The sequence below is a fragment of the Thalassobacillus hwangdonensis genome, from assembly GCF_042675915.1.
Classification (GTDB): Bacteria; Bacillota; Bacilli; order Bacillales; family Halobacillaceae; genus Thalassobacillus_A; species Thalassobacillus_A hwangdonensis.
In genome coordinates this window covers 1-115063 of sequence record NZ_JBHTKL010000006.1, presented here as the reverse complement: position 1 = coordinate 115063, position 115063 = coordinate 1, and the positions used below count along the sequence as shown (strand labels likewise).

General features: G+C 44.6%; 122 protein-coding genes, 1 tRNA gene, 1 pseudogene, 2 riboswitches and 1 other annotated feature (1 of these 127 cut by a window edge). Of the genes and pseudogenes, 84 read left to right on the top strand and 40 right to left on the bottom strand.

All coding sequences use genetic code 11. The annotated features are described in order from the left end of the window. On the bottom strand, positions 1-851 hold the 5' portion of the coding sequence (locus ACFQ2J_RS16050; RefSeq protein WP_386062865.1) for a dicarboxylate/amino acid:cation symporter. It extends 391 nt beyond the left edge of the window; 851 of the gene's 1242 nt are visible here — the first part of the coding sequence; its start codon is at positions 849-851; its stop codon lies beyond the left edge, outside the window. A 136-nt stretch (positions 852-987) separates the two neighbouring features. On the opposite strand from ACFQ2J_RS16050, the gene ACFQ2J_RS16045 reads away from it, so the two are divergent. The 15 genes from ACFQ2J_RS16045 to thiE all read left to right on the top strand — a co-directional run bounded on the left by ACFQ2J_RS16045 (position 988) and on the right by thiE (position 12848). Further along, a tRNA-Ala gene (locus tag ACFQ2J_RS16045) sits at positions 988-1060 on the top strand. Between the two features lie 120 nt (positions 1061-1180). Further along, complete coding sequence (locus ACFQ2J_RS16040; RefSeq protein ID WP_386062862.1) at positions 1181-2023, top strand: protein-glutamine gamma-glutamyltransferase; 843 nt, start codon at positions 1181-1183, stop codon at positions 2021-2023. Between the two features lie 101 nt (positions 2024-2124). Further along, on the top strand, positions 2125-2319 hold the full coding sequence (locus ACFQ2J_RS16035; protein ID WP_386062859.1) for a YjcZ family sporulation protein: 195 nt from the start codon (positions 2125-2127) through the stop codon (positions 2317-2319). Positions 2320-2553: 234 nt separating this feature from the next. Then, a complete protein-coding gene (locus tag ACFQ2J_RS16030) occupies positions 2554-3879 on the top strand; it encodes a phenylacetate--CoA ligase family protein (protein ID WP_386062856.1) in 1326 nt (441 codons plus the stop codon). Between the two features lie 36 nt (positions 3880-3915). Then, entirely contained in the window at positions 3916-4794 is an 879-nt protein-coding gene (locus tag ACFQ2J_RS16025) for a branched-chain amino acid ABC transporter permease (protein WP_386062853.1), read from the top strand. Next, positions 4795-5826, top strand: a complete 1032-nt coding sequence (locus ACFQ2J_RS16020) for a branched-chain amino acid ABC transporter permease (RefSeq protein ID WP_386062850.1) — start codon at positions 4795-4797, stop codon at positions 5824-5826. It abuts the gene before it with no gap. Next, complete coding sequence (locus tag ACFQ2J_RS16015; RefSeq protein WP_386062848.1) at positions 5819-6604, top strand: ABC transporter ATP-binding protein; 786 nt, start codon at positions 5819-5821, stop codon at positions 6602-6604. Before ACFQ2J_RS16020 ends, ACFQ2J_RS16015 begins: the two co-directional genes overlap by 8 nt. Beyond that, positions 6601-7338: an ABC transporter ATP-binding protein gene (locus tag ACFQ2J_RS16010; RefSeq protein ID WP_386062845.1), complete on the top strand. Its 738-nt coding sequence runs from the start codon at positions 6601-6603 to the stop codon at positions 7336-7338. Before ACFQ2J_RS16015 ends, ACFQ2J_RS16010 begins: the two co-directional genes overlap by 4 nt. A gap of 28 nt (positions 7339-7366) precedes the next feature. Then, positions 7367-8527: an ABC transporter substrate-binding protein gene (locus tag ACFQ2J_RS16005; RefSeq protein WP_386062842.1), complete on the top strand. Its 1161-nt coding sequence runs from the start codon at positions 7367-7369 to the stop codon at positions 8525-8527. 71 nt (positions 8528-8598) lie between these two features. Next, a complete protein-coding gene (locus ACFQ2J_RS16000) occupies positions 8599-9000 on the top strand; it encodes a hotdog fold thioesterase (RefSeq protein WP_386062839.1) in 402 nt (133 codons plus the stop codon). Between the two features lie 89 nt (positions 9001-9089). Further along, a riboswitch (TPP riboswitch) is annotated at positions 9090-9199 on the top strand. A 106-nt stretch (positions 9200-9305) separates the two neighbouring features. After that, positions 9306-9794: an energy coupling factor transporter S component ThiW gene (gene thiW, locus ACFQ2J_RS15995; protein ID WP_386063998.1), complete on the top strand. Its 489-nt coding sequence runs from the start codon at positions 9306-9308 to the stop codon at positions 9792-9794. Between the two features lie 4 nt (positions 9795-9798). Beyond that, a riboswitch (TPP riboswitch) is annotated at positions 9799-9903 on the top strand. A 69-nt stretch (positions 9904-9972) separates the two neighbouring features. Further along, on the top strand, positions 9973-10659 hold the full coding sequence (gene tenA, locus ACFQ2J_RS15990; protein ID WP_386062836.1) for a thiaminase II: 687 nt from the start codon (positions 9973-9975) through the stop codon (positions 10657-10659). Beyond that, entirely contained in the window at positions 10656-11468 is an 813-nt protein-coding gene (gene thiD / locus ACFQ2J_RS15985) for a bifunctional hydroxymethylpyrimidine kinase/phosphomethylpyrimidine kinase (RefSeq protein WP_386062833.1), read from the top strand. The genes tenA and thiD overlap by 4 nt, the downstream gene beginning before the upstream one ends. Further along, the gene (thiM, locus tag ACFQ2J_RS15980) at positions 11461-12228 is read left to right on the top strand and encodes a hydroxyethylthiazole kinase (protein ID WP_386062830.1); all 768 of its coding nucleotides are present in this window, start codon (positions 11461-11463) and stop codon (positions 12226-12228) included. The genes thiD and thiM overlap by 8 nt, the downstream gene beginning before the upstream one ends. Then, positions 12225-12848 (top strand): thiamine phosphate synthase, encoded by a 624-nt coding sequence (gene thiE / locus ACFQ2J_RS15975; RefSeq protein ID WP_386062828.1) that lies wholly within the window; start codon positions 12225-12227, stop codon positions 12846-12848. Before thiM ends, thiE begins: the two co-directional genes overlap by 4 nt. Before the next feature lie 41 nt (positions 12849-12889). Here the strand turns inward: thiE and ACFQ2J_RS15970 are convergent, their stop codons facing one another. Next, positions 12890-13453 carry a hypothetical protein gene (locus tag ACFQ2J_RS15970; protein WP_386062825.1) on the bottom strand — a complete coding sequence of 188 codons (564 nt, stop codon included), beginning with the start codon at positions 13451-13453 and terminating at the stop codon, positions 12890-12892. A 237-nt stretch (positions 13454-13690) separates the two neighbouring features. Here ACFQ2J_RS15970 and ACFQ2J_RS15965 point away from each other — a divergent pair, with 237 nt between their 5' ends. The 4 genes from ACFQ2J_RS15965 to ACFQ2J_RS15950 all read left to right on the top strand — a co-directional run bounded on the left by ACFQ2J_RS15965 (position 13691) and on the right by ACFQ2J_RS15950 (position 18313). Continuing rightward, the gene (locus ACFQ2J_RS15965; protein WP_386062822.1) at positions 13691-14386 is read left to right on the top strand and encodes a class I SAM-dependent methyltransferase; all 696 of its coding nucleotides are present in this window, start codon (positions 13691-13693) and stop codon (positions 14384-14386) included. A gap of 66 nt (positions 14387-14452) precedes the next feature. Continuing rightward, positions 14453-14717: a binding site (T-box leader), on the top strand. A 51-nt stretch (positions 14718-14768) separates the two neighbouring features. Beyond that, on the top strand, positions 14769-16403 hold the full coding sequence (gene metG / locus ACFQ2J_RS15960; protein WP_386062819.1) for a methionine--tRNA ligase: 1635 nt from the start codon (positions 14769-14771) through the stop codon (positions 16401-16403). 96 nt (positions 16404-16499) lie between these two features. Further along, on the top strand, positions 16500-17420 hold the full coding sequence (locus ACFQ2J_RS15955) for an Nmad3 family putative nucleotide modification protein (RefSeq protein WP_386062816.1): 921 nt from the start codon (positions 16500-16502) through the stop codon (positions 17418-17420). An 80-nt stretch (positions 17421-17500) separates the two neighbouring features. Then, entirely contained in the window at positions 17501-18313 is an 813-nt protein-coding gene (locus ACFQ2J_RS15950) for an alpha/beta fold hydrolase (RefSeq protein ID WP_386062813.1), read from the top strand. A gap of 70 nt (positions 18314-18383) precedes the next feature. Here ACFQ2J_RS15950 and ACFQ2J_RS15945 read toward each other — a convergent pair whose 3' ends face one another. Continuing rightward, a complete protein-coding gene (locus tag ACFQ2J_RS15945) occupies positions 18384-18791 on the bottom strand; it encodes a PepSY domain-containing protein (RefSeq protein ID WP_386062810.1) in 408 nt (135 codons plus the stop codon). Positions 18792-18971: 180 nt separating this feature from the next. Between ACFQ2J_RS15945 and ACFQ2J_RS15940 the strand changes: the two genes are divergently transcribed. From ACFQ2J_RS15940 to gvpU, 14 genes are all read left to right on the top strand, one after another. After that, positions 18972-19664, top strand: a complete 693-nt coding sequence (locus ACFQ2J_RS15940) for a response regulator transcription factor (RefSeq protein ID WP_386062807.1) — start codon at positions 18972-18974, stop codon at positions 19662-19664. Between the two features lie 29 nt (positions 19665-19693). Further along, positions 19694-21076 (top strand): sensor histidine kinase, encoded by a 1383-nt coding sequence (locus ACFQ2J_RS15935; RefSeq protein WP_386062804.1) that lies wholly within the window; start codon positions 19694-19696, stop codon positions 21074-21076. Between the two features lie 224 nt (positions 21077-21300). After that, on the top strand, positions 21301-22626 hold the full coding sequence (locus tag ACFQ2J_RS15930; RefSeq protein ID WP_386062801.1) for a phenylacetate--CoA ligase family protein: 1326 nt from the start codon (positions 21301-21303) through the stop codon (positions 22624-22626). A gap of 376 nt (positions 22627-23002) precedes the next feature. Further along, positions 23003-23482, top strand: coding sequence for a hypothetical protein (locus ACFQ2J_RS15925; protein ID WP_386062798.1), 480 nt, complete (start codon positions 23003-23005; stop codon positions 23480-23482). A 14-nt stretch (positions 23483-23496) separates the two neighbouring features. Further along, complete coding sequence (gene gvpA / locus ACFQ2J_RS15920; protein ID WP_386062796.1) at positions 23497-23754, top strand: gas vesicle structural protein GvpA; 258 nt, start codon at positions 23497-23499, stop codon at positions 23752-23754. 76 nt (positions 23755-23830) lie between these two features. Continuing rightward, the gene (gene gvpO, locus ACFQ2J_RS15915) at positions 23831-24088 is read left to right on the top strand and encodes a gas vesicle protein GvpO (RefSeq protein ID WP_386063995.1); all 258 of its coding nucleotides are present in this window, start codon (positions 23831-23833) and stop codon (positions 24086-24088) included. A gap of 15 nt (positions 24089-24103) precedes the next feature. Further along, positions 24104-24868: a GvpL/GvpF family gas vesicle protein gene (locus ACFQ2J_RS15910; protein WP_386062793.1), complete on the top strand. Its 765-nt coding sequence runs from the start codon at positions 24104-24106 to the stop codon at positions 24866-24868. After that, complete coding sequence (locus ACFQ2J_RS15905) at positions 24865-25122, top strand: gas vesicle protein GvpG (protein ID WP_386062792.1); 258 nt, start codon at positions 24865-24867, stop codon at positions 25120-25122. The genes ACFQ2J_RS15910 and ACFQ2J_RS15905 overlap by 4 nt, the downstream gene beginning before the upstream one ends. A 10-nt stretch (positions 25123-25132) precedes the next feature. Then, positions 25133-25924 (top strand): GvpL/GvpF family gas vesicle protein, encoded by a 792-nt coding sequence (locus ACFQ2J_RS15900; protein WP_386062789.1) that lies wholly within the window; start codon positions 25133-25135, stop codon positions 25922-25924. A gap of 13 nt (positions 25925-25937) precedes the next feature. Further along, complete coding sequence (locus ACFQ2J_RS15895; RefSeq protein ID WP_386062787.1) at positions 25938-26198, top strand: gas vesicle protein; 261 nt, start codon at positions 25938-25940, stop codon at positions 26196-26198. Beyond that, entirely contained in the window at positions 26179-26478 is a 300-nt protein-coding gene (locus ACFQ2J_RS15890; RefSeq protein WP_386062785.1) for a gas vesicle protein K, read from the top strand. Before ACFQ2J_RS15895 ends, ACFQ2J_RS15890 begins: the two co-directional genes overlap by 20 nt. A gap of 18 nt (positions 26479-26496) precedes the next feature. After that, positions 26497-26790 (top strand): gas vesicle protein, encoded by a 294-nt coding sequence (gene gvpJ / locus ACFQ2J_RS15885; protein ID WP_386062783.1) that lies wholly within the window; start codon positions 26497-26499, stop codon positions 26788-26790. Between the two features lie 56 nt (positions 26791-26846). After that, the gene (locus ACFQ2J_RS15880) at positions 26847-27353 is read left to right on the top strand and encodes a YtxH domain-containing protein (protein ID WP_386062780.1); all 507 of its coding nucleotides are present in this window, start codon (positions 26847-26849) and stop codon (positions 27351-27353) included. A gap of 17 nt (positions 27354-27370) precedes the next feature. Next, on the top strand, positions 27371-27802 hold the full coding sequence (gvpU, locus tag ACFQ2J_RS15875) for a gas vesicle accessory protein GvpU (RefSeq protein ID WP_386062777.1): 432 nt from the start codon (positions 27371-27373) through the stop codon (positions 27800-27802). A gap of 54 nt (positions 27803-27856) precedes the next feature. Here the strand turns inward: gvpU and cspD are convergent, their stop codons facing one another. Beyond that, on the bottom strand, positions 27857-28057 hold the full coding sequence (gene cspD / locus ACFQ2J_RS15870; RefSeq protein WP_386062775.1) for a cold-shock protein CspD: 201 nt from the start codon (positions 28055-28057) through the stop codon (positions 27857-27859). A gap of 326 nt (positions 28058-28383) precedes the next feature. Between cspD and ACFQ2J_RS15865 the strand changes: the two are divergent. From ACFQ2J_RS15865 to ACFQ2J_RS15790, 16 genes and pseudogenes are all read left to right on the top strand, one after another. Then, positions 28384-29355: pseudogene (locus ACFQ2J_RS15865) on the top strand (NAD-dependent epimerase); the annotation flags it as partial. Continuing rightward, the gene (locus ACFQ2J_RS15860; protein ID WP_386063992.1) at positions 29332-30648 is read left to right on the top strand and encodes a nucleotide sugar dehydrogenase; all 1317 of its coding nucleotides are present in this window, start codon (positions 29332-29334) and stop codon (positions 30646-30648) included. The pseudogene ACFQ2J_RS15865 and the gene ACFQ2J_RS15860, both read left to right, overlap by 24 nt. 1 nt (position 30649) lies before the next feature. Continuing rightward, positions 30650-31828 (top strand): glycosyltransferase family 4 protein, encoded by a 1179-nt coding sequence (locus ACFQ2J_RS15855; protein ID WP_386062772.1) that lies wholly within the window; start codon positions 30650-30652, stop codon positions 31826-31828. Further along, positions 31812-32855, top strand: coding sequence for a peptidoglycan bridge formation glycyltransferase FemA/FemB family protein (locus ACFQ2J_RS15850; protein ID WP_386062770.1), 1044 nt, complete (start codon positions 31812-31814; stop codon positions 32853-32855). The genes ACFQ2J_RS15855 and ACFQ2J_RS15850 overlap by 17 nt, the downstream gene beginning before the upstream one ends. A gap of 30 nt (positions 32856-32885) precedes the next feature. Then, positions 32886-33539 carry a YveK family protein gene (locus ACFQ2J_RS15845; protein WP_386062768.1) on the top strand — a complete coding sequence of 218 codons (654 nt, stop codon included), beginning with the start codon at positions 32886-32888 and terminating at the stop codon, positions 33537-33539. A gap of 23 nt (positions 33540-33562) precedes the next feature. Beyond that, a complete protein-coding gene (gene asnB / locus ACFQ2J_RS15840) occupies positions 33563-35506 on the top strand; it encodes an asparagine synthase (glutamine-hydrolyzing) (RefSeq protein ID WP_386062765.1) in 1944 nt (647 codons plus the stop codon). Between the two features lie 3 nt (positions 35507-35509). Beyond that, positions 35510-36754, top strand: a complete 1245-nt coding sequence (locus ACFQ2J_RS15835; protein WP_386062763.1) for an O-antigen ligase family protein — start codon at positions 35510-35512, stop codon at positions 36752-36754. 34 nt (positions 36755-36788) lie between these two features. After that, on the top strand, positions 36789-37940 hold the full coding sequence (locus ACFQ2J_RS15830; RefSeq protein ID WP_386062760.1) for a DegT/DnrJ/EryC1/StrS family aminotransferase: 1152 nt from the start codon (positions 36789-36791) through the stop codon (positions 37938-37940). After that, on the top strand, positions 37937-39184 hold the full coding sequence (locus ACFQ2J_RS15825) for a lipopolysaccharide biosynthesis protein (RefSeq protein WP_386062757.1): 1248 nt from the start codon (positions 37937-37939) through the stop codon (positions 39182-39184). The genes ACFQ2J_RS15830 and ACFQ2J_RS15825 overlap by 4 nt, the downstream gene beginning before the upstream one ends. Next, a complete protein-coding gene (locus ACFQ2J_RS15820; RefSeq protein ID WP_386062754.1) occupies positions 39181-40317 on the top strand; it encodes a polysialyltransferase family glycosyltransferase in 1137 nt (378 codons plus the stop codon). Before ACFQ2J_RS15825 ends, ACFQ2J_RS15820 begins: the two co-directional genes overlap by 4 nt. After that, positions 40314-41477, top strand: coding sequence for a UDP-N-acetylglucosamine 2-epimerase (gene neuC, locus ACFQ2J_RS15815; protein ID WP_386062751.1), 1164 nt, complete (start codon positions 40314-40316; stop codon positions 41475-41477). The genes ACFQ2J_RS15820 and neuC overlap by 4 nt, the downstream gene beginning before the upstream one ends. After that, the gene (gene neuB / locus ACFQ2J_RS15810) at positions 41474-42559 is read left to right on the top strand and encodes an N-acetylneuraminate synthase (protein ID WP_386062748.1); all 1086 of its coding nucleotides are present in this window, start codon (positions 41474-41476) and stop codon (positions 42557-42559) included. Before neuC ends, neuB begins: the two co-directional genes overlap by 4 nt. Further along, complete coding sequence (locus tag ACFQ2J_RS15805) at positions 42552-43232, top strand: acylneuraminate cytidylyltransferase family protein (protein WP_386062745.1); 681 nt, start codon at positions 42552-42554, stop codon at positions 43230-43232. The genes neuB and ACFQ2J_RS15805 overlap by 8 nt, the downstream gene beginning before the upstream one ends. A gap of 110 nt (positions 43233-43342) precedes the next feature. Further along, entirely contained in the window at positions 43343-44395 is a 1053-nt protein-coding gene (locus ACFQ2J_RS15800) for a nucleotidyltransferase family protein (RefSeq protein ID WP_386062742.1), read from the top strand. Positions 44396-44454: 59 nt separating this feature from the next. Beyond that, positions 44455-45471, top strand: a complete 1017-nt coding sequence (locus ACFQ2J_RS15795) for an NAD-dependent 4,6-dehydratase LegB (protein WP_386062740.1) — start codon at positions 44455-44457, stop codon at positions 45469-45471. A 13-nt stretch (positions 45472-45484) separates the two neighbouring features. Then, positions 45485-46117, top strand: a complete 633-nt coding sequence (locus ACFQ2J_RS15790) for a NeuD/PglB/VioB family sugar acetyltransferase (protein WP_386062738.1) — start codon at positions 45485-45487, stop codon at positions 46115-46117. Here the strand turns inward: ACFQ2J_RS15790 and ACFQ2J_RS15785 are convergent. From ACFQ2J_RS15785 to ACFQ2J_RS15770, 4 genes are all read right to left on the bottom strand, one after another. Continuing rightward, positions 46114-46872 carry a GNAT family N-acetyltransferase gene (locus ACFQ2J_RS15785; protein WP_386062736.1) on the bottom strand — a complete coding sequence of 253 codons (759 nt, stop codon included), beginning with the start codon at positions 46870-46872 and terminating at the stop codon, positions 46114-46116. The genes ACFQ2J_RS15790 and ACFQ2J_RS15785 overlap by 4 nt on opposite strands. Then, positions 46862-47494 carry a sugar transferase gene (locus ACFQ2J_RS15780; RefSeq protein WP_386062734.1) on the bottom strand — a complete coding sequence of 211 codons (633 nt, stop codon included), beginning with the start codon at positions 47492-47494 and terminating at the stop codon, positions 46862-46864. The genes ACFQ2J_RS15785 and ACFQ2J_RS15780 overlap by 11 nt, the downstream gene beginning before the upstream one ends. Next, positions 47491-49335, bottom strand: coding sequence for a polysaccharide biosynthesis protein (locus tag ACFQ2J_RS15775; protein WP_386062732.1), 1845 nt, complete (start codon positions 49333-49335; stop codon positions 47491-47493). Before ACFQ2J_RS15775 ends, ACFQ2J_RS15780 begins: the two co-directional genes overlap by 4 nt. Positions 49336-49511: 176 nt before the next feature. After that, positions 49512-50930, bottom strand: coding sequence for an alanine/glycine:cation symporter family protein (locus ACFQ2J_RS15770; RefSeq protein ID WP_386062729.1), 1419 nt, complete (start codon positions 50928-50930; stop codon positions 49512-49514). Positions 50931-51123: 193 nt separating this feature from the next. Here ACFQ2J_RS15770 and glsA point away from each other — a divergent pair, with 193 nt between their 5' ends. The 3 genes from glsA (at position 51124) to ACFQ2J_RS15755 (ending at position 53729) form a co-directional block, all read left to right on the top strand. Next, complete coding sequence (gene glsA / locus ACFQ2J_RS15765; protein WP_386062726.1) at positions 51124-52062, top strand: glutaminase A; 939 nt, start codon at positions 51124-51126, stop codon at positions 52060-52062. A 76-nt stretch (positions 52063-52138) separates the two neighbouring features. Next, entirely contained in the window at positions 52139-53278 is a 1140-nt protein-coding gene (locus ACFQ2J_RS15760; protein WP_386062724.1) for a conserved virulence factor C family protein, read from the top strand. A gap of 22 nt (positions 53279-53300) precedes the next feature. Beyond that, positions 53301-53729 (top strand): BrxA/BrxB family bacilliredoxin, encoded by a 429-nt coding sequence (locus ACFQ2J_RS15755; RefSeq protein WP_386062721.1) that lies wholly within the window; start codon positions 53301-53303, stop codon positions 53727-53729. Between the two features lie 274 nt (positions 53730-54003). On the opposite strand, the gene ACFQ2J_RS15750 is transcribed toward ACFQ2J_RS15755, so the two are convergent. The 10 genes from ACFQ2J_RS15750 to ACFQ2J_RS15705 form a co-directional block, all read right to left on the bottom strand. Beyond that, positions 54004-54327, bottom strand: a complete 324-nt coding sequence (locus tag ACFQ2J_RS15750; protein ID WP_386062718.1) for a helix-turn-helix domain-containing protein — start codon at positions 54325-54327, stop codon at positions 54004-54006. Between the two features lie 23 nt (positions 54328-54350). Continuing rightward, complete coding sequence (locus ACFQ2J_RS15745) at positions 54351-55268, bottom strand: type II secretion system F family protein (RefSeq protein ID WP_386062715.1); 918 nt, start codon at positions 55266-55268, stop codon at positions 54351-54353. A gap of 3 nt (positions 55269-55271) precedes the next feature. Further along, a complete protein-coding gene (locus tag ACFQ2J_RS15740) occupies positions 55272-56150 on the bottom strand; it encodes a type II secretion system F family protein (RefSeq protein ID WP_386062712.1) in 879 nt (292 codons plus the stop codon). Positions 56151-56233: 83 nt separating this feature from the next. Then, positions 56234-57574, bottom strand: coding sequence for a CpaF family protein (locus tag ACFQ2J_RS15735; protein WP_386062709.1), 1341 nt, complete (start codon positions 57572-57574; stop codon positions 56234-56236). Positions 57575-57579: 5 nt separating this feature from the next. Next, the gene (locus tag ACFQ2J_RS15730; RefSeq protein WP_386062707.1) at positions 57580-58743 is read right to left on the bottom strand and encodes an AAA family ATPase; all 1164 of its coding nucleotides are present in this window, start codon (positions 58741-58743) and stop codon (positions 57580-57582) included. Beyond that, positions 58740-59363: a Flp pilus assembly protein CpaB gene (cpaB, locus tag ACFQ2J_RS15725; protein WP_386062704.1), complete on the bottom strand. Its 624-nt coding sequence runs from the start codon at positions 59361-59363 to the stop codon at positions 58740-58742. The genes ACFQ2J_RS15730 and cpaB overlap by 4 nt, the downstream gene beginning before the upstream one ends. Positions 59364-59387: 24 nt before the next feature. After that, positions 59388-60293, bottom strand: a complete 906-nt coding sequence (locus tag ACFQ2J_RS15720; protein WP_386062702.1) for a pilus assembly protein TadG-related protein — start codon at positions 60291-60293, stop codon at positions 59388-59390. A 1-nt stretch (position 60294) separates the two neighbouring features. Then, the gene (locus ACFQ2J_RS15715) at positions 60295-60669 is read right to left on the bottom strand and encodes a TadE/TadG family type IV pilus assembly protein (RefSeq protein WP_386062700.1); all 375 of its coding nucleotides are present in this window, start codon (positions 60667-60669) and stop codon (positions 60295-60297) included. Further along, positions 60666-61166 carry an A24 family peptidase gene (locus ACFQ2J_RS15710; RefSeq protein ID WP_386062697.1) on the bottom strand — a complete coding sequence of 167 codons (501 nt, stop codon included), beginning with the start codon at positions 61164-61166 and terminating at the stop codon, positions 60666-60668. The genes ACFQ2J_RS15715 and ACFQ2J_RS15710 overlap by 4 nt, the downstream gene beginning before the upstream one ends. A 71-nt stretch (positions 61167-61237) precedes the next feature. Continuing rightward, positions 61238-61402 carry a Flp family type IVb pilin gene (locus ACFQ2J_RS15705; RefSeq protein WP_386062694.1) on the bottom strand — a complete coding sequence of 55 codons (165 nt, stop codon included), beginning with the start codon at positions 61400-61402 and terminating at the stop codon, positions 61238-61240. 227 nt (positions 61403-61629) lie between these two features. On the opposite strand from ACFQ2J_RS15705, the gene ACFQ2J_RS15700 reads away from it, so the two are divergent. Then, a complete protein-coding gene (locus tag ACFQ2J_RS15700; RefSeq protein WP_386062691.1) occupies positions 61630-61971 on the top strand; it encodes a DUF192 domain-containing protein in 342 nt (113 codons plus the stop codon). Between the two features lie 25 nt (positions 61972-61996). Here ACFQ2J_RS15700 and ACFQ2J_RS15695 read toward each other — a convergent pair whose 3' ends face one another. From ACFQ2J_RS15695 to ACFQ2J_RS15685, 3 genes are all read right to left on the bottom strand, one after another. Next, positions 61997-62788 carry an SDR family NAD(P)-dependent oxidoreductase gene (locus tag ACFQ2J_RS15695; protein WP_386062688.1) on the bottom strand — a complete coding sequence of 264 codons (792 nt, stop codon included), beginning with the start codon at positions 62786-62788 and terminating at the stop codon, positions 61997-61999. A 226-nt stretch (positions 62789-63014) separates the two neighbouring features. After that, positions 63015-64982, bottom strand: coding sequence for a hypothetical protein (locus ACFQ2J_RS15690; RefSeq protein ID WP_386062685.1), 1968 nt, complete (start codon positions 64980-64982; stop codon positions 63015-63017). 24 nt (positions 64983-65006) lie between these two features. Continuing rightward, positions 65007-66263 carry an ATP-grasp domain-containing protein gene (locus ACFQ2J_RS15685; protein WP_386062682.1) on the bottom strand — a complete coding sequence of 419 codons (1257 nt, stop codon included), beginning with the start codon at positions 66261-66263 and terminating at the stop codon, positions 65007-65009. A 605-nt stretch (positions 66264-66868) separates the two neighbouring features. Between ACFQ2J_RS15685 and ACFQ2J_RS15680 the strand changes: the two genes are divergently transcribed. The 9 genes from ACFQ2J_RS15680 (at position 66869) to ACFQ2J_RS15640 (ending at position 77118) form a co-directional block, all read left to right on the top strand. Then, positions 66869-68281 (top strand): sodium:solute symporter family protein, encoded by a 1413-nt coding sequence (locus tag ACFQ2J_RS15680; RefSeq protein ID WP_386062679.1) that lies wholly within the window; start codon positions 66869-66871, stop codon positions 68279-68281. A 13-nt stretch (positions 68282-68294) separates the two neighbouring features. Continuing rightward, entirely contained in the window at positions 68295-69398 is a 1104-nt protein-coding gene (locus ACFQ2J_RS15675) for a M24 family metallopeptidase (RefSeq protein WP_386062677.1), read from the top strand. A gap of 131 nt (positions 69399-69529) precedes the next feature. After that, on the top strand, positions 69530-69787 hold the full coding sequence (locus ACFQ2J_RS15670) for a small, acid-soluble spore protein, alpha/beta type (RefSeq protein WP_386062674.1): 258 nt from the start codon (positions 69530-69532) through the stop codon (positions 69785-69787). Positions 69788-70175: 388 nt separating this feature from the next. Next, a complete protein-coding gene (locus ACFQ2J_RS15665; protein ID WP_449343035.1) occupies positions 70176-72575 on the top strand; it encodes an immune inhibitor A domain-containing protein in 2400 nt (799 codons plus the stop codon). Positions 72576-72892: 317 nt separating this feature from the next. Beyond that, positions 72893-73705 carry an N-acetylmuramoyl-L-alanine amidase gene (locus ACFQ2J_RS15660; RefSeq protein WP_386062671.1) on the top strand — a complete coding sequence of 271 codons (813 nt, stop codon included), beginning with the start codon at positions 72893-72895 and terminating at the stop codon, positions 73703-73705. A gap of 223 nt (positions 73706-73928) precedes the next feature. Then, on the top strand, positions 73929-74576 hold the full coding sequence (locus ACFQ2J_RS15655; protein WP_386062669.1) for a class I SAM-dependent DNA methyltransferase: 648 nt from the start codon (positions 73929-73931) through the stop codon (positions 74574-74576). Further along, on the top strand, positions 74576-75037 hold the full coding sequence (locus ACFQ2J_RS15650) for an S-ribosylhomocysteine lyase (RefSeq protein ID WP_386062666.1): 462 nt from the start codon (positions 74576-74578) through the stop codon (positions 75035-75037). Before ACFQ2J_RS15655 ends, ACFQ2J_RS15650 begins: the two co-directional genes overlap by 1 nt. A 21-nt stretch (positions 75038-75058) precedes the next feature. Further along, positions 75059-75976, top strand: a complete 918-nt coding sequence (locus tag ACFQ2J_RS15645) for a PLP-dependent cysteine synthase family protein (protein WP_386062663.1) — start codon at positions 75059-75061, stop codon at positions 75974-75976. Positions 75977-75981: 5 nt separating this feature from the next. Next, positions 75982-77118 (top strand): bifunctional cystathionine gamma-lyase/homocysteine desulfhydrase, encoded by a 1137-nt coding sequence (locus tag ACFQ2J_RS15640; RefSeq protein WP_386062660.1) that lies wholly within the window; start codon positions 75982-75984, stop codon positions 77116-77118. A 133-nt stretch (positions 77119-77251) separates the two neighbouring features. On the opposite strand, the gene ACFQ2J_RS15635 is transcribed toward ACFQ2J_RS15640, so the two are convergent. After that, positions 77252-78073 (bottom strand): GNAT family N-acetyltransferase, encoded by an 822-nt coding sequence (locus ACFQ2J_RS15635; protein ID WP_386062657.1) that lies wholly within the window; start codon positions 78071-78073, stop codon positions 77252-77254. A gap of 134 nt (positions 78074-78207) precedes the next feature. On the opposite strand from ACFQ2J_RS15635, the gene ACFQ2J_RS15630 reads away from it, so the two are divergent. Continuing rightward, positions 78208-78831 (top strand): DUF3298 and DUF4163 domain-containing protein, encoded by a 624-nt coding sequence (locus tag ACFQ2J_RS15630; protein ID WP_386062654.1) that lies wholly within the window; start codon positions 78208-78210, stop codon positions 78829-78831. Positions 78832-79167: 336 nt separating this feature from the next. Here ACFQ2J_RS15630 and ACFQ2J_RS15625 read toward each other — a convergent pair whose 3' ends face one another. The 6 genes from ACFQ2J_RS15625 to ACFQ2J_RS15600 form a co-directional block, all read right to left on the bottom strand. Next, on the bottom strand, positions 79168-79290 hold the full coding sequence (locus ACFQ2J_RS15625; protein WP_386062651.1) for a YfhE family protein: 123 nt from the start codon (positions 79288-79290) through the stop codon (positions 79168-79170). A 130-nt stretch (positions 79291-79420) separates the two neighbouring features. Continuing rightward, positions 79421-79972, bottom strand: a complete 552-nt coding sequence (locus tag ACFQ2J_RS15620; protein ID WP_386062648.1) for a GNAT family N-acetyltransferase — start codon at positions 79970-79972, stop codon at positions 79421-79423. Positions 79973-80278: 306 nt separating this feature from the next. After that, the gene (locus tag ACFQ2J_RS15615; RefSeq protein WP_386062644.1) at positions 80279-80974 is read right to left on the bottom strand and encodes a class F sortase; all 696 of its coding nucleotides are present in this window, start codon (positions 80972-80974) and stop codon (positions 80279-80281) included. 3 nt (positions 80975-80977) lie between these two features. After that, positions 80978-81778 (bottom strand): DUF4397 domain-containing protein, encoded by an 801-nt coding sequence (locus ACFQ2J_RS15610; protein WP_386062642.1) that lies wholly within the window; start codon positions 81776-81778, stop codon positions 80978-80980. Between the two features lie 165 nt (positions 81779-81943). Continuing rightward, positions 81944-83071, bottom strand: a complete 1128-nt coding sequence (locus ACFQ2J_RS15605; protein WP_386062639.1) for an amidohydrolase — start codon at positions 83069-83071, stop codon at positions 81944-81946. 81 nt (positions 83072-83152) lie between these two features. Further along, complete coding sequence (locus ACFQ2J_RS15600; RefSeq protein WP_386062637.1) at positions 83153-84055, bottom strand: TIGR01777 family oxidoreductase; 903 nt, start codon at positions 84053-84055, stop codon at positions 83153-83155. Between the two features lie 119 nt (positions 84056-84174). Between ACFQ2J_RS15600 and recX the strand changes: the two genes are divergently transcribed. Together recX and ACFQ2J_RS15590 are read left to right on the top strand one after the other, a co-directional pair. Continuing rightward, positions 84175-84987, top strand: coding sequence for a recombination regulator RecX (gene recX / locus ACFQ2J_RS15595; RefSeq protein ID WP_386062634.1), 813 nt, complete (start codon positions 84175-84177; stop codon positions 84985-84987). 27 nt (positions 84988-85014) lie between these two features. Then, positions 85015-85695: a metal-dependent hydrolase gene (locus ACFQ2J_RS15590; protein WP_386062632.1), complete on the top strand. Its 681-nt coding sequence runs from the start codon at positions 85015-85017 to the stop codon at positions 85693-85695. Positions 85696-85719: 24 nt separating this feature from the next. Here the strand turns inward: ACFQ2J_RS15590 and ACFQ2J_RS15585 are convergent, their stop codons facing one another. Next, positions 85720-86322 carry a hypothetical protein gene (locus ACFQ2J_RS15585; RefSeq protein WP_386062629.1) on the bottom strand — a complete coding sequence of 201 codons (603 nt, stop codon included), beginning with the start codon at positions 86320-86322 and terminating at the stop codon, positions 85720-85722. Positions 86323-86429: 107 nt separating this feature from the next. Next, positions 86430-87224 carry an HAD family hydrolase gene (locus ACFQ2J_RS15580; protein ID WP_386062627.1) on the bottom strand — a complete coding sequence of 265 codons (795 nt, stop codon included), beginning with the start codon at positions 87222-87224 and terminating at the stop codon, positions 86430-86432. Positions 87225-87357: 133 nt separating this feature from the next. Here ACFQ2J_RS15580 and glcT point away from each other — a divergent pair, with 133 nt between their 5' ends. The 3 genes from glcT to ACFQ2J_RS15565 all read left to right on the top strand — a co-directional run bounded on the left by glcT (position 87358) and on the right by ACFQ2J_RS15565 (position 90835). After that, positions 87358-88200, top strand: coding sequence for a glucose PTS transporter transcription antiterminator GlcT (glcT, locus tag ACFQ2J_RS15575; protein WP_386062624.1), 843 nt, complete (start codon positions 87358-87360; stop codon positions 88198-88200). A 308-nt stretch (positions 88201-88508) separates the two neighbouring features. Beyond that, complete coding sequence (gene ptsG / locus ACFQ2J_RS15570; protein WP_386062622.1) at positions 88509-90545, top strand: glucose-specific PTS transporter subunit IIBC; 2037 nt, start codon at positions 88509-88511, stop codon at positions 90543-90545. A 23-nt stretch (positions 90546-90568) separates the two neighbouring features. Beyond that, positions 90569-90835 carry a phosphocarrier protein HPr gene (locus tag ACFQ2J_RS15565; RefSeq protein WP_386062619.1) on the top strand — a complete coding sequence of 89 codons (267 nt, stop codon included), beginning with the start codon at positions 90569-90571 and terminating at the stop codon, positions 90833-90835. Between the two features lie 274 nt (positions 90836-91109). Here the strand turns inward: ACFQ2J_RS15565 and ACFQ2J_RS15560 are convergent, their stop codons facing one another. Beyond that, entirely contained in the window at positions 91110-91769 is a 660-nt protein-coding gene (locus tag ACFQ2J_RS15560) for an SDR family NAD(P)-dependent oxidoreductase (protein WP_386062617.1), read from the bottom strand. Positions 91770-91859: 90 nt separating this feature from the next. Between ACFQ2J_RS15560 and ACFQ2J_RS15555 the strand changes: the two genes are divergently transcribed. Then, on the top strand, positions 91860-92201 hold the full coding sequence (locus tag ACFQ2J_RS15555; RefSeq protein WP_386062614.1) for a YfhH family protein: 342 nt from the start codon (positions 91860-91862) through the stop codon (positions 92199-92201). A gap of 141 nt (positions 92202-92342) precedes the next feature. Here ACFQ2J_RS15555 and ACFQ2J_RS15550 read toward each other — a convergent pair whose 3' ends face one another. Next, entirely contained in the window at positions 92343-92516 is a 174-nt protein-coding gene (locus ACFQ2J_RS15550) for a YpzG family protein (RefSeq protein WP_386062611.1), read from the bottom strand. Further along, positions 92516-92680 (bottom strand): small, acid-soluble spore protein K, encoded by a 165-nt coding sequence (gene sspK / locus ACFQ2J_RS15545; protein ID WP_386062609.1) that lies wholly within the window; start codon positions 92678-92680, stop codon positions 92516-92518. Before sspK ends, ACFQ2J_RS15550 begins: the two co-directional genes overlap by 1 nt. A 118-nt stretch (positions 92681-92798) precedes the next feature. On the opposite strand from sspK, the gene ACFQ2J_RS15540 reads away from it, so the two are divergent. Next, entirely contained in the window at positions 92799-93065 is a 267-nt protein-coding gene (locus ACFQ2J_RS15540) for a YfhJ family protein (RefSeq protein ID WP_386062606.1), read from the top strand. A gap of 32 nt (positions 93066-93097) precedes the next feature. Here the strand turns inward: ACFQ2J_RS15540 and ACFQ2J_RS15535 are convergent, their stop codons facing one another. Beyond that, entirely contained in the window at positions 93098-94093 is a 996-nt protein-coding gene (locus tag ACFQ2J_RS15535; protein ID WP_386062603.1) for a metal-dependent hydrolase, read from the bottom strand. Between the two features lie 74 nt (positions 94094-94167). Between ACFQ2J_RS15535 and mutY the strand changes: the two genes are divergently transcribed. Continuing rightward, positions 94168-95250: an A/G-specific adenine glycosylase gene (mutY, locus tag ACFQ2J_RS15530; RefSeq protein WP_386062600.1), complete on the top strand. Its 1083-nt coding sequence runs from the start codon at positions 94168-94170 to the stop codon at positions 95248-95250. 41 nt (positions 95251-95291) lie between these two features. Here mutY and ACFQ2J_RS15525 read toward each other — a convergent pair whose 3' ends face one another. Continuing rightward, positions 95292-95516 (bottom strand): cytosolic protein, encoded by a 225-nt coding sequence (locus ACFQ2J_RS15525; RefSeq protein WP_386062597.1) that lies wholly within the window; start codon positions 95514-95516, stop codon positions 95292-95294. A 141-nt stretch (positions 95517-95657) separates the two neighbouring features. Between ACFQ2J_RS15525 and ACFQ2J_RS15520 the strand changes: the two genes are divergently transcribed. From ACFQ2J_RS15520 to ACFQ2J_RS15510, 3 genes are all read left to right on the top strand, one after another. Next, complete coding sequence (locus ACFQ2J_RS15520) at positions 95658-95858, top strand: gamma-type small acid-soluble spore protein (RefSeq protein WP_386062595.1); 201 nt, start codon at positions 95658-95660, stop codon at positions 95856-95858. 226 nt (positions 95859-96084) lie between these two features. After that, positions 96085-96612 (top strand): nucleoside tri-diphosphate phosphatase, encoded by a 528-nt coding sequence (gene ntdP / locus ACFQ2J_RS15515; RefSeq protein ID WP_386062592.1) that lies wholly within the window; start codon positions 96085-96087, stop codon positions 96610-96612. Between the two features lie 70 nt (positions 96613-96682). Next, positions 96683-98452 carry an ABC transporter ATP-binding protein gene (locus ACFQ2J_RS15510; protein ID WP_386062589.1) on the top strand — a complete coding sequence of 590 codons (1770 nt, stop codon included), beginning with the start codon at positions 96683-96685 and terminating at the stop codon, positions 98450-98452. Between the two features lie 431 nt (positions 98453-98883). Here the strand turns inward: ACFQ2J_RS15510 and ACFQ2J_RS15505 are convergent, their stop codons facing one another. The 3 genes from ACFQ2J_RS15505 to ACFQ2J_RS15495 all read right to left on the bottom strand — a co-directional run bounded on the left by ACFQ2J_RS15505 (position 98884) and on the right by ACFQ2J_RS15495 (position 106527). After that, positions 98884-99966 carry an FUSC family protein gene (locus tag ACFQ2J_RS15505; protein WP_386062586.1) on the bottom strand — a complete coding sequence of 361 codons (1083 nt, stop codon included), beginning with the start codon at positions 99964-99966 and terminating at the stop codon, positions 98884-98886. A 156-nt stretch (positions 99967-100122) separates the two neighbouring features. After that, positions 100123-104592 (bottom strand): glutamate synthase-related protein, encoded by a 4470-nt coding sequence (locus ACFQ2J_RS15500; protein ID WP_386062583.1) that lies wholly within the window; start codon positions 104590-104592, stop codon positions 100123-100125. A 639-nt stretch (positions 104593-105231) separates the two neighbouring features. Then, positions 105232-106527 carry a glutamate-1-semialdehyde 2,1-aminomutase gene (locus ACFQ2J_RS15495; RefSeq protein ID WP_386062580.1) on the bottom strand — a complete coding sequence of 432 codons (1296 nt, stop codon included), beginning with the start codon at positions 106525-106527 and terminating at the stop codon, positions 105232-105234. A gap of 159 nt (positions 106528-106686) precedes the next feature. On the opposite strand from ACFQ2J_RS15495, the gene ACFQ2J_RS15490 reads away from it, so the two are divergent. From ACFQ2J_RS15490 to ACFQ2J_RS15480, 3 genes are read left to right on the top strand one after another with little or no spacing between them, the layout of a single operon-like run. Then, positions 106687-107700 carry an ABC transporter ATP-binding protein gene (locus ACFQ2J_RS15490; RefSeq protein ID WP_386062577.1) on the top strand — a complete coding sequence of 338 codons (1014 nt, stop codon included), beginning with the start codon at positions 106687-106689 and terminating at the stop codon, positions 107698-107700. Then, positions 107693-108484 carry an ABC transporter permease gene (locus tag ACFQ2J_RS15485; protein WP_386062574.1) on the top strand — a complete coding sequence of 264 codons (792 nt, stop codon included), beginning with the start codon at positions 107693-107695 and terminating at the stop codon, positions 108482-108484. Before ACFQ2J_RS15490 ends, ACFQ2J_RS15485 begins: the two co-directional genes overlap by 8 nt. 3 nt (positions 108485-108487) lie before the next feature. Continuing rightward, positions 108488-109273, top strand: a complete 786-nt coding sequence (locus ACFQ2J_RS15480; RefSeq protein ID WP_386062571.1) for an ABC transporter permease — start codon at positions 108488-108490, stop codon at positions 109271-109273. Between the two features lie 68 nt (positions 109274-109341). On the opposite strand, the gene ACFQ2J_RS15475 is transcribed toward ACFQ2J_RS15480, so the two are convergent. Then, positions 109342-109431 carry a YjcZ family sporulation protein gene (locus tag ACFQ2J_RS15475; RefSeq protein ID WP_386062568.1) on the bottom strand — a complete coding sequence of 30 codons (90 nt, stop codon included), beginning with the start codon at positions 109429-109431 and terminating at the stop codon, positions 109342-109344. A gap of 149 nt (positions 109432-109580) precedes the next feature. Between ACFQ2J_RS15475 and ACFQ2J_RS15470 the strand changes: the two genes are divergently transcribed. The 6 genes from ACFQ2J_RS15470 to ACFQ2J_RS15445 all read left to right on the top strand — a co-directional run bounded on the left by ACFQ2J_RS15470 (position 109581) and on the right by ACFQ2J_RS15445 (position 113389). Further along, positions 109581-109994, top strand: coding sequence for a potassium channel family protein (locus ACFQ2J_RS15470; protein WP_386062565.1), 414 nt, complete (start codon positions 109581-109583; stop codon positions 109992-109994). 64 nt (positions 109995-110058) lie between these two features. Continuing rightward, complete coding sequence (gene bcp, locus ACFQ2J_RS15465; protein ID WP_386062562.1) at positions 110059-110526, top strand: thioredoxin-dependent thiol peroxidase; 468 nt, start codon at positions 110059-110061, stop codon at positions 110524-110526. Positions 110527-110723: 197 nt separating this feature from the next. Further along, the gene (locus ACFQ2J_RS15460) at positions 110724-111680 is read left to right on the top strand and encodes a D-2-hydroxyacid dehydrogenase (protein ID WP_386062560.1); all 957 of its coding nucleotides are present in this window, start codon (positions 110724-110726) and stop codon (positions 111678-111680) included. 2 nt (positions 111681-111682) lie between these two features. After that, entirely contained in the window at positions 111683-112240 is a 558-nt protein-coding gene (locus ACFQ2J_RS15455; protein ID WP_386062557.1) for a cob(I)yrinic acid a,c-diamide adenosyltransferase, read from the top strand. Positions 112241-112354: 114 nt separating this feature from the next. Beyond that, entirely contained in the window at positions 112355-112798 is a 444-nt protein-coding gene (gene perR / locus ACFQ2J_RS15450; RefSeq protein ID WP_386063987.1) for a peroxide-responsive transcriptional repressor PerR, read from the top strand. Positions 112799-112855: 57 nt separating this feature from the next. Further along, on the top strand, positions 112856-113389 hold the full coding sequence (locus ACFQ2J_RS15445) for a GNAT family N-acetyltransferase (RefSeq protein ID WP_386062554.1): 534 nt from the start codon (positions 112856-112858) through the stop codon (positions 113387-113389). Positions 113390-113446: 57 nt separating this feature from the next. Here the strand turns inward: ACFQ2J_RS15445 and ACFQ2J_RS15440 are convergent, their stop codons facing one another. After that, on the bottom strand, positions 113447-113821 hold the full coding sequence (locus ACFQ2J_RS15440; protein ID WP_386062551.1) for a YgzB family protein: 375 nt from the start codon (positions 113819-113821) through the stop codon (positions 113447-113449). 132 nt (positions 113822-113953) lie between these two features. Between ACFQ2J_RS15440 and ACFQ2J_RS15435 the strand changes: the two genes are divergently transcribed. Further along, positions 113954-114826, top strand: a complete 873-nt coding sequence (locus ACFQ2J_RS15435; RefSeq protein ID WP_386062548.1) for a nucleotidyltransferase-like protein — start codon at positions 113954-113956, stop codon at positions 114824-114826. Positions 114827-115063 lie beyond the last annotated feature (237 nt).

Sequence of the window (115063 nt, the reverse complement as noted above, 5' to 3'; positions counted from 1 at the left end):
TTTTTAGCAGATTCGATAGCAACCGGCAATGACGCCAGACTGCTTGAGGTGAAGAATGCCGTAGAATAAGCATCTTTGGTCTTTACGAAGAATTCACGGATCCCCATTTTGGAAAACTTGATGAATGCAGTGTACACGAAAATCCATAACAGGAAGACACCAAGGTAGAATACGCCTGTGAATTCAATCAGCGACTGGAATGTTTCCCATCCCTGATTCCCGAAAGATGATGCACTGATGGCGAAGATCCCGATTGGTGCGTAAAGCAGGATGCCTTTCAATAAAAGGAAAAACAACTGATTACCTGCATCGAAGACTCGGTATAGTGTACCTCCCGAATGGCGCAGCTTTTCTTCGTCTGAATGGCGCATCGTGTTAAGAGCCAACCCGATGATCAGTGCCAGGAAAAGGATTCCCATCAATTGACCTGAAGCGAATGCCTCGAACAGATTGCTCGGGACAATGTTCAGCAGAACGTAAGAGAATGCAGGTGCTGCAGGCTTATCGACCTGTGCATCAGGCAAAGAAAGCCCTTCGCCAGGATTGATCCACAACGCAAGCGCAACGCCGATCAAAACTGCCCCTGCAGTAGTCGCTCCATAATAAAGCAATAGCTTTCCACCAAGACGTCCAAGATGACCTGGGCGCATTTGGTTGACCGCAAGCACCACCGTCAGGAAGATGACCGGGATGGCGATCATGCTTAGCAAGTTGATCAGAATTGTGCCGAACGGTTTCAGTACCTGTGCATCTTCGCCGAGCAAAATTCCGACGAGGATACCGAGTAAGAAACCAATTGTCATCTTCAATAAGAAAGAAGAATGTTTGTATGAATGCCAGATTTTTTTCATTGTTTCACCCTTTGCAATAGAATAAATCATACCTACCAAGTATAGCGGTAATTTCAATGAAAAGGCGAACGAAATGTGCTTGCCAAACTTCTGAGCTGCATTATATAATACTGGTTGTTGGCATATTTTTGAATACGGGGTATTAGCTCAGCTGGGAGAGCGCTACACTGGCAGTGTAGAGGTCAGCGGTTCGAGCCCGCTATACTCCATCAGTTTTTTGGTTCCACTCACACAAGGTGAGTGGATTTTTTTAATTGGACAGAAGTCCAACATGTTTACACCTCCGCGCGAATAAACTAGCTAAAAGCCCTGCCTGAAGGGGGAGTTGGATGATCCAGGTATCCGGAGAGACGATTCAGCCAAATCAATTGAAAGTCAGCACGATCGAAAATAAAATAGCCGAGCATATATCAAGTGCAGATAACGTGTACTCCTATCCCTCTAAACAAGACCTATTATTCGAACTTACCCTCCGTAAAAACATCATTGATAGTGCAAATCTCATGAATGAAAGTGAAGCGGGCTTCACAACGTTCCAGTATGCCCGCTGCAACCCTATGTATTGGATACTTACATCTGAAGGGGGATTCCGTTTGAGACCGGATGTTTCTCCTTCTGATGCGATCTCGGACATTTTTCAAAACAGTCCACAGTATGCCTTTGAATGTGCAACCGCCTGTGTGATCCTCATCTATCATGCTGTTCTGAAGAGTCTGGATCGTGCTCGCTTCGATTACTATTTTCGAGATTTGTATCTGTACAGCTGGCACACAGACACAGACCTTGGTCTCCAAACGTATTATGGTAATAAATACATTCCTGGTGATATCGTTTATTTTGCGAATCCGGACTTCAGCCCTGCGCTGCCATGGTTCAGAGGAGAGAATGCTGTAGCGATGACCGATGATAACTTCTTTGGCCATGGTCTTGGAATAAGGACGGCCGATGAGATGATCGAATTTTTGAATGAACAACGGTATGAAGGCAGTACAACGTCCGCTTATTTTACCAATTTAATTACCCATCCCTCTTTTCAGCAGTTGGCTCAGCTTTCTGTTAATCCATCGTATCGTTCAGGCTACAAAATTCAGGCTCCGGTTCTTCATCACAATCAGACGTCGATCTGTTATTTGCATTATCTCGCATTTCTTAAGCAATTCTTCCTTTCCTGACTGACAAGGCGTTCACCCATTTTCTCCCTGAAACGGTCCCATTTGATACTAGGTGAGTATAATGTAGTGAATATACACAAGAGAGGAAGGGGAGCACGACCATGTATGCAAATAATGCTGCGCCTGTAATGGGTGCCAACGTCAATGCATCGCCAGTAATGGGTGCGAATATGCCACCAAGGCCTATGTACACTGCACCAATGTATGGCTGCCGTAGACGAGGAAATGAAACGTTCGTATTAGTCGTAGTGCTGTTTATCTTGTTGATCATCATAGGTGCCTGCTACTGCTACTAAACGAATCAGACAGAGAGATAAAAAGGAATAGTAGGAAGGGGAACCTCGGTTAGCCGGGGTTCTTTTTGTTTTGTTCAAGGGACTTAGAAAAGGTTGTGTATTTTCAGAAAATTCCTAAAATGATGTTGACTTTAGCAAGTTTAAACGTTAAATTTAGAGATAATTACAACAATTTAATATGTCGTTCTATAAACGTTATATCTTAATAGCAAAGGATAGGGGGATTTTTTCAAAATGATTTTACACGAAATTGAAAGCGCTTCACCGGAAAAGATGAAGGACTTACAGTTGAACAGATTACAGGAAACAGTCCGGCGTGTGTATGAGCATGTGCCTTTTTTTAAGGAGAAATTTGATGAATCAGGGATAAAACCTGAGGATATAAAGTCATTGGATGACTTGAGGAAGCTGCCGTTTCTGGTCAAGCAGGACCTGAGGAATCATTATCCATTCGGTTTGTTTGCCGTCGACCGTAGCGAACTGGTGCGGATTCATGCATCTTCAGGCACGAGTGGGAAGCCGACGGTTGTTGGCTATACGAAGAATGATATTTGCATGTGGTCAGAGCTCGTTGCAAGGGCGATTTCAATTGCAGGTGGTAAGAAAGGCGAAGTCCTTCACAATGCATATGGGTATGGGTTGTTTACTGGCGGACTCGGTCTTCACTGTGGAAGTGAAGAACTTGGAATGGCAACGGTCCCTGTTTCAGGTGGAAATACGGACAGGCAGATCACATTGATCGAAGATTTCGAGCCGACCGTCATATGTGGCACGCCATCCTACTTGTTGAATATCGCTGAACATATGGAAAATGCGGGCAAGGACCCACGTAAAACTTCATTAAAGTATGGGGTTTTCGGTGCTGAACCGTGGTCGGAAGAAATGCGTCGTACCCTTGAAGAAAAATTCGACATAAAAGCATGTGACATATATGGCTTGAGTGAAGTATTAGGACCTGGAGTCGCCATGGAATGTCATGAAGCGCAGGATGGTTTACATATTGCAGAGGACCATTTCCTGGCTGAGGTCATTGATCCGGAAACGATGGAACCTGTTCCAGAGGGGCAGGATGGTGAGCTTGTGTTTACCAGTTTGACGAAGGAAGCATTTCCTGTCATCCGCTATCGGACTGGTGACATCGCTTCCCTAACGCGCGGAACGTGTAAATGTGGACGTACGACCATTAAAATGTCACGCGTAAAAGGACGAATTGACGATATGCTGATCATTCGCGGTGTCAACGTCTTCCCATCTGAAATCGAGCACTATCTGCTTACTGTAAAAGGAATTGTCCCACATTATCAGCTGCATCTATTGAAGAAAGGCAGCATGCAGCATGTGGAACTGCAGGTGGAAGTGGATGACGGATTCTATGCAACGATTCAAGAAGACCTTAACCACCCGGATGTGAAAGAGCTGGCGAAACATATTCAAAAGGTAATGAAAAATAATTGTTTAGTGTCTGTGGATGTTAAAGTGCTTGGACCAAAATCGGTTCCGCGATCACAAGGTAAGGCAGTCCGGATAGTGGACCGCACAAATGAAGCGCTCCAAGTTTAACTTGACAGGCTCGGTTTATATGAAAGGGGGATGTTGATGGGAGATTCGATGCAATTTTTGATTTCCGGATTAACAATCGGAAGTATATACGCAATAGTTGCGCTCGGTTTTGTCACCATCTACAGCGTAACCAAAGTTATTAATCTGGCTCAGGGTGAGTTCGTCATGCTTGGCGGGATGACGATGTATTCCTTATTGAACCTTGGGCTGCCATATTTGTTCGCGTTTTTATCGACGATAGCCATCGTGGTGGTGATCGGGTGGTTATTGGAACTGACGATTGTCAGAAAAGCGAAAGGTGCAGATGCACTTAGTTTGATCATCCTTACCATCGGTGCTGCAATCTTCATTCGCGGGATTGCCAGCATGGTATGGGGCAAGGATTCTGTGAAAGTTGCTTCCTTTGCGAGCGATGAACCTGTTTCAGTAATGGGAGCTTCGATCACCCCTCAGAGCATCTGGGTAATGGTGTTCATGCTGATCATCGTTGCGGGATTATTCCTGATGATTGAGAAGACGATGCTTGGTAAAGCTTTCCGTGCATGTTCGGTAAACCCGATGGCAGCAAAGCTGATGGCGATCAGCCCGAAGAAAATGTCTTCATTCTCGTTTGCCTTAAGTGCAGGTCTTGGCGCATTGGCCGGTCTGGTCATTGCTCCGATTATCTTCCCTGCCTATGACATGGGTGTCATGCTCGGAATCAAAGGCTTTTCCGCAACGATTCTTGGTGGACTTGGAAGTGCCCCTGGTGCTGTACTTGGTGGATTGCTTCTAGGAGTGATCGAATCACTTGGTGCCGGATTCATAAGTTCAGGGATGAAAGATGCAATCGCATTCGGTTTCGTATTGATGATTCTTTTGATTCGTCCGTATGGATTACTAGGCGAAAAGAATGTTGGAAAAGGAGGGCTGTAAGTGAAACGGATTGGTATGCAACAGATGAGCTGGAAAGGGGTAGCAGCATTCACTGTATTGATCATCATTCTACCCTTTCTGCTCTCCACTTCCTTGATGATCACAAAAGCGACATTCGCCGGTATCTATACGATCGTTGCCGTAGGTCTTGGTTTATTGATGGGATTTGCAGGACAAATTTCATTGGGGCAGGCAGCATTTTATGGGGTAGGCGCATATGCAACAGCTATTTTGACTGCTACATACGGATTGAGTCCATGGGTGTCACTGATCATAGCTATTGTCGTACCTGGCCTCATTGCATATGTTCTGGGACATACAATGGCAAGACTTCATGGGTATTACCTGGCGATGGCAACATTGGCATTCGGAATCGTCATCCATGTATTGCTGGTGGAATGGAAGGGCTTGACGAATGGAGCGTCCGGGTTTTACGGCATTCCAAAAATTGAGTTGTTCGGATTTACCTTCAGACAGGGAATCGGGTACTACTACCTTGTTTGGGCAATTGCTTTAGTCATTATCATCCTTTCCCTGAACATCATTCATTCGAGAGTGGGACGCGCATTGCGTTCGATTCACGATAGTGAAGTCGCTTCAAGCTCGATGGGAGTGGATACAGGGCGATATAAAATGCAGGTATTCATCATCAGTGCGATGTTCGCTGGAGTAGCGGGATGGTTGTTTGCACACATGTCCTACAGCATTTCACCTGGCTCATTCGGACTTGATGGTTCGATATTGTTTTTGACGATGGTTGTACTTGGTGGTGCTACTACAGTCTGGGGAGCGGTTTTCGGAGCATTGCTGATTACTGCAATCAGCTCGTTCGTCCAGACGTTAGGTTCACAAATCTCCTTTATTACGAGCGATTTTGAACATGTCCTGTATGGGTTGATTCTTATGCTGGTCGTAATCTTTCTTCCGCAGGGCCTTATTCCAGCTATTTCAGGCAAACTGAAACAGGTGTTTCATTCCTCGGCGAAGAAAAAATCGAATGTCAGTACTGTAAAGGGGGATCAGAGTGCCTAATCTACTGGAAGTGAAACAGGTAACAAAGAAGTTTGGTGGCGTGGTAGCCAACAAGGATATCACTTTTTCCTTTGAAGAAGGGAACGTTGTCGGTCTGATCGGACCGAACGGTGCTGGGAAGAGTACGTTGTTTAACATGGTATCTTCCATTTTCCCACCTACAGAAGGGGAAATCTGGTTTGATGGAAAACGGATTGATCGCCTCCCGTCCTACAAAATTGCTCCGTTGGGAATTGCTCGAACGTTTCAAAACCTGCAAGTATTCAAACGGATGACGGTTTTGGAAAACGTGATGGTCGGGTTACATACGAACTCGAAATCGGGGATCTTATCCGCTGCTTTCAAGCTTCCTGGTGCCAAAAAGGAAGAACAGAAGATGTATGAGCAGGCGTGGGAAGAGCTCAAATTCGTCGGTTTGGAAGATGTAGCAGACGTGGAAGCTGGCAATCTGCCTTTAGGAAAGCTACGGCTGTTGGAGCTGGCGAGAGCGCTTGCAACACGCCCGAAGCTACTGCTGCTGGATGAAATTGCAGCAGGATTGAACCATAACGAAACAGCTGCGATGAGTGATCTGATCCTCCAGGTGAGGAAACGCGGGGTTTCCATCTTTGTTGTCGAGCATGACATGGATCTTGTGATGCGTGTCAGTGATCAGATTGTCGTGTTGGACCAAGGGGAAAAAATAGCCCAGGGGACACCGAAGGAAGTTCAGAATGATCGTCGTGTGATCGAGGCTTATCTCGGAACCGAGGAAGAAGAGGAGGAGGTGAGCTTATGAGTGGGAAAATCCTGCAGGTAGAAGGCGTATCCTTCAGTTATGGTCCAATTCAGGCCCTTGATGATGTGAACCTGCATGTGGATCAAGGCGAAATTGTCGCCTTGTTAGGAGCGAATGGAGCAGGAAAGACTACGATGCTCAACAATATCGCCGGTCTCTTGCAACCGTCAAGCGGGAAGATATCCTACCGGGATAAGGATATTACGAGTTGGGAAGCGGAAAAAATCGTTCATGATCGCTTAATCCTCGTACCTGAGCATCGACAGGTTTTCAGTACGATGTCTGTGTTGGATAATCTACTGCTTGGTTCTTACCATCATTACAAAAAGACAGGCAAGAAAGAGGTCAACAAAGAGATTGATAAGGTATTCAACCTTTTTCCGATTTTAGAGGAGCGTAAGGAACAATTGGCAGGTACACTTTCAGGAGGACAACAGCAAATGCTAGCAATCGCAAGAGCAATCATGGCAAAACCGGACCTGTTATTACTGGATGAGCCGTCTCTTGGACTTGCGCCACTCATCGTCAAGGAAGTGTTGGATTATGTCCAGCAACTGAGAGATGCATTCGGAGTGACCATTCTGTTGATTGAACAAAATGTAAGCGCTTCATTGAAAATAGCTGATCGTGGTTATGTCATGTCTCACGGCACGATTGTCCAGGAAGGTCGAGCAAAGGATTTACTACATAATCCAGAAGTGAAAGAGATTTTCCTAGGTCACACTGTGAGTTGATTGAAAATAATTGAATGGGGGAGTAAGGATGAAAAAATGGCTTAGTCTGTTGTTGATGGTCATGGTAGCTGCAGTAATGACTGCTTGTAATGAAGAAGCTCAAGGGGATTCCGATGTGTATAAGATCGGGGCAATCTACTCAAAGACTGGACCAGGAAGTCCGCTTGGGGAACCGGAGTGGAATGCTACAAAGCTGCTTGAGAAGAAGATCAATGATGAAGGCGGAATCGATGGGAAGAAGGTAGAAATCATTCTGGCAGATGATGAATCGACGCCGGAAAAAGCAATGGAAGAAATGAACAGTATGATCCATGATGAAGATGTCCTGGCTGTCGTAGGATCGACGACTACTGGAGCAAGCCTGGCAATGAAAGGGATTGCAATGGACAATGAAGTACCACTGATCTCTGCAGGAGCTGCGGTAAGTATCGTGTCCCCTGTCGAAGAATCGAAATGGGTATTCAAAACACCTCACTCCGATGCACACGCTGTCGAGCGAATCTATATGCACCTGCAGAATGAAGGCATGAACAAGATTGCTGTTCTGGCAGATTCCAATGCTTTCGGAGCAAGTGGTGTCGAACAGCTGGAAGCACTTGCTGGCGACTATGGCATGGAGATCGTCATCAAAGAAAGCTATAATACGGACGATCCGGATATGAAAACGCAGCTGACGAAGATTGATAGTTCAGACGCACAGGCGATGGTTGTCTGGGGAACGAACCCAGGTCCTGCAATTATTGCAAAGAACAGTAAGGAGCTTGGCATGGACATTCCGTACATTGGAAGCCATGGTATTGCAAAACAGTCGTTTATCGACCTGGCTGGAGATGCAGCGGAAGGTGTGACGATACCTACAGGAAAACTGCTCTTCCCGACACAAATTCCAGAGGATGACGAGCAGTATGATGTCATTTCCAGTTTCTACGATGAGTACACTGCAGAATATGATAGTGAACCAACCAACTTCGGTTCTTATGGTTACGATAATTTGATGTTGGTTGTAGAAGCGCTTAAATCAGGTGCCACAGACCGCGAAGCTATTCGAGACTACTTGGAAAATGATGTAGATGGTTACGTAGGTGCTACTGGAATCTTCTCCTTCAGTGACAAAGATCATAATGGGCTGGAAGCAGACAGTATGGTACTTGCTGAAGTGAAAGATGGTAAATGGATGTTGAAAGAATAAAAGCCATTTAAGGGACATCATCGTGATGTCCCTTAACTATACACTTTAAGAAAAAACAGGAGGAATGAGGAATGAAGGAAGCAGTACTCGATCGTGTGAATGCAGATCCATATGCAAAGTTTCTTGGGATTTCCGTTGATCATGTAGGTGAAGGAGAAGCGAAGGCGTCGATGACGATTACTGAAAACCATATGAATTTTCACGGAGCTGCGAATGGAGGGGCCATTTTTTCGTTGGCTGATGTAGTATTTGCGATTGCAAGTAATTCGTACGGACAGACTGCCGTCGGAATCAACGTCAATATGAATTACATGCGTGCTGGGATGCTGGGGGACACAGTTACAGCGACCGCTACTGAGGAATCGAAGAATCCAAAGCTCGGACTGTACAGGATGATTGTCAAAAATCAGCATGGAGAACTGTTGGCGACAGCCGATGGGATGGTCTACCGTAAGAAAGAACAGTTTGCATAAGGATTTTACAGAATGTTTCTAAATGACTATGACAACCTCTGTTTCATTTGTTAAGATGAAGACGACCAAATAAAATTCAATACTTAATGATTTACTACTAGGGGTGCCCATGCATGGGCTGAGAGGAAGCGAATGAGCTTCCGACTCTTATGGACCTGATCTGGTTAATACCAGCGTAGGGAAGTAGTTGGACGAAAGTCTATTCACTTTTCCTATTTAGCCAGGTTCTAATACAGAACCTGGCTTTTTATTGTTTGGTCGACGGTCCAGATGCCATGCAGGCTCCTGAAAAGGGGGTGTTTAAAATAAATCGGACACGTTTATTGACGACGATGGCGGTGCTTGTAGCCCTCGGTACATTGGGGGCGCAGTTCCTTTGGTTTCCAGCAGGAATTGCGAAAGCTTACCCAGTCCAGCATGCGGTCAACGTAATAGCAGCCATTACCTTAGGACCGTTGCCTGCCGTCATCATTGCGTTCATGATCGGGCTCATTCGTAATCTGCTCGGACTTGGCTCGCTGCTTGCGTTTCCAGGCGGGATGATTGGTGCGTTTCTGGCAGGATTCCTGTATCAGAAGCTCGGTAAAAAGGGATGGGCTGCAGCTGGTGAAGTCTTTGGTACTGGTGTAGTTGGTGCACTATTCGCCGTGCCATATGCAAAAATTCTGATGGGGACCACATTCGGAGCGTTTTTCTTTATGCCATCATTCCTTGTGAGCAGTGTGACAGGGGCAATGCTTGGATGGCTGGTCCTATCCAGAGTAAAACAGGAACACTTACTTCATAACTATTAAACATCGAAACTACTAGGGGTGCTTTTCGAAGCTGAGATAAGGAGATTCCTTGATCCCTTGGAACCTGATCAGGATAATGCCTGCGTAAGGGAAGTAGTCGGGAGATACTCTTCTTTATTTCTCTACATTTTACTTTTCCTCAACGCAGCTTCCTGAAAAACATGAGGAGGCAAAAACGATGCGTTTCACTGAAATTCTTCGTAAAGAAAATGATGACCTTTTCCAACTGATTTTCAATCACCCATTTGTCGATGGAATCGGAAAGGGCGATGTACCGAAAGAAGCATTAACCCACTATATCAAAGCGGATTACGAATATTTGAATGCCTTCATGCATGTGTATGGACTGGCAATCGCAAAATCATCAGCGCGTGAAGACATAGCATATTTCAATGACCAGATCGGGTTTGTACTGAACAGTGAAATCCATCCGCACAACAATTTCTGCGAACAGATCGGTGTGAGCTATGAGGAGCTCCAAGGGTATCCCTTACCACCGACAGCAGACCATTACGTCAAGCACATGCTTTATCATGCGCATACCGGCAATCTCGGGGAAATTCTGGGTGCACTGTTGCCATGTCCCTGGACGTACTTGGAAATTGGAAAAGAATTGGTGGAGAAATATCGCCCGGATACGGCCCACCCGTTCAACGAGTGGATTCAATTTTATGCGGATCAGGAAGTCGAACAGGTGACAGACAAGCTTCGTGCACGATTGGACGAAGTGGCAGCTGAAGCTTCTGATAAAGAGCGGACTCGAATGAAAGATGCTTTCCGTAAGAGCTGTCAGCTGGAATTGGCTTTTTGGGAAATGGCCTATACGTGTGAACAGTGGCCGGCACATGAGGCGGTGATCAAATGAGTAGACGCATCCCCTGTTCGCTGACGATTGCCGGGACCGACCCGAGTGGTGGTGCTGGAATCCAGGCAGACCTTAAAACCTTTCAGGAATTGAAAAGCTACGGAATGTCCGTGATCACGTCCGTCGTTGCGCAAAACACAACAGGTGTCCAGGATATTCACCACCTTCCGATTGGAATGCTGGAGGCACAGTTGGATTCGATTCGTTCTGACATGCCTGTTCATGCAGTGAAAACAGGGATGATCGCCAATCGAGAGATGATGAAGCGAATCGGTGAATGGCTCAAAGATGAGTCTTCACCATATGTGATGGACCCGGTCATGGTAGCCCAAAGCGGAGACCCGCTCATCCAACCGGAAGCGCGCCAATTTTTACGGGAAAATCTGCTGCCATTGACTGCTATCGTCACTCCTAATATTCCTGAAGCGGAAGACATCATCGGTGAAAAGATTACGACACTTGAAGATATGAAGCTTGCTGCAGAAAGCATCGTGAAAAGTTTCGGAGCAGGAGCTGCCCTTATAAAAGGTGGCCATATGGAAGGTGAAGCCATCGATTATTTATTCGATGGTACAACGATGCATGTGTTCTCATCTGATCGGGTTGAAACGAAAAACACCCATGGAACGGGATGTACGTACTCAGCAGCGATTACGGCATATTTAAGCCAAGGCGTTCCGTTGGTGGATGCCGTCGAGAAAGCGAAAAATTATGTAACAGCAGCGATCCGTCACTCCTTTTCGCTAGGTAAGGGTAGCGGACCAACAAATCATTGGGCAACACGCGAGGAGGTTTTTCATTATGAATGAACAAATACTACAGGAGGTCCGGGAAAAGCAGCCGTTGATTCATCACCTGACAAATCAAGTAGTCATGAACTTTACGGCAAACGGATTGCTCTCTTTCGGAGGCACACCGATCATGGCAAAAGAGGTGGAAGAGGCTGGGGACATGGCTTTCCTTGCTGATGGCGTGCTGATCAACATCGGAACGGTCACTTCAAATGAAGTTGATGCCATGATAAAGGCTGGTAAGGCAGCGAATGAAAAGGGAATCCCGGTAGTGCTTGATCCTGTAGGAGTGGCTGCTACTTCTTTTCGAAAAAATGTGATAGATAAGCTCTTGAAGGAAGTCCGATTCACTGCGATCAAAGGAAATGCTGGTGAAATGGGAGCATTGGTTGGTGAACAATTAGAAACAAAAGGTGTAGACGCTGTTGGCGAAGGGGATTCGGAAGCAATTGCACAGCAGGTGGCACAGACCTATAAGACAGTGGCAGTCGTAACTGGAGCCAAGGATGTCATCCATGATGGAGAGACATGCCGAATCAATGAAACTGGTCATCCTATTCTCGCAAAAGTGACTGGCGGAGGGTGTCTGCTCGGTTCCATTCTCACAGCCTGCTTGACAACCTCAGGGAGTAGATTGGACCAAGCTTACACAGCTGTAGCTTTTTACGGTGCATCTGCCGCTCATGCTGCATCATCTGCAGAGGTAAACGGATCAGGCAGTTTTGTACCAGTTTTCATAGATTCGCTGAGTGCAGAAGTGAAGGAACTGCGGGCATGAGCAAAGACCTGTATTCAAAATTAAGAAAGTATTTTGTGATGGGGAGCCAGAACTGTGATCGAGATTCTTGCGAAGTATTGGAAGAGGCTGTCCGTGCAGGTATTACAGCTTTTCAGTATCGTGAAAAAGGGCAGGGATCTCTAGAAGGTGCTGAAAAATTGGCACTCGGCAGGAAACTCAGGGAGATTTGCAGGAAACATGGCATTTTGTTTTTTGTGAATGATGATGTTGAGCTTGTCGATCCTCTAGAAGCAGATGGGATCCACGTTGGTCAGGATGACCTTTCCGCAGAAGAGCTCCGGCGCCGATTTCCTGATCGGATCATCGGTCTTTCCATTTCGAATCTGGCTGAACTTGAGCGAAGTCCGATTGAGGTAGTCGATTATGTGGGTGTTGGACCCATGTTTGCTACAACTACGAAAGAAGATGCTAAGAAGCCTGTGGATGTCCATTTTTTAGAAAAAGTTAAACACGTTTATCCTGACCTTCCAACTGTAGGGATTGGTGGGATAAATGAAACGAATGCAGCGGATGTTCTTGAAGCAGGAGCGGATGGAGTAGCCGTGATCTCTGTGATAACAAAGTCCGATGATATCTTACGTACCGTTCAGAATCTGTAAACAAATAACCCTCATGGCGACTGTGCCTTGAGGGTTTTCTGTCAGATGGAATCGATGACTTTCACTTTGTTTTCTTCTAAATATTTGAGAATTCTAGATTGATAATTTCTGAAATCCATATTCACCGGTACGAAGATTTCTTCATCTTTTTTGGTCAAAAAACGATATTCTACCAGCGTTGTCGTACCGTCTTCTTTCGAATAGATTTTTTCAACCTCTTTGAATCCGTCCCATTCATATGTCATTTGATTTGTAGTGGTCAGGTGATTGTAATTGATTCCTTGATCATCGAAGTAGTAATAATTCGTAAGACCGAACAACAAGACCGGGATACTCAATGGAATCAGTGCAATGCTCACCCACTTATAGGATTTGAAGTTATATTTCGTCTGGATCAGTAAGTGAATGAAAATGACGATAGCTGGCCACATCATCCCTGCCATGAAGGTTATGTATGCGGTTGTTGGTGTGATGAAGAACCATTGTGATCGGTCTGTAAAGAATAAATCCTGCAATAAGAACACAACGACGAATGGGATAAGTAAGCTGCTGATAAATAGGATGATGGCAATCGTCAATAAAATCTGTCGGCGTCTTTCATCCAAGTGCTCCACCTCCTTTTCTGTTAATAACTGTAATTGATATACGTTTTGCGGAAGAAAGGGTTTCAAAATTCTGGATATTCTTTTTACAAATTGAATCAGTTATTTAACATATGCGAGCCTTTATTAAACAAAACTCACACCTATTTGTACAAACTCGGAAACTTATTATACAAACTCCACTTAGACACCATTACTCCCTCTGAAAATGGTAAAATATAGTGAGAGGATGGTGGGGAAATGATACGTACATATGATGATCTCTTAAACATGCTCGATGACCAGTTAATGGCCGAGCGCACCTTTGACTGGAATGAATTCTACAAAGATCGGAATAAGAAAATTCCGTTTTTCATCAATGCTCCTGATGAAAATCTAGTAAGCTATTTTCAACAGAAAATGATCCAGCCCCAAAAGGTGTTGGAGTTGGGTTGCGGTCCAGGAAGAAATGCACTTTACCTCGCGCAGCAAGGATGTGATGTTGACGCAGTGGATCGATCGACAGAAGGTTTGAAATGGGGAGAAGAACGATCAAAGGAGATGGGGTTGGACGTTCAGTTCAGGAACGAAGACATCTTTAACCTGGATGTGGAGAAGGCATCCTATGACCTAGTCTATGATTCAGGCTGTTTTCATCATATTGCTCCTCACCGAAGAATGAATTATCTTGAATTATTGAATAAATCGCTGAAGCCCGGCGGTCATTTTGCGCTCACCTGCTTTGTGGAAAACGGCCCACTTGGCGGCTCTTCTATGGAGGACTGGGAAGTATATGAACAACGTTCCCTCCAAGGTGGATTAGGGTTTACCCCGGAAAAGTTGCAAACGATTTTCCAAGACTTCGAAGTAATCGAAATCAGGGAAATGAACGCATTCGAAGGTGAAGATTTATTCGGTGTAGAAGGTTTGCTGACTGCATTATTTCGGAAAGTTTAATAAAGAGCTGAGAAAAAAACTTTTATTTTCAATGTCGTTGTGCCATAATAAGGAAAATTAACTTTAATAAATGCAGAGATAAGGAAAGTAGATGGACTTCATTTTCTCACAGAGAGCTTCGGAAGCTGAAAAGAAGCAGGAAATCGTCGATCGAAAATGGCCTTTGAGCTGCCTGGTCGAGTCTTTGATGGATTAGATCAGGACGAGAGTTGTCACTCGTTATAAATGACAGAGTATAAGGGCAGTAACGCTGCTCCGTACTTATGGAGGCTGATCATGTGAGTGATCAGTGAATCAAGGTGGTACCACGAGATCAAACCTCGTCCTTAGGCAATAGTGTCTAAGGGCGAGGTTTTTTATTTTTCAAGAGGAGATGAGTTACATGAATGTATTGATTGGTGGAGCTTGGCCATATGCGAATGGGTCCCTGCATTTAGGGCATCTGGTGGCACTTTTACCTGGAGATATCCTGGCGAGGTACTATCGTCAGAAGGGCGAGAAGGTGTTATATGTATCAGGGAGTGATTGTAATGGAACACCGATTGCCATCAAGGCGAAACAGGAAGGGGTAACGACACAGGAGATCGCCGACAAGTATCATAAGGAATTCAGTGAGTGCTTCGGAGCAATTGGATTTACCTATGATTGTTATTCCCGTACAGATGCGCCTCAACATCATAGCGTCGTACAGGAAATTTTTCTGGAGTTGCTACGAAATGGTCACTTATATAAAAAAGAAGTGGAACAATGCTACTGTTCAACATGTGTGCAATTTCTTCCTGATCGTTATGTAGAAGGGACTTGTCCGAATTGCGGTAAGGATGCGAGAGGGGATCAATGTGATCACTGCTCTGCGATTCTGGATCCACTTGATCTGGTCGACCGCACATGCAAGTTGTGCGGGAACACCCCGGCCATCGAAAAGACGGAACACTTCTATTTTAAGTTGAGCAATTTCAAACAAGAGCTAGAGGAGCTCGTGGGAAAGGCGAAGCAGGAAGGAGCCTGGAGGACGAATGCGATCCAGCTTACAGAAAGATATTTGAAGGAAGGACTACCGGACCGTGCTGTATCACGCGATCTTCCTAATGGTGTCAGTGTCCCAGTGGAAGGGTATGAGGATAAGAAAATTTATGTATGGATCGAAGCGGTTTCTGGTTACTATTCTGCCAGCAGGCTATGGGCGGAACAATCGGAGTGTGAGGAACAAGGATTTTGGAAGGAAGATACGGTTTCCTACTACGTTCATGGAAAGGATAACATTCCATTCCACAGCATCATATGGCCTTCGATTCTATCTGGTATCAACCAACCAGCACGGCCGAGCCATATCGTTTCGAGCGAGTATCTTACTTTAGAGCAGAAGAAACTGTCTACAAGTAAGAATTGGGCGGTGTGGGTGCCGGATCTGTTGGAGCGCTATGACCCAGATTCGATCCGCTACTTCCTGACAGCCAATGCTCCCGAAAGCAGAGATGCAGACTTTTCCTGGCGGGAGTTCATATACAGTCATAATAGTGAGCTGCTTGGTGCATATGGGAATTTTGTCAATCGTACATTGAAGTTTATTGAAAAGTCTTTCGACAGCAAGGTTCCGCATGGAAAAGTGGATGAATCCATCCAGACGGAGACACAGAAATTATTTGAAAGAGCAGGAGCTTTAATCGAGGGATCACAGTTCAAAAAGGCGCTAGAAGAAATTTTTGATTTTGTCAGAAGTGCGAACAAATACTTTGATGAACAGAAGCCTTGGATTCAAGTGAAAGAAAAGCCAGATGCATGTCAGGACACGTTGGCGACCTGCACCTATATCATTGCCAACCTCGCACAATTACTGCATCCATTTTTACCTTTCTCAAGCGAAAAGGTAAGGGCAATGCTTCAATTGGAAGCATTGGAGTGGAATCCGATCGAAGTAGGTGATACAACGCTACATGATGTGCAGCCTTTGTTTGAAAGGATTGAAAAAGAAAAAATCCAGGAGGAACTGGATCGTTTATATGACGGCGTGTCTTAAAAGTTTGGATTGATGAGGTTTCCTTTAAAAATAAAGGTGTCGAGACTTGAATGACGTAATTTAAAGGTAGGACAGAAAATAGGAAAGGAGACAAGAATGGAAAAACTTATTTTAAGTCGTAAGGGATTCGATTCTTCAGCTGGGTATGGCTATTCGCCATTTGATCCCGAAACTGGAAAATATATCGTACTTCCGATACCGGAAGATGAAGCGAAAGACAGTGGGTACACTTTTGAAGAGTTGAAAGTGATAAACAATTACCTGGAAGGGATGAGGGCAGCGAATTTAAAAGAACTCATCAAAGATCCAAAGATGGGATACAGCAAAAAGTCGATTCAGGTCATTGAGAATTCCCATGCTCACTACGACCCTGTTTTGGGAATACCCCCTTGGCTTAAGAATGGACCAAAATTCGGAGCTTTTGGGCAGTCGGAAGCAGCAGCCGGCCACTTAAGGAACAATGGTGTCGGTGAAGGTAGTATCTTTTTGTTCTTCAGCAGGTTCAAGCCGATGAAAAATCGGGTCCACCCACTTGACCCTAGAGCCTCGTGGACGGATGGAGCGTATTTTTTATATGGATGGTTGAAGGTAGGGAAAGTAATCACAAAGGAAAATCAGAACGAGCTGCCATCTGCTGTGAAAGAGAAACATCCGCACGGCTCTGCAGTGGACTTCCGAAATAGAGAAAATAATACGATTTATCTTGCTGCTGATAAATTATTTGATGATCATGATATTCCGGGCTGTGGATACTTCCCGAGGCTGACGAATAAGTTGCTGCTATCCTCAGAAGCGCATAAGAACAAGCCGAGCATCTGGAAACTGCCTTCCTTCTTCCATGAAGAAGAATTTTTACCTACCTATTTAAACGTGCCAGATAAGTTGGAAAATCGCTGGTTCCTATGCCCGGATGAAAGCGAATCCTGTTTTGTTCAAACGACCGGAAGAGGCCAGGAGTACGTTTCCAGCCTTAAAGGAAAATCACTAAACTGGTTGCGGTCACTGTTTGATATCTGATTGTAAAAGCCTCATAAGCGATGAAGCGTTGAATAGGATAGATAATGGGTGAAAATTCAAATGAATCAGGGGGCTTGTAAATGCCATATATGGAGATAGAAAAAGGTGTGAATCTGTACTACGAAGATAAAGGGGAAGGAAAACCTGTCATTTTTATTCATGGGGTGTGGATGACAAGCCGTTTTTTTCATAAACAGATTCCTTATTTCAGTGAAAACTATCGCACCATTGCGGTTGATCTTCGCAGTCACGGAAAATCACCGGATGTTTCCTACGGCAATACCGTGGCAACCTACGCACAAGATTTAAACGTGTTCATCGACAAGCTTGGTTTGAAGGATGTCACCCTCGATGGGTGGTCGATGGGGGCATTTGTCATCTGGGAGTATCTTCACCAATTTGGTGGGTCAAACCTTAAGGCCACCGTCATCGTGGATGAGTTGGCATCAGACTTCAAATGGCCGGATTTTGAAATCGGAGCATTCGATCTTCATAGCCTTGCGGGAATGATGCAAGGAATTCAAACGGATCAGGAAGGCTTGTTGAGAGGATTCCTCCCGTTGATGTTCAAAGAGGACTTGTCTGAAGAAGAACTGGCATGGATGCTGGAAGAGACAATGAAAATTCCGAGTTCCATTGCTGGTGCCATCCTGTTTGATCAATCGGTGATCGACTGCCGCCCATACCTTTCTGAAATTGATGTGCCGACGCTGCTTTGCTTTGGGAGGGAAGAGAAGCTGATTCCTGTAGCTGCAGGTGAGCATCTTCATCAGGAAATTAAAGGATCGACACTGGAAATCTTTGAAGAGAGCTGTCACTGCCCTTTCCTCGAAGAACCGGAAAGATTCAACCAAGTCGTCGACGCCTTCATCCAATCATTGGAACTGCATTAATGCTTTAACGCAAGTGGGGACAGTCCCTCATCACTTTAAAGTGATGATGAGGGACTGTCCCCATTTCTGCTTACTTTTGCTTGTCTTCATTTTCGTTTTTATCGTCTTGGTCTTCTTTTCCGTCATCATCGTTTTCGTCGTCTTCATCATCCTGCTCAACATCGAGAACTTTTCCTGTGTTGCCGTCTACTTCAACTTCTGTGACGCCAGTCTCGGTTCGGATATCGAATTCATAAACGATTGTACCGTCATCTTTTTCCACTTCCGTAGCAACGACTTCGCCTGACACTTTATCTGTCGCAACCTTTTCTGCCTCGGATTCTGATAGCTTCGCTTCCTCGATCAATTGACTTTGGTTCTGATTATCGCTAGATGCAAAGACATCTTCTACCTGGTCCGTTTCTGCGAGCAGCAAGGAACCGCCTGCAATACCCAAAGTGACCGCACCGATGATGATCATTTTTTTTGTGATTTTCATGTTTATCCCTCCAATTGATTTCTACACTTGTTATTTTACGGGTGATAAATAAATTAATAAGGAGGACATGATGAGCATTTCATGAAAAGACTCTCATCAAATTCTCATTTTATATGTAGTGATTATCTATTTTAGGGAAGGTAGAATATTAATAGACAAATGTTGTGCGAGGTGGTTACAGTGTCGGAGGTTTCTGTTTTACTGGTCGAGGATGAAAGTAATGTAGCACAATTCGTTCGGTTGGAGCTTGAACATGAAGGCTATGAAGTCGGTGTCGCTAACGATGGGGAAGAAGCCATGAAGGCATACAAAGAGAAGGCCTGGGACATCATTTTACTCGATTGGATGCTTCCGAAGCTCGATGGCTTGGAAGTATGCAGACGAATCCGAAAGAAGAGTGATGTTCCAATCATCATGCTTACTGCCAGAGATTATGTCGGCGACAAAATAGCAGGACTGGATCGAGGAGCGGATGATTATCTCACCAAACCGTTTGATATTGAAGAATTGCTTGCGCGGATCCGTGCCTTGCTTCGCCGTCAACAGGGCAGCAAAAAGGACGAGAATGATGAAAACTTGTTAAGGATGGAAGATCTGATCGTCCAGTTGAAAAGCCGGCAGGTCACACGTGCGGGGAATCCGGTTGATCTTACGCAAAGAGAGTTCGACCTGTTAGTTTTTTTGATGAAGCACAAAGGGGAAGCGCTTAGTCGGGAATGGCTGTTGTCTGCCGTCTGGGGGTATGAGTTCGCCGGTGAAACGAATGTTGTCGATGTGTATATCCGCTATTTAAGGAACAAGTTGGACAGAGATTACCAACCGAAACTGATCCACACAGTTCGGGGCATCGGATACATGATGAATACAACTTGATTGCAGACAGTCGAAAGGGGGGAGAATGCGTGAAAGATAACTCAATCTTCCATCGAAAAAGAACATTGATCACACAGTTTACAAAATCGTATAGTTTGCATTTCGTTATAGCACTCCTCCTCATCGGAATCGCTGTGCTTATAGGTGTCAGCTTTTTTCTTTTTCAAAATGTACAGGACGAACGGGAAGTTGTAGAAGAAAAGTTACAGGATGTCACCACAGAAAATCAATTGAATTGGCAAAGTACGTTGGATGAGGTCCTTTACCCTGATCACCCTGATTTTTTCGTAGAGGTTGCATTTGAGGGGAAAGCCATCGCGCAATCGAGAGACTGGGAAGATATGATTGAAGATGAAGACCAATCGGAAGTATTGGGTTCCTCCCATTGGATTTGGAATGAAGACGAGGGGCTGTTCTATAAGACTGACGCAAATGCTGGATCAGGTAGTTCCTACACACTGTTCATCCACTTGGAGGATGAAGTGGAGTTTCTTACTCTTATTGCACAGATCCTATTCTTTGTCGGTCTTACAAGTCTCATTGTCGGTTCCATATTGATTCATCAGTTTACGAAAAAAAGCCTGCAGCCGCTACTTTCTATTACAGATGCAGTCGGAAGGATGAAGGGGACAGGGGATTTGAATGAAAGGATTCCGGTTCCTGGACAACCTTACGAGCTGCAACAGCTTGGAACGAAATTCAATACTTTGCTGGAACAAATCGAAGACCAATTCGAAAGGGAAAAGAGCTTTGTAGCCAATGCTTCGCATGAATTGCGTACACCATTGACTTCATTCAGAGGTCATTTGAACCTGCTCAGAAGGTGGGGGAAGAAAGATCTGGAAGTGCTTGATCAGTCCATCCATGCATTGAGCGAAGAAAGTGACCGCATGGAGCGGATGATGGAACAAATGTTAATGATCGCAAGAAATGAACATCAACAGATACGTAGGGAAAAAGTGGATTTAAGCATATTGGTGAGAGAAGCAGTGGAACAATTCCAACCGAGGGATCATGTGAAGTTTGAAAAGCATATAGAGGAACAGGTATGTGTGGATGGGGACAAAGATCAAATTCGCCAGATCGCGGTGATCCTGCTTGAAAATGCGATTCGCTATACGGAGGAAGGCAAAATTCGTATCAGTTTGTACGACAACGGTGAAAAAGCTGTACTTCAGATCTCCGACACGGGTATCGGAATTCCTGAAGAAGATCAGGACAAGATTTTTGACAGGTTCTACCGCGTCGATAAAAACCGTTCAAGAGCTACCGGAGGCACTGGACTTGGCTTATCCATCGCCAGACAACTGGTGGAGAACCATAACGGTCACATCCATCTTTCAAGTAAAGAAGACGAAGGCAGCACCTTCACCGTCCATCTACCGACAGGGGACAGTCCCTCAGCGCTTTAAAGCGCTGAGGGACTGTCCCCACTTACGTTAATGCGGTGGAGTGATGCTGCGTTATGTTCATAGGTATTTATTCTGAAAATTTTCATTACACATTGACTTTCCACTATTTTCCCATTACATTAAGTGTTAATAACACTGTACATACTATCCGTCCTATTTTCGTTATATTAATATATCAAATAACATTCCTAGCTATCATTCATGAGTTCAAGGAGGAATTCAAAGTGATTTTGCATCAAATTGAAACCGCTTCCAAAGAAGAAATGCAGGAAGTACAGTTGAAGCGCCTCAAAAAGACGATAGGAAACGTGTATGAAAATGTCCGTTTTCATAGAGAGAGATTTGATGATGCTGGAATATCCCCAGACGATATCCGGTCACTGGATGATTTACGTAACTTACCTTTTATGAAAAAATCCGACCTTCGTGCACATTACCCGTTCGGCCTGTTCGCAGTCGAACAGAAGGAGCTCGTTCGCATCCATGCTTCTTCCGGTACAAGTGGGAAACCTACCGTCGTCGGTTATACGAAAACCGATATTGAAATGTGGGGAGATCTTGTAGCAAGAGCGATTGCAATTGCTGGAGGAGGACCTGGAGAAATCCTTCATAATGCATATGGATATGGCCTGTTCACTGGAGGGCTGGGTCTTCATTATGGAAGTGAAGCGCTTGGAATGGCCACCGTTCCGATTTCAGGTGGAAATACTGGGCGACAAATCACGCTGATTGAAGATTTTAAACCAACTGTCATATGTGGTACCCCATCCTACCTTTTGAATATTGCAGAACAAATGGAGGAAGACGGGAAGGATCCGAGGAAAACTGCGTTGAAGTACGGAATATTCGGAGCAGAGCCATGGTCCGAAGAGATGAGGCGGACCCTTGAAGAGAAATTCGATATTAAAGCATGTGATATTTACGGATTGAGTGAAGTAATGGGTCCAGGTGTAGCAATGGAATGTCATGAAGCGCAGGACGGGCTGCACATCGCTGAAGATCATTTCTTTGTAGAAGTCATCGATCCGGATATATTGGAACCTGTGCCGGATGGACAGGATGGTGAACTGGTTTTCACAAGCTTGACGAAAGAGGCTTTTCCGGTCATCCGCTATCGTTCAGGAGATATCGCATCCATCCAGCGCGGAAAGTGCAAATGTGGAAGGACTACCTTGAAAATGTCGCGCGTGAAAGGTCGTATCGATGATATGCTGATCATCCGCGGTGTAAATGTTTTCCCGTCTGAAATTGAACATTACCTGCTATCTGTGGATGGGATTGTTCCGCACTATCAATTGCACTTGACTAAGAAAGGAACGATGCAGCACGTCGAACTGCAGGTGGAAGTGGATGATAATTTTTATTATGAAATCAACAGGGACATGGAGCATGAAGAAGTGAGAGATTTGGTAAAAGAGATTCAGCGAATCATGAAAAGCAGATGCCTGATCAGCGTGGATGTGAAGGTTCATAAGCCGAAAATGATCCCTCGCTCTCAAGGAAAAGCGGTACGCATCATCGACCGCACCAAAGAAACAGTAGAAGTTTAATGAAAAGGCAGCACCCTACTATTCGTGGGTGCTGCCTTTTTTGTACCAATCATGATTTATGATTGAGCAATTTACTCCAACGTATATAGTACCAATTTCGTATATCTCAACCTTTTCTATAAAAAAATTCAGGATTTTTTTGAAATAATGAATCTGTAACAGTTGTAATTTTTTATCCTACGTTACCTTCGTTTTCCAATAATGCCAGTCACTCTTCCTCCTTGGTTTTATTACAATCCTGGTACCATCTTCCAATAATTTGCTTTTAGGTATTTCAGCATAGTTTTTAAAAGCTGAATAAGGGAATCCAATCGAACAAGCAGCCATTTCGCTGATGGATGTGCCTGCTGATTGTTGCAAGTAAAGGAGGGATCGTTTGAGTACGAACAACGAAAATGATCCTAGAGAGAAGATTTCCGATTGGAAGGACAAAGCGAAAGAAGGGGTTAAATCCTCCGCACAGCTGATTAAGAGAGGTTTTAAAAAGGACAGCGACCTGACGGATGATATGCAGAGTGAAGCGAAAGATCAGATGGTCGACTATATGCAGTCGAAGGCAGAAGATCGTATTCATTCGAAAGCGGATGCTGCGCAGGATCAGTTGGAGAATAAAGTACATTCCAAGGCAGAAGAGTTAAGGGATAACGTACAAGAGTCCTTGCTGAAGGCCCGAGAGAAATTGAAGAAGTTTAAAGAAGCGGGAGAATCCTTTCAATCGAAAATCGGAGATGATGATCGTTCCATCAAAGGGGTCGATCAAATAAAGAGCTATTCCAACGTGAAAAGCTCGACGCAAATCAAAGGGTACGAAGACGTGAAGAAGCCTAGTGCAGTAAAGACAATCCCATCTAAGTGAAGGAGAGAATGAGAATGGCAGTAAAGAAAACCGGAGATAGTTCAAGTCTGGCAGATGTTGTCGATCGTATTTTGGATAAAGGCGTTGTTATTGACGCTTTCGCACGTGTATCACTTGTGGGTATCGAATTGATTACCGTTGAGGCACGTGTCGTAATTGCCAGTGTTGATACTTGGTTGAGATATGCAGAAGCAGTCGGATTGCTTCGCGATGATTATGAAAATCAAGGTCTGGAAAATCAGGAAAACGAACGCAGCAGACTATCTATCTAATAGGAGAAAGGGTCACTCAGTGAGCTGACCCTGCTCCAAATCTATTTTTACGAAGGTGATGAATCCCGTGAAAATCATGGAAGTGGTCGATCAGGTAAAAGAGTTTTTCGAGAAGTATATTGCTCCCCCTTATAAAGTGACTGGGGTGGAAACGAAAGAAGATGGTGGATGGAAGATCACCATCGAGGTGACGGAAGAAAAGGAATATATGAAGCGCTATGCAAAGGATGAAATGCTTGGTGTGTACGAGGTACACGTAGATGAAGACCAGGAAATCACTTCCTACAATCGTACTCATATGAGATACCGCAGTGCGCTTGAAGAACAGGAATAGATGGAGGAATAAAGGATGAGTAATCAAACTGGCATTTATGTATTTTGTGGCGTCCAGACAACAGAAACCCCGGATTTGGAACCGATCGAGATGGAAGGGAAAGAACGTGAGATTTTCACTATTTCCCACAAGGATGCGGCAATGATCGTGGCGGAAGTGCCAATGAAAATCTATCATCCGAAAAAAGAAAATCTTATGATGCATCAAAAGGTGATCAACCAGCTGATGCCTCATTATGATGCGGTCATTCCAATCAGCTTCGGGAACGTGTTTCAGTCTGTTGAAGATGTCGAAAAGCTGTTGGAAAGCCTTTATCCACAATTCAGTGAAATTTTCCCGAAAATACGTGGAAAAGTGGAGCTTGGGCTGAAAGTGATTGCGAAGAAATCTTGGCTCGAGTCCGAAGTGGAGAAGAACCCTTCCATGACCAAGAAAAAACAGGCGATGCAGGGAAAATCAAAAGAGGCTTCCTATTACGACCGGATTCAATTAGGTGAAATGGCCAATAAATTCTTCCAGGACCTTCAAGGACAGATGAATGATGAAATCTATCAACCATTGAGTCAACAGGCGGATGCGGCAAAGTTAAACGATCCGATAAGTGAAAAGATGCTTATGAATGCTGCATTTCTAGTTGATCGCTCCGCAGAAGAGACGTTTGATGAACTGGTCAATTCGATCCACGATCAGTGGGAGGATAAAGTTGACTTCAAATATACAGGACCTTGGCCTGCCTACAATTTTATCAATATCCGCATGAAAGTGGAGGAACCGACATGATTCATAAACTCGTTATGTCTCCTTTCAACCTCCTAATCAAAGTCGGGGGAAAAGTGAAAGAAGAAGTGGATAAAGAGCTTTATGACATCGAACATATTCAGAAGAAACTAGCTCAGCTGCAAATGATGCATGAGCTGGGAGATCTGTCAGATGAAGCGTTTGAAGCCAAGGAAGAGGAGCTTATGGAACGATACGAAGTAGCAAAACAGTTGGAGATGGAACAGTTAAACGCAGAAATCAATCGAGAGAAATGAGGAAAGGATCATGGAACACCTTATTTATCTGTACGGCATCATCCCTGAATCAAGAGACGTTGCTCCATTCAAAGGACTGGATGGAGAAAAAGATGCATACTGTCTTCATTTAGATGGGATGAAAGCGGTCGTTTGTTCATTGGATGAGTTTGAATACAACGAGGAGAAGCTGGAAGAAAAGGTAAATAACGTCGAGTGGCTGCATGAAAAAGCCTTTCATCATCACGAAGCATTGGACAAATTGAATGAGGAAGGTCCAGTCATACCGATGAAATTTTGCACCATCTATCAATCTGAAACAAGTTTACGAGCAACAGTCGAGCCAAAGAAACAAGCATTTATACATTCATTATCCCGGCTTGACGGTAAGCAGGAATGGAACCTGAAAATATATTGTGATGACGAAAAGTGGGAAGAGGCTTTTGCCCATCACAATTCAATCATAGAGGAGAAAAAAGCTGAAATTGAAAACCTTTCCCCTGGTAAACAGTTCTTTGCAAAAAAAAAGCTGGACCAATGGATGAAAGAAGAAATGGATAAAGAGAAAGATCGTCTTTGCTATGCCATCCATGACACACTGGATGATCTGGCGGTTGAGAGCAGTGTGAAGAAGACGTGGGGAAAAGATGTGACAGGCAAAAATGAAGCGATGAACTGGAACAGTGTCTATCTGTTCTCAAAGGAACAGGTGGAAGAAGTTGCAAAGCATCTGGAATCCTGGAAAGAAAAGTGGGGAGATCGTGGCTGGAAATTCGAAGTTACCGGACCATGGCCACCTTACCACTTTGCGAGCCTGCAATAAAGGAGAGATGAAGGTGACGAATCGACAATCGATTGAAAGTAAGGAAGTTTCATTGCTTGATATTCTTGATGTCGTCCTTGATAAAGGTGTTGCAATCAAGGGTGATCTCATCATATCCATTGCAGGTGTAGACCTCGTCTACTTGGATTTGCGACTGCTCATTTCAGCAGTTGAAACATTGGCTCAGGCGAATGAACAGACTCGCCGCAGTCTATCATCGGATCAATTCGATCTGGAGAAGGAGGGATTGCAGCATGCCACAGCAGGATCTTGATAAGAGACCAGTACAATCCGGCCGCATCAATTTGGACCCGGAAGGTGCGGAACAGGGATTGGCGCAGCTTGTGCTGACGGTAATCGAGTTGCTTAGACAGCTCGTGGAACGACACGCCATGCGAAGAGTGGAAGGCGGGACGTTATCCGATGAGCAAATCGAAAATCTCGGCGTCGCTCTTCAAAATCTTGAAATAAAAATGGATGAACTGAAGGGAATTTTTGACCTGGAAGACGAAGATTTGAATATCGATCTTGGTCCATTAGGAAATTTACTATAGCAAGCGAGGTGACGTGAAATGACCATGCAGCCCGCAATGAAATCAGACAGTATCGTTGACGTACTGGAGAAAGTCCTTGATAAAGGTGTCGTGATTGCCGGGGATATCAAAGTCGGTCTTGCTGACGTAGAGCTATTGACAATCAAAATACGTCTGATCATCGCTTCCGTCGATAAAGCTAAAGAAATCGGTATGGACTGGTGGGAAACCGATCCGTATTTCAGTTCGAAGGCTGGAACCAATCATTTGGAGGAAGAGAACAAAAAGCTGCAGGAGCGTATTGCTCAATTAGAAGAAAAAATCCAAAGCTGAATCTGATTCACTTTGATTATATAAAAAATTTCACTACAACTTAGGAGGAAATCATTATGAATACTAAAACAAATCAAGGTAACAAAAAAGGACTAATTGCAGGATCAGTGATTGGGAGTGTGGTAGGAGCTACTGCTACACTACTGCTTACACCAAAGAATGGTAAGGAAGTAAGAACTGGAATTACCGAACAATCTACACGTGTTCTGAATAAAGGGAAAGAATTCGGAGGAAGCACGAAAGAGCGTATGATGGACAATGCGTTGGTAAATAAATTCAAGAAAAATACGGATGCACAAGAAGAAGAGCAGTCAGAGAAACTTCACGCAGTTTCAAATCAAGAACCAAATGACGAACAGCAGGAAGATAATGACGCCAGCAAGCCTGAAGATAATGATGCTGAACAAACAGGGGTCGAGCCGGAACCACATGTCCAGGCTTCTGTAGAAGAGACTCCGGAAACCGATGAATCCAAGCCATCCAATCAAAACAAAGGTAACAAGAAAAAGGCTGGATCCAAAAAAGCAGGTACAACTGTCCAAAGTGACGATGATACACAGTAAAGTAGGAGGGGAACATAATGGGTGAGAAATCTGGCAATCCAGATGATATTTTAGCAATGTTTGTCCGAGCGGCGAATAACCACGAATTTGAATTGGATATTACGCTTCAGTATCAAGGAGCGCTGGTTACCGGCACGACAACGTCAGCGAAGAATTATTTGGAATATTTGACTGACACATTCAAAGATGGAAACGAAGTGGCTGAGGCTATTGCAGATAAATTTTCTCAGGCTGTCGATGGGATGGAAGAGGAGGAGCAGAATGACTTTCAGTTCATTCATTTGAAAGATGCCAAGATCTACCTGGGAGATTCCCAGCCGACACCTTCTCAGAGTAAAGTCTCCTGGAGAGGGAAGCTTGCAGATGTGAATGGGTTCTTTCTCGGACATATCAAAGAAAAGAAAACCTCGACAAAATCGAAGAGTAAAGCAACATCAGAGAAAAAATAACCAAAAGAAAAAGGCGTTCCCAATGGGAGCGCCTTTTTTAATATAGTCAGCTAGTTACGCTTTTACAACGTTAGCAGCTTGAGGTCCACGGTTACCTTCTTCGATATCGAAGTTAACTTCTTGACCTTCTTCTAGAGATTTGAATCCTTCTTCTTGAATTGCAGAGAAGTGTACGAATACGTCGTCTCCACCTTCAACTTCGATGAATCCGAAACCTTTTTCTGCGTTGAACCATTTTACTGTACCTTTGTTCATGTCAATTCCTCCACGTGCATCTTGCACAAATATTACTATTCTTGCTCTTCATAATCATTAAAGATGATTTTACTCGAAAGCTTTTCTCTTTCAATAATTACCGAACAACAATAATTGAGTTAAGTATAACATGGGCATTTTCAAAAAGATACCGTAAACGAACTTTTTTTATAAAAACCTTTCGGCAAATAGTGGCAGATTTCGCAAAACCCTTGCTTCCATTCGGTACACCGGACTCCTTACCTTATCACAACTCCTTTCCTCCAATCATAACATATAACGTTATTCACAACGAAATGGAAAGGATACTTCCGATTATGGCAAGCATGACAGACAAAAAAATTCTCATTACAGGTTGCGCCGGTTTCATCGGCTTTTCCTTGAGTAGAAGACTCTTACATGATGGATTCTCCATCACTGGTTTAGATAATATGAATGACTATTATGATGTTGCTTTAAAGGAAGCAAGGTTAACGATTCTTCAGGAGTTCGATCATTTTACATTCGTAAAAGAGTCGCTTGAAAATGCGACTGCAATCAATCAGATGTTCGAACAGAACGACTTCGATGTCGTCATCCATCTGGCAGCTCAGGCTGGCGTGCGTTACAGCCTCGAAAATCCACATCAATACATTACATCCAATGTTGAAGGATTCATAAATATCCTGGAGGCGTGTCGACATTATGATGTCGACCATCTCATCTATGCTTCTTCAAGTTCTGTGTATGGCTCGAATGAAAAATTACCTTTTTCAACTAAAGATAACGTCGATCATCCAATTTCACTTTATGCCGCAACAAAGAAATCGAATGAACTGATGGCATATACTTACAGTCATCTTTTCGGCATCAAGACGACAGGGCTGCGTTTTTTCACCGTTTACGGCCCTTGGGGCAGACCGGATATGGCGCTTTTCAAATTCACGGAATCAATCATTGGTGGAAAGCCGATCGATGTTTATAACAAAGGCAACATGAAGCGTGATTTCACCTATATCGACGACATCGTAGAAGGAATGGTGCGACTGCTGCATAAGGGTGGCCCAACATCAGCAAAGGTTCCCTACAAAGTGTACAACATCGGCAACCATTCACCGGTCGATCTCAAACACTTCATCCACACATTGGAAAAAGAGCTTGGGAAAAAGGCATCGATGAACCTGCTTCCGATGCAGCCGGGAGATGTAGAAGCAACGTTTGCAGATATCCAGGACATCATGAAAGATACGGGCTTCCGTCCTTCGACTCCGATAGAAGAAGGTGTCGCCAAATTTGTGCAATGGTACAAAGAATTTTACGGGGAAGCATCTACAACGACTAAAGTTGGCGTCGTCGGACTTGGATATGTTGGACTCCCGATTGCTGTAGCCTTTGCATCCAAGTTCCCGGTTGTCGGTTATGACATCAATGAAAAGCGGGTCGATGAATTGAATCATGGACACGATCGGACTGCAGAAATAACGAAGCAGGAATTGATAGAAGCAGACGTGTCGTTTACAAATGTCACCGAAGCACTCAACGACTGTGACCTGATTATTGTCACGGTTCCGACACCGATTGATGAAGCGAATAAACCGGATCTCGGCTTTCTCGTCAGCGCCTCAAAAGCAATCGGATCGGTCATGAAAGAAGGATGCACAGTCGTGTACGAATCGACCGTCTATCCAGGTGCTACCGAAGAAGTCTGCCTGCCGATCCTTGAACAGGTCTCAGGCATGACGGCTGGTAAACAGTTCAATGTCGGCTATTCCCCGGAACGGATCAATCCGGGTGATAAAGAACACACCTTCAAGCATCTTCCGAAAATTGTATCTGCCCAGGACGAAGCGACACTTGAATTCATTGCAGCGACTTATGGCGAAGTGATTGAAGCAGAAATCTATAAGGCCCCTGCCATCAAAGTCGCGGAAGCTGCCAAAGTACTTGAAAATACCCAACGTGATTTGAATATCGCACTCATGAACGAATGCTCGGTCATTTTTAAACGTTTAGGGATCGATACACTGGACGTCATCAACGCAGCAAAAACGAAGTGGAATTTCCTCCCCTTCACACCGGGCCTTGTCGGAGGGCACTGCATTGGTGTCGATCCGTACTACCTCACTTATAAATCTCAGCAGGCAGGATACCACCCTGAGGTCGTATTGGCAGGAAGACGTATCAATGACATGATGGCTTCCCACGTCGTCGATGGATTGATCCGATTACTCGTCAAAAAGAAATACGATTTTACAAAAGTAACCGTGACTGTTCTTGGACTTACATTCAAAGAGAACATTCCGGATATTCGCAATTCGAAAGTGTTTGATCTGATCACGCAGTTGAAGCAGTGCGGTTTTGATGTGCAGGCGGCTGATGCACATGCAGATGCTGAGGAAGTAAGACATGCGCACTCGATTGATATTTTACCATTGGCAGATATGGAATCGGCGAACATCGTCATTCTGGCGGTGGGGCATGAGGAATATAAGGAACTTGGCTGGCAGGGCATCCAGGCCCTGTTGAGTGACCAAAAAGGGATCGTAATGGATTTGAAAGGCATGCTCGATCCATCCACTTGTCCGGATGGCATCGACATTTGGAGGATGTAGCATGAAGATCCTCCAAGTGTGTGCAATTGATGTTTCAGTGAAGCGCTTGTTGAAGCCATTGATCGACGGGTTGGTCGAGCAGGGGTTTGAAGTGGCAAGTGCCTGTCTAGATACTGGCGAAGCGAACTGGCTGAGGAAGCAGGGTTATGTCATACATGACATTCCATTCAGAAGGAAGATGTTTTCCCTGAAGAACATTGTTGCCTGCTGGAAGCTGTATCGCCTTTTGAAAAAAGAAAAGTTCGATATCATCCATGTCCATACTCCCGTCGCAGCTGTGATTGGAAGGATAGCGGCCGTAGCGGGGGCGACTCCGCACATTGTATATACAGCTCATGGATTTTATTTTCATGAAGGAATGTCTCCGCTTACCTATCGTTTTTTTTACTGGATTGAGAAGTTTTTTGCAACCCAGTTTACAGATTGGCTACTGCTTCAAAGTATCGAGGATTATCAGCTTTCTGTAGAGCGGAAGTTCCTGCCGGAAGAACAAATCGTCCATTTGAGCAACGGTGTAGATGTAGAAACCAAGTTCAATCCCAAGATTATTCTGGAAGAAGAGAAGACGGTACTGCGGGAGGAATTCAATTTAACTGAACGTGATGTCGTTCTTTGTTTCATGGGAAGGTTCGTCAAGGAAAAAGGGATAGTGGAATTGATGGATGCCTTCGAACTGCTACATCAGGAGTACCCGGAAGCGAAGCTGCTTTTGCTCGGAGAGCTGCTTGAAAGTGATCGGAAAGATGATGCATACAGCAACTTGACGCAAAGAATTGAAAAGCACCCAGCCGTGATTGCCCCGGGCATTCGGGACGACATCCCGCAAATTCTTGCAATCTCTGATATTTTCACGCTTCCATCTTACCGGGAAGGTTTGCCCCGGTCGATCATCGAGGCGATGGCGATGGGACTTCCAGTAGTCGCCACCAATATCCGGGGATGCCGTGAAGAAGTGGAAGAGGGTGTGACCGGTTACCTCGTGGAAAAGCAGAATGTGGAAGACCTCGCGGAGAAGCTCGATCTCCTGCTTGAACATCGAACCTTACGCGAAAGCTTCGGGCTGAAAGCGAGAATGAGGGCGGAGCTGTTATTCAATGAAGCAGCAATCATTCAAAAACAGGTCGACCTCTTCCGTTCATTTGGAGATGTGGAGGGGGAGCGCGATGGAGAGGTTCATTAAGACACTGGATGATCAGCTGTGGAAAAAAGCTGTGGAGCAATCTGATGAAAAGGATATCTATTATACCCCCGATTACTTTCGTTTAAGTGAAAAACAGGAAGAAGGGAAAGGCTGCGCTTTTTACTTTGAGAATCAGTATGGGGCGGTGCTTTACCCATTCCTGCTTCGTAATCTCAAATCTCTTTCAAATGAATTTACAGACTGGTACGACATTACCACTCCTTATGGCTACGGTGGTCCTTTGATTGTCGAGGAAAAAGACCGGGGGAAATTGCTGGAAAGTTTCCGTCAGTCTTTCCATGCATTTTGTTCAAGGGAACAGATTGTTTCTGAATTCATAAGGTTCCACCCTGTGTATCGAAACCATGAGGGACTGAAAAATTGGCTTGATCTTGCAGTCAAAGGAAAGACCGTGGGGCTGGATGTCAGTCATCAGGCAGATATCTGGGCGAATATGACAGGCAAGAATCGGAATATGGTTAGAAAGGCCATGAAACAAGGAGTGACAGTCAGGGAAGCAAACCCTGAGAATATGGAAGACTTCAAGGCGTTTAATGTTCTATACACACGTACAATGCAGCGCGCGAATGCTAAAGATTTCTATTATTTCAATGATGCTTTTTTTCGCCATCTCACTGAGGAGATGGGGGATCAAGTGAAAATGTTCATTGCAGAGCATGAAGGGACTCCGGTCGCTGCCAGTCTATTTCTCGTGGGAGAAACGATGATCCACTACCATCTGTCGGGAATGGATGAGCGTCATGCAAATCTTGCTGCAAACAATCTGTTACTTTATGAAGCCGCCCTGTGGGCACAGCGGAACCACAAGGAAATCTTCCATCTTGGTGGGGGTTACGGAGGAGGAGACGATACGCTGTTCAAATTCAAACGATCATTTTCAAAAATAGACTCCCATGTGCTTGATTTTGTGCTGGGAAGATACATCCATGATGCAGCAGTCTACCAGCGCCTGGTTGAGACATGTCAATCCTCGCCCTCAGATTACTTTCCGCTTTATCGATCATGATGACAGTTAGAAGTGAGGGGAGGTGGTCTCATGTATGACCATAGAGGGATGGGTGTCGTCGATTATTTAAGGATTCTCCTTCACAGGGCGTGGCTGATTCTTATTTTTACAGGGATCTGCACAGGAGTTATGGCGATTTTCACCTATGAATACATGGTTCCGGTGTATCAGGCGAAGGGGGAAATGCTTGTCATTGAAACCGACCCAGTGCAAGTCGGTGAGGATAAGAATAAGAACCGGACTCCATTCACGCTTGCGGAAATCGATGCCAACATTAAATTGATGGAAACCTATAAATCTGTGATTCTGAGTCCATTGATCATGGAGAAAGTAACGGAAAGCCTCGACGGGGAGACGCTTGAAGAAGTTACAATCAAGAATCTGCTTGAAGATGTAACCATCAATGCCCACGAGCGTTCCCAGGTGATGACGGTCTATGTCTCCCGAGTTTATCCGGAGGATGCGGAATTGATTGCAAATCGTGTGATGGAGACATTCGTTGCCGAGCATGAAGATATTTTCAATCTCAAAAATACCCGAATCATTACTGGGGCAGAAGTGGATGCGGATCCTATCAGTCCTAAACCATTGGTCAATCTTTCTGCAGCGTTCGCTTTCGGCTTGATGATCTCAATCATTCTATCGTTGCTGCTCGGTTATCCGAAAAAATATAAACGGAATTGAGCGAAGCTTTAAGGAGCATGCCTATGTGCGGAATTACTGGCTTTATAGATAAGAAAGGTGAATATCGTAGCGGTGAACTGGAAGCAGTTGCAAAACGAATGACAGATTCCATCCAGCACCGGGGGCCTGATGCAGAAGGGCATTGGTTTGATGAGGAAGCTGGAGTCGTACTTGGACATCGAAGGCTGTCGATCCTCGACTTAAGTTCAGAAGGAAGCCAGCCGATGGTGTCGAGCTCAGGCAGGTTTGTCATTTCCTTCAACGGAGAAATTTACAACTACCAGGAACTGAAAGAACAGCTGACAGGAACGGGATCCACGTTCAGAGGGCATTCGGATACAGAAGTGATGCTGGCAGCGATCGAACAGTATGGCATCGAATCCTCTCTTCAGCAAATGGTAGGCATGTTCGCTTTTGCATTATGGGATCGGGAGGAAAGGCGGCTTGTACTGGCAAGGGACAGAGTTGGGGAAAAGCCGCTTTACTACGGCTGGATCGATGATTTTTTCTGGTTCGGTTCCGAATTGAAAGCACTCAAGGCTGCCCCGTTTTCCAGGGAGCTTACGATTGATCGGCGAGCAATCCGACTATTGCTTACCTACAACTGTATTCCCGCTCCTTTTTCCATCTATGAACAAGTAAACAAGCTGCTTCCGGGCCATTACTTGGTCTTGGATCGGAATCAAGAGGATTACAAGATCCACACTTATTGGGATATCGATGATGTCTACGAGCGGGCTGCAGCGGATCGTCTGGATGTATCGGATAATGAAGCGATCGAGCTGCTGGAAGCGACTTTGACACGTACGGTTGAAGGGCAGATGCTGTCAGATGTTCCACTTGGTGCATTCCTGTCAGGCGGAATCGATTCGAGCACTGTGGTTGCACTGATGCAGAAAATCAGCAGTAATCCAGTAAAAACCTACACCATCGGCTATCATAACCAGGCTTATAATGAAGCGGACCATGCGAGAGCAGTTGCTGCTCATCTGGGAACGGATCATACGGAGCTTTTTTTGACAGAACATGAGACGAGAGAAATCATACCGAAGCTGTCTCGAATCTATGATGAACCATTTTCTGATAGTTCACAGATTCCTACGTACCTAGTTTCGAAATTAGCCCGTACTGGTGTAACGGTGAGTCTGAGTGGGGATGGCGGGGATGAGGTCTTCGGCGGCTATAACCGGCATGTGTGGGCGGAGCGGATTTATGAACGATACCTCCGTCCGATTCCACCATCTGTAAGGAAGGCGATAAGTAAAGGGATCCAGTTGATTCCTCCTGCTAAGTGGGACATAACCAACGCCATTCTACCAAAGTCTTATAAGCAAAGGTTTCTCGGTTATAAGCTTCATAAATTTGCAAAAGTCTTTCAGGCCCACGACAAAGAAACATTGTACCGGATGCTGATCACCCACTGGGAAGAAGCTTCTTCCGTAGTCCTAATGGATGAACAAGTTGAAACATTTCCAATACTGAAAGGCTCATTTTCAAGTGGCAACCTGACAGAAACCATCATGAAGCTTGACCTTATGAATTACCTGCCTGATGACATCCTTGTCAAAGTCGATCGGGCCAGTATGCATGTCGGTCTGGAAAGCAGGACGCCATTCCTGGATCATCGCTTGATCGAGCTTGCCTGGCGTTTTCCACGATCCATGAAAATAAGAAATGGAGAAAGTAAATGGCTGCTGCGGCAAGTGCTTTATCAGTATGTACCACAAGAACTGATTGAACGTCCGAAAATGGGGTTCGGAGTACCAATCGGGGAATGGCTGCGTGGACCGTTGAAAGAATGGGCCTATGAACTTCTGGATGAACAGAAGTTGAATGATGAGGGCTATCTTGACGCAGTACCGATTTTAAAGAAGTGGGAAGAGCATTTATCCGGAAAAACGGAAGCGCAGCATGAATTGTGGGATGTACTCATGTTTCAAATGTGGCTGAAGGAGCATCGCCGATGATGCATGATGGTAATGAATGAACGTAAGCTGCTCGTGATACTGTTTGCAGCTGGAATCGTGTTGACCAATGCGACCCAGCTCAGGTTCGCCGGACTTCCGATCGGTCCGGGTGAGCTTCTGCTCGTCGTTTGGATGGGTGTCGTCTTCCTCCAGTTACGATACCAAAAAGCATTACACATAAAAGATTCGTTATTACTCTACTGGCTACTATGGGGGATGCTGCTCTTCTGCTTTTTCTGGGGAACAATGATCTCGCTCTATCAGCAAGTATGGCAGTCAGCCAGTTATTATAATTTACTTGCTTATCTCTTTTCATTAATGATTATTTCATGTCTATCCCTGTCAGGAATCGATATTAAACGCGTGATGAAGCTGGTATTTTACTTCACGGCCATCCCCATCAGTTTGCTGGTCATTGCTTATCAATTCTCTTCAGGGCTTGGACCGATCTGGTTCGGTGGGGTAAGGTTCATGGGATGGTCGACGAATCCTAATCAATTGGCTTTTTTCCTTTGTATGATTCTATTCATCGGGGTCTATCACTTTTTTGAGAGCAGGAGCTTGATGGAAAAAGGAATGCTTATCGTGTTGTGCGGCGGTGTCTGTTTTGCCGGCATCGAAACAGAAAGCGATGCATTGAAAGCTGCGTGGGCTTCGAGCTTTGGAGTGTTCCTCTTTTTAAGCTGGATCAACCAGGTCATGGTCAAACGAAGTAGTTATGCCACTGGAATGCTGGTCAAAATCATCCTTCCTCTGCTCGTCCTTTTTTTCCTCATTTTCTTCGGGAAAAGCATGTTCCTTGAAATCAGTTCCACCATCCAGAATGTATTCAGCGAAGGAGATCAAGGGGAAGACAGGGTGACGCTTTGGATCAATGGGATATTAGCTGTTTTCACCTCGCCATTATTCGGACTTGGTCCTGGCACTTATTCAGGAATCTTCGGACCGTTTACAGGGATGGAAGCCCATAATACTTTCATTGATCTCGTAACGAATGCAGGTATGGTCGGCATGGTCATCTATGTCATCTTCATGTTCATCGTTTACTGGAGGACGATTCTTGCAAAAGAATGGCTGTTGTTGAGTGCGCTGATCGCATTGAGTGTGTACAGCATGTTCCACTTCGTGCTGCGTTACCCGCTTTATTGGCTGTTTCTTTTCTTCGTGCTGTCGATCGCCATCGATAGCGATGAAGCTAGTGGAAGGCATAGACGGACAGTCGTCAACAAACGATTCAAGGAAGAATAGACTGGTAGAAATGAAATGTTAAGGTGGATACGCAATGAAGAAGAAAGAGCGAATATATCTTGCTCCTCCACATATGAGTGGCAGGGAGCTGCAATATATCCAGGAAGCGTTCCGTAGTAATTGGATTTCTTCGATGGGAAGCAATATTGATGAAATGGAAAAACAATTGGCAGCATACACAGGTGCAAAACATACGCTGCTCACGAGCTCAGGAACAGCTGCGCTTCATTTGGCACTGCGTGTACTGGAAGTAGGTCAGGGAGATACCATATTTTGTTCAAGTCTTACATTCGTCGCAAGTGCGAATGCAATCCTTTATCAGCATGCAATCCCTGTATTCATCGATTCGGAACCGGACTCATGGAACATGTCCCCAAAGGCACTGGAACGCGCATTTGAAGACGCAGAAAAAAAGGGGAAGCTTCCTAAAGCGGTCGTAATCGTCCATTTGTATGGACAGAGTTCGGATATGGAAGCCCTCCAGGAAATTTGTAATCGGTATCAAGTACCGATCGTAGAGGATGCTGCAGAATCACTTGGTGCAACGTACAAAGGAGTACAAAGCGGGACGCTAGGGAGAATCGGTATCTATTCCTTCAACGGAAATAAAATCATCACCACTTCAGGGGGTGGAGCGATTGTAAGTGAGGATCCAGATCTAATCGAAAAGGCGAAATTCTGGGCGAACCAGGCAAAGGAACCAGCGCTCCACTATCAGCATGAAGAGATGGGATTCAATTACAGAATGAGTAATATCCTTGCAGGCATCGGGCGTGCGCAACTGGAAGTGCTAGATCAGCGCATTCGTAAGAAACGCAGAATTTTCGAGAGGTATAACGCAAGCCTTCAGTCATTACCGGGATTTGAATTCATGAAAGAAATGACTTACGGCACATCGACAAGGTGGCTATCCGCCTTGACGGTTGACCCTGATGTTTCTTCGTCTACAGCATTGGAGATCATAAAAGCGTTAAGTGATGAAAACATCGAGTCCAGACCGGTTTGGAAGCCACTGCATCTACAGCCATTATTCAAAGGTGCAGCTTACTTTTCCCATCAACCTGAGGAAAGTGTATCTGACCGACTCTACGAGCATGGCATTTGTCTTCCGTCAGGCACGAACCTGACGGACGCACAGCAGGATGAAGTCATTAAGATCATTCATAAAGTTGTAACTTCGACATGAACGTGAAGCAGCTTCTTCAAACGGCGGCTATCTACAGTATCAGTTCTTTTCTCACACCGATCGCATCCTTTTTGCTGCTTCCATACCTTACCGCCTATCTGACACCAGCGGAATACGGAACGCTCACTACGGTCCAGTCGTTGATAGGGCTAGGCCAATTCATCCTGCTGCTTTCCCTTCATGGTGCAATTACGAGGTATTACTACGACTTTGAAGAAGGTTCTGCCCGACAGAAAAAATACCTTGGCACCATTCTCGTGTTCGTGTCTGCATTTTCTACAGTCGTAATCAGTATCGGACTCCTTTTGAAACCATGGATCGGGGGGATGCTCTTCAAAAGCATCCCACTGGATCCATTCTTTTATTATTTATGTGCTTTATCTTTCCTGACTGCATTGCTCTCCCTTTGTCTGGCTGTATTAAGAGTCAAGGAACAGTCTTGGCGATTCTTCCTCCTGTATGTAATCCGGAGTGTGTTCGTTTTTGTGGGGACGATCCTGTTCCTGAATGTATTAGGATTCGGCCCGGATGGACCGCTATTGGCGAGCGTTATCGCAGAAGGTGCGGCACTTTTGATAGGTTTGTTGATGATTCGTAAATCCGTACTTCTGTCATGGTCCACTCAAGCATTGAAAAAGAGTCTGTTCTACAGCCTTCCACTTCTCCCATACGCTTTAAGTAGCTGGGTAATCAGTGTTTCCGACCGCGTCATACTGGAGAAGTTCGTGTCACTCGAAAAAGTGGGGATCTATGCACTGGCTGCACAGGTTGCTCTGGTTCTACGGATGGTCTTCATGAGTATCAATGCTGCATACCTTCCACGTTATATTTCTCTCATGAAACAAACGCAACAGAAGAATGTATTGAAAATCAATCGACTGTTTTTGATTACGATCGTACTATTCAGCGGGGTAGCTCTACTCAGCTTCAAGCACCTTATCGGTTGGATTGCTTCCCCATCTTATTTGGAAGCGGCAGCTTTTGTCTATGTACTGATCATTGCGGAATGTCTGGTAGGCATCAACTATGTCGTTTCTGCTAAGTTCCTCTATTACGAAAGAACAGGGTTACTCTCCATTACCTCAATTGCAGCAGCACTGTTGAACATTCTATTGAATTTCTTCCTCATTCCTTTCATCGGGATATGGGGAGCGTTATGGTCAACGCTTGCAGCGGAATTCACGCGGGTCGGCCTTACGTACTTCCTTAACCTGAGACAAACCGGAAAGGGGCTGAAGGCATGAAGGGTACTGTACTGATTGTGATGAGTTCGAACTATCAAATGCTGTTCAGTTACTTGCTTTCAAAAGTTCTCCGGAATCATACTATCCACTATTTCCTGATGGATACGAAAAATGAGCAGATTAATGATGATAGCAGAAGGTTGTTCAGCAGCAATCCTCCTGTTTTTTTCGAAGCATTGAAAAAAGACTGGAGATCGCTTCTGTTCCGCAATCGGAAAATCCTTAAATCGATTGAAAAGACGATTCATGAGCTCCAACCAGATCATATCATTCTTTATAAGGATAACGATCACTGCCATGTGAAAATTATAGAAACAGCAGCGACGATGGGCAGCTCGGTTACGATGATTCAGGAAGGGTTGGGAGTGTACGCGGGAAAATCTACGAAGAAGCTGCCATCACTTTCTATGAAACTACTTGAATGCATCGGATACCCAAAAATCTGGAATCTTTCTCAAGGTTACCATCCTCTCTTAACAACGTTAGCAGTGGGGGAACCGGAATTGCTGCCTGCCGATAAAAAAATCGAAAAATGCGTCATTCCTATTCCGAAGTATCCTCCTGAAGAATGGCTAGAGGAAATTGTCCAGTATTTATCGATAGACAGAGGGAGCAGGCTGAGGAATGTCGCTCTGTACCTAGGGCAGCCTTTAGTGAAGCTTGGGCTGGCAGACGAAGAACTGGAAAAAAAGACGTTGCAAGAGTTGTTCCAGCTCCTTGATGCTAAGGGATATGACATTCTCGTGAAGGCACATCCATTTGAGCCGGATGAAAAATATGATCGACTCAGTGTTCCGGTGACCAAAGTTGAAAATAGCATTCCTGCCGAACTTCTTCCGTCGCTGTACAAAATCAGGGCAGTGCTCACTCCTTATTCATCTGCTGGCTATAACCTGCATACCTGGTATGGAATTCCGACGATCTACTTGCATAAGCTTCTATTAAAAGAACCCCTCTCCATTGCAAACATGCTGGTGGGGAAAGCAGTCACATCATCAAGTGAATGTGGGCAGCTGATGGATGAAGTTAACAAGAATATGACAGATGAACGGAATGTTACCGTGGATTCCACGAGGGAGTTTAAATCATTCCTTGACCAAATACTTCAACCAGGAAGGAGGGGGGAACATTGAAAGTTTGTGTAGTTACTGGGACACGCGCAGAATATGGGCTTCTATATTGGCTGATGAAAGAATTGGAGGAAGATTCCGAGCTGGAACTGCAATTGGTTGTAACGGGCATGCACCTGTCTGTAGAATTCGGTTATACGGTCCAGCAGATTGAAAAAGATGGATTTGCGATCGACCGGAGAGTGGAAATGCTGCTATCAAGCGATACGGATGTCGGGGTGGCGAAGTCGGTTGGGCTCGGTGTGATCAGTTTCGCTGATATCTTTGCTCAATTGCAGCCTGATTACGTCGTTGTATTAGGGGATCGTTATGAGATCCTTGCTGCTGCTCAAGCTGCTTTTTTTCTGCGTATTCCGATAGCCCATTTGCACGGGGGAGAAGTCACGGTTGGAGCGATGGACGAATCAATCCGTCATGCGATCACAAAGCTTTCTCACCTTCACTTTACAGCTGCAGAGCCTTACCGGGAACGTGTCATGCAGCTTGGTGAAAACCCGGGTCACATCCATACAGTCGGGGCACCGGGGCTGGAGAACCTACGGCGTACACCCACTATGTCAAAAAAAGAACTTGAGGCATCGCTCGGTTTTGAATGGAGAAATCCTTCTTTTCTCGTAACCTATCATCCTATAACATTGATGCGGGATGGTGTTGGTGTGGAACCTTTGCTTGAGGCATTGGACAGTTTTCCGGAAGCCGGAATCATTTTCACGAAGGCGAACTCGGACAGTGGAGGAAGAGAAATCAATCAACGAATCCGCACGTATGTATCCAGTCGAAAACATGCTGTCCTTGTCAGCTCTTTACACTCTGAACTTTATATCAATGCGATGAAACACGCAGATGTTGTCATCGGTAACTCTTCCAGCGGTTTAATTGAAACCCCTTATTTCCGAACCCCTTCTGTCAATATCGGTGATCGCCAGCAGGGAAGGTTGAAGGCTAAATCGGTCATCGACTGTGAAAATAAGACTGAAGAAATTGTCAGGTCCATCAAGCAAGCATTGTCCCCAGCATTCAGGCAGGGGTTACGTACGATGGAGATCCCTTACGGAGATGGAAATACCGCCAGTAAAATCATTAATGTCCTGAAACAAACGGATCTATCGAAACTGATCGTCAAACCGTTTTTCGATCGGGAACGAAAGGGTGATTCGGATTGAATAAGACGTATATCATCGCTGAGGCTGGCGTCAATCATAATGGCAGTTTAAAAATGGCGAAGAAGATGATTGATGTGGCCGCTGAAGCAGGCGTCGATGCAATCAAATTCCAGATCTTCTCCGCAAAAGCACTGGCACTGCCTACAGCGAAGAAAGCTGAGTATCAGCTGGATGAAACGAATAAAGAAGAAAACCAGCTGACGATGCTTGAAAAGCTCGAGATGACACGAGAAAGCCATATGGAATTGCTCAACCATTGCAAGGAGGCTTCAATCGACTTTCTTTCAACCCCTTTTGATAAGGAGTCGTTGGTCTTTCTTACAGAGACACTTCACACTCCTGTTTTGAAATTTTCTTCAGGAGATCTTACCAATGCACCATTGCTTCTCGCTGCTGCACAATCCCTAAAAAAGCTGATCCTTTCCACCGGAATGGCTACGCTCACCGATATTGAAGACGCATTAGGGGTACTGGCATTCGGTTACTTTGAAAACAATCGGAAGCCGGATAGAGCAGCTTTCAGACAAGCGTATTACACACATGCTCACCGATTGGATGCATATGTCTCGCTGCTACATTGCACTACGCAATACCCGGCTCCGGTCCATGCACTGAACTTAAGTGCGATGAAAACGTTGCAGCACGCCTTTTCACTTCCAACAGGTTATTCTGATCATTCCACTGGCATTACGATACCAGTTGCTGCAGTAGCTTTAGGAGCAGCCATCATTGAAAAGCATTTCACGCTGGACCATACCCTTCCTGGTCCCGATCATAAAGCTTCTCTTGAACCAGACCAATTGAAACAGATGGTACAGGCGATCCGGGATACAGAAGCAGGGATCGGCCACCCTTGGAAAATCCCAGATGAAGAAGAACGGAAAAATGCAATCAGTGCCAGAAAAAGTCTGGTGACTACGCTACCTATCAAAAGAGGGGAGAAGTTCACGGAACAGAACATTGCTGCCAAACGGCCTGGCAATGGCATCCCTCCAGCTTATTACTGGTCATTGCTAGGAAGTACAGCAACAAAGGATTATGAAGCAGATGAATTGATCACGGAGGCGATCGAGCATGGATAAAGCAGGTAAAGTGCTGGCAATCATCCCTGCAAGGGGAGGGTCGAAGGGGCTTAGCAGGAAGAACATCCGTCTTCTTCATGGAAAGCCTTTGATTGCCTGGACTCTGGAAGCCGCGAAATCTGCCAGTTCGGTTGACCGGGCAATCCTTTCTACTGATGACGAAGAAATTGCAAAAGTGGCGCGTAAATATGGAGCAGATATTCCTTTCATGCGTCCGGATCATTTAGCGAAAGATGATTCAACGAGTGTCGACGTCGTCCTGCATGCACTGGATCAGCTTCCTGGTTACGAATGGGTAATGCTGCTGCAGCCAACCTCACCGCTTAGAACAGCAGGAGATATTGATGCTTGTATGGAAAAGTGCCTGGAGCATGCTGCTGATCAAGCTGTTTCAGTATGTGCAGCCAAACAGCATCCAGCCTGGATGTTCCACATCGAGCAAGAATGCTTGATCCCGGTTGTTCAGGAAGGTAGCAAGGTAACGAGAAGACAGGATCTGAAACCTACGTATGCTTTGAACGGTGCCATCTATCTGACGAAAGCAGAAACGATCAGACAGAGCAAAAGCTTTCTATACCAACCTGTTCCATACCGGATGCCAAAAGAACGCTCCTTTGATATTGATAACGAGTTAGATTTATACATGGTTGACGCTTTGATGAAAAGAAGTTAGTAGTCTTTGAACTGCTCTGCGCCTAAATCAATTAAGCATGGGTAAGCGTCGAGACGCTCGTCTATTTCCTTCATAAACTGTAAAACAGACAAGTATGAAGGAGGAAGTAGATGAAAAGAGAGATTGATAAACTTTTTCTGCCTCCGGATACATCACTTCGGAAAACGCTGGAGATGATCGATGCAAGTGCAATGCAGATCGCTTTAGTCGTCAACGACAAAAAACAGCTGCTGGGAACGGTGACGGATGGGGACATCCGCAGGGGGATCATACAAGGCCACTCACTGGACCTTCCAGTAGAAAAAGTGATGAACCGAAATCCAATTACAGCATCCATCAAAGAGGATAAAACAAAATTATTGAAAATGATGGGTGAGAAGAGGATCCACCACATTCCGTTACTGGATGATGAACGTCGTGTAGTTGGAGTAGAGACGCTTCATGGAAGAATACAGAGAAAAGATAATATCGTGGTGCTGATGGCAGGAGGATTAGGAACACGACTGCGCCCACTCACGGATGATTGTCCCAAACCGATGCTGCCTGTCGGTGGGAAACCATTATTGGAGACGATGATAGAACGGCTGACAGATTTGGGCTATCACCGTTTCTACGTCATGGTGAATTACCTGTCCTCCCAGGTAATCGACTATTTCGGTGATGGAGCAGACAGAGGTATTTCCATCAACTATATTAAAGAGAACAAGCGGTTAGGTACTGCAGGGGCGCTCAGCCTGATTGAAGAAGCGATTCATTTACCGATCATCGTCATGAATGGGGACATTTTAACGAAAGTGGATTTCAATCAATTGGTTGATTTTCATACTGAAGGCGGCTCGGATGCCACCATGTGTGTACGCGGGTACGATTACCAAGTCCCTTATGGGGTAGTGGAAATCGAAGATGATCGACTCGTGCAGCTTCATGAAAAGCCGATCCAGCACTTCTTTGTAAGCGCTGGAATTTATGTGCTCAATCCCGAAGTCATTCGGAAAGTTCCTTATAACACCTTTTATGATATTACCGAGTTATTCGAAGGGATGATGGATCACGGACAGCACATCTCCGTCTTCCCGATCAGAGAATACTGGATGGACATCGGAAAAATCGAAGACTATCAAAAAGCGAATGAAGATTATAAGAAAATCTTCACAATTGAATGAGTGTATTAGGTGAGTCACCTCCTGCATACGTTAGTACTAATGAGCAGGAGGTGTTTTTGATGGCTTTGAAAGGGAAGAAGATTCTAGTGACGGGTGCTGATGGTTTCATAGGCTCACACCTGACCGAGCAACTGGTGAAGGCCGGTGCATCCGTGCGTGCATTTGTCTATTATAATTCGTTCAACTCATGGGGATGGCTAGACCAAAGCCCTGAACATATAAAAAAGGAAATCGATATCTTTGCCGGGGATATCCGAGACCCGAATGGAGTGCGTGATGCGGTGAAGGGGCAGGAGGTCGTGCTGCACTTAGCTTCGCTGATTGCTATTCCGTTTTCCTATCATTCGCCGGATACGTATGTCGATACGAATATCAAAGGGACGTTGAACGTCCTGCAGGCTGTCAGGGATTCAGGAGTGGAGAAGATGGTGCATACGTCGACAAGTGAGGTTTACGGGACTGCACAGTACGTTCCGATTGACGAGGCGCATCCGCTGGTTGGCCAATCACCCTATTCCGCTACGAAAATAGCGGCAGATCAGTTGGCTGTTTCATTTTATCGAAGTTTCGATACACCTGTAGGGATCATCCGTCCATTCAATACATATGGACCACGGCAATCTGCCCGTGCGGTCATTCCTACAATCATCATGCAGGTCCTTTCAGGCGTAAAGAAAATCAAACTGGGGTCGCTGCACCCGACAAGAGATTTCAATTATGTACTGGATACGGTGGCAGGATTCATGAAAGCTGCCGAGACGACCTCCGTAGACTGGTATGGAGAAGTGATCAATCTCGGCAGCAACTTCGAAGTTTCGATTGGTGATACTGCTCAACTGATTGCGGAAGCTGCTGGAACGACACTTGAGATCGAGGTGGAGGATGATCGACTCCGCCCGGAAAAGAGTGAAGTAGAAAGGCTGTGGGCAGAAAACGCAAAAGCGAAGCGGTTGTTGGATTGGGAACCGGCCTACGGTGGAAGGGCAGGATTCAAGAGAGGTCTGAAAGAAACGATCGACTGGTTTGCACGTCCTGAAAATCTGGCCGGGTACAAAGTGGATATCTATAATAAATGAAGGAGGAAAGTCCATGCAATTGGGAATCTTCGGGTCATCGGGGTTCGCAAGAGAGGTAGCAGATCTTGCATTTGAATCCGGCTTCAGGAATATCGTGTTCGTCGATTCCTCTGCATCATCTGCTGAGGCATGCGATTTTCCGATTGTAAGAGAATCGGAAATCGGTCGTCTCGTTAAACAGCGTTATAGATTCGTAATAGGGATCGGTGATAATCAGATCCGAAAAAGAATAAGTGGGGACTTTCCATCGTTGCCTTTTACATCGATCATCCATCCGCATGCGACCGTAAGTCATCGGATGAAAAAGCAGCTGGAAAAAACCAAGGGGACCCTTGTATTTCCTGGTGTAAGGATGACAAACAACATTACGATAGGCAATTTCTCCGTTATTTATTTGAATGCGACCGTAGCGCACGATTCGATTCTTGAAAACTATGTAATGGTTGCACCGGGTGCAACCATCTCAGGTAATGTTCACGTAAAGGAAGGGGCTTATATTGGAGCGAATGCCACTGTCCTGCAAGGAAAGTCACTGGAAAATAAGCTGACGATCGGTGCCTGGAGTACAGTAGGAGCTGGAGGCGTCGTGACAGGTACGGTTCCCTCTAGTGTGATTGTAAGAGGTGTACCTGCAAAAGAACATTAGAGGGAAACATGCAACCTGTAAGAGGTGGCTACAAACTGGATATCATCCAAAATGTCTTCATCAATATAAGGAACAATGAACAGCAGTTCTCGCTCCGGATCGAGTTCCCGTAAAGCGTGGAAAACGTGTAAGTCTTTGAATACAGCGGTGTCGGTGATTCGGAAATACGTATCCCCCAATACTCCAATCCGATAGTCCCCCGTCGGTGTCTGTAGATTCAATTCGGCAAATCCATATTTCTCATAGAATAGATCAGAAGCCAGCTTATTATGAAGATAATAGGAGGCTTTTTCTTTTTTCAGAAGCGGGTGGGAGGAGGTCATCCAGTGATTGGTAGATTCATAGCTGGCACCTAATCGTCTGTACCATTTCAAAGGACCTGTGTTCCAGTCGAATACATCAAGGGTGAGGGTGTGAGATGCATCCTCCCTTGCTTCATCAAATGTCTTCTGCTGAAGCAATTTGCCAATTCCATCCGCTCTATAACGATCTAGCAAATACAGATTGTTCCAGTGCGTAGCACCAGTTCCCTTTTTACAGTAATGCTCTGTGAATCCTGCAAAGTCATCTTCCACATATGCCCCGTAATATCGAAGAGGATTGCTGCTCTCGTTCTGTTTCAGAATCCCTGTTACATAATCGACGTAACCAGACAGGTGATAGATCGTTTTCGTATAGATCTCTTCCGGTACATTTTCCTGAAGGAGCTGTTGGACAACCGGCGCATCTTCCGGTCGTAATGGTTTAATGATCATCGTGCATTCCCTTCCTTTCCACATTCAAATCCTGGAGGGAAGGGAGGTTTGATTCCAATCCTCCATCTTGTTTGATTACGTTTAAACATGTTTTGAACAGAATTTTGCAATCGAGCCATAAACTCCAGTTCTCAACATATTCCACATCTTTCGCTAACCGTTCTTCCCAGTTCAGCTGCCTTCTGCCGGAAATTTGGGCAAGGCCGGTAATCCCTGGTTTTACAGAGAAACGTTTTCGTTCCTTTTCTGTAAAGTAAGGAAGATAGCTGATCAGCAAAGGACGAGGGCCAACCAGACTGATGTCTCCTTTAATGACGTTCCATAATTGAGGCAACTCATCCATGCTCGTTTTCCGAAGGAACTTACCGAAACTAGTGAGCCGTTCCTCGTCGGGTTTAAGCGTTCCATCTGCATCCATATCATTGGTCATTGTTCGGAACTTATAAATGTGAAAAATCTTTTCGTGCTTACCTGGGCGAAGCTGCTTGAAAATGACCGGCTTACCAATGGATAACCTTAGTATAATGGCGATGAATGTACACATTGGAATTCCAATGCATCCAATCAACAAAGCGAACACAATATCGAAACTTCGTTTTAGAAAGCGTTGATAAAGGCTCATGACAACTGATCCCCCTGAAATGTCGGAACAAGCTGTTTCATCAGCTGTTTTATTTCGTAGTCCAGGAATTGAACATCCTCTTCAAAAACTTTTCTTTCGAGCAGGAAGATATCCGTGTCGAATTGCTCCGAGGAATGCTGTGGCGGGTTGGCTTTGAAGATTAGCGGATGGCGTGTCGACGAAACTCCTTCTTCATCTGTGACCAATTCTTCGTATAATTTTTCACCTTTTCTTATTCCGGTAATTTTGATTTGTATATCCTTATGTGGTCTTAACCCGGATAGTTCAATCACTCTTTCAGCCAATTCATAAATTTTCATCGGTTTGCCCATATCCAGGATGAAAATCTCCCCACCCTCTGCAAGCACACAACTGTCGATGACCAGCAGGACAGCTTCCGGAATCGTCATGAAATAACGCACCATATCTTTGTGTGTTACTGTGACGGGGCCACCTTTTGCGATCTGGCTTTCGAATAACGGAACGACGCTTCCACGGCTTCCTAACACATTACCGAAACGGACCGCACTGTATTTTGTACTACTTCTTTCGTTGATGGACTGGATATACAGTTCCGCGACACGTTTGGTAGCCCCCATGATACTGGTAGGGCGGACGGCTTTGTCGGTAGAAATGAGGACGAAATTGCTTACATGATAGCGGTGGGCGGCATCCGCAACGTTTTTTGTGCCGAAGATATTGTTTTTGACAGCCTCCAGAGGATTTTCTTCCATTAGCGGTACATGTTTATGTGCAGCTGCGTGAAATACGATATCCGGCCGGTAGAAAGAAAAGATGGAATCGATCCTCTCACGGTCGCGGATATTAGCGATCAAAGTGTGGAGCACAAGTTCCGGATACCGTTCTTTCAATTGATTTTCAGTTGTATAGATACTGCCTTCCCCGCTGCCTACTAATACTAATTGTTTTGGCTGAAAGGAAGAAACCTGCTTGCAGAGTTCTGAACCAATCGAACCTCCTGCACCTGTGATTAGGACGGTTTTATTTTGCAGGAAGGTATTTGTGTCCTTCAGGTAGGTCTGCACAGAATCCCTTCCTAACAGATCTTCTGCTTTGACTTTTTTCAAGAACGATTCAGGATTACGGCCGTGTGCAATTTCTGTAAGCGAGGAAAAAGCACTTACTTCCACTCCCGGTAAGTTACACAGGTTGGTGATATCGGCTAATTCTTTCGGTGTTGCAGCAGGCATTGCAATGACAATCTGCTTTACCCCGTACTTTTTCACAGTTTTTTCTATTTCGGTTCTCCCACCGAAAATTGGGATGCCACGATGCTTCGTACCATGCTTGATTGAGTCATCGTCAATGAAACCAATCGGCTCCAATTTATGGATGACGCTTGAATGCATCAAATCGACGACTCTGGTTCCCATAGTTCCTGCACCGATGATAAGTACCTTCACCACTTCGTCAACTTTTGAAAAGTTAGCGATACTTGAAATGGAAGGTCGTTTTAAATAAAGATGCATCACACTGATCAATGCGACTGAGATCAGGTAGACAGATAGGAAGCTTGAAATTGTAATCATCAGTGGTGGATGAAATATGATGAAGGCATAGTAGAAAAGATAAGCTAATGTCATCAATGAAGCGCTTTGAAAGAGAATCTTACTGACGTCTTTCGGATAGGTGTTGAATGTATCCGTGAGATAAAGCAAGGTTGCAGCGAAGATGATGAACGGTTGGAGCCAAATCGTATGGGTCCAGCTGATTTCAATCATAGGCAGAATATGAAGTAGGATATAACTGAGTAAAACAGCTAGCAGGTATAAAAATAATTCTGCAATGATCAACAATTTCTTTTGGAGTTTTTTGAACATTTTTGTTCCCCCCATACTGCTAAGAGATTCATACGGGAATTTTCATTCTACCCGTCTACCTAGTGTATGCGGGGGGTAATTAGTCGTATAGTACAACCGACTATTCGAATAGAAGATTACTACAATTAGAAAAGGTACCCCCCCCATGAGGGAGGTACCTGAATAGAGTGTTCCGTTTAATTCGATTCGTCTTCTGCATCAGTAAACAGTGTGACCTTCGCTTTTCCACCTTTTTTACGGTAGAAGCGCTCAATATAGTCATCTGTCACCGCCCGGATATCCTTATGCAGATAAAGGACCGGAATGATGTTGAGTATTAGCACAAATGCGAGCAGCAAATCCAGGAACTGCCATACAAACTGCAGTCCGCCGATCGCTCCGACAAAAATGGCCGCAATGTAGACGATTCGCATGATTTTCGCTACTTTAAGGTTGAACAAGTATTCTGCCTGCTTCTCCCCGTAAAAGATCAGTACGCCGATTGTTGTCAGTACAAAGAATAGAAGGAAGAGAGCGATGAAGCCTCCCCCAATCGTATCGCCAAACAGGGTAGCGAAAGCGACGTTGATCATATTGGAAGCATTGTCGATGCCGACTTCCTTCCATGCACCAGTGACCAGCACCGTAATCCCGGTAACCGAACAGATGATAATCGTATCGACGAACACACTGAAGATTCCCCACATCGCCTGCTTACTCGGGTGATCGGTTTGTGCTGCAGCGTGCGCAATCGGGCCTGTTCCAAGTCCTGCTTCATTGGAATAAAGACCACGAGCAATCCCCCAACGAAGCGCATCAGCGATGGCCGCCCCTGCAAATCCACCAGCAGCAGAAATCGGTGTGAACGCATGAGTGAAAATCAGACCGAACACATTCGGAAGCTCCGTCATGTTCATGAAAATGATGGTAAGACAGATACCGATATAGGTGAGCACCATGAACGGTACGAATTTATCTGTAATTTTTGCAATCCGCTCAATTCCACCGAAGACAATCAATCCGACGAGCACACACATGATCAATCCAGTAATGGTCGTTGGCCAGCCGAAGGCACCTTCCACCTGGGTGGTAATCGAGTTTGACTGAACCATTGCACTTGGAATTGCCTCGATCATAAGGAAAAACGCAAATGCACCGGCCCATGTTTTCCACCCCAGCGCTTTCCTTATGTAGTACTGGGGACCACCGACCCAAATTCCTTTTTCGTTTTTCTCACGGTATTTCAAGCCGAGTAAAATTTCAGAGTACTTGGTTGCCATCCCGATCAATGCGACAAGCCACATCCAGAACAATGCACCAGGTCCACCTAGTGCAATTGCGACGGGCACCCCGACAATGTTCGTAGCACCTGCAGTCGATGCAAGTGCTGAAGTGAACGCCTGGAATGGCGTAATCGTCCCATCCTGTTCTGTCTTTTTGAATACTTTTCCGATCGTTTGACCTAGCACATGACCGAAGAATCGGAACTGGAAGAATCTGAGGCGAAAGGTAAGGAAGATTCCGCCGGCAATCAGAATGATGGATAATAAATACGTCCATAAAAAGTCGGATACCGTACCGACACCACTTTCAATCATTGATATGAAGCTTTCCATGAGTAGGACACCTGCCTGTTTGATTATTAACCGTAAGCCTAGAAGGTTTACATATAAATACCCACTTTTTAACAAATGAAACAGTCGAATCCATAAATGGGTATGATTCACCAATTGTCTTACCGTTTTAGTGTTAGGGCATCGAAAAAAGGGAAAAGATTGAAATAGGTTAAGATTAAAGGAGCGGATCTTTTTGGCTGAATTGAGCAACCAATATTTAGAAGAAGTTGTAAAAGCATGCAGACCCTATTCATCAGGGGGGAGCGTTGTCGATTATATTCCTGGTCTCGACCAGTCCCACAGCACCGACTTAGGCGTCACCATCGTAACGATGGACGGAGAGGTGTACGGCGCCGGGGAAAAGACCAATGCTTTCCCACTGCAGAGCGTGTCAAAAATCATCACACTGATGCTCGCATTGGAGGATTTCGGCAAGGAGACTGTTTTTCAAAAGGTCGATATGGAGCCGACGGATGACGCATTCAATGCAATCAGGAATCTTGAAGAAGATGAAAAGCAATTGCCTCACAATCCTATGATCAATTCTGGTGCCATTGCAGTGGCTAGCTTGATCAAAGGAAATGATGTGGAAGAAAAGTTCGGGCGTCTGCTGGACTTTGTCTATAAAATCACATGCAATGACCAAATAGAAATGGATGAAGAAGTTTATCAGGCAGAGCAGAAAAATGGAGCAAGGAACCGCGCACTCGCTTATTTCATGGAAAGTCTCGGCATCATTTCCACCGATGAACTCGAGGATGCGTTGGATCTGTATTTCCGCCTCAACTCCATCAAAACGAACTCCCTGGATCTTGCAAAAATCGGCTGCTTCCTTGCCAATCACGGGAAATCGATTGAGGATGATTCCTATGTCATCGATCCAAGCCATGTACGGACCGTAAAAGCGATCATGCTTACTTCCGGAATGTACAATGAATCAGGCACATATGCGGTGGAAGTAGGGTTCCCTGCAAAAAGCGGCGTAGCAGGTACTATTGTCGGAACGGTTCCCGGAAAGATGGGGATTGGTATCTATGGTCCTGCCATCAATAAGAAAGGAAACAGTGTAGCAGGTGGACGTGTACTTCGGACACTTTCTCGCGAGCTTTGCCTCAATCTTTTCCATGGCTGAAGGTGATACGATGGAACGATACGTCCACCTTTGATAAAATGACCAGTAGGAAAGCTAACAGGGGAGGGAAATCATTGTGAAAATCGTTTCAATTGAACCGACACCAAGTCCGAACTCGATGAAAATAAACTTGAGCGAAGCATTGCCTGGTGGGGAAACCAACAATTATCAACCAGGAGATGACTTGACTGGAGCCCCAGCCTTCATTCAGGAACTTATGAAGATTGAAGGGGTCAAAAGCATGTATCATGTCATGGACTTCATTGCTTTGGGTCGTAATCCCCGTCATAAATGGGAAGAAATACTGCCAGAAGTACGGAATGTACTAGGAACGGATGAACATGAAGACACGACCGATGCTTCTGAAACACCCGAAGCAGAGGATGCCTTCGGTGAAGTGAAGGTGTACATTCAAATGTTCCGTGGAATTCCGATGCAAATTAAGCTTGATGATGGAAACGAGGAAAAGCGTGTAGGTCTTCCGGAGATGTTCATGGAAGCAGCGATGAAAGCATCACCCGCATCTGACAATATGGTGATGGAGCGGCAGTGGGTAGAACAGGATGCCCGCTATGGTAACATGGAAGACATAGGTGCAGAGGTGCACGAAGAAATCGAGGCTACCTATGATGCAGACCGTTTGGACAACCTTGTTAAGCAAGCATTTGAGGGAGATACAACAGATAAGAACGAACCACAGGAGCGCAAGTCCATTTCTATGGAAACTTTGGATGACCCGGATTGGAAAGTGCGTTATGCCGCGCTTGACCGCATGAACCCTGCCTTTGAGGATTTACCGATTCTTGAAAAAGCGCTGGACGATGAAAAAGGATCGATTCGAAGGCTTGCGACTGCATACTTGGGTATGATTGAAGAGCCGGAGGTACTCCCTTATCTTTATCGTGCGCTGAATGACAAATCCATCACGGTCAGAAGGACTGCAGGAGACTGTATTTCCGACCTTGGTTTCAAAGAAGCGATGCCTGAAATGATCGAGTCGCTTTCTGATTCGAATAAACTGGTACGTTGGAGAGCTGCGATGTTCCTATATGAAATCGGTGATGAAACTGCTATTCCGGCTCTGAAAAAAGCCATTGATGATCCGGAATTTGAAGTTCGGATGCAGGCGAAAATGGCGCTGCAGCGGATTGAAGGCGGGGAAGCTGCAAAAGGTTCGGTTTGGCACCAGATGACACAGGCACGTAAACAAGATTAAGTATATTCAGGAGGAATCAGAGATGAATGCATATGAAGAATATATGAAACAAATGGCGCAGCCGATGCGCGATGAACTGACAAATGCAGGTTTTCAGGAATTGACCAATCCAGATGAGGTGGCTGAGTTCGTAACATCCACCAAAGGAACGACACTTGTTGTCGTCAATTCCGTATGTGGGTGTGCTGCCGGCCTTGCACGTCCTGCTGCAAGAGAATCCTTGGACAACGACAAAAAACCGGACCATCTGGTAACCGTTTTTGCTGGTCAGGACAGAGAAGCTACAGCTACGATGCGAGAATATTTTGAAGGATATCCACCATCTTCTCCTTCAATGGCACTAATGCAAGATGGACAAGTCCTCCACTTCATTCCACGCGAAGAAATTGAAGGATTTGAAGTAGAGGACATCGTAAACAACCTTAAATCCGCTTACGATAAATATTGTTAAGTACTAGAGAAGTAGGGCGAAACGGTACAGTTGAATATCCTAAAGAAGAACATGGTGGAGCGTAGGCAAGTTACGAAGACTCCTGCGGGAACAGCACGAGTTCGAAGGCCCCGCAGAAAAGCGTTCTTTGCTTTTCGAGGAGACTGAGGCCGTGCCCGCGGAAAGCGAAGTAAGTTGACGAAGCGATGACTACCGACAAAAGACCCGTAGAAATTCAAATGAATTTTACGGGTCTTTCCTATTTACAGCTCCTTTTAGTCTGGCTAAAGGTACTTTAACGGTTTATTTTAATGACCAGACCTTCCAGTTGTTCGACTGTTTCCATGTCAAGGTTGTAGTCGGAGAGGGATACTTCCACCTGTAAAAATCCCTGGGTATGAGGCTTCTTCGGCTTTTTTTCTCCATCCCTGCATAAGAGCTGATCCACATCCACTCGGAGGGAATGGGCAATCTTCTCGATGATATCGATGCTGGGATTCTTATGGACATCCCGTTCAAGGCAGCTGATATAAGATTTGGAAATGCCGGTCATCGAGCTCAATTTTGATATAGACAACCCTCGTTCATTTCTGATCTGCTTCAACGTTGATCCATTCATCGCTCTTCTCCCTTAGTAACGTTTTAGTTGAACCCATTTTGTACGAAATAGATGACCAGTGGCCCTAACAGGATGATGAACAAGGCGGGGAATATGAAGAATACCATCGGAAACAGCATTTTTACTGGTGCTTTCATTGCCTTCTCTTTTGCGAGTTGTTTTTGTTGTTCTCGAACGCGGACAGTGATGGTACGCAATGCTTTTCCCATCCCGATGCCTAATTGGTCGGCCTGGATCAGCGATGTCATGATTCCTTGAAAATCAGGAGCAGGTATCCGGTTTTTTAGGTTGCTGAATGCTTCACGACGGGATTTACCTAATTTCATTTCCTCTAGTGCTTTAAGGAATTCTTCAGAAAGAGGACCTTTGATTTGCTGGCATGCCTTTTGGAGGGAGGCATCCAGCCCCATTCCTGCTTCGAGTGATAAGGTAATCATGTCGAAAAAGTCTGCCATTGTTTTTTGTACTTGAACGATCCGTTTACTCTTTTTGACACTTAAAGTAAAGTTCATGTAGTAATACCCCAGGCCGCCTAACGCGCTGGACAGCATGACCAAGCTAAAGGTGCTGGAAGCCTGTTGGCTAAGGAAGAGAAGAGAAAATAAAAACAGCGAGCTGCTGATTGCGAGTTGAATCAAACGGTAATCCACTGCGTTCCAACGGTGGGACATCCCTGCATCTCTCAACTTTTTATCTAGTTCAGCTTTTGCTTCCTTTGAAAGGAGATGGCCGACCAGCTTTTTAGGTTTATGGAAGATTGTACTGCGGTTCTTTGCAGATGCTTTTTTGTTTGGTGCCTTATGCTTTATGCTTGGTTCAACAGCGTACACATTCAAGCGACGTTCGAGTGCAATCGCCCGTTGGAATACTAGTTGTAGGACGGCTTGTGAAGCCAACATGATGGAAAGCACCATGAACAGCAAAAATAATACGATGACCATCACCTACACCTCGATCCTTGCTATTTTACTTAACATGAACCAGCCTAAGATGATCCCGATACATCCCATTGCTAACATGACGATGCCCAAAGGATGATCGACAAGCTGATTGAAATAGGAGGGGTTCACCAATTTCAAGTAAATGGCCAGTACGATTGGTAACCCTGTAATGATCCAGGTCGACATTTTACCTTGAGCCGTCAACGCACGGATTTCATCTTTCAATTGGATGCGTCCACTGATCGTCTGCTGTACCGTTTCCAGCAATACAGCAAGGTTTCCGCCACTGGATCGTTGAATCAGCATCGCTTGGATCGTAATCTCTAGCTCTTTATCAGGCAGTCGCTCTAGTAATCTTGTGAAGGCGTCTTCCATGGACCTGCCATATTGGATGTCTTTTAATGTTTTCTCGAATTCCGTACCGATTGGATCAGGATAGTCGTCAGCTATCAATTTCATAGCCTGCATGAAGCTGAAACCTGCTCGCATCGAATTGGACATCGTTCCTAATGCATCTGCCAGTTGTTGAGAGCATCTGGCCAGCCGTTTCTCTATTTTTCTTTTCAAATAGAAAACGGGAAGATAGTAACCGATGAGTGCGAATGGAATACACAGAAGGGGATGGACCCCATAATTGAAAGCGAGTAGGAACAATGCAAGGCAGGTGAGTAGACGAAATAAGAAAAATTCTCCGGCTGATAATGGTGATTTTGCCTGTTTCAGCGATGTATTCCAGCTCAGGATGAACCGAATACCATTGAATTGATCTCCGAGCTTTTTGATGAAGGAAATCGATCCATTTGTCCTTTTCTTTGGCGCTTTCTGTTTTTTGACTTTTACTACATACGGATCGATCCGCTTCTTCATCACTCGTTTTTTCATAATGACCCTGCTGATAAGAAAGAAGAGAAGCGTGGCGATCAAGCAGCTAGTCGAGAGTAAAATCACATCGCTTATCATCATGTTTACCATTCCTCGCTAAACCAATTTGAAGGGATGTCGTGTCCATTCATCTGCAAAACTTCTGCGCATTTCGGACGAAGACCACTAGTAGTGAAGCTTCCAGCAATTTTCCCGTCAGAAGTCATTCCAGTTTCTTTGAATCGGTAGATATCCTGCAGAACAATCATATCTCCTTCAAGACCGAGCACCTCAGTGATGTGGGTGATTTTCCGGGTACCATCCTTCAATCTCTCCTGATGGATGATCAAATCCAATGCCCCGGCAATTTGTTCTCTGATCGCTCTTACAGGGAGGTCGATCCCAGCCATAAGAATCATCGTTTCAAGACGTGCCAATAGGTCTCTTGGAGAATTCGCATGTCCAGTTCCAAGGCTTCCATTATGACCAGTATTCATCGCCTGGAGCATATCCAATGCTTCCGCGCTTCGAACCTCACCGATGATGATACGGTCCGGTCGCATACGTAATGCGTTTTTTACAAGATCCCTGATTGTAATTGCTCCTTTTCCTTCCATGTTCTCTGGTCGGGATTCAAGGGATACGACATGGGACTGAGGTAATTTCAGCTCTGCTGCATCCTCGATAGTCACGATCCGTTCTCCATGGTTGATAAAGGAGGAAAACACATTCAGCGTAGATGTCTTCCCGGACCCGGTCCCTCCACTGATGAAGATGTTCATTTTTGACTGCACACATGCTTCAATGAAACCCGCCATATCCTTGGTCAAGGTATTGAATCGAACCAGGTCCTTGATAGTGAACGGTTTATCGGAAAATTTCCGAATCGTCAGCGTCGGCCCGTTCAGCGCAAGGGGAGGGATGATGGCATTGACACGGGACCCGTCCGGCAGCCTAGCATCTACCATCGGGGAACTTTCATCGATTCTTCTTCCAAGCGGATGGACTATCTTTTCGATTACTTGGAGAATATGATCGTGATCTTTGAAAGTAACAGGTGTTTTCTCAAGTTTGCCTTCCCGTTCCACATAAACTTCGGACGGCCCGTTCACCATCACTTCTGAGACAGAGAAATCATTCAGGCAGGAAGTGATTGGTCCGTAACCGATCAATTCATCTTTTGCGCTTGCTATAATCCTTTTTTTATCCTCGAATGTAATGTTCGTTTGTCTTGAAGCGAAGAAGTTCTCGGACTTTTCCTCAATTAATTTATGAATATCTTCTTCTGATGAGTCCTTCATCTTATCGAATTCTTCTACCAGATAGTTATGAAGCTCACTTTCCAACCCACTCCCGGTATGCATTCTCGGGAGAAGAAGGGTGCTTGCTTTCTCATTTTTTTCTGGAAGAAGCTCTTCTTTACCGAGCCGTTTCAGCAGAGACATGTGGGTTACCTCCCGATTTTAAGCAGTTTTTTTGGCTTTTTTACGTCCAGCTCATCTGCAAATAAACGTTCTGCGATGGCGAAGATCGCTTTTGCAACTTTGGATTTTGGACTGCTGTACACGTATGGGTACCCTTCATTGACAGAAGGTACGACGACTTTTTCGAAATCAGGGACCTTTGCATACAATTCCTGGCCGAGCACACGCTCTGCAGTTTTAAAATCGATCCCCTTCTTATTGGAGTCTCTGTTCAACACTACTTTCACTTTTGATTTGAAGGAGAGGGAGTCCAACGTATCAAGAAACACTTTGCAGTTTTTCAAAGTTGGCAGGTCCAAGTAGGTCATGAGGAAGATATCGTCCGTATGTTCAAGGGCAGTCAAGATGATCTCTTCCATATAAGGTGCGGTGTCGATCATGACCACATCATAGTATGGCTGGACTTCCTCGATCAGTTTTTCGATGTGTGTGTTTGTAAAGGCTTCTGCAAACTCTGGTCTTTCCGGGGCAGCCAGGATATCGATTTCATCATTATAGCTTTGGATATAAGATTTGATTTCACTGGAAGAAGGGTGGCTTTCCTTCATCCATTCATAGATCGTCTTTTTTGGATGGCAGTCCATAAAAATGGAAACATCACCAAATTGCAAGTCTAAATCTATAATCAGTACCTTTTTCGATAATCTTGCGAATGCCGATGCCAGGTTGACAGTGAAGGTAGTCTTGCCGACGCCACCTTTTGTGCTGCAAACCGTAATGACTTTTGCTGTTTTCTGCGGAGCTGATTTCATTTTGAATTTCCCGTATTTCTGCTTTGAAATGCTGGCTTCAGCAATTTCCAAGGAATCAAAGAGCTCATCCTGCTTCAATGGCGATTTCAGCATGTCAAACGCGCCCGCCCGCATCACCTCTCTAAGTTCAAGGTCTGATTCCGAGTCGATAATCACGATGTAGAGAAACGGGAATTGAAGGGACAGATCTTCACAAGTTTCATAAATATCCTCTACTGCAGTTGAGGATAAAATAAGGATTCCTTTATCTGTACGTGTCATGATATCTTCAAGGTCTTCACATGCTTGCAGCCATTCAACTTTTTCGTTCTTTTTAGAGAACGTATGGTTAATCACGTGATAATCTTCAAACTCATTCAGGATACCGAACCATCTCATTTCGAAGTTCCTCCTTTAAAAAGATCTTTTTCATTCAAGTAGATCGCTTTATCGACGTCGTTATCTTTGTCACCTCTAAGTAGCAGATATAGTTCGTGATTTGTCGATAGACTTAAGGTTACGCCTTCGTCTGGAGTGACTTCAACGGTGACGAGGTGGGTGTGCTGTTCCTGTTCTGCAGTTTCATGACTTGCATGATTGACAGACAACACTTTGATATTCTGCAGCACAAGGGATCCCGCATTGGGCAACTTCTCTTCCGTACCGTCCAGCTTAGCGACCACGTCTACATACGATCCTTCATTGATGTAGCCGGCGACACCTTGGTGATCAGCAACGTGAATGGTCATCGCACGTTTTCCTTTACTGATTTCGAGTGATTGAGTGGAAGGAGTTTTCTCGTCATTATCGGCGGCATGTACGACACTTTCCGAAAGCTCCGCTTCATCGGTTGTGTCTGAAACCACTATTTCATCTTCTGTCGTTGATGATTCCGTTGGTTCATCAGCCTGATCGCTTGCCTCCGTCAATTCGAGGTTCGTATTAATATAGACATAGAGGATTCCCGTAGCCAATAAGCCGAACAGGAACGACCATATCCATAGTTTTTTCGTTTTCATTGGTTCACCTGCTTCACTTGAGTTTTATTGGACAAGCTTTATATCTTTTACAGGAAGCTCTCCATTCAAATCATAGACGGCGATGATTCTGCCGTTCACTTGCTGGTGGACTATCGGCGCTTCAATCCAGTAGGTGGCATAACCGACAATCGTGACTGGTCTGGATTTGCCATGAACATCTTCAAAGTTTCTGAGAATCGGCAGCGTGACGACACGGGCGCACTCTGCACCTGCTGTTCCATAATTGTTACAAGTTTGTTTGTCTGCATCCAAGTCAATTCGATGCTGGATGCCCTCTCTGACCTGTCCCCAACTTAATCCTGGATAAGTGTTCACCTCTGTGGGGAAAGAACCTTCTATTTTAATCCCTTTCTTCAATTGGTCTACGAATTTAACACCATTTCCAAAAGATAGATCAAGAAATCCGAAGTTCCCTCTGATCGGAGCATACCCGGACTTTCCACCTGGCGAACGATGGATACCGCAACTGTAGTCGGATTCAGAAGGGATTTCACTCTCAGGAATTCCGATTGGTATCAGATCTTCAAAGCCCCCTGAAACCTGAGCTTTTGCCATGGCTGCTACGTTACTCGACGAGATCCCCAGAACCTTTGCAAAGCTGAGGTTTTTGTTGACTACTTTGTTCACTTGAACAAAATCAGCACCTGTCTGGATGTCGGAGGGACTCAAGTCATGGCCGTTTTTCCTGGCGATGGAAATCGTCGTCTGGACTGCAGCAGTCCTGCCATTCTGGAGTTGCTGTGCGCCCGCCAGTGCTGCTGCATCGACGCTTTTCTGCAGCTTGCTTTTCTCTAAATAAAGTAGTCCACCATCAACGACAACTGCTATGAATCCAATGAGAAGCACCATCATCAGGGCTACAAGCAATGTCACTGCCCCGTCTTCATTCTTCAATGATTTCAGTTTCATATCATTCAACCCTCATTGTCGTAGTATCGGTTAACGTCAGTGGGGAAGCCAAGCTGCTGACTAAAGGTGTGATGAATCCGATTTGGTAGGATAGTGTAATGGTAACTTCTGAACCACTGGGCCGGCTTCCACCGGGGGAAAGAGTTACAGTTAATTGATCACTATCAAGCCCTGCTGTTGAAGCTCTTGCTTTGGCGATGATCGTACTGTCGTCATTCTGTACACTTGCTGCCCGCGCTGCTTCACGGCCGGCGTGATCAATCGTAAGATAAGCGTGGAACAACCTTCCGAAATCTACTATGCCAAACAGAATGATGAGTAAGATTGGTAGAATCAATGCCAGCTCAACCAATGACTGACCGCTTCTGCTTTTCATAACAAAACCTCCATCACATACGCACAAACTGTGCCTCCTGCTAGTGCGACACCATAAGGAATGGAGAGGGGAGATTTACCGTCAATGCGCATAGAACCATGTTCAGCCTTCAGTATGTTAGGGAGAACAGAAAGGTGTAGCATGTGTTTCTTTCTCAAAAGCATTGAGAGCGCCATCACTCCTCCGATGATTGCTCCATAGAAGAATGCAGTAAGTACAAAAGATGCACCAGTAAGTGCTCCGATCCCCGCCAGCATCTTCACATCTCCAGCACCCATCCCGCCAAACAGGAAGGGGATGAATAATAAGAAGAACCCCAGAAGAAGGCCAGCCAGACTGAAGACCATTCCATTCAGTCCAGTGAACAACGTATGGAGGAAAATCCCTGCGACCATAGCAGGAAGGGTGATACTGTTGTAGATTTTTCGTTCTCTCACATCTGTGAAAACACAAATGCTGAGGAAGATGAATAGAGTCACGATGACCAGCTGATCCATCACTGACACCTCCTTAGGAATGGAAAGCCCTGCCTTTTTAGTAGAAAGGCAGGGAGATTATATTTTTTAGTTCAGCCACCAAGTTGAGTGATAATTTGAGTGAAGAAACCTTGAATTCTTGTACCTAATGTAGCTAATACACCAATCACTACTACAGCTACTAATCCGATAATCAACCCATACTCCGTCATTGCCTGGCCGTCTTCTTCTTTCCATAAACGATCGAAAACTCTCATCTCTATAATTCCTCCTTGGTTTGGGTTGTTCTGTATTAAGAACTTAAATTGATTATAAAACGAACGCCCAAAGGATGAAAACCTTCATTATCGTTCGTTTAGGGTGAAAATCATTAACTTTCCATTGTTTTCCTCGCGCTTTCAACACCATACGTATTATTTTGTTCTTTATAATAAACGATCAATTCTGTATAATGAACAAAACTGATTGAGAAGGAGCGTAGGTTATGAAAATCACTGTATTGCCTCACTCTATCCAGGAAGCCTCAACATTCTTTACAAGGTGGAGGGGGTGGATGTTCAGAAAGAAGCCAGCAAAAGGCGAGGGTTTGCTGATTACAAAGTGCAACAGCATCCATATGTTTTTCATGGCCTTTCCGATCGATGCACTTTTTTTAGATGAGAACAATCAAGTCGTTGCTTTGAAAGAGAATCTGGCTCCATGGAAGATGGTAGCGCCAGTGAGTGGTGCGGTTGCCACGATGGAACTGCCAGCAGGCACAGTAAAAGCGATGGATATTCTGGTAGGAGATGAAATCCAATACCAATTGAAAAAGGTTGTATCCTGATCGGCACAGGATACAACCTTTTTCTTTATCGCATGACGTTTCCACCTGAGATTTTCATGGATTCTCCAACAATATTCTCAGCAGCATCCGTCAGCAGATAAATGATGCTGTTCGCGACTTCTTCTGGACTTGTAAGTCTGCCTGAAGGGATTGTCCCCTTTGCCCACTCCATTTGTTCCTCAAAACTGCGACCTTGTTTTTCCGCTTTCTTCTTTAATATGTTTTGTGCCATTTCAGTGTCTACGAAGCCGGGGCAGACCGCATTGACTCTAATATTATGTTCGATTGCTTCAATAGCAAGTGACTGGGTGAAGCCAATGACAGCAAATTTAGATGCACTGTAGGCGATATTGCCGTGGGTTCCACGCAGACCTGATAAAGAGGAAACATTGACGATCGCTCCTTTTTCCTGCTGCAGCATCTGTCTGTAAACAAGCTGTGTGAATAGCACCGTCGCGGTATAGTTCAGCTCCATCACTTTTCTTATATCATCTTCCTGAAGTTCTTCCAATGTTGCTCCGAACGCAATCCCTGCGGAGTTGACGAGACCTGTGATCGGGCCGTGAAGCTCACTTGCCTTTTCTACAATCCGCTCTCTGTCCTCCTGATCGATAAGGTCGCCTGCAACATAATTGATGCTTCCTTTACCTTTCAATGAGTCCGTCAGTTCCTGCAGTTTTTCTTCATTACGTCCGGTAATCGTCACCTTCGATCCGGTCTGTATCGCGACTTTGGCTGTTTCCGCACCGATGCCACCGGAAGCTCCGGTAATAAGAATGTGGTGTTCTTCTAAAGCTCTGTCATGAAATAATGGCATGCTTCATCCTCCTTTTTAAAAACTATTCCCAGTTTTCATGAGAGCAAACAGAATGAGATGGCGGGAACGGGCGAAAGTGGCTGATAATCTGGCGAAAACACTCCACAATCTGGCGAAATACGGATTTTACTGGCGAAAGCTCGCCACATTCTGGCGAAAGCCCACCACAATCTGGCGAACAGCACAAAAGGACCCGAAGCAGTGTAAGCTTCGGGTCCTCCACAACTTATTTAATTGAAAACCAGGTATAATCTTTACCCCAGCTGTCCCTTGCCAGCTGTTCCACTTCCTGCACAAGTTCATCCTCTACTGCATAGGCTTCGCCCTGTTCATAAGGGTTGTAATGAAATGCATACAGCCTCGAAGTGAATTCATCAAAAGGAAGAGAGCATTCGCCTTCCCGTTCTCCATGCCCCATCACAGTCGGTTCAATTTCCTGCCCCCAATTTTGAGAACTGTCATTATTCGGATTGTAGAAATAGACTCGGTAATCGCCATCATACGCTGCTATTCGGATGATGGAAATAGCATGGAACCCGAGCAGTTTCCCGTGGACATTGGTGATGAAAATGCCGACAGGGTTCGGGTAAATCAGTTCGTAATCATCATTATAGTCCGGGTGATGGGTGGCGTAGAACAACCGGACAAACCCAGAATAATCGGTGATGCTTCCTGTAATCGGATCGAATACGGTACTGAAACCGTTCGGAACCCAATTTCCATAAAAGGCAGGGTTTACCCAGCGGTGACCGTCTTCACCACGTAAGGTCACACGGGACATCATTTCCCCATAGATGCGATCGAGATGGGGAACGAGCACGATTGAAACTGGATCCAGCTCGGGATGCAGCTCTTCCATCAGTCCACCTTTTAATTCTTTGGAATGAATTGCTGTGCCTTCGAATTGGATATCGATTTCGCCGTCTCTCGCAGCACGTGGAATCAGTTCCAGCAAGTAGCCGGGAGCATGCTGTGCCCAGAGACTGATCCCCCTCGCAGACTGGCAGGTAGGATTGAACCCTTGACCAACGCCAAGCGGCTGACCGAGCACACTCATCACACCTGCCAACAGGATAGAATTCGCAGTCATTCCTTCCCCGTTTTTCACGGATTGAAGCAGTGCCTGCCTGACATCCGGTAGAATATCGAGTTCGATAAGCCGGCGCAGACCTGGGATGACAGGGGATGACGACAGCACACCTCGCTCAAGCATTAACGCAAGGCCATAGATTGCCTGCTTGGTAGCTGGGAAAATCGCCACCTTGATCAACTGCTGGACAAGTTCCAAATGCTCCTCAAGGTTCGCCTTCCCTTTTCCATTCAAGTGCATGGCATCCGCTAATAAAGAAGGATGGCGCTTATTCAAAAAGCGGAGAAGTGCGGCATGGTGTGGGGCAGCGAGGCCAGTTCCCCTAAGTGTATGTGCCATAGCTTCACATTCCTGTTCCAGTTCACTCTTAGACAGGTCTTTCAGTTTTAACCGGTACTGATTGACGTGAGGGTACTCCTGACTGAATTTCGAAGGCCCTTCGATCGCTTCGATATACTTCTCCAAAGAGTACCGTTGGCTAGAGTTGAGATCCGCATCAAGCATCTCCTTCGCTGTCCGGATTATGGAAACGGTTCGGTCAATCATTATCGGGCGCTGCGCGGTCAACCGATCGATTTCGCTGATCAACGTCGTCGTTAACGCACTTGAATCAAGGTATCCAAAAATAAAATGTAAAAGGTTACTCGCCAGTTCCGCATTCTCATGCTTCTCGATCCGAGTGCTTTCCGTGGCTGCAGGGAAGAGCAGATGCAGGTTAAGTGCAAGCACTTCATTCAGAAATTCTTCTGCTTCACTCGGAGGCACCGATTCATGGACATACTTCCCCTTCGCAATTGCGAGCATCCTCAAATCACTCATCACTTCAATGATCGTTGGAAGTCCTTTCGCCTGTAGCGAACCTGCTACAAGTGGCGGCTGAAGTTTATCCGCTTTTTCCCACGGTCCATCCTGGAATACCCCGCAATTGTCAAAGCGATGAGCATGCTCGTAAAGGTGATCGAGCCCATTTGGTTTTTCCAAAAGGCGGTTCGCTTCCTGATAGACATCCTTTTGGTACATCGCTTTTGCATAGGCTGCAGCTTCGTCCAGGCGGTTCAATGCTTCTGTGAATCGCTCAATAATGGTTTCGGTTGATTGGGACATATGCACGCTCCTTTCTATGTCTATTTAACGGAAGAAATCGTAGTTTTCATACATCTTCAGTAAATCACGTATTTCTTCACTGTCTCTTCCATAGAAGAAAATGGTTCCGTAATGATTACCGAAGCCAACGCGCTCAGCAACTTTCCCTTGTGGAGGAGTGAACAGGTCATGCTTTTCAAAATAAGGATGTTCTTCGAGCTCTTCCGGGATTTCGAGTTCTTTCACATAGTCCACGTTCGGGTGGACCATGAAGCAACCGGCATAGCCTTCTACTTCTGTCGATTGAGGAAAGAATGCATCTAGTTCTTCCTGGGGCGTATTTGGATCACTGCATAAGATCTGAGCTTCGTATGCACTGAACCCATAAGCGCGTTCAATCAGATCAAAAATGTGTCCACCAGGTACACGTGAAGCCACTTCACCGAAGTGCAGGGTACCATCGGGCATAATGAAATACTCTGGATGAATCACGCCATATTTGATTTCAAATGCATCAATCAATTGCTCGATCGCTTTATGGATGAGCGGTCGTTTTTCCTCTAGTGAAGGAGAAGCTGGAACAAAGTTGGAATAACCTAATCGAATGTACTCGGTAATGTTCAGAAACTGGATCTTTCCATCATGGATGAATGCTTCACAAGAAAATTCCTGGCCATCCAAATGGCTTTCCATCAATAAAGGAAAATCACGATCTTCCAACTGTTCGATTTCGTCTACAGCCCGAATCGCCAAATGACCGACAGATCCTGCCTTATCCAACGGTTTGACGTGAATCGGATCATAAACATCTTCGTCTGAATTGAAAAGCGCTTCGTTGACTCGTTTGAGAAAATGTTCGACATCCACTTTGTCTCTTGCTTCTTCAAATATGCCAACTTTGATTCCGGCAATCTGTGCTTTACGCTTCATCATCCCTTTATCCCTTAATAGTAGGGAACGATTGAATAGTCGAGGCTCTTCACGGAATCGTGCATTCAACGCCCCTGCCCATTCCACACATTCTTCATATAAAGGAACAGCAAGCTCCACATCCATCTCTTTCAACTGTTGGTACAGATGGTCGGAGCGCTCATTCAACCGATCGAACTCCCATCCGACAAAAGAGATTTCATGCTTCGCTGCGTACGATTCGAATTCAGGTGGACCGACAACGACAAAAGGGCGATTCAGTTTATCGGCAGCTTCAATTGCCTGCAAGCTCCAGCCGATAAGGGCTGTTCGATAGGGAATCGTCTCTTTCGAGGGTTCTACATTCTTTAATTCCAGCTGATCCAGTTCCATGGGATCCACTCCTTTTATGAATTGATACAGATAGTCAATCTACCAGAACCTTACACAATTCTTAAGCAGGATGGTAGGGGTTCGACAAGGGTTATCAAAACTAGTGTTTTTTCGAAAAAATCCCTTATCATTTTCTGTAAGTGGAAGGGGGATGAAGGAGTTTTCTACACAATTTATGTGGGTCTAAATACTCATTTCTTGGAGGGGTTTGTACGTTTCTAATAGACGGTTTTCTGAAATTTTTTAAGATTTTTTCAACATTTGAAAGAGTTGATACGACCGTGAACAAATCATTTTGTGAATTGCTGAACAATTGTGTTGAAGCATAAAAACAGAGAGGAAATAGCGGTAAGTTGCGGTTTTGCAAATATTTTTATCTATGTTAGGTTGGTAAACGTTGTGTTCAGTGGAGCGACAACAAAAGCATTTTATTGTTCATTCGATAGGGACAAGAGAATGCTGCCTCATACATTATCTTCTTTATCTACGTACTTCATCGGCCGATGATCTTCAGATAACCAGAGGTAAACGACACTGTCGTGCTCATTCAAAGTAAAATTACCACTGCAAATCGAAAAAAATTACGGGAGATGAATGAAACAGTTATGGAACTTCAACAAGATCCGACTTTATTATGGTTTATTGGAATTTATGCAATTGTAATGATAGGAATTGGAATTTTCATGTCCAAAAAGGTTGCGGGAAGCGAAGACTTCGTACTCGCAGGTAAAAGCTTAGGACCCTTCGTATTGATGGGGACGTTGCTTGCAACATGGACAGGAAGCGGTAGTATCTCAGGCGGAGAGACGTCAATGGCGTTCTCTTACGGGATTTTGCCATCATTGATGCTCATGGTACCTACACTCGTTGGTATTATAGTCCTTTACGTAGTAGCGCCGAAAATCCGCAAGTTCGGTAAGTTCACGGTTTCCGGAATTCTAGAGGAAAAATACGGACGTACGTCACGTAATATTGCTAGTGTCATCATCATTTTAGCTTATGTTGGAATTGTTTCTTATCAAATGAAAGGGTTCGGATTCATTTTGAACCTAACTACAGGGATGACGGTTGGTACGGGTACATTGATTGGTGCCGGGTTGATCATCTTCCTTGCAATGATTGGTGGATTGCGTTCGGTATCACAGACTGATGCAATCAGTGGATTCCTTATGGTAGGTGGTCTCGTCATCACCGTGCCGACGATTTTCATTGTAGCTGGAGGATGGGATGAAATCGTAGCTAATGTACCACAGTCACATATGTCTGCGACTGGTGGACTTACAACGATCCAGTTACTCGGTTATTTACTGCCATCGTTGTTCTTATTGTTAGGAGATCAGAACATGTATCAGCGTCTGGCATCTTCTAAAGGAGATAAAGCATCAAAACGTGGTCAAATCGGCTGGCTGATTGCAATGATCATCATTTCACCATCGATTTCATTGATCGCTTTCGCATCCCGTTCCTTGTTCCCGAATATCGATCCAGGAATGGCATTGATGGCGACTACAGTAGCAATGCCGGTAGCAATCGGAGGAATCCTTTTAGCTGCAGCAGCATCGTTCATCGTAACTACTGGTAACTCCTATTTGCTTTCAGCAGCAACGAATTTGACGTATGATATATATAGCAATTACATCAACAAAGAAGCATCTGATGAGAAGCAATTGTGGATTACCCGTTTGTTCATCGTTGCATTGGGTGTACTTGCGTATATCATCATCAGCTATTTCCCGACCGTTCTAAGTGTTCAAATGTACGCTTACACGGTATATGGAGCAGGAATCACACCGGCAGTACTGGCAGTATTCTTCTGGAAGAAAGTCAATGCAGCAGGTGGTATATCCTCAATGGCTGCAGGTGTCATTTCCACACTGCTATGGGAAATCGTTCTTGGTAAACCGTTTGAAGTCAACAGTGTTGTCGTAGCGGTACCTGTCGCAATCATTGTCCTTATTGTAGTGACGTTGATGACACAGGGTTCAAGTCGAAAAGATGCAGTGAAAACAACGGTGTAAAGGAGTTTTTGTCATGAACCAACGATTGGATGCTTTATCTGCATGGCTCAAGGAGCAGGATATCGAAGTCGCATTCATCAATTCAAAAGAGAACGTCTTCTATTTGACTAATTTTCATACGGATCCCCATGAACGTTTGATGGGATTATTCGTTTTCAAAGATGCAGAACCACTATTGGTCGTTCCAGGGATGGAAGTCGACCAGGCGAAGGCTGCAGGATGGAGCCATGAAGTGCTTGGATATTCCGACCACGAAAATCCGTGGGAGCTTGTCAAAGCACCAATTCAGAAACGTAACCTCGGTGAAGTAGGGAAGGTTGCTGTGGAGATGGAGGTTCTTTCCTTCGGTCGTGCAATGTCGCTCATCGATGTTTTCCCGGACGCAGGTGCTGTATCTGTCGAGGAAAAATTGAATGAGATGCGTGTTGTAAAAGATGAGAAGGAAATCGAAATCATGAAGCGGGCAGCTGAGATGGCTGACTACGGAGTGCAGGTCGGTGTGGAAGCACTTAAAGACGGCATCACCGAAATGGAAGTACTCGCCAAGATCGAGTACGAACTGAAAAAGAAAGGCATTCGTGAAATGTCCTTCTCTACGATGGTGCTTTTCGGTGAGAAATCCGGTGCTCCTCATGGTAATCCTGGTGAACGCCAGCTGAAGGAAGGCGACTTCGTCCTATTCGACATGGGTGTCGTACTGGAAGGTTACACTTCGGATATTACCCGTACCTTCGCGTACAAATCCGTTTCAGATAAGCAGAAAGAAATCTACAACACCGTGCTTAAAGCACAACTGGCATCGCTTGAGATAAGTAAACCGGGCACACGGATCGGCGACCTTGATCAGGTAGCGAGAGATATTATCACAGATGCCGGTTATGGCGACTTGTTCCCTCACCGCATCGGTCATGGTATGGGAATCAACGTCCATGAATTCCCATCCATGAGCCATCTGAATGACGATGTTCTGAAAGAAGGAATGATCTACACGCTCGAGCCGGGAATTTACGATCCTGAAATCGGTGGTGTCCGTATCGAGGATGATGTGCTCATTACGGAAGATGGTCACATTACTTTGACAAAAACACCAAAAGAACTTCAAATTGTAGGTAAGTGATTGTATTGTAGCTCAAGGCCATTAGGTCTTGAGCTCTTTTTATTTGGCTGTGATGTACGGTAATAAATTCTCGAAACCGACAGAAAATAAGAAAGAGGGGAAAAGAATAGTAGAAAGAAGGAAACAGGATCATGGCCAGAAGAAACAAGATTCTCGTACCCGAAGCACGTGCCGGACTTGACCAGTTGAAAGCACGATTGATGAATTCCCAGGATCCAAATCGGACGAAATATGAGGTTGCAAAAGAGCAAGGTGTATCCCTGCAAGAAGGATACAACGGGGAAATTAAAGCTAAGGATGCAGGCAAAGTCGGTGGCAGCATTGGTGGAAATATGGTGAAGGAACTGGTCAACATGGCTAAAAGGCAAATGGAGGATGAGAATAAGTAAGAAGAAGGGACTGAGCCGGATGTGGCCAGTCCTTTTTTTTGCCCCTAATTTTTCTCGGATGTATGTCTGATAGCGATTACCTCTCAAAAATGCAGGAATGACATCATACCATAAAATTTATTTTGTTGATGAGTTACAGAACCATTAAACTGAAAAATCTGGTATTTCCTATTAAGCAAAGAATAGTCATTCTTATCTATTAATAATTTTACCAAACTGAAATTGTGGTCAACATTAACCGTGTCTATTTGATCATTCATTTAGTTTGAAAGTCACTAATTTGGTCTATTATCATGAAAAATATTTACAATTTTCTGAATTATTGATACTGTTTTTATCAGATTTACTAGATTCTAGTAATCAACGATCATAAGGAGGTCATTTGTACGTGAAGAAGAAGAAAATTGCATCTACAGCATTGGCAGTCATGATGGGATTGAGCACTTTTACATATGGCGCTTTGTCTCCCGCCCAACAAGCAGAAGCAGGAAAGGCATTTGACAGTGTCTCACATTCGCATGCTGGAACACCGATTGACTTAGGCATTGCGAACGACGAAAAGTTGATCGAAATGCTTAAAAAGGAAGGCAAAATCGCTAAAGATGCTAGTGCTGCAGACGCAGAGAAAGCATTGAAGAGCTACCTAAAAGCTAGATCATCCGGCAATTCACACGCACATGAATTAGGAGAACTGCAGGAGGAAGCTAGTAAATCAAAAGCAAAACTGAAAGAACAAATGAATAATAACAGTTTGACTAATGGTAACGGAAACAAGCTAGGACAGGCTAAGAAGAACTCTCCTGATTCTGTGGAAGAAGATACTTATGATGGAGAAATGCGTACGGATAAAGTATTAGTTTTGCTGGTTGATTATCCGGATAAGCCGCATAATTCCATGACAGCTGACGAAACGGATATGTATTACGAGGGTGAAGATGCTTACTCGCGTGAACATTATCAGGATATGCTATTCGGTACAGGTGGTTGGACCGGTCCGGACGGGGAAAACTATGTATCTATGAAACAATTCTATGAACAGCAATCTGGTGGCAGTTATTCTGTAGAAGGGGAAGTTGCAGGCTGGTACACAGCTAGTCAACCGGCTGCTGCCTATGGCGGAAACTATCCAACTGAAGATGGTAGTGATGTTAACGCTCGAGGTCTTGTTAAAGAAGCACTAGAAGCTGCTGCTGCAGATCCATCTGTAAATATTGCAGATTACGATCAATGGGATCGTTATGACCTTGATGGCGATGGAAATTACCTTGAAGCGGACGGATTGGTCGACCACTTGATGGTCATCCACTCTGGTGTAGGTGAAGAAGCAGGTGGAGGTTCACTAGGTTCAGATGCTATCTGGTCTCACCGTTGGAATCTTGGTGGAGTATTTGCCCTTGATGGTACTGAAGCTACCGTTCCATATTGGGGTGGAGCGATGGCAGCTTACGATTATACAATCGAACCGGAAGATGGTGCTGTCGGAGTTATGGCACACGAATTCGGTCATGATCTAGGTCTGCCGGATGAGTATGATACGCAGTACACTGGAGCAGGTGAACCGGTAAGCTACTGGTCCATCATGTCTAGTGGTAGCTGGGCAGGAGACATCCCAGGAACAATGCCAACAGGTTTCAGCCCGTACATGAAAGAAATGTTACAAGCAAGTGCGGTAGTTGATAATGAAGGAACGAAAGGTAACTGGCTGACAGGTTCAGAAATCAACGTAGAAGATGTTGATAGCAATGGTATGGAATTTCTACTTGATGAAGGAGTCACGAAAGGTACAAACAATGATGTGGTTAAAGTTAACCTTCCTCAAAAAGAGACTGTAATTAATGAGCCAGCTAGTGGTGAATATGAGTACTTCTCCGGAAGTGCTGATGACTTGCACAACTATCTGACAACTACGGTTGATTTGACGAATGCTACATCTGGTGAGTTCAATTTCAAAACGTGGTATGATATTGAAAAAGATTGGGATTACGCTTATGTCACTGTAGACGGAGACCCAATTGCAAGTGATATCACTACAAATGAAGACCCTTACGATGTTAATGATGGCAATGGTATCACAGGTTCTTCCAATGGTTGGATCGATGCTTCCTTTGACCTTTCCGCTTATGCAGGACAAGAAGTTGAAGTAGCTATTGAATATGTTACAGATGGAGCTGTCTCTAACCCAGGTCTATATGCAGACGATATTTCGGTAGTCGTTGATGGTGAAGAAGTATTATTCGACGACGCAGAAGGTGATGCTCTTGTTGACCTTGACGGTTTCACTAAGAATGATGGTATCAAGCGTTCTGACCACTACTACCTATTAGAGTGGAGAAGCCATAACGGTGTCGATGAAGGTCTTGCTAACATCCGTCGCGGTGCTAGCCTGATGACATTTGATGATGGTCTAGTTGTATGGTACGTAGACAAGCAGTTTAGTGAAAACTGGACTGGCGCACACCCTGGTGATGGTTTTGTAGGGGTTGTTGATGCTGATCAACATACGAACTACTGGAGCGATGGTTCAGTTGCATCTACGCGTTACCAAGTACATGATGCTGCCTTCAGTCTAGACAAGGACGAAAAGATGTTCCTAGACTATACTGACCTATTGGGAATCACTCTAAAAGATAACCATACGAAACGTCACACGATGTTCGATGACAGTGCAGACTATTCGAACCCAGGTCTAGTCGACGCTGGACGTAACGTCCCTAATTACGGACTTAAGTTCCGTGTAACTGGACAAAGCGACGATGGTACTGTTGGTAAAGTGTTGATATACAAATAAGTAAAAGTCAAAGCCAGCCTCAATCTATTGAGGCTGGCTTTTTTGGTTTGACTGGATTTTGTGTATCTGTGTCTACGCTATAGGCTTACTTTCATCGATGTAGCAAAAGTTTTTGCGTCTACTTTTATTTATAAGCTTATTTTCAAGTCAGAGAGTCAAAAGCCTCTTTTGATTGATAGCCCTTTCCGACTATTAAGCTAGTACATATACTATCTTGAATTCGAGCTTATCGTTGTCCTGAAAGTACCCAAGCTATCTATATTAAAAAAGTATACAAGCCTTCGAATTCAAATTTTATTATGAAAGAAGGAAAATCAATGCCTTATGTAATTGCTTTGGATGATGGTCACGGCATGGAGACCGCAGGAAAGAGAACGCCTTTCATCCGCAGTCTTGGCAGGTCCATCAAGGAAAATGAATTTAACCGTGAAATAGTCCGATTCCTCGATATCGAATTGAAGCGCTGTGGCTTTTTGACCTTACAAGTTGCTCCTTTAGACCGGGATACGCCACTTAAGACAAGAACTGACCTTGCTAATCAGGCGAATGCAGATGCTTATATCGCTATTCATTATAACGCATTTGATGGTAACTTCTCCGCGCCAACTCCTTCTGGTATTGAATTGTATGTTCACCCTGGCCAGAAAAACAGGGCAGCGGGACGTCTTGCAGAAAATATTGCAAAATATCTCCGCCAAGGAACACCTCAGAATTTCCGAGGAATCAAAGAAGCTGATTTCCATGTGCTGAGAGAGACCAAAATGATTGCTGTCCTTACTGAAAACGGGTTCATGGATGACCCTGTTGAAGCTTTGAGAATGATCGATGTCAACTTTCAGAGGGAAGTTGCTGTCGAACATGCGAAGGGAATCTGTGATTACTTCAACGTAAGGTATGTACCAGCAACCATTGATGATGATGGAATTCATCAAGTCCAGATCGGAGCCTTCTCTAAACGTGAAAATGCTGAAACTTTAGCTAAACGTGCACGAAACCGTGGCTTCAGCACGTTTATCCGTTACTCCAATCGTTTGTATAAAGTTCAGATTGGAGCATTCACTGAGCGTGAAAATGCCGAGGCACTTGCCAAGTCAGCAAGAGCTAAAGGGTTTGAAGCTATCATCGTTTAACCAAAAAGTAGACAACCATCCTGACTGCCGAAATGGCAGTCTTTTTTTAAATGAACAACTATTTTGGAAACATTCTTTGTCATTCGTACTTGGCGATATGCTAAGTTTTTTTAATTCTGGGCGGAAGCCCGAACTATTGTATAACCATTTTAAATATGATAAGTTAATACTGTAATTAATTCCGAGTTAACATATAGGAATTATTATGATAAGGGGTGGAGATATGGGTGTAGAATTCGTGGACTTGTTTGATAAGTGGGCAAGTTCTTATGACGACACCGTTGCTGGATCTGATCCAGAATATAAGGAAGTGTTTGAAGGATACGACGAAATGCTGGATAGGGTTGCTGAACATGCGCTATCTCCAGCAATCGAGTTCGGCGTAGGTACAGGTAATCTTTCGAGGAAAATGATTGAACGAAATAAGATTGTCATCGGGGTTGAACCTTCACGGGAAATGAGAAAGATCGCTTCGGTCAAATGTCCGGAAGCAGCAATTTATGAAGGTGACTTCATTGATTTTCCTGATTTTCAACTTCCTGTACAGTCAATAGTCAGTTCATTTGCGTTTCACCATTTGACGTTTGATGAAAAAGAGGAAGCAGTAAAGAAATATCATCAGCTGCTTGCTGAAAATGGTGAAATCGTCTTTCTGGATACACTTTTCCAAAGTGAGACAGCGAAGAAAGAAATTCAGAATGAAGCCAAACAGCAAGGGTTTTTGAATCTGTTCAATGATCTTGAGGAAGAACATTATGAATATTTGCAGGATATGACGCGTATTTTCGAGAACAATGGATTCAATGTCAGCTTTGAACAGCAAAATAAATTCGCCTGGTTAATCCGGGCAGTGAAAAAGGAGAATGCATGATGCCGAAGAAAATGAACGTAGAAAGCTTCAACCTGGATCATACAAAAGTGAAAGCGCCATACGTCCGCCTGGCAGGTGTGACGGAGGGACAGAACGGAGACACGATCTATAAGTATGACCTTCGTTTCAAGCAGCCGAACAAAGAACATATGGAGATGCCATCGTTGCATTCACTGGAGCATTTGATGGCTGAAAACAGCCGTAACCATCATGATCGCATTGTCGATGTTGGTCCGATGGGTTGCCAGACTGGATTTTACATGGCGCTCTTGAATGATGACAGCTATGAAAACGTACTTGATCTACTGGAGAAAACGCTGAAGGATGTACTGGAAGCAGAAGAGGTACCTGCCTGCAACGAAGTGCAGTGCGGATGGGCGGCGAGTCACAGCCTGGAAGGTGCACAGGAGCTTGCTAAAGAAATGCTAGCAAAGCGTGATGAATGGAATGAAGTATTTTAATCAAACACGGAAGTGATGATGATGAATTACGTGAAAAGTGTGCAGGAGCTGATAGGGAAAACCCCCTTGATTGAATTGACACACATCGCAAGACCGAATGATGTAAGGATTTTTGCGAAATTGGAATTTTTCAACCCAGGTGGCAGCATCAAAGACCGCCTGGGTATCAAACTGTTAGAAGATGCAGCTACCAAAGGCATGCTGAAACCGGGTGGGACGATCATCGAACCGACAGCTGGTAACACGGGTATCGGTGTAGCTTTGGCGGCGGTTGGAAAAGGATATCGTGTCATGTTCGTAACTCCTGAAAAGTTCAGTCAGGAGAAGCAGACGCTGATGAAGGCATTGGGAGCAGAGGTCGTCAATACACCTACAGATAAAGGGATGACAGGGGCAATTGAACGAACGAAGGAACTGCTCAAGGAGATTCCCGGCTCTTTCAGTCCTCAGCAATTTGCAAATGAAGCTAATCCTTTGACCTACTATGAGACGCTTGGACCTGAGCTGTACAATGATTTGGATGGAAACATCGATATTTTTGTAGCTGGTGCAGGGACTGGCGGCACATTCATGGGGACATCGAGATATTTGAAAGAACAAAATGACCAGATCAAAACGGTAATCGTGGAACCCCAAGGATCCATTCTAAATGGTGGAGCATCGGGTCCGCATCGAACGGAAGGCATTGGAATGGAATTTTTACCAGAATACATGGATCCGGCTTTTTTCAATGCAATCCATACGATTCCGGATGATATTGCGTTTGAGCGGGTGAAACAGTTGGCTAGGGAAGAGGGCTTGCTTGTAGCCAGCTCATCAGGGGCTGCGCTGGAGGCTGTGCTGCGTGAAGCAGAACATGCGAGATCCGATGCTCATATCGTGACGATTTTTCCAGATAGCAGTGAACGCTATTTAAGCCAAGGGATATATGAGGAGTGACAAACATGAGAAGAAAGACGAGATTGATTCATGGCGGTATATCAGGAGACGAAAAGACTGGTGCAGTTTCTGTACCGATTTATCAAGTCAGCACTTACAAGCAGGATGGAGTAGGGAAGCATCGAGGCTATGAATACTCTCGGACAGGCAACCCGACGCGTTTTGCATTGGAAGAGCTGATCAAGGATATTGAAGGTGGTCATCGAGGATTCGCATTCGGTTCTGGAATGGCGGCAATCACTTCTGTGCTGATGACCTTCGATCAGGGAGACCATGTCGTCTTTACAGATGATGTGTACGGTGGAACGTACCGTCTTGTTTCCAAAGTTTTGAACCGTTTCGGACTTGAAGCGACCTTCGTCAACACGAGTGATCTTTCGGAAATAGAAGCGGCGATTCAGGAAAATACGAAAGCCATTTATGTAGAGACACCGACAAACCCATTGCTTAAAGTCACGGACCTGGCGAAAGTCTCTGAAATAGCGAAGGATAAGAACCTGACGTTCATCGTCGATAACACGTTCAGCACACCATACTGGCAGAATCCGATCGACCAGGGAGCAGACATCGTCCTGCATAGTGCTACGAAGTACTTAGGGGGACACAGTGATGTCGTCGCAGGCTTGGTCGTTGTAACCTCAGAGGAACTAGCAGAAAAGGTACACTTCGTATTGAATTCTTCCGGTGGGGTACTCGGCCCGCAGGATTCCTGGTTATTGATGCGTGGAATCAAGACCTTGGGTATCCGCATGGAAGAAATCGAGTCGAACACAAGAGAGTTCGTGGAATTCTTATCCGATTTGCCGGAAGTGACGAACATTTATTATCCAGGACTGGAATCGCATGAAGGTCATGAAGTTCACCAGTCACAGGCTAGAGGGTTCGGCGGCATGATTTCATTTGACGTCGGCAGTGGAGAGAAGGCGGATCAAGTGCTGAGAAACGTGAACTACTTTACGTTGGCAGAGAGCCTTGGTGCAGTCGAAAGCCTGATTTCTGTCCCTGCAATGATGACACATGCATCCATCCCTAGCGAACGTCGTAAGGAACTAGGTATCACTGACGGATTGGTGCGTGTATCAATCGGACTCGAAGACGTAGAAGACTTGAAGGAAGATTTCCTTCAGGCATTACGCAAATAAGCTGATTTGTATGATTGAACGCTTGATTTGTTGAATAACTTAGTGAGTTTGTTTAAATAAGTTAGGCGTTTGTATAAAAAAGAGCAAAATTTGTATTAATAGAAAATCCAGCCTCGACCAGGAGGCTGGATTTTTATGATTTTACCGTGGATTCCAATGGTTCGAAGCTGTTCATCATCCACATGCCGATATCTTCAAAACCGATCCGCTTGTAGATTTTCCCCGCCTCCGGATTATCATAGAAGAGACATAGCACTTTGCCTTCAGCAAGCACTTCCGCACAGAGTTTCGTCATACATTGTGTGGCGTAACCATTCTTCTTGTAATCCTCCAATGTACATACTCCTACGATCATCGCTGAGCTTGAATTTTCTGCTGTAGTAGAGGCCGCGGATACAAGTTTGCCGTCTTGTTTGATGTAATAGGATCGTGCAAAGCCGCTTTCCAGATTTTCACGTTTGCTGTCTGCATCCATTTCTGCATTTTCGAATTCAGGAATCGCTGCAGTGAGATTCACTAATGCATTGGCATCATCAGGAACAGCCTTTAGTACATGAGTGAGATCTGCAGTTTTATCAAGCTTTTCTTCTGATGTGCACTTTGCATAATATAGCGCGCGTCTTTCTTTTTGTTTCAGGCTCAGGTGTGGAATGATCTGATCGGCGATTTCCTCAAGACCCGATAACATCTTGAAATCCGGATCTTTCTCCATGATTGAAGCGAACCCTTCACCGTTAAAAGAGAGGGTGTCTGCATATGCAATATAATTGCGCTTGTATTTTAATAAAACAGCGATTAATTTCCCATCTTCTGTAAAGTCTCCCCAAAGCTTCTGAAAATCGTTTTCATATCCATACATTTCAATGTCCCCGATGATGAATAGATTTTCAGCAGGCTTCTGATTGACGAGATCCATGCATGCAGCATGATCTGCTTGTGTCAATTGTCGAATCATTTTCCATCCCCCTCTTTTTGTAAATTGTTTAATATCATACCAGAAGGGTGAAAAAATGCAATAGTTTTCCAGAAAATGATGTGATTCATTACTTTATTGAAAATGGTAATGCTAAACAAAAAGGAGGAAATGCGATGCGAAGGATTCTGATGATGCTCCTGGTGTGCATGATGTTTGCACCAGCGATCGCAGATGGTGCGGAAGCGAATGTATATCAGATGAAACAGATTGATGAAGTCACAAACCAATGGGAAATTCATATCGACTATCCGGAATTCACTGGACTCGTGGATGCACGATTCCAGGAAAAGCTCAATGTCCTGATCAAAGAGACGGTGGACAAACAAGTAAAACAGATGAAACAGGAAGCAGAGGAAGCAAAATTTCCGGTTCAATTATATGCGGAAACGAAAGTCCTCCAGCACAATAATTTTTACTCCACGCTGATTACATTCAGTAAATCATTTGGTAATACATTCAGTGGGGATATCCAATCATTCAATTTCTATAATCAAGAAGGGGCAAAGCTCATCCCGTTGACAGACATCATAGATTTGAACAAGTTGACAGAACAAGTCAGGGAAGAAATGCAGAAGGAGCCTTCTAAATACTTCATTGAAGAATTCAAAGGTGTAAGGCCAGGGACCGCATACTACATGCAGGACGGTGAACTGGTGTTGATTTTCAATAAATATGAAATCGCGGCAGGAGTATATGGAAATCCGGAAATTAAAATCCCTCTGAAGCATCGCTACTAAAAAAATACCGCTGATCCCATAGTGGGTCAGCGGCCAATTCGATTGTCTTCATTGATTCAATTTTAGGGGAGGAATCAATAAATAAATAAAAGACAATCACTTAATAACAGTTATATCCACAGTCAGATCCTTATATACCATGGGATTATGATACTTATACACAATATCCACAATAATAAGGCGGTAAAATTATAAACAGTGGTGGAGTGAAGTAGGGTGCGTCATAGTAAGGTTAGGCAAAATTATTCACACTGTGCACAACCTTGTGGATAACTGTTATTCACAAATGGTTGAGTACTTAGTTATTTGTTACCCATTTCCGTTCAAATAGAAACCTTAAATATTTTTTGAATTACGGTATGCACGGTCTGCCCGTTTGAATTCCCTTTGGTAAAGTACCTCCTGGGTCTTAGATAAACCTCTCCGTGCTTCTTTAGCCTGACGTTCTTTACTTTTCATAGATACCATCCTCCTTCTTTTTATCAGCATTGCCTTCCCTTAAATTTCTATGCATATGTTTTATTCAACCTGATTATTCATACGTTTCCTATCATTCCATGCAAATAAAAAAAGCCTGAACATATAATGTTCAAGCTTCCAATGCTTCTTCGCCATTTGCATCTTCTTTGTAATAGTGGAAAAGGTATTGTTCTTTCGTAATTACGAATAGGTCATACGTATCTTCCAGCTGATTGATTTGAGCGAGGACTTCCGGGTAGGTTTCGTTGGCAAGGGATACATAAGGGATTTTCAAAGCGGCCTTCATGGAGCGTCCATTCGTTTTGCGGATCTTCATAAAAATCGCTTCAATATTCAATTGGAAGAACAGTTCTTCGAAAAAAGACTCTTTCGCGATGCGATTATAGCCTTTGCCGAAATATGGCTGCCCGATCCAAGTTGCGAGAAATCCTTTACCGTCTGTGATATCGAATAAGTTGATAGTGCCGATTGGGTGCCCCCATTCATCCAGGATCGTCCTTGAAATGAGTTCGCCATTCTCTTCAGCTTCTAGCGTATGTTTCGTCAGGAAGTAGAACTCATCACTTGAGTATGCTTTGTGCCTGACATACGGGAAGACTTCGGGGTGGCTCATCAGTTCGAACAGGACAGGTGCGTCGTGAAGATCGCGCTTTTTTAACATGAAAAATCCCTCCTTGTGGTGAAAAGGAGGGTAGTCGGGTCGTGGGGAAGAAATGGGTACGGGACACGACCACCCTCGAATTTTTATCAATTGCTCACAAAAATTCGGGGTGGGAATCGAACCCACTAGAACCAGTGAAACTGGTGGCGCACCATTTGCCTTCCCTAACTACGTATCTATGGTAAAATCTAAGATTTTTTCAAGATCGTTCAGTGTAATCATAATCGATTTCCAACGAAAAAGGAATAGATTTTTTGTAAATTTTTCATAGAAAATTTCACCTGAAAAAGGAACCCTTATATCCACTCAGGACAAGGGTTCCGCAAGCTTTGTATAAACGACCAGCCGCTCCAGATGATCCTCTGATTCCTGGTCATAAAGACCTGTACATGTTAGCAGGTTGAGTCCGACCTCATTACTCGGTCCGAAGATTTCCCGCAGGGGTGCTTCCTCTGTCGGGTAGCTGACAATGCGTTGGACTACGAAGGTCAGTTTTTCTTCATCATCTCCGTAGAGGTGAATCTCTGCTCCTGCTTCCAGTTCTTTAAGATCAAAGAATACAGCAGGACCTTTATAGCTGTCGACATGGCCAGCCAGGATTGCATTGCCAGAGTTGCCTGGCTTTGTTCCTGGTTCGAACCAGCCAACATCCGTATCATTATCTGGCACTTCCATGCCACCGTCAGGGGTGAAACCATTGGCAGTGATGGGAGCGTCTACACCGATGGATGGGATGACCACTCGTGTAGGAATGATACTTGCCTGAGAGCTGCTCGAGGCAGTTACAGCTGGTGTATAGTTTTTTACAATTGAATCAGAAGCTGCTAGTGTCTCTGATTCAACCGGTAACGCTTTTTCAGTAAGGTGATTGTCAGTAATTGATTCAGGTTGGTCCAACGAAGATAGAACCTTGACCTCAGGCTCTGGATCCCCCTTCATGAAGAGAAGGATACTGGAAACGAGCATGAGGCCAATGATTCCATAAAGGACTTTGTAGATCATGGGTTATGCTTCGGAACGTCTGCGGAAGAATACCACTCCACCAGCAAGTACCAGTGCTCCTAGTCCAAGCGCATAAGGCAGGGCAGAGTTCGCAGAATCCGTCGCTCCTCCCATACCAGTGTCAGGCATTTCGTTCGGCATCATCGTGTAATCTTTCAATAGTAGAATTTCAGGGCTATCAGCAGTTCCTACTGCAAATGCACTGTAAACGGTGTTTGCTTCAAGCATTGTTCCTGATAGGTCAAGCAGCTGAGTACCATCTGTTGTGCGTACTTCAAGGTCATACGTACCTGGGTCAAGTTCTGCATAATCTGTAACCATTGGGAATTCAGCACCTGAGAATAGGGCATCTCCACCAATTGGTCCTACATCAACTGCAGGAGCACCAGGAATCAAGTGACCTACACGTACTTTAGACATTCCTTCCGTTACTTCCATGGAGTCTGCGATGGCTTTCAATTCTATGTTTTCTAAGTTGTTGATTGCTGCAGCAGTATAAGCCATTCCAGCTTCTACTGTTACGTTAGTAGAAATGACAGGATCACTGTCACCTTTCGTACCAGCAGCATAAATTTCTACTTTATGTTCTCCAGCAGGGACTTCCATGTAGTCAGTAGCAGCTTTGAACTCTGCACCTTCGACTACTGCTTCGTCATTGACATAGACATCGACAGCTGGTGCGTCAGGGGAGGCATGTAAAATTCGTACCATCGCCATATCACCGTGATCATCAGCGAATACGGAAGTAGCCATGACACCTAACAACAATACAGCAGTAGCGATTGAAGCTAACATTTTCTTCATACTTATAACATCTCCCTTTCATTTTTGTACAAACTTTGTTTAACGTTTGTACATCTATCATATAGGTGGCGAGAGAAAGATGCAATCATTTAGATGCTCTCAATGTGCTTTTTGAAAAACTCACCGAAAATGGTCATAAGAAAAACCCATCGAAATGTCGATGGGTCAGCTATCGCGACTGTAGATCATCTTTCCGTCAATCATTGTCCAGACTGGTTTTGACATGAATTCGAACGGGTGGCCATCCCATAAAACTAGATCGGCATCCTTGCCAGATTCGATGGAACCGACACGATGATTGACACCAAGATTGATGGCAGGGTTGATCGTGATCCCTTTCAATGCATGTTCTAAAGATAGTCCCTCACGAGCTGCAAGGGCTGCACAGATGTTCAAGTATTGTATAGGGGTATATGGGTGATCGGTCGTAATTGAGACGGTGATTCCATGATTCGTCAGCGTCTGGTACGTACGCCACGTCTTATTCTTCAGTTCAATTTTTGAACGTCGGGTAAAGGTAGGGCCGACGGAAACTTGCAGGTTACGGCCTTCCAACTCTTCTGCTATCAAGTGGCCTTCCGTACAGTGCTCGATTCTCAGGTCCAAATTGAATTCATCCGCAAACCGGAGAGCACTGATGATGTCATCCGCACGATGCGCATGGATCCGGACCGGTATTTCCCGTTTCAATGCCTGAATGATCGGTTTGATCCGGAAATCTTCAGGACAATCGGTATGCAATGCTTCGTAAAAAGTCTCCCGGAGCATCCCCATGATTCCAAGACGGGTTATGGAATCATTGCGTGATTGAGAGTGGACCCGCTTCGGGTTTTCGCCGAGAGCCAATTTCAAACCGGCGGTGTCCCTGATCAGCATCTTTTCGATATTGACGCCTGTAGTCTTGATGACGGAGGTAGTTCCACCGATGATGTTGGCACTGCCTGGCATGATATGAGCAGTTGTAATCCCATATTGACACGCATCACGAAAAGCAGGGTCAAGCATATGGGCTCCATCGATTGCTCTCAGGTGTGGGGTCATCGCTTCAATCGTTTCGTTGGCATCACTGCCTGCCCAGCCGGTACCCTCATCATACAACCCTAGGTGGGTATGGACATCGACGAAGCCTGGAAAGAGCTGTTTCCCACCACCATCGATTACAGTAGCAGACTCAGGTCGCTCGAGATTCTTTCCGATCGCCTTGATCTTTCTATCAGCTACGAAGACTTCTCCGTTTTCAATCACTTCAGAGGTAATCGGATGTATCGTCACATTCGTAATTATCGTTTCCATGGCATTCTTGCCTTTCTTTATCAATTATTACTATTATACGCCATTTGATCGAAGAAGGTATCCAAAAAGGTAGTTGGCGGTTTATTTTAAAATGCTCTGCAGCGCAGGTTCCAGTTCTGGATAGTGGAACTGATAGCCATGCTCAGTTGCTTTCTTTGGTACCACGCATTGGCCATCAAGTAACAACGTACTCATTTCCCCAAGGGCTGTCTTGATTGCAAAAGAAGGAGCAGGAATCCAGTGTGGTCTGTTCAGGACTTCGCCGAGAATTTTTCCGAAGTCTTTGTTACGTTTCGGATTTGGAGCGGTCACGTTGAACGGACCAGAGATCTCAGGGGTTTCAATTGCAAATTTGATCATCCCGACGATGTCATCGATATGCACCCAGGACATCCATTGCTCACCCGACCCAAGCTTCCCGCCAATCATCGCTTTATACGGGAGAATCATCTTCGGCAGTGCGCCTTCTTCTCCGAGAATGATTCCGAATCGTGCGTAAACAGTCCGCACACCCAGCTGCGTAGCCTGTGTGGCTCTTTTTTCCCACTCGGTTACGACCATAGAGAGAAATCCTCTACCGGGATCCTTTGTATCTTCCGTGAATGTTTCGATTTTGGAATTGCCGTAGAACCCTACAGCAGATGCATTGACGAGGACTTCTGGTTTGCTGTCCATTTTTTCAATCAAATCGATGATCGCTTCCGTCGCTTTGATACGACTGTCCAGGATACGCCGCTTTCTTTCCTCTGTCCAGCGACCGCTGTTCAATGATTCGCCTGCAAGGTTGACGATTGCATCCAAGTCAGGTAGATGCTCTTCCGGGTGATGTTCCTCTTTCAGCCATCCAACGTACTTGACCTTATCAGAATCGTCGTATTTATCGGGATTCCTGGTCAATATGTACACCTGATGACCGTCTGCCACGAGTCGATCCGTAAGCGCCTGTCCAACAAAACCTGTTCCACCTGTAATTGCGATTTTCATTGTACATTCCTCCCAATTTAGTCGTGTCTATAGTTTACTGCAAAAAGATGGAAATGTCTGAGTTGATCCTGTCCATCTAATGAAAGTGCATGATAAAATAAAGCAAAGGGGTGAGGCGATTGCCTAAGATAGCTAAGATTACTACCCAAAAAAAGAAGAAGAACCGCTATAATATTTTTCTGGAAAATGCAGGCGGTGAAAAGTACGGATTCAGTGTCGATGAAGATATTCTGGTGAATTATCACCTGCATAAGGGGATGGATCTCGATGCCGAGACGATTGAACAGCTGGTCGAAAGAGATACCGTGCATAAATCATTTACCCTTGCAATCAATTATTTAAGCTACCGTATGCGTTCAGAGAAGGAAATACGCAAATACCTAGATGATAAAGAGGTGGAACCGGAACAGATCGATGAAGTCGTGGATCGCCTGTACGAACAGAAACTGCTTGATGATATGGAATTTGCAAAAGCGCTTGTCAGGACAAGAATCAATACATCGAGTAAAGGACCATTCATGGTAAAAAAGGATTTGATTGAAAAAGGGGTAGCAGCCTCCACTGCAGAGGAAGCATTGACCTTTTATACATTCGATAAACAATATGAGAAAGCGATGAAATTCGCTGAAAAGAAAATGCGTCACGGCGGAAGGAAATCCTACCGTCAGCAAATCCAGAACCTGCAGCAGACATTGATGCAGAAAGGTTTTAAAAATGATGTGATCCAGGAAGTAGTTGCGAACCTGGAATCCGACCAGGGAGAAGACGAGGAGTGGCAAGCGGTCGTCTACCAGGGAGAAAAGATCCTTCAGAAATATGCCCGTAAAGCGGAGGGCTATGAATTGAAGCACAAAGTCAAGGGAGCATTATACAGGAAAGGTTTCGATTTCGATGCCATTGACCGATTTCTTGAAGAGTATGTAGAGAGTTAAATGGTCTGCTGCACATGGGAAGATTGGATGTATGGTTACCTTCTTCATACGCTGTTGCACTTTCTGGCCGGTGCATGCATCAGTTATCTGACACTGGTTAAGAGTGATGACCTCAGAAGAAAACAACTGATTCTGCTCGCAGTGGGCGGCGTCGTTGCATTGTTGCCTGATATAACAAAGTTTTTCGGTGATATCCTCGGACATTCCATTTTTGCTGCCCCTTTCTTCGGATGGCTGGCAGCATGGTTATATCGAAAGTATGATAAAACAATCCCATATAAGAAATTGTGGTTGATTTTCACCTTTATCGTGATCATTGGCCATCTCTTCATTGACTACATTGGTAATGGACTGGCGCTATTCTTTCCTTTCGTCCGCAGTGAATTCGATTTTCATATCATTCCAAGTATCGACTTTTTCAGCCTTACTATATTACTGATTATGTTTCCTCTAACATTTTATTTCAAAAAGGGGAAAGCGATCTTTATAACAGGGCTTGCGACCATTGATTTATACCTAATAATACTTTCGGTTTCAAAAGTACAGTTGGAGCATGAATTGCACCAGGAATATGAAGGAATCGAGCTGCTAGAAACCTATCCTAGTTCCAGTGATTTTGGAGAATGGAACTTCTTGTTGAAGACGAATGTGGAGTGGATTCGCGGTTCATCACCTATACTTGGTGGAGGTCATTCCATAGAGAAGTAGCAGTCTGACGTTAACGACAGGCTGCTACTTTTCGTCTTTATCTTCTTTTAAAGTTACGGTCAATACATAGGCTTTATCGATGTTACTGTCTAGAAAAGGTTTCACACTGTTTCTCATCTCATTCTTATCGGTTCCTGCCCAGTAAGCAAGGTGGACAGGTTCATCTTTTTCGAGGTCCACTTTTTCATCAATGGCTTTGCCGAAGGTTGATATTCCTTCCACGGTCACTTTTGCAGAAGAGGAAAAATAACCATCATCATTGCCAATCGTAAATGTCATCGAGTCATTCGAGGAATTGGTGGAATAGCCGAACGAAAGCCTCTCTTCATTGAAATAGTGGTCAATTTCACCCGAAGAACCTCCAGACATTCCTGTTTTTTTGCCGTTTTCATATATTTCGATGGTGAACCAAAGGTCATCGGCTTCGTTCAAGGTACCATCAAGGCTGAAGAACTCCAGTTGATTCATGATGGTATGTTTCAATAGTTTCTTTTCGTTTTCATTCAAATCGATAGGCTCAATCGTCAATGCAGTTTCCTTTGGCGGCTCCTTCTGTTGTGCCTCTCCTTGAGAACATCCGCTTATAATCAAAACTGCAAATAATCCGAACAGTAAAGCTTTCTTCATTTCCACACTCCCTCACTCCCCTATGGTATATCTTACCACCTTGGGTCGTGTTAAAAAAGTTCACTTACACAAAAAAGAAGCTGGTTCAGGACCAGCTCCCCGTACCATTATACTACTGAATATTTTTTGTAGAGGATTTCAATTGCTTCATGGACATGTGTAACGACATGGTCCGCTTTAGCCTTTACATCTTCATGGGCCGTGCTCATTGCAAAGCTGTTTTGTGTCAGTGCGAACATGGATACGTCATTGAATGAGTCTCCGATGACGGCAATCTCCTCTGGCTTAAGTCCGATGTGTTCGATGAGTGCTTTGATTCCGTTCGCTTTATTGATGTTTTTCGGCATCAGATCTACACACGTTTCATGAGACACGAAGCAGTCCAGTTCGTCCCCATAGTTCTCCTCAATGCGTTTTTGTAGTGCCATTACTTCATTTTCTTTTCCGTGTGCAGTAAGCTTTGAAGGTATGATTGATACTCCCAGCTGCTCTGCAAGTTCAGGATCAACGATGACATCATGGAATAGTTGCTTGGACATCATATCGATCCACTCGTTCTTTTCATGTGAGTAACTATCATCCGCTGTCGTGATGGTGGTGACCAGCGGTTCTTCAAGGATGTCTGCATACACTCTTTTAGCAACCTCTGTTTCAAACGTATTCGAGTGGATATTTTTATCCGAACGGTCATAGACGAATGCACCGTTTTGGCTGATGCGGTGGCCTTTCAATCCTGTCTTCTTCAATACTTCAACGATATCTCCGTCCATTCGGCCGGTAGCGACAGCGAAGTCTACTCCTTCTTCTGCCAGCTTTTTGATTGCTTCAACATCTTTGTCATTTATATAATGATCCTGACCTAAAAGGGTGCCATCAAGGTCGGTGATGAATAATTTAATCATGTCAGAAACTCCCTTTCCTTCATCAAATAGGTTGTAGAAATTTGAAAAAAAATATACCATAATAGATTGTACACATTGAAAACGCTTCAACACAAAGGAAAAAGACTGGCATCGGGAGTAAGGGAGGAAACTCATGGAGCAAGCGGTCGTCATTGAGAAGGTTTTGAACAATAATGTCATCATTGCTGAGCATCCGACCTATAAAGAAGTGGTGCTTATCGGGAAGGGAATCGGTTTCGGAAAGAAAAAAGGAGAATCGATTCAGCTGACGGAAGCAGACAAGACATTTCTTTTAAGTGATGAAAAAGAAAAAGAGCAGTATGTCAATTTAATGCCATATATAGATGAAGCTTTCATAGATTTCATTCATGATATACTAATTTACATTGGAAAGCGGATGGATCAGGAGCTGAACCAGCATATCCACGTTGCGTTGACGGATCACATTGCATTCGCGATTAATCGTGCGAAGCAGGGAATGCAGTTCCATAATCCATTCCTTTTGGAAATCGAATCATTATATCCTAAAGAGTATCAGGTCGCACTTGAAGTAGTTGAAATGATCAACGATAAAGCGGATGTCCACTTTCCTGAGGGAGAGGTCGGATTCATCGCTCTGCACATCCATAGTGCAGTAACCGACAAATCGTTGTCCGATATCAACAAACACTATCGGCTGATCTCACAATTGACAGAGGTAATCGAAGCCGGGCTTGATTTGGAAATCGATCGGAAAAGTGTAGATTATCACCGGCTTGTACAACATCTTAGGCGAGCGATTGACAGGATCCATGTTGGTGAAAACACCGGGAATGAAAATCGTCTGGCAGAAATGTTGAAAAAAGAATATCCGGTGTGCTATAATCTCTCGTGGAAATTGATTAAGGTAATGCAAAAGCAATTGAATAAGCCGGTGGACGATTCTGAAGCGATTTATTTGACAATCCACTTGCAGCGATTGACCAACAAACCTTGAAACGTACGTGTTACTGATTCGATCAGGCATGAGTATGGAAGGGTTCAAAGTCACTCAAAGGGGGTAGTGTATCCTTTGAGACTGACTGAACCTGCATACTCATGCCTTTTTTGTTTACTCTTATACAGATAGACGACTGGTTAAGCAATAGGAGAAGCAAAAAGGGATTTCATTTTTTCATACTTATGTAAACGTTTCATAATTTTGATGTTTGGTTGAATCCTAAAGACAGAGCCTTTGCATTGCAAAAAAATAAAACTAGTGCGGATGTAACGTTCGGACTAGCAATAAAAAAAGGAGGAAACAAGATGTTCAAGAATGTTTTCGGGACATTGCAAAAAGTCGGTAAAGCTCTAATGCTTCCGGTTGCTTTATTGCCTGCAGCAGGTATTCTGCTTGCCTTCGGTACCATGTTCCAGGAAGAATATTTTCTTGAAAGATTCCCGATCTTTGAAGCTGGCTGGGTGCAGGTTTTTGCCCAGGTAATGGAAGAGTCTGGTGGAATCGTATTCGCGAACCTCGCATTGCTTTTCGCAGTAGGGGTAGCGATTGGACTTGCTGGAGGTGACGGTGTAGCCGGACTAGCAGCGATCATTGGTTACTTGATCATGAACGTAACTATGGGCGTGCTAGGAAATGTCACACCAGAAATGACAGAGGAACCGGCATATGCCACGGTTCTCGGTACACCTACACTTCAGACCGGAGTGTTTGGAGGTATCATAGTCGGTATACTGGCTTCATATTTATATCGGAAATTCTACAATATCGAATTGCCACAGTTCCTAGGTTTCTTTGCAGGTAAACGATTTGTACCGATTATCACTGCTTTCACATCCCTATTCCTCGGGATTTTAATGTTAGGCGTTTGGCCTTACGCTCAATCCGGCCTTAATGCACTTTCTCACTTGATGCTTAATACGAATATTTACGCATCAGCTTTCGTATTCGGTGTCATTGAACGTGCTTTGATTCCATTCGGATTGCACCATATTTTCTACTCTCCGTTCTGGTTCGAGTTCGGACAGTATGTGAATGAAGCAGGCAACATTGTACGCGGGGACCAACAGATTTTCTTCGCACAGCTTAAAGATGGCGTAGACTTCACTGCAGGTACATTCATGACGGGTAAATTCCCATTCATGATGTTCGGTCTTCCAGCTGCAGCATTGGCAATTTATCATACAGCCAAGCCTGAACGTAAGAAGGTTGTCGGCGGTATCATGGCATCAGCAGCGCTGACGTCATTCCTGACAGGTATTACAGAACCGATCGAGTTCTCCTTCTTGTTCGTAGCACCTTTGCTATTTGCAATCCATACGATCTTTGCAGGTCTATCGTTCATGGTAATGGCAATTCTAGATGTCAAAATCGGGATGACATTCTCCGGTGGTCTAATCGACTATATCCTGTTCGGTGTATTCCCTAACCGTACCGACTGGTGGTGGGTCATTCCGATTGGTCTGCTATTCTCCGTGATCTACTACTTCGGTTTCCGTTTTGCAATCACCAAGTTCAACTTGGCGACACCGGGACGTGAAGATGAAGCGGAAGACGCAGATGAAGATGGCGAAGTCGGTGATCTTCCATATGAAATTCTTGAAGCAATGGGTGGAGAGAAGAATATCGATCACCTTGATGCTTGTATCACAAGACTTCGTGTCTCTGTCAATGACAAAAACAATGTCAATAAAAACCGTTTGAAAAAGCTTGGTGCTTCCGGCGTGATGGAAGTAGGAAACAACATCCAGGCAATCTTCGGACCTGTTTCCGATACGTTGCGTGGTCAAATACAGGATATCATTGATGGAAAAACACCACGAACTCGTGAAGACGTGTCAGAAATCATCAATGATGCGAAGGATGCAGAAGAGCCTGTTACTGGCGGGAAATTGAATTTCTCCAGTCCGATGAAAGGAAAGGTCATGCCAATCACTGAAGTTCCGGATCAGGTATTCTCCGGCAAAATGATGGGGGATGGCTTTGCAATTGAACCAACTGATGGACAAGTCGTTTCACCAGTGGACGGTAAAGTATTGAACGTCTTCCCGACGAAGCATGCAATCGGCCTTCAGGCTGACAATGGCATGGAAATATTGATCCATATCGGTATCGATACAGTGAAGTTGAAAGGGGAAGGCTTCGAAGCAATGATTGAAGAAGGTGACGAAGTGAAGCGTGGTCAAGCATTGATGAATGTCGATCTTGATTATGTGAAAGAAAACGCACCATCGATCATTACGCCGATTGTCTTCACCAACTTGAAAGAAGGACAAGCGGTCAATGTGAAGAAACAAGAGGATGTCCATCATAACGACGCAAACATCATCGAAATCACTGAATAAAAAACTTGAAGGAGTGTTTGAAAATGGTAGAACAAACAATGAAAATTACAGCAGCAGACGGGGTACACGCACGCCCGGCAACATCTATGGTACAAGTAGCAGGACAATATCAGGCAGACGTCAACCTAGAGTACAATGGTAAGAGCGTCAACTTGAAATCGATCATGGGTGTCATGTCCCTTGGAATTCCAAGCGGTGCAGACATCAAGTTGACTGCAGAAGGTGAAGATGAGAAAGAAGCACTTGAAGCAGTTGTAAACAAAGTGAAAGAAGAGAACCTTGGAGAATAATTAAAGTCTTCAATAAAGAAAACGCATGTGAAGCTCAACCAGCTCACATGCGTTTTACTATTTCTTATGCTTTTTATAGAGGTACTGAAGTCAGGTATTTCCGTTTAATGGATCAATTGCAGAGAGGGAAGAGAAACGGGGAGACTCCCGCAGGAATGGCATGGTTGGCATGACCCTACAGAGCTTTTGGCTCGAGGAGGCTTGCCACCATCCCTGCAGGAAAGCGAACCGTTTCCCTTCCCTCTCTTTACTTATTTGATAACGGAACGTTCCTTTACTTCTTTATCGTGATTTCAGGTCTGCCGTCGTCTTCTGTGAAAATCTGTTCTGCTACAACAGCCGGGTCTTTGAGCCTTGAAGGATCATCAATGTGGTCGCTTTCCTCCCAGAATGGGGTCGCCATCCCACCCATATAAACAGCAGTAGCGGTGATGTCCCGGTTTTCCCATTCCTTCTGAAGGCTCTCAGTAAATCCGCGCACTGCAAATTTACTTGCACAATACACGGATTCATTCACTTTTCCACGTAAGCCTGCAGTAGAAATGATGTTCAATACACGACCTTTGGATGTTTCAAGGTAAGGGAGGATTGCCTTTGTCATCAGGATCGTTCCTTTTATATTGGTGTTCATCATCGTGTCGATGTCTTCTTCTGTGTAATCGGAGAGTTCGCCGAAAATTCCAATCCCAGCATTGTTAATCAATACGTCTACTTGATTAAATTGTCGGATCGCCTCTTGAATAGAAGCTTGTTCAGTTACATCACACACGACTGCTTCTGCACTCCCTCCAGCGGCAATAATTTCTTCTTTAGCTATAATGAGACGTTCTTCAGTACGCCCGAGTAATATAATATGGTTACCGGCTTCTGCATAACGGATGGCAAGTGCTTTGCCTAATCCTGTGCCTGCCCCTGTAATCATGATGTTTTTCATACTAATGACCTCCTGTTTCATCGGTTCACCTTTTCTATTGTGACGAAAGGTTGTTAAAATGTAAATGTATAAGAAAGGTGAGATGCTGAAATGGAACGAAGATACAGTGACTATACAGTCGAAGAATTAAGGAAAGAAGTGGCTGAACTTACGGAGAAGGCCCGTAAAGCAGAGCAAATGGGGATGGTCAATGAGTTTGCAGTATATGAACGCAAAATCGTCCTTGCTAAATCCTATATGATGGACCCTTCCGCATTCAAAGCGGGGGAAGTATATGAAATCGCCGGGGATCCGGGTCACCACTTTCACATTGAGTACATGAATGGACGTTTCGCCTGGGGATTCCGTGCGGATAATAAAGGCAATCGTCTGACAGAAGGGGAAGAAGACGCCTTGCCGATTTCAATGCTTGGAGAAAAAATCGAAGATTAGAAAAACTTGGCTTGTCACCAAGTACTTATGGCGGAAGCCTTAGTATTTTCTTACACTTTATTCCATTAATAAAGTTAAACTTTCTAAAAGAAGAAATAAAACGAAGACGTGCTGGAGAATATCAGCACGTCTTCATTGTTGTTATGCCCTGCTTCGTACCTGTCTCTCAATTTTGATTCCCGTCTGGGATTGTTGTGTTTCACCATTCACTTGGTGTGAGGCATGTTTTGGGTTAGCCCTTGGAGAATCAAACGGATCCTGGTACATATTATCAAAGAAGTTTTTGTTTTTCTGTCTGCCTTTTTGATTGGCCATTAAAATTCACCTTTCCCATCATCGATTCGGTGGGAAGAACGAGCCATCCGCTGCTGTGGTTTCGTATTGATCGTCCCATCGGCACGTTTGGAGGCGAATTCAGCTTTCGCTCTGGCTTCACCATTCGCTTTCATTTCTGGAAATCCGACTGTCTTATTCCGCATCACGTCAACCTCCCGAAATGGTTTGCACCTTGGATAGATGCAAGCTTAGTTTGTGTAAAGAGAAGAAGACTATGTGATACAATGTAGATGTAAACTTTGGAACGTCGAGGTGAGACAAATGGAAGAAATTTTTCAGCAATTGGCAAGCAGACTTCAAAGGAAAAATGACTCCTTGACGATCAATGAAGCCCGAACATGGGTGGAGTTGTTGTGGGAAGACTTTGAAACGACGAGAGCGAAGGCTGGACATGATTATCATGGTGAAGAAATGACGAAGCGGATTGTCGTGCAATGGATCGATAACTATGGTCCGCGATTGCATGAATTCATCGCAACCAATCCTAAATATAAACACATGCTCGATAAAAAAGGACCACTGCATTGATAAGAGGATGCCTCAATGAGACATCCTCTTCCTTATTGGGAATCAAGCGGGAGTAGATCGAGTTTATCCTGCAGCTTCTCTTCTGAAAAGACCCAGCCTGTATAGGAATTGATGATTTTCATTTTCGAGTCATCAACTTGAGCGACAGCGACGAACGGATATCTCCCTTTCGCGCGATAGCGCAAATCAATGAAGCGCACTTCCGTGTATTCATCATAATAGCTCATTTCCCAGCGGTACACAGGGGAAAAGGAAAGGAATGCACGAATGTTGTGATCGGTCATCGCTTTCTGCATGATCGGATCTTCAGTAGGAATCGGCTTACGGACGAATTCATCCAGGATGTGGATGTGTCCGTTTTCTGCCTGACCAACATAGAAGTGGGTGTTCGTCGTAATTGCAATACGCCACTCATTTTGCCTGATAGTAGGTGATGTCGCAATTTGGATGACATCATCAAAATGTTCATGGATCAGCTTTACAAGCTCCCGTTTATCAAAGAATCGTTTAAAGTAATACATGGCAATTACGAAGTAGATGAGCAGCCAGGTCAAACCTGGATTCGCGCCTAAGTTCCAGGCGATGATACCTGCAATATGCATCAGGAAAATATAGGGATCGAATGTATTGATGAACCCATATGCCACCCATCGTTTGGTGAATGGGCGGTATGCCTGAGTACCATAGGCGTTGAACACATCAACGAACACATGCAGGATGACGGCCAAAAAGGTCCATAGCCATAAGTGAAGAAAGCTGACTTCAGGATTGAAGGCATAGATGAGGCCTGTCAGGCTGATCCCCCAGAAGGCGACGGCCGGCATCGAATGCGTGATGCCGCGATGATGCCTGATATATACTGCATTGTTTCTCAGTTTTAAAACTGTATCAAAGTCGGGCGCCTGCGAACCGACCAATGTCCCGATCAGTACGGCATTGAATAGCTGTGGATCCTGCTGTACAACGGGATCCAAGGTAGCAAGGCCACCAAGAGCAACGCCCATCACGATATGAGTACCGGTATCCATCTAGGTTTTTCCTCCTTTAGTAAGAACCCAGGTGCTCGTTCAACGTAATAGTAGCATGAAGGATGAAGATTTATATGAAGAATGTAGAACGAATAAATGAAATTGTAAAGGGCTTTGATGAGCAATCATTTCAGAACGACCTGATTGAATGGTTCAAAGCTGAACAGCGCACACTTCCATGGCGTGAAAATCAGGACCCTTATCGCGTTTGGGTGTCTGAAATCATGCTTCAGCAGACTAAAGTCGATACGGTCATTCCATACTTCAATAATTTTATGGAAAGGTTTCCGACGCCGGAAGCACTTGCAGAAGCGGATGAACAGGAGGTTTTGAAAGCTTGGGAGGGCCTAGGTTACTATTCCCGGGCTCGTAACCTCCAAAACGCGATTCGGGAGGTAGTAGCATCCTATGATGGTCACGTACCTGACGAACCGGAAGAGCTGGGTGCGTTAAAAGGGATTGGACCATATACGAAAGGTGCGATTTTAAGTATTGCCTTCGATCAGCCTGAACCAGCCGTTGATGGAAATGTCATGCGAGTGTTAGCCAGAGTCTTGAATATCCATGATGATATAGCAAAGCAGTCGACACGAAAGCTTTTTGAACTGCTTATCAGGGAAACCATTTCAAAAGAAGATCCATCATCTTTCAATCAGGGGCTGATGGAATTAGGGGCACTCGTATGTACTCCGAAATCCCCAACATGTATGTTGTGCCCGGTTCAGAAACATTGCCGCGCTTACCATGAGGGGCTGGAACAAGAATTGCCCGTCAAAAAGAAGAAAAAGAAACAAAAGAAAATTCCATATTATGCTCTGATTGTTAAGAATGAAGAAGGGGAAGTATTGATCCAGCAGCGTCCGGCTGATGGTCTTCTAGCGAATCTATGGGAATTCCCGATGGCTCCTGCAACGGAGGTCGGTGAACAGGACCTCTCAGAATGGCTCAGGACAACATACGGTCTGGAAATTCGAAAGATGAGACATGTCGACCGAATCAAACACGTTTTTTCCCATATCATCTGGGAGATTGAAGTCTTGACAGTTGAAACAGAAGGTAGGGAAGCTGCACTTCCGAATGCGAAGTTCGTAACGTATAAAGAGTTGAGCGTTTATCCTTTTCCTGTTTCCCATCAAAAGATGTTGAAACACCTTTAATTGTATGTCGGGTCTGGCTGTACGAATGCCAGACCCTTTTTTTAGTCCATAGTTGGGTGTGTGCCGCTAGTCCATGTCGCTTCGTTCCTGACAAGGCCTCCGCGCTGCTCGATTTCCTCATTGATTTCCCTTAAAATCACAGTGCCCTCCTGGTTCAAATAAGGAGCGATCTGGGATAATGCGAAATGGAAATACGACAATTCTTTATCCTGCCAATCGTTTTTACTCATCATTGATAATTCACTCATGTCTCTTCCTACATACATGAAAACAAGCCTCCTTCTATATATGTATTATGCAAAGAATAGGGACAGCCTATTCGATGGTATTGGTTAATTATGGATATTTAATTTAAATGGATAATAGGGGTGCATGTGGGTATTCTAATTGTTGCGGAGGTGAAAAAGATGGCTAAAAACCAAAATCAAAACCAAAACCAAACTGCTGCTGGTACAAACAAACAGCATGTGAAACAACAAAACCAACAAGCTGCTCAACAAGGAGCTCAGCAACAACCACAAAAACAATATGGTGCTGAGTTCGCTTCTGAGACTGATGCACAGCAAGTGCGTAAGCAAAACCAACAGTCTCAAGCTAAAAAGAAATAATCAAGACCCCCGAATCTTTTCAAACAAAAAAGTTAGCTGTTCTTGCAGCTGCTGATGAATCGAGCCTGACCTACCATGGTCAGGCTCGATTTCTTTATGATGGAAACATACACCCTCACATACATAGTTGGATTTAACCCAAATATTTTCAATTGAAGAAACTTATCGTTATAATAGATAAAAGATGAAAAGACGAATACATTTACTACAAAGAGAGGGGGATATCATGCCTGCCCCAGAGCCTGGAAAAAGGATAGAGATACAAAGCTACAAGCACGACGGGAACCTGCACCGCGTATGGGAAAGTACCACTGTTCTCAAGGGGACCCGTAATGTTGTAATTGGTGCAAACGACCGTACACAAGTACATGAAAGTGATGGGCGGACATGGATAACCCGTGAACCTGCGATCTGTTATTTCCATTCCAAACATTGGTTCAACATCATCGGTATGCTGCGTAATGATGGAGTGTACTACTACTGCAACATCAGTTCACCATTCGTTTATGATGAAGAAGGCCTGAAATACATCGATTATGACCTTGATGTAAAGGTATTTCCGGATATGACGTATATCTTACTGGATGAAGATGAGTATGAACAACATAAAAAGGAAATGAACTATCCGAAAGTATTGGACAAAATACTTCATAACAATGTTGAGACCCTCATCCGCTGGATCCGTCAGCGGAAAGGACCTTTCTCAGGTGAATTCATCGATCAATGGTACGAACGGTATCTTACGTATCGATGAAATCCAACGTCCGAACTGAGCCGTGCCTCTATTGGCGCGGCTTCGTGTATGTAGAAAGGAGGACTGGAAAATGGATACGATCAAACGATATTTGAAATTTGTAAAACCCTATAAAGGAAAAATAATTCTTACCATCTGCATCGGAGTCATTAAGTTTGGAATTCCGTTATTATTACCTTTGATCATTCAATATGTGATTGATGACATCATCAATGGGGATATGTCCCAATCTGAAAAAATGGAGCAGTTGTGGTGGATCATGGGAGGAGCGTTCGTCATCTTCCTTGTCATCCGTCCACCAGTCGAATATATAAGGCAGTACATGGCACAATGGATCGGAAGTAAAATCCTCTACGATGTGAGAGATAAGCTGTTCGATCATATCCAGCGGCTGAGTTTAAGGTTTTACTCGAAAACAAAGACAGGGGAAGTCATTTCACGTGTCATCCATGATGTCGAACAGACGAAAACGTTCGTCATCACTGGGCTGATGAATATTTGGCTCGATATGTTCACGATAGTTATCGCCATCATTATCATGCTTACTTATGATCCTTGGTTAACACTCGTTGCCATTTCACTATTCCCGCTGTATGGATTCTCTGTAAAATTCTTTTATGCGAAGCTACGCAGGTTGACTCGAGAGCGCTCTCAGGCGCTGGCTGAAGTGCAAGGGCATTTACACGAGCGGGTTCAGGGAATGCCTGTCATCCGTAGCTTTGCACTTGAAGATTATGAACAGAAGCAATTTGATGTACAGAACTCGAATTTTCTTGATAAAGCTCTTAAGCACACCAACTGGAATGCATACACCTACTCAGTGACTAATACAATCACCGATCTTGCACCGATTCTTGTCATTCTTTTTGCGGGATACCAGGTCATCACCGGTTCATTGACAATCGGTGTTATGGTTGCGTTCATCGGTTATATGGACCGTGTTTACGGCCCATTGCGCAGGCTGGTCAATTCATCGACAGTTCTTACTCAATCCATCGCTTCCATGGACCGAGTGTTCGAATTCATCGATGAAAAGTATGATATCCAGGACAGTAAAGATGCAAAAGAATTGAAGAATGTAGATGGGGATGTCACATTCGATGGCGTTTCTTTCCGTTATGATGTAGAAGAACCACTTGTACTGAAGGATGTTTCGCTTGATATCAGGCAAGGCGAAACCATTGCCTTTGTAGGAATGAGTGGGGGAGGTAAGTCGACGCTCATCAGTTTGATCCCCCGTTTCTATGACGTGACGGGTGGAAGGATCCTCGTCGACGGTCAGGACATCCGGAATGTTCAGGCGCGCAGCCTTCGTGACAAAATCGGGATGGTCCTGCAGGATAACATTCTGTTCAGTGAATCGATAGAAATGAACATCAAAATGGGGAATCCTGAAGCTTCAGATGAAGACATGATTGCTGCAGCTAAAGCAGCCAATGCACATGAGTTCATCATGAATCTGACTGATGGCTACAAAACGATGGTAGGAGAGCGAGGAGTGAAGCTTTCCGGAGGGCAGAAGCAGCGTGTTGCAATTGCAAGAGTCTTCCTGAAAAATCCACCATTGCTTATTCTGGATGAAGCAACATCTGCGCTTGACTTGGAAAGTGAGCATCTGATCCAGGAGGCGTTGGAAAAATTAGCATCAGACCGGACAACATTCATCGTTGCTCACAGGCTATCAACCATCACGCATGCAGATCGCATCGTACTGATTGAAGACGGTGAAATCAAAGAAGTCGGATCTCACGACGAACTTATGCAGCTCCGCGGTGGATACTATAACCTATATCAAGTCCAGCAGCTGGATGATACCCCAACAGAATATATGGGAACATGAAAATGAAAAAGCCGAATCCATTTGCAGGATTCGGCTTTCTTTATATTCCTTGTGTGAGAAAGGGGAGGCGGGGAATGACTCGCTTTCCGCAGGCGTGCGGTGAGCCTCCTCGGACTACCGTCCTGTGGGGTCTCACCAGTCACTCCATTCCTGCTGGAGTCTCCCCATTCCCCGCCTTCCCTAGCCAATTAATATGAAGCAAATACAATAAAGGGAAAAGTAAAATCAAATCTCAACTCTTTATAGGCCGTTAACATAAATGATGTGGGTTTGGTGGGAAATGGCGAGACTCCCGTGGGAGAAGGAGCTAGGCAAGATCCCACAGGGCATTTGCCCGAGGAAGCTTGCCAGTTCCCCCACAGGAAAGCGAGTTGTTTCCCACCAAACCCAGTGCTCCCCCAGTAACGGCCCCAAAAAGGAATCGTACCAACTTATAATGATGGGTTGGTTTCGGTTGTTTTCAGGTGTTCTTCATGATGATATGCCTGATAGCTTTGAAGCAGACGTTGTAAATGTTCAAGCTGCTGGTGATATTCCATTAGCTGCGATGCGAGCGGAAGGAAGATAAGTTTATCCGCGTTTTGATCATTTTCGTACACCTGAATCAGCTTCTCCACAAGCATCGGGATGTCAGGGGAGTAGACATCATCGCGCAACGATTCTTTATGGGTACGCTTGATCCTGCCCATCAAACTTAATATCAGCTTTTCATGTGAATGGATGACTTTATCCAATTCATTGACCAACAGCTCCTGAAAATCCTTGGGAATATGTTCGATATCGTCGTCCAGACGATAGAAGGCTTTCAGTACATCAAACGACTTTTTCGTCGTACTGATCATCTGCCTGAAAAGGACAAGCTTTCTCGCTTTGGAAAAACGTCGTTTTCTCAAATAAGTCCGCTCTTCTGAATAAAGCAGATACGTGTGGTCGATCAGGCTGATTTCTTTCTGCAGCCGGTTGATCTCACTCTTCAGTGCAGGCTCATCGGATAAGTGACGGATAGTAACTCTGAGCCATTGCAGAATATCCGAGGTAGAACGATCGATTTTCTGGAAAAGTCTCGTTTCATATCTAGGTGGCAGAAACACGAGATTGACGATGAATGCTGCGAGAATCCCGATCATCAGTGAAGTGAAACGGGCAGCTGCGAAGTCGATGAATTGCAGCTCGGTTGTATCCATCAATGCTATCACCGCGACGACAGCAAGTGATATCGTGTTTTCATTCATTTTCAGGTTCATTGTCAAGCCGATGACAATGATGATTGCAAACCCTACGATAAAGGGATCATTCCCTAATGTAGAAACAGCAATTACAGCAACTGTTGCCCCGATGATGTTCGCCTGGATTTGTTCTATGATGGACTGATACGATCGGTAAATCGATGGCTGGATCGAAAAAACAGCGGCAATCGCTGCGAACACAGGGGAGGTGAAGCCGAATAAGGAAGCAACATATAAAGCAACTGCTACTGCCAGTCCGGTTTTTAGCATTCTTGCACCAAGTTTCATGACATGCATCATCCTTTGGAACTTTGTTCAAACGAAATAATCATACGCTATCCTGTAAATAGATAGAAGTGTTTTCACAAGTTTGTAGAATTTTTCAACATACCTTTATCATAAAGGAAAATCCACGAGGAGGATACCTCGTGGATGTTGCCTTCATTATTCGGTTGAAACGGACGGGTCTGCCTGGATTTTTTCTGGAACGACTTGAAGGAAGTGCTGCTCCGGATCTTCCAGTAACACCTTAAGTTGCTCTGCTTCCTCCTGCTGACCACTTTTATCAAGTATTTCAATGTATGAGGAAAGCATCTCAGTAATATCTGCAACCCCGATATCGTTGAGAGGCGTGATTGCTACTTTTGCGCCTTTGGCAATCCTTCGCTCCAATGCTTCTTTTGTGAGACCAAGTTCAGGTTGGTGGCGTAAATAGACCGCTCCACCTGTCATACCTGCGCACATCCATGGGCCGGGATCTCCGAGTACAAGACCTCTGCCGTTGGTCATATATTCAAACGCAAACCCTTTGATGCTGGCGTGAGTACCTAAATTACCTCGATCTTTTTCAGGCAGTTTGCTCTTTAGCTGCTGCCCGATGATAAGGTCTGCCCCGGAAAGACGGATTCCTGCTCGGGAATCTGCCATCCCTTGGACAAAGAGACTTCCTTTTTGTGCACCATATCCGAACCCTTTTCCTACGGAACCATTTACATACGTGCCTTCAGCGCCTTTGGACTTCAGAATGGCCAGTGTACCACCAAGAGCAGTTTTACCAACACCATCCTGTGCACCACCGGACACATTGGCGATGATTCCTTCAGAAATATAGGAACCGAATCCGTTACCGACAATCGAACCTTGATCATACGTCAATTCGACTGGATCCATGTGGTGATAGGAGCCATCGAGACGATTACGTACACGGTGACAGGAGACACGGCTCGTCAGGTTACGTTGTTCGCTTGTGACGCCGGAGAATGACCTCGACTCAAGCAGTGTATCCTGGTTGCCATCGAGATACTCTGCGCCTGCAGCCATTGCCAGACGGCGTTCGATCTCTTCCTCCTGAACTTGGTAAGCTTTGATTTCGCTGACCTCCAATTTTTCAAGAAGTGGAGAAAGGTCCATCCAATCGGTTCCCTTTGTCTGTTCAAGCAAATCGGAACGTCCGACGATTTCCTGTGTATTCGTAAACCCAAGAGCACCTGTCAGACGCTTCAGTTCTTCACCGAAGGTTTGGAACAGTGTCATCAAACCTTGGACAGATGGGTTATATTCTCTAGGGACGAATCTTCTCAGGCCGTGTTCTTTCGCCTGGGCTTCCGTATCAATCTGAGTTGCGATACCGACGTGACACGTATCTAAATGACACCCGCGGCATGCGGTACAGCCGACAGCAATCATTGATAATGTCCCAAACCCTACCCGGTTAGCACCGAGCAGCATCACCTTAAGGACATCGAGTGGACTTCTTAGGCCACCGTCCGCCCAAATCTCGACTTTATGGCGCATACCTGATTCAAGTAATGCGTTATGAGCAGCTTTCACACCAATTTCAACAGGAAGTCCAACGTTCTGAATGGCGTGGATCCTGGCTGCACCGGTACCACCATCAAAACCACTCAGAGTAATGAAGTCAGCACCCGCTTTTGCAATTCCGACAGCAATCGTTCCGATATTCGGAACAATCGGCACTTTGACGGCTACTTTCGCTTTATCATTCGCTGTTTTCAATTCAGAAATCATTTGTGCCAGGTCTTCGATGGAATAGATGTCATGGTTATTAGATGGCGAGATCAAGTCGGAACCGATCGTTGCATTTCTCGCCTCTGCAATCTTTGCAGTAACCTTGGAACCAGGCAAGTGTCCACCTTCCCCAGGCTTTGCCCCTTGACCGATCTTGATTTCAAGCAGGTTGGAGGAGTTCAACAGCTCTGCGTTGACACCGAAACGTCCAGATGCAATCTGCTGGCCGCGTGTGTTCGGATATTTGCCAAGCATATCTTTGATTTCTCCGCCTTCACCGTTAAAAGAAATCATGTTCAAGCGGTCAGCGGCTTCTGCATAAGCACGGAAAGCAGTTTCATTCTGTGATCCGAATGACATCGAACTGATCATGAAAGGAAAGTCATGATTCCCGACACGTAAGTCGACGTTTTCTGACGCTTTTGGTTGATCGCTTTCTTTCAACCCGGTAAGGTGACGGATCGTTAATGGGTTTTTCTCTTCAATGTCTTCAAGCTTTTCCCGGTAGGCATCAATCGGTTCACCTTTCGCAATATCTCCGATCGACTTCCAAAGCCGTGGCAGGACATGGTAGCTTCTTGCCGGCTTTGCTTTTTCATTTTGGAAATCTTCTCTGCGGGAAACTGCATCTTCTTTTAATGCCTTCCAGTTATAGGAAAGTTCGTTCGATCCCAGGAAGTTGGTGATCCGTAACAGATCTGAAAAATCCTCATGTAGCCCGATACTCGAAAATAGCCTTGCATAGCCGCGAAGTTCATGGATACCGATGGTTGAAATCACTTTTTCCAAGCCTTTGTTCAATGCATCATAAAGCTGGAAGGAAGGAGCCGTATCCTCTTCCTGGACGGTTGCAAACATAAGGTAAGGACTGATCGCATCAGCGCCAAGCCCAAACGTGACAATCAGATCATGTAACGACCGGATAGCACCGGAACGAATGATCAAGGAAGCTTTCCTCCGTTTTTGCTTTTCGACCAGGTGCTTGTCGACTGCAGATATGACAAGGAGTGGATCGATCCATAAGTGATTTTCTGAATGGCTCTGTCCATCATTGAGGGCAATCAGCTCATTGCCTTCATCCACTGCTTTCTCCACTTGTGCAGCTAATCGTTTCAATGCATCTGCTACACTTTCATCATCCTGACAAGTGATTGAAAGCTCAAAGCTTTTCCCGGGTTCGTTGAACATTTCGACCAGCTGCTCATAGGAAGGCTGGTTGTGTTCTTTAGATAACTCCAATCCATGTTTTCCTTCCAATAGGATTGGTGAAAGGAATTCCACAGTAAGGGGCTTATCCTGTTCTTTTTCGAATAGATCCGGGCGTCTGCCGAGAATGGTCCTTGTTGAAAAATGCTCCGCTTCACGATCACGGTCAATCGCCGGGTTCGTTACTACAGCGACACTTTCCTTAATGTAATCCGCGATATTCTTTCTTCCTTCGTTCATGGCAGCAAGTGGAACATCATGACCCAAGGATCGAATCGGCTCCGATCCTTTTTCAGCCATCTGTTCAAGGAATTGCATTTGTTCCCTGTCCCATCCGTAAGCGGAGTACCACCCATTGCTCACTTCTGTCAGAGTCGGGTTCGGACGGACATCCTTGAATGCAGGTGGGTGGAGACGTTTATGAAAGCCAGCGAAATCCAGGCGTTTGGAAAATCGTTGATAAACTTCTTCCTGATAAGCGAAATGGTCATATATTTTCGCTTTTCCATCATCCGTGTAGGTGACAGCTACTTTCTCACCGGGTGAAAGAGCTTGAGGATCAGTCACATAGTGATCATTCGTGAATATTCCAGGTTCAGATGAGAAGAAGTAGGCATCCTCTGTCTCCAGTTGCCACAAAGGTCTTAGTCCAAGTGAATCGAGACTGAATACTGTTTCCTGCTGATGCCTGGAAATGATACCTGCTGGTCCTTGGGCAAAATGTCCCCAGCTTTCACGAAGATAGGTGTACATATCCTGTAAATGCTCTGGGTAACTTTTGATTTCATTGACGATCGGCGGAAAAACGATATCTAGCGCTTCAAGAAGGCTATATCCATGTTTCTTTACAAGTGTCTCCACGGTGCGGTTTAAATCCTGGGAATCACTGCCTCCGTGTGTCAAAGGAACACCGATCATTTCCGCTTCATCACGAAGACGCGCAACCGTATTGATTTCTCCATTGTGTCCCAGCATAGAAAACGGCTGGACGCGGAAGAAGTTCGATAATGTATTGGTGGAATAGCGATTATGTCCTAATGTCATGCTGGAGGCAACATTCGGATCAGCAAGGTCCTTGTAGAATTCAGGCAGCTGATCGGCTGCGCCCATTACCTTGTACACAACATGATCATATGCCAAAGAAGCTACGTGTACTTGCAGGTTCTTTTCGATTTCAATCGTCAGGTTAAAAAGTTGTGAATCAAGCTGATTCTCTTTGCCAGGTGACAATGCGACCTGCCAGAAAACAGGTTCTTCCTTTTTGGCAAGAGGACCCAATGCTTCTGATTCAGTTCCATCAATCGTTTCATGAAGGATGGAAAAGTCTTTAGATGTAAAAAGACTTCTGATTTCTTCCTGAATCTTATCCACTTCACTGTTTTGATCGATGAAAATATGACCGATCGTGAAACTTTTCTCGTCCACAATACTGGAATCAATCCCGGCTTCCGTGAACTTATTTTTCCACAGCGCCTTTGGAAGGTCGATATGAACTCCGACACCGTCTCCTTCATGTTCGATGAAACCTGCACGGTGGTTCATGATGGAAAGGGATCGGATGACATCATCGATATTTTGTTTCGTAGGTTGATTGTATTTGTTGACGGAAGCAACAATACCACAAGCATCGTGTTCATGCAGATGATGATTTTTGAAAGAACTTGGACTCCATTTACTCATACTTCGGCCTTGATCCGGCCTTCACCTCCTGGATATATAGGTCTTTCAGTTGTTTGGGTTAGGAAAGTTTCCTTAGGGTCTGGATTGGATCGTGTGGTGAGCCAACCAGATGAATTGAAAAAAGAAGGGCTTTCGCATTGGATGCAAAAGCCAAGATTCCTCGAAAGGAAGGGAGTTCCAGCTAGGGAGTGCTGGAAACATATGAAAAGGGAAAGAAATGAAAACATGAATCATAATTCGTGGGAATTTTCAGAATTATAATTTTATAGTAGCATAAGCTCGGGGTTGAATCAATTGATTATTCAGACGATTGCATGAAAATACTGTCGAAATGAAAGGATTTACTAATCTGAATTATAGATATACCAATACAGTAAACGCTTACATAATTTTTTGAAAAAAATGTGTGATTTTCAGTTTGATAATCTTGTTCACTGTAATCTATTGCGTTAAATGAGAAAAAGCACGGGAGGAAAATGACTCGCTTTCCGCGGGGAAGGTGGCAAGTCTCCTCGGGCTTTAGCCCTGTGGGGTCTTGCCAACCTTTTCTTTCCCGCTGGAGTCTCATCATTTTCCTCCCGTGCTAACTTATTTAATTGCAAACGGACTTATCCATTTACTCAATGGAATTTCTGTTAATTAGTTATCCGCCATTTGTTTGAATGCTTCTTCTACTTTTGTAAGTGTCGTTTTGATATCTTCTTCTGTATGCGCAGTTGTCAGGAACCATGCTTCATATTTGGATGGGGCAAGGTTGATTCCTTGCTTCAGCATCAATTGGAAGAAACGGGCGAACATTTCGCCATCTGTGTTTTCTGCCTGCTCGTAATTCTCGATCGTTTCCTCTGTGAAATAAATCGTCAATGCACCTTTCAGACGATTGATGGTGATCGGAACATTATACGTGCTGGCATGTGTGAGAATACCCTCTTCCAAAATAGCTCCGAGGCGATCGAGCTCTTCATAGACGCCGTCTTGCTGCAATACTTCCAGACATGCAATGCCTGCTGCCATCGATGCCGGGTTGCCGGCCATCGTTCCAGCCTGATACGCAGGGCCAAGTGGAGCAACTTGTTCCATAACATCAGCTCTGCCGCCATATGCTCCGATCGGAAGGCCGCCTCCAATGATTTTACCCATTGCAGTCATATCCGGCTCAATATCGAGCAGCTGCTGGGCACTGCCGTATGTGAAGCGGAAGGCAGTAATGACTTCATCATAGATGACCAATGCTCCTGCATCATGGGTCACTTCATTGACCTGCTGAAGGAAGCCTGGCTTTGGTTCTACGATTCCGAAGTTACCGACGATCGGCTCCACCAATACAGCAGCAATTTCGTCTCCCCATTTGTCCATTGCTTCTTTGAAAGGCTCGATATCATTGAACGGAACGGTAATGACATCCGCTGCAATCGAAGCAGGGACTCCTGCAGAATCCGGTGTTCCTAATGTGGAAGGACCAGAACCAGCCGCTACGAGTACAAGATCTGAGTGACCGTGGTAACAGCCAGCGAACTTGATGATTTTATTTCTGCCTGTATAAGCACGGGCTACACGAATTGTCGTCATGACCGCTTCTGTACCTGAATTGACAAAACGCACTTTATCCATTGATGGAATTGCATCCTTCAGCATTTTGGCAAACTGGTTTTCAAGGGCGGTTGGCGTTCCGTAAAGTACACCATTTTGAGCTGCTTTCGTAATTGCTTCTGCAATATGAGGGTGAGCATGTCCAGTAACAATCGGGCCGTAAGCACCTAGGTAATCAATGTATTCATTTCCGTCGACATCCCAGAATCGTGAGCCTTTTGCACGATCCATATAAACTGGTGCTCCGCCACCGACTGCTTTATAGGATCTGGAAGGGGAGTTGACTCCTCCGACGATATGTTTTTGAGCTTCTTCATGAAGTTGTTCTGATTTAGTGAATTGCATCCTGTTACCTCCAACTGATCAAAATTCATTTCCCATTGTAGCATGATTGGGCAGTCCGCACAGTTATGTTCTTCCAAGCCGGACAAATGGCTTGTCAACAGGACCTCCCCTTGGATAGACTATGAATCATGTGTGTCACCTGGAGAGGAGTACGAACAGATGGAAAAAATGATGGAAATCAAAGAGCTGCGAAAAGAATTCAAATCCTATTCCAGCCGCTCTGGATTAAAAGGAGCGTTCAGGGATTTATTTACTAGAAATTATAAAGTGCTGAGAGCCGTCGATGATATATCGTTTACGGTGAGACCGGGAGAAATGGTCGGTTATATTGGGGAAAATGGTGCAGGGAAGTCCACCTCGATCAAAATGCTGACCGGCATCCTTACACCAACTTCCGGAACGGTGAATGTTAATGGGATGGACCCGCATAAAGAACGGGAAAAATTCGTTCGGACGATCGGAGTAGTGTTCGGGCAACGTTCCCAGTTATGGTGGGATATTGCCGTTCAGGAATCCTTCCGTCTGTTGAAAAAAGTGTACCGCGTATCTGATGAAGCGTATGAGGAGCATATGAGTCATGTCATTGAGACCTTGGATATCGGTCCTTTGCTTGATAAGCCGGTTCGAAAGTTATCGTTGGGACAGCGGATGCGGTGCGAACTCGCTGCAGCTTTGATTCATAACCCCCCGTTATTGTTTCTTGATGAACCAACAATCGGACTGGATGTCCTTGTGAAAAATAAAATCCGCCAGTTCCTTAAGGAAATCAATCAAAAGTACAATACGACGATTCTGCTTACCACCCATGATATTGCTGATATTGAAGCTCTATGTGACAGGGTGATCATGCTTGACCAAGGAAAAGTCATCTATGATGGGGCGCTTGATCATTTGAAGGAAAAATGGATGGAAGAAAAACAGATTGAATTCCAGTTTATCGACGAAGTGTCGAAAGAGGAACTGGACAACCTTACGAAGGGGATGCCTGTATTATGGCATCATGGAAAAGATGGCTGGAGGTGGACTGCATCCACTGAAGACCATGATGACTTGATTTCGGATTTGATTGCTAAAGTGGTGAATGCGCTAAAAATCAAAGACGTAAATGTCCAGTCGATTTCAATGGAGGAAATCGTCCGGAATATTTATGAAGAAGGTGCTGTTCGTGAGTAAGTACCTTGAAATGATCCGCATCCGCTTTTTGATGATGCTCGCTTATCGCACCAATTACTACACTGGAATCATCATCTATGCTATTAATATAGGAGCTTATTACTTCCTCTGGACAGCGATTTATGGAGGTAAGGAAGATATCGAAGGCCTTTCCGTCATCCAGATGGTCACGTATATTGCAGTTGCCTGGATGGCAAGAGCATTTTATTTCAACAATATCGACAGGGAAATTGCCCAGGAAATAAAAGAAGGGAAAGTTGCTGTCGAAATGATTCGACCATACAGTTATCTTGGTATGAAAACGATGCAGGGACTCGGGGAAGGGATCTTCCGGTTGCTCTTCTTTTCCATTCCAGGTATGTTCATCGTTTCACTGATCTTCCCGATTTCCTTTTCAGCATCTTTGAATATGTGGCTATGGTTTGCAGTATCGATCGTATTCAGCTTCATCGTCAATACTCAAATCAATTTGATCACCGGTATAATGACATTCTTTTTCTTTAATAATGATGGGTTGATCAGGGCAAAACGAGTGGTCATCGATTTATTCTCTGGGTTGCTGCTTCCAATCAGCTTCTATCCGTTGTGGGCGCAGGAGTTGATGGGATACTTCCCGTTCCAGGCGATCAGTTACATTCCGAGCATGATTTTCACTGAAGGTTTCAAAGGTGACGAGCTGTATCAGATGATCGGCTTTCAGATGATCTGGTCCGCATTGCTGCTGGTGCCAATCTATCTGCTTTGGATTCTAGCTAAAAAGCAACTGATCGTACAAGGAGGGTAAGCCATGTTTTATATAAAGATGTTCACCCAGTATATGGGCCAGTATATGAAAACGAGACTGCAATACCGCACGGATCTCGTTGTCGAATTTTTATCCGACCTGCTGTTCCAGGCAGTGAATCTTGTCTTCATTCTCGTCGTGTTCGGACATACGCAGCTGCTGGCAGGGTGGAGCAGGGAAGAAATCATTTTCATTTATGGCTTTTTCCTCGTTCCGTATGCGATCTTTTCTGCGTTCTTCAATATTTGGGATTTCAATGACCGGTATATCATCAAAGGGGAAATGGACAGGATCCTGACGAGGCCGATCCACAGTCTGTTCCAGGTCATCCTGGAGCGGATGGAATTGGAATCGTTGTTCGGGATGATCACTGGAGTGTCGATTATGATCTATGCTGGCATTAGACTTGATCTTACACTCAGCTGGTATGACCCGATTCTGTTCCTGCTGATGGTTATTGGTGGCGCGCTTGTCTACGGCGGAATTTTCGTGATGCTTGCAAGTATCGGGTTCTACTCGGATGCTAAGACAGCAATCATGCCGATGATGTACAACATCGGAAACTACGGGAGGTACCCTGTAGATATTTATAACGGAGTGATCCGTTTTGTACTTACATGGATTCTGCCATTCGCGTTTGTCGGTGTGTATCCTTCCGCATATTTCCTCGGACGGGAAGAATGGTATGGATATGCTTTCCTGACACCGGTGATTGGTGTTGCGTTTTTCCTGATTGCCATCTTCGTCTGGAATCAAGGAGTAAAACAATACCGGGGTGCTGGAAATTGAAAAATGCCTTCCTTTTTGGACGCTTCACACTAATCGGAGCGCCAGAAAGGAAGGCATCTTTTTGTTAATTAGTAGACAAATGCTGCACCTACAATGACCAACAAAATGAACAAAACGACGATCAACGCAAAACCGCTTCCGTATCCACCGCGACCCATTCAACACACCTCCTTGAACCGTTTATCCTATCCTATGCCGGAATAGAGAAGTGGGGTGTGCTTTTGCACAGTTGGGTGCAGTTTTAACATATTCGCCGGGCATGTCCTCATATAAATAGAAGAGAATGTACGCGTCTGGAGAGGATTCCATGATCGAGGTCATTTTCATTGTTATCATTACTTTACTGATCGGACTGAGCTTACGTTCGTTTTTTCGGCTGGTCATCTCGGAGTACCATCAATTTTCGCTGTCTGTATTTTTGGGTCTCGTCCTTTTATACAGTGTCATCATGTGTGGTTTCGGACTTGTCTATTTGATCTTATCCTTGAATGATGTCCAACTGCTAAGTCAGGGTCAATTGCAGGAATCCGCTTCGATGATGGAAAGAGTGGGACAAGCCATCTATTTCAGTGGTGTTACCTTATTGACTGTTGGATACGGAGATATCATCCCGATCGGCTGGGGAAGGCCGATTGCACTGTTTGAAGCGTTGATCGGCTACACGATTCCGGCTGCGCTGTTTGTAAAGGTGATGTACGAAACGAAGTACCCGCCGGATTAATGGAATTTTCCCTATGTATCCTGTATCCTTTCATATAGATAGTATTTATAGGAGGGATATTCTCGTGAGTGTAGATGTAGGAAAAAAAGCGCCAGATTTCGAGCTGAAAGCAAGTAATGGGGAAACAGTGAAGCTATCGGATTTTAAAGGGAAAAACGTCGTCCTTTATTTTTACCCGAAGGACATGACTCCGGGATGTACGACAGAGGCTTGTGATTTCCGGGATCATCATGAAAGCTTCGCAGACTTGGATGCGGTGATTCTTGGTGTGAGTCCAGATCCTGTGGAAAGACACGAGAAATTCATCGATAAGCACGATCTTCCTTTTCTGCTTTTGGCTGACGAAGATCACGCAGTAGCAGAAGATTATGGAGTATGGAAATTGAAAAAGAACTTCGGTAAAGAATATTATGGAATTGAGCGTGCCACGTTCATCATCGACAAAGACGGAAATCTAGCTAAAGAGTATCGTAAAGTCCGTGTCAAAGGACATGTCGAAGCAGCCCTGGAATATATCCGTGAAGAGCTGTAAGTTATTTTTAATAACTAGGTGATAGGTCTATACAAAAAAGGGGTATGGGAATACAGTATAGTATCAACCAATACCTCCCCTTTAATAGTGGCGCCGCAGAGATGTGGCGCCATTTTGATTAGGGGCGATTTTTGTGCAAAATAATCGGAAATCGGCTAACATGGAAGAAAGAGACAGACAAGGAGGCTTCGTTTGCAATGCTCGTGCTATCTGCCATAAAAAACGTAAAAGAAGATATCAAAGAAAATTTACTAGATAAGTTTGGAGAAGATGCAGAATTCAAATTTTGTCATGGTATAGATGAAGCAAAAGACTTTTTACCAGAAGCTGAAGTGTTCATTACATACGGAGAAGATCTTGATGACGCATTCGTCAAATCTGCAAAGAAGCTGAAATGGATCATGGTTCTCTCTGCGGGGATGGACATGATGCCATTTGAACAAATCGATAAGCAAGGGATTCTGGTGACGAATTCACGTGGTATCCACGCTGGGCCAATGGCGGAATATGCCATTTCGATGCTGTTGCAGGTCGCTCGACAGACGAAAGCATTGATCGAGCACGAAGAAAAGCACCTTTGGGATCGTCGAGTGAAGATGACTGAAATTTCGGGTAGTACGCTTGTCGTTGTGGGAACAGGTGCCATCGGTCAGGAAGTAGCCAGGCTTGCTAAGGCATTCAAGATAAAAACGATCGGGCTATCGAAAACAGGTAAAATGAAGCCGCATTTTGATGAAACGTTTCCTGTGGATCAATTGTACGACATTCTCCCGCGAGCGGACCGTGTCGTGGCGGTGCTTCCAAGCACACCTGAAACAGAGTACCTTCTAAAAGCAGAAGCATTTGAACAGATGTTGGATGATGCGGTGTTTTTGAATATGGGCAGAGGAGACCTGGTCGCAACAGAGGTCATACTGGAAGCAGTACGTTCCGGTCAAATCGCTCATGCTGTACTGGATGTGTTCGAACAGGAGCCTTTACCTGAAACAAGCCCATTATGGGATGAACCTTCAATAACGGTCACCCCACACCTATCCGGTATCTCCCCTCAATATATGTACAGAGGGTTTGAACTATTTGAAAAGAACATGGCAGTGTATTTGAGTGGTAAAGAAGATTTCATTAATAAAATCGACACAAAACGGGGGTATTGATGATGAAAATCTATACACGTTCAGGAGATAAAGGGACGACATCACTTGTTTACGGTGACAGAGTTGCCAAGAATGATTTGCGGGTTGAAGCATATGGTAATTGTGACGAAGTGAATTCGATGATCGGAATGGCTTTGAGCCAATTAACTGATGTAAGCTGGGACGGGAAGGACAGGTTTGTCGCGGTGATGCATAAAGTGCAGACCATTCTTTTTCATGTAGGTGCGGAACTCGCTACTCCGAAAGGGAAAGATGTGAAGTGGAAAGTGCAGGACCGACATATCAAAGAACTCGAAAGTCACATCGATGAGTGGGAGGAACAGCTGACCCCGCTTAAGAACTTCATCCTTCCTTCAGGCCATCAAGCTTCAGCTTCCTTGCACGTAGCCAGAACGATTGCGCGTCGAGCTGAACGGACAGCTGTCGCAGTGGGCGAAGAATTGAGTAACCCACTAGCCGTCTCGTATTTGAACAGACTATCCGACTTTTTGTTCGTGGCAGCACGCTATGTAAATAAAATCGCCGGCGGTGAGGAAACTACTCTTGAGGCAGATGTATAAGCAGTTTGCAACATACGTATATTGACAACAGTACTTCTTAAGGAGTAAACTATTTATAAGAATTCTTATTTAATAATTTTCTAAATGAAGAATCATTTAATGAAAGCGAGGTGCATGACGGTGTCTGACAAACGACTTCAGGAAGCAATCGTCACATTGAAGGACTCAGGTGTTCGCATTACACCTCAACGTCATGCGGTGCTTGAATATCTACTGAACTCTATGACTCACCCTACTGCTGATGAGATCTATAAAGCCTTGGAAGGTAAATTTCCAAACATGAGCGTAGCTACTGTCTACAACAATCTGCGCGTCTTTCGTGAAATAGGTCTTGTACGGGAATTGACCTATGGCGACTCATCAAGCCGGTTTGACTGTAACACTTCCGAGCATTACCACATCATTTGCGAATCATGTGGTAAGATCGTGGATTTCCATTATCCAAGTCTCAATGAAGTGGAGTCATTGGCGGAACAGGTGACTGGATTCAATGTAAGTCATCATCGCATGGAGGTTTATGGCACGTGTGAGGATTGCCAGGCGAAGAACGCACACTGATAATAATGGCGGAAAGCTGAAACTCGGCTTTCCGCTTTTTTTGTATAGGAGGAAAATATGCATTTACAAACAGACAGATTATGGATCAGGAAATTTCAAAAAGAAGATGAAACAAGCGTATTTACATATACATCAGACAGCAAAGTAATGAAATATATACCGGAAGGTCCCTTTACGAAACAAGGTGCTGCTGACTTTATTGCTGAGAACAGCGGGGAATCACCTGAGCATTTTGCTGTTGCTACAATAGAAGAAAATGTCTTAATCGGGCACATCACTTTCTTTAAGTATTTCGGAACACATACATATGAAATTGGCTGGGTGTTCAATCCGGACTTTTATAATCGAGGGTTTGCTACTGAAGCGGCACAGGGGGTGTTGGATTATGGATTTGAAAAAATGGATCTGCACCGAATTATTGCAACATGCCAACCTGATAACATTGCCTCTTACCGTATCATGGAAAAGATAGGAATGAGGAAGGAGGGTTATCATAAACAATGTATACCTAATGGGGACGACTGGTGGGATGAAGTGTATTATGCAGTCCTGAAAGATGAGTGGGAAGAAGCCCAACGTTTGAAGAAGTAAAAATTGATTGAGCTGCAAAAAAAAGATGTCCTATTGAAGGACATCTATCCGTATCGTTTACTTTTGCTGGTCTGCTTGTTTTTGATAACGTTTTGAGTTGTATTTTTCGTCGAACTCTTTTCCTTCCAATGACTGATCCATTGTCAACGGCTGCTTGCAGTGCATACATGCATCCACCCGACCGAGCATCTTCGTCGGCTTTTCACATGAAGGACAGATAATCTGGATAGTCTTTGTAGACAGCATACCAATCCAGAAATAGACGACCGTGCTTAACCCGATACAAAGGATACCAAGAATCATGAAAATGACCATCAGCCAAGTGATATCTTTGAAGATCAACCCGATATACATAACACCGAAACCAGCGAAAACCAGTCCAAGTGCAAAGGAACGTATCTTATTTATTTTACTGCTGTACTTAAGTGCCAATGAAGTCCCTCCTTCTATCTAAAAGGTAGTATAGCATATTTTTATTTTTCAATTGCAGTTTGAAAAGAGGAATTTGTACAATATTATCGAATTATTCAAGTATCCTTAATTTATCATTCTGGGGGAAAGAGCATGGAAGACTTATTACGTCCGATTTATCAAGAAAGGGCCAGCCAACCCAATACGCTAGGTATCCTAATTCTTGAGAAAAAGAAACCAGTCAGTCCCGTAACCGACAATTTTGATGTGATTCTATTCATTATAGTAAAAGAAGCGAAGGATCCTTGGTATGTGAAACATTATGAGTTCGAAAACAAGACAGCCGCTATGCACATCGTGGATGAAGCGACAATGAATAGGTGGATTGAATCAAGTTCCTATCGCCGTGCAGTAGAATGGGTGATCAATGGCCAAGTGGTATATGATCGTAATGAATATATGGTAGGACTTAAAGAACGCTTGCGTGATTTTCCTCAGGAAACACGTGACCTGAAAAAAGCGATCGAGTTCTCCAAGTTGATCAGAAGCTACACAGAATCAAAAGATCTTTTCGAATCCAGCCAGTACCTGGATGCTTACAGTCTGATGGTCCGATCGTTACATTACCTGGCGCGACTCGCCGTCATCGAAAAAGGGTTCCATCCGGAAGTGACAGTTTGGAACCAGGTAAGAAAGATTGAACCAGAAATCTACAAATTATATGAAGAATTGATTATGAGTGATGAAACGACAGAGAAGCGAGTACAATTAATGCTGCTTGCTGTAGAACATGCAATCAGTATCCGATCCGAAGCAAGTGCGAAACATCTGCTTGAGTTGATGAAGCAGAAGGATGACGCATGGACGTTCGGAGAACTGAAGGTCCATCCTGAAGTGCAACTCTATGCACTGGATCTTACAGCTATGATCGAGTACCTTACTGAGAAGGAACTTATTGAAGTTGAACTTCAAGCAACAAAAGGCATCAACATCTACCATCGTAGGTATAAACCAAGAGGCTATTAATAAAGAAAGCAAGGAAATCCCTTTTTCTTTCACCTTAAAGAAAAGGGGGTTTTTATTTAGAAAAGTTATTGACGGGGTCTGAAACCCGTGATATATTATTACTTGTCGCGTTAAGAGAGCGGCAACGAACGAAACAAACTAAATAAATATCATGAAAAAGTTGTTGACTTTAAAACAACCGCATGATATATTAGTTAAGTCGCTGTTTTGAACAGCAGACAACAAATTGATCTTTGA

Coding starts and splice junctions, on each gene's coding strand:
- ACFQ2J_RS16040 (WP_386062862.1), top strand. CDS start 1,181: ATGATCCAGGTATCCGGAGAGACGATTCAGCCAAATCAATTGAAAGTC.
- ACFQ2J_RS16035 (WP_386062859.1), top strand. CDS start 2,125: ATGTATGCAAATAATGCTGCGCCTGTAATGGGTGCCAACGTCAATGCA.
- ACFQ2J_RS16030 (WP_386062856.1), top strand. CDS start 2,554: ATGATTTTACACGAAATTGAAAGCGCTTCACCGGAAAAGATGAAGGAC.
- ACFQ2J_RS16025 (WP_386062853.1), top strand. CDS start 3,916: ATGGGAGATTCGATGCAATTTTTGATTTCCGGATTAACAATCGGAAGT.
- ACFQ2J_RS16010 (WP_386062845.1), top strand. CDS start 6,601: ATGAGTGGGAAAATCCTGCAGGTAGAAGGCGTATCCTTCAGTTATGGT.
- ACFQ2J_RS16005 (WP_386062842.1), top strand. CDS start 7,367: ATGAAAAAATGGCTTAGTCTGTTGTTGATGGTCATGGTAGCTGCAGTA.
- ACFQ2J_RS16000 (WP_386062839.1), top strand. CDS start 8,599: ATGAAGGAAGCAGTACTCGATCGTGTGAATGCAGATCCATATGCAAAG.
- tenA (WP_386062836.1), top strand. CDS start 9,973: ATGCGTTTCACTGAAATTCTTCGTAAAGAAAATGATGACCTTTTCCAA.
- thiD (WP_386062833.1), top strand. CDS start 10,656: ATGAGTAGACGCATCCCCTGTTCGCTGACGATTGCCGGGACCGACCCG.
- thiM (WP_386062830.1), top strand. CDS start 11,461: ATGAATGAACAAATACTACAGGAGGTCCGGGAAAAGCAGCCGTTGATT.
- thiE (WP_386062828.1), top strand. CDS start 12,225: ATGAGCAAAGACCTGTATTCAAAATTAAGAAAGTATTTTGTGATGGGG.
- ACFQ2J_RS15965 (WP_386062822.1), top strand. CDS start 13,691: ATGATACGTACATATGATGATCTCTTAAACATGCTCGATGACCAGTTA.
- metG (WP_386062819.1), top strand. CDS start 14,769: ATGAATGTATTGATTGGTGGAGCTTGGCCATATGCGAATGGGTCCCTG.
- ACFQ2J_RS15955 (WP_386062816.1), top strand. CDS start 16,500: ATGGAAAAACTTATTTTAAGTCGTAAGGGATTCGATTCTTCAGCTGGG.
- ACFQ2J_RS15950 (WP_386062813.1), top strand. CDS start 17,501: ATGCCATATATGGAGATAGAAAAAGGTGTGAATCTGTACTACGAAGAT.
- ACFQ2J_RS15945 (WP_386062810.1), bottom strand. CDS start 18,791: ATGAAAATCACAAAAAAAATGATCATCATCGGTGCGGTCACTTTGGGT.
- gvpA (WP_386062796.1), top strand. CDS start 23,497: ATGGCAGTAAAGAAAACCGGAGATAGTTCAAGTCTGGCAGATGTTGTC.
- gvpO (WP_386063995.1), top strand. CDS start 23,831: ATGGAAGTGGTCGATCAGGTAAAAGAGTTTTTCGAGAAGTATATTGCT.
- ACFQ2J_RS15910 (WP_386062793.1), top strand. CDS start 24,104: ATGAGTAATCAAACTGGCATTTATGTATTTTGTGGCGTCCAGACAACA.
- ACFQ2J_RS15905 (WP_386062792.1), top strand. CDS start 24,865: ATGATTCATAAACTCGTTATGTCTCCTTTCAACCTCCTAATCAAAGTC.
- ACFQ2J_RS15900 (WP_386062789.1), top strand. CDS start 25,133: ATGGAACACCTTATTTATCTGTACGGCATCATCCCTGAATCAAGAGAC.
- ACFQ2J_RS15890 (WP_386062785.1), top strand. CDS start 26,179: ATGCCACAGCAGGATCTTGATAAGAGACCAGTACAATCCGGCCGCATC.
- gvpJ (WP_386062783.1), top strand. CDS start 26,497: ATGACCATGCAGCCCGCAATGAAATCAGACAGTATCGTTGACGTACTG.
- ACFQ2J_RS15880 (WP_386062780.1), top strand. CDS start 26,847: ATGAATACTAAAACAAATCAAGGTAACAAAAAAGGACTAATTGCAGGA.
- gvpU (WP_386062777.1), top strand. CDS start 27,371: ATGGGTGAGAAATCTGGCAATCCAGATGATATTTTAGCAATGTTTGTC.
- cspD (WP_386062775.1), bottom strand. CDS start 28,057: ATGAACAAAGGTACAGTAAAATGGTTCAACGCAGAAAAAGGTTTCGGA.
- ACFQ2J_RS15855 (WP_386062772.1), top strand. CDS start 30,650: ATGAAGATCCTCCAAGTGTGTGCAATTGATGTTTCAGTGAAGCGCTTG.
- ACFQ2J_RS15850 (WP_386062770.1), top strand. CDS start 31,812: ATGGAGAGGTTCATTAAGACACTGGATGATCAGCTGTGGAAAAAAGCT.
- ACFQ2J_RS15845 (WP_386062768.1), top strand. CDS start 32,886: ATGTATGACCATAGAGGGATGGGTGTCGTCGATTATTTAAGGATTCTC.
- asnB (WP_386062765.1), top strand. CDS start 33,563: ATGTGCGGAATTACTGGCTTTATAGATAAGAAAGGTGAATATCGTAGC.
- ACFQ2J_RS15835 (WP_386062763.1), top strand. CDS start 35,510: ATGATGGTAATGAATGAACGTAAGCTGCTCGTGATACTGTTTGCAGCT.
- ACFQ2J_RS15830 (WP_386062760.1), top strand. CDS start 36,789: ATGAAGAAGAAAGAGCGAATATATCTTGCTCCTCCACATATGAGTGGC.
- ACFQ2J_RS15825 (WP_386062757.1), top strand. CDS start 37,937: ATGAACGTGAAGCAGCTTCTTCAAACGGCGGCTATCTACAGTATCAGT.
- ACFQ2J_RS15820 (WP_386062754.1), top strand. CDS start 39,181: ATGAAGGGTACTGTACTGATTGTGATGAGTTCGAACTATCAAATGCTG.
- ACFQ2J_RS15805 (WP_386062745.1), top strand. CDS start 42,552: ATGGATAAAGCAGGTAAAGTGCTGGCAATCATCCCTGCAAGGGGAGGG.
- ACFQ2J_RS15800 (WP_386062742.1), top strand. CDS start 43,343: ATGAAAAGAGAGATTGATAAACTTTTTCTGCCTCCGGATACATCACTT.
- ACFQ2J_RS15795 (WP_386062740.1), top strand. CDS start 44,455: ATGGCTTTGAAAGGGAAGAAGATTCTAGTGACGGGTGCTGATGGTTTC.
- ACFQ2J_RS15790 (WP_386062738.1), top strand. CDS start 45,485: ATGCAATTGGGAATCTTCGGGTCATCGGGGTTCGCAAGAGAGGTAGCA.
- ACFQ2J_RS15785 (WP_386062736.1), bottom strand. CDS start 46,872: ATGATCATTAAACCATTACGACCGGAAGATGCGCCGGTTGTCCAACAG.
- ACFQ2J_RS15780 (WP_386062734.1), bottom strand. CDS start 47,494: ATGAGCCTTTATCAACGCTTTCTAAAACGAAGTTTCGATATTGTGTTC.
- ACFQ2J_RS15775 (WP_386062732.1), bottom strand. CDS start 49,335: ATGTTCAAAAAACTCCAAAAGAAATTGTTGATCATTGCAGAATTATTT.
- ACFQ2J_RS15770 (WP_386062729.1), bottom strand. CDS start 50,930: ATGGAAAGCTTCATATCAATGATTGAAAGTGGTGTCGGTACGGTATCC.
- ACFQ2J_RS15755 (WP_386062721.1), top strand. CDS start 53,301: ATGAATGCATATGAAGAATATATGAAACAAATGGCGCAGCCGATGCGC.
- ACFQ2J_RS15750 (WP_386062718.1), bottom strand. CDS start 54,327: ATGAATGGATCAACGTTGAAGCAGATCAGAAATGAACGAGGGTTGTCT.
- ACFQ2J_RS15745 (WP_386062715.1), bottom strand. CDS start 55,268: ATGGTCATCGTATTATTTTTGCTGTTCATGGTGCTTTCCATCATGTTG.
- ACFQ2J_RS15740 (WP_386062712.1), bottom strand. CDS start 56,150: ATGAAAAAACGAGTGATGAAGAAGCGGATCGATCCGTATGTAGTAAAA.
- ACFQ2J_RS15735 (WP_386062709.1), bottom strand. CDS start 57,574: ATGTCTCTGCTGAAACGGCTCGGTAAAGAAGAGCTTCTTCCAGAAAAA.
- ACFQ2J_RS15730 (WP_386062707.1), bottom strand. CDS start 58,743: ATGAGATGGTTCGGTATCCTGAATGAGTTTGAAGATTATCACGTGATT.
- cpaB (WP_386062704.1), bottom strand. CDS start 59,363: ATGAAAACGAAAAAACTATGGATATGGTCGTTCCTGTTCGGCTTATTG.
- ACFQ2J_RS15720 (WP_386062702.1), bottom strand. CDS start 60,293: ATGAAACTGAAATCATTGAAGAATGAAGACGGGGCAGTGACATTGCTT.
- ACFQ2J_RS15715 (WP_386062700.1), bottom strand. CDS start 60,669: ATGAAAAGCAGAAGCGGTCAGTCATTGGTTGAGCTGGCATTGATTCTA.
- ACFQ2J_RS15710 (WP_386062697.1), bottom strand. CDS start 61,166: ATGGATCAGCTGGTCATCGTGACTCTATTCATCTTCCTCAGCATTTGT.
- ACFQ2J_RS15705 (WP_386062694.1), bottom strand. CDS start 61,402: ATGAGAGTTTTCGATCGTTTATGGAAAGAAGAAGACGGCCAGGCAATG.
- ACFQ2J_RS15700 (WP_386062691.1), top strand. CDS start 61,630: ATGAAAATCACTGTATTGCCTCACTCTATCCAGGAAGCCTCAACATTC.
- ACFQ2J_RS15695 (WP_386062688.1), bottom strand. CDS start 62,788: ATGCCATTATTTCATGACAGAGCTTTAGAAGAACACCACATTCTTATT.
- ACFQ2J_RS15690 (WP_386062685.1), bottom strand. CDS start 64,982: ATGTCCCAATCAACCGAAACCATTATTGAGCGATTCACAGAAGCATTG.
- ACFQ2J_RS15685 (WP_386062682.1), bottom strand. CDS start 66,263: ATGGAACTGGATCAGCTGGAATTAAAGAATGTAGAACCCTCGAAAGAG.
- ACFQ2J_RS15680 (WP_386062679.1), top strand. CDS start 66,869: ATGGAACTTCAACAAGATCCGACTTTATTATGGTTTATTGGAATTTAT.
- ACFQ2J_RS15675 (WP_386062677.1), top strand. CDS start 68,295: ATGAACCAACGATTGGATGCTTTATCTGCATGGCTCAAGGAGCAGGAT.
- ACFQ2J_RS15670 (WP_386062674.1), top strand. CDS start 69,530: ATGGCCAGAAGAAACAAGATTCTCGTACCCGAAGCACGTGCCGGACTT.
- ACFQ2J_RS15660 (WP_386062671.1), top strand. CDS start 72,893: ATGCCTTATGTAATTGCTTTGGATGATGGTCACGGCATGGAGACCGCA.
- ACFQ2J_RS15655 (WP_386062669.1), top strand. CDS start 73,929: ATGGGTGTAGAATTCGTGGACTTGTTTGATAAGTGGGCAAGTTCTTAT.
- ACFQ2J_RS15650 (WP_386062666.1), top strand. CDS start 74,576: ATGCCGAAGAAAATGAACGTAGAAAGCTTCAACCTGGATCATACAAAA.
- ACFQ2J_RS15645 (WP_386062663.1), top strand. CDS start 75,059: ATGAATTACGTGAAAAGTGTGCAGGAGCTGATAGGGAAAACCCCCTTG.
- ACFQ2J_RS15640 (WP_386062660.1), top strand. CDS start 75,982: ATGAGAAGAAAGACGAGATTGATTCATGGCGGTATATCAGGAGACGAA.
- ACFQ2J_RS15635 (WP_386062657.1), bottom strand. CDS start 78,073: ATGATTCGACAATTGACACAAGCAGATCATGCTGCATGCATGGATCTC.
- ACFQ2J_RS15630 (WP_386062654.1), top strand. CDS start 78,208: ATGCGAAGGATTCTGATGATGCTCCTGGTGTGCATGATGTTTGCACCA.
- ACFQ2J_RS15625 (WP_386062651.1), bottom strand. CDS start 79,290: ATGAAAAGTAAAGAACGTCAGGCTAAAGAAGCACGGAGAGGTTTATCT.
- ACFQ2J_RS15620 (WP_386062648.1), bottom strand. CDS start 79,972: ATGTTAAAAAAGCGCGATCTTCACGACGCACCTGTCCTGTTCGAACTG.
- ACFQ2J_RS15615 (WP_386062644.1), bottom strand. CDS start 80,974: ATGATCTACAAAGTCCTTTATGGAATCATTGGCCTCATGCTCGTTTCC.
- ACFQ2J_RS15610 (WP_386062642.1), bottom strand. CDS start 81,778: ATGAAGAAAATGTTAGCTTCAATCGCTACTGCTGTATTGTTGTTAGGT.
- ACFQ2J_RS15605 (WP_386062639.1), bottom strand. CDS start 83,071: ATGGAAACGATAATTACGAATGTGACGATACATCCGATTACCTCTGAA.
- ACFQ2J_RS15600 (WP_386062637.1), bottom strand. CDS start 84,055: ATGAAAATCGCAATTACAGGTGGAACAGGTTTTGTTGGACAGGCGCTT.
- ACFQ2J_RS15590 (WP_386062632.1), top strand. CDS start 85,015: ATGTATGGTTACCTTCTTCATACGCTGTTGCACTTTCTGGCCGGTGCA.
- ACFQ2J_RS15585 (WP_386062629.1), bottom strand. CDS start 86,322: ATGAAGAAAGCTTTACTGTTCGGATTATTTGCAGTTTTGATTATAAGC.
- ACFQ2J_RS15580 (WP_386062627.1), bottom strand. CDS start 87,224: ATGATTAAATTATTCATCACCGACCTTGATGGCACCCTTTTAGGTCAG.
- glcT (WP_386062624.1), top strand. CDS start 87,358: ATGGAGCAAGCGGTCGTCATTGAGAAGGTTTTGAACAATAATGTCATC.
- ptsG (WP_386062622.1), top strand. CDS start 88,509: ATGTTCAAGAATGTTTTCGGGACATTGCAAAAAGTCGGTAAAGCTCTA.
- ACFQ2J_RS15565 (WP_386062619.1), top strand. CDS start 90,569: ATGGTAGAACAAACAATGAAAATTACAGCAGCAGACGGGGTACACGCA.
- ACFQ2J_RS15560 (WP_386062617.1), bottom strand. CDS start 91,769: ATGAAAAACATCATGATTACAGGGGCAGGCACAGGATTAGGCAAAGCA.
- ACFQ2J_RS15555 (WP_386062614.1), top strand. CDS start 91,860: ATGGAACGAAGATACAGTGACTATACAGTCGAAGAATTAAGGAAAGAA.
- ACFQ2J_RS15550 (WP_386062611.1), bottom strand. CDS start 92,516: ATGGCCAATCAAAAAGGCAGACAGAAAAACAAAAACTTCTTTGATAAT.
- sspK (WP_386062609.1), bottom strand. CDS start 92,680: ATGCGGAATAAGACAGTCGGATTTCCAGAAATGAAAGCGAATGGTGAA.
- ACFQ2J_RS15540 (WP_386062606.1), top strand. CDS start 92,799: ATGGAAGAAATTTTTCAGCAATTGGCAAGCAGACTTCAAAGGAAAAAT.
- ACFQ2J_RS15535 (WP_386062603.1), bottom strand. CDS start 94,093: ATGGATACCGGTACTCATATCGTGATGGGCGTTGCTCTTGGTGGCCTT.
- mutY (WP_386062600.1), top strand. CDS start 94,168: ATGAAGAATGTAGAACGAATAAATGAAATTGTAAAGGGCTTTGATGAG.
- ACFQ2J_RS15525 (WP_386062597.1), bottom strand. CDS start 95,516: ATGTATGTAGGAAGAGACATGAGTGAATTATCAATGATGAGTAAAAAC.
- ACFQ2J_RS15520 (WP_386062595.1), top strand. CDS start 95,658: ATGGCTAAAAACCAAAATCAAAACCAAAACCAAACTGCTGCTGGTACA.
- ntdP (WP_386062592.1), top strand. CDS start 96,085: ATGCCTGCCCCAGAGCCTGGAAAAAGGATAGAGATACAAAGCTACAAG.
- ACFQ2J_RS15510 (WP_386062589.1), top strand. CDS start 96,683: ATGGATACGATCAAACGATATTTGAAATTTGTAAAACCCTATAAAGGA.
- ACFQ2J_RS15505 (WP_386062586.1), bottom strand. CDS start 99,966: ATGAAACTTGGTGCAAGAATGCTAAAAACCGGACTGGCAGTAGCAGTT.
- ACFQ2J_RS15500 (WP_386062583.1), bottom strand. CDS start 104,592: ATGAGTAAATGGAGTCCAAGTTCTTTCAAAAATCATCATCTGCATGAA.
- ACFQ2J_RS15495 (WP_386062580.1), bottom strand. CDS start 106,527: ATGCAATTCACTAAATCAGAACAACTTCATGAAGAAGCTCAAAAACAT.
- ACFQ2J_RS15490 (WP_386062577.1), top strand. CDS start 106,687: ATGGAAAAAATGATGGAAATCAAAGAGCTGCGAAAAGAATTCAAATCC.
- ACFQ2J_RS15480 (WP_386062571.1), top strand. CDS start 108,488: ATGTTTTATATAAAGATGTTCACCCAGTATATGGGCCAGTATATGAAA.
- ACFQ2J_RS15475 (WP_386062568.1), bottom strand. CDS start 109,431: ATGGGTCGCGGTGGATACGGAAGCGGTTTTGCGTTGATCGTCGTTTTG.
- ACFQ2J_RS15470 (WP_386062565.1), top strand. CDS start 109,581: ATGATCGAGGTCATTTTCATTGTTATCATTACTTTACTGATCGGACTG.
- ACFQ2J_RS15460 (WP_386062560.1), top strand. CDS start 110,724: ATGCTCGTGCTATCTGCCATAAAAAACGTAAAAGAAGATATCAAAGAA.
- ACFQ2J_RS15455 (WP_386062557.1), top strand. CDS start 111,683: ATGAAAATCTATACACGTTCAGGAGATAAAGGGACGACATCACTTGTT.
- perR (WP_386063987.1), top strand. CDS start 112,355: ATGACGGTGTCTGACAAACGACTTCAGGAAGCAATCGTCACATTGAAG.
- ACFQ2J_RS15445 (WP_386062554.1), top strand. CDS start 112,856: ATGCATTTACAAACAGACAGATTATGGATCAGGAAATTTCAAAAAGAA.
- ACFQ2J_RS15435 (WP_386062548.1), top strand. CDS start 113,954: ATGGAAGACTTATTACGTCCGATTTATCAAGAAAGGGCCAGCCAACCC.